Below are 115343 nucleotides of genomic sequence, written 5' to 3'. Positions count from 1 at the left end.
TGTTTTTTGAACAGCTTCTACCATTTTTTCTGGTGAAGAATTCTCAGTTACCGGCGGAGCCAAGTAAATACCTTTTCTGTAAACTTCTGAACGGGTTTCAATGTCGAAAAGTTCCATATTTTCTGAAGCTTCCAAAAAAGCATCTGGTCCTTTATCTGCGCCTTTTTGCCAGGAGCTTGTTCCATCATAAGGAACAGGGATTAATACCACTTGTGCATCCTCTAGGCGTGCATATTTTTCTGGTATCCCGGCGTAATTCTTTTTGCTCATTGCTTGATTTTAAAAGTTTTAAGTTGACTTGTAATGGTTAAAGTTATAAATTTTTTTAAATCTATTTGTTTCTATCGTAACCTAAGATGTGTAATAGGTCTTCGGCGTTCTGTTGCTCACTAAATACTTTAGTTGTTAAAGTGCCATCTTCTTCCTTATCTATAAGTATGTGTTTTGGTTGTGGGATCAAACAGTGTTGTAATCCGCCAAATCCACCAATACTTTCTTGGTAAGCACCTGTATTAAAGAAACCAATATAAAGTGGTTTCTCCTTTTTATACTTCGGAAGATAAATCGCGTTAGTATTTTGTTCAGAGTTGTAATAATCGTCACTATCACATGTAAGTCCTCCTAGTAAAATACGCTCATATTCATCGTTCCACCTATTTATTGGCAACATTACAAATTTCTTGCTTATAGCCCAAGTGTCTGGAAGCGTAGTTATGAAAGATGAATTTATCATGTTCCACTTTTCACGATCGTTTTGTTGTTTTTGATAAAGGATCTCATAAATAGCTCCTCCACTCTCTCCAACTGTGAAAGATCCAAATTCGGTAAAAATATTAGGTACTTCTACCTCATATTCTTCACAAGTAAGTTTAATCTGATTTATGATCTCAGACACCATATACTGGTAATCATATTCAAAAGCTAGAGAATTTTTTATTGGAAATCCACCGCCGATATTCAAACTATCCAAACTTGGACATACCTTTTTAAGATCTATGTATACCTTTAAACATTTATTCAACTCATTCCAGTAATAGGCTGTATCGCGAATACCGGTGTTAATGAAAAAGTGAAGCATTTTTAGCTCTACCTGTGGATTGTCTTTTACCTTTTTATTGAAAAAAGGAACAATATTTTTATATCCAATTCCTAATCTGGAAGTATAGAACTCAAATTTTGGCTCTTCTTCAGAAGCTATTCTTATACCAATTTTATAAGGATCGTTTATTTTTTCTGAAAGAAGATCGATCTCCTCGTAGTTATCTATAACTGGGATACAATTTTTATGTCCTCCATTTAAAAGATCTGCAATATTAGTGATGTATTGGTCTCTTTTAAAACCATTACATATTACATATGCATCTTTATGAAGTTTTCCTGATGTTTTTAATTTCTGAACGATATTAATATCGAACGCAGATGAGGTTTCAATATGAATATCATTGTTTAAAGCTTCGTTTAAAACGTGTTCGAAATGAGAGCTTTTAGTACAGTAACAGTAATTATATTTTCCTTTATAATCATGTTCCTTGATTGCGTTCTTAAACCATTCTTTTGCTCGATTTATATTCTCTGAAATCTTTGGAAGATAGGTGAACTTAAGTGGTGCACCATATTGCTCTACTAATTTCATAAGATCTATACCATGAAATTGCAGCTCATTATCTTCTAATTTAAATTCTTCCTGAGGAAAATAAAAAGTTTGCTCTATTAAATCGCGATATTTTGTGTTCAATGCTGTGTTTTAATTGTTGGTTAAAAATTAGGGATTAAATTATACTGTCAAAAGGATTGACTTGTAAATTATTGTTAAGATAATTTGATGGGAAGGCGCTAAATGTAAGCGCGCTGAGATTTGTCGAGCCTAAAGCTGAATTAAAAACCTGAAGCTCAGTGGCTTCACTTAAAAATAACATCAACGTTATCAATTGAGTTTATTTAATTCTAAATCTGAAAATCTCTACTTTACTTATCGCTAAAAGTGAATTTTTAAAAAGCAATTCACTTATTAGTCAAGCAAATGTATAAAAAATGTTAGTTGAAATTACATTTTTGAGTTAAGGTCTACAGCATTTTAATATTTATGATCTCTTGTTTAGTTAGAAATCTATAATTTCCTCTTGGAAGATCCTTTTTTGTAAGTCCGCCAAAAGTCACTCTATCTAACTTTTCTACCTCATAACCTAAGCTTTTGAATAGGCGTTGGATCACGTGTGGTTTTATACTATTGGTCTCTATTCCCAATTCATTCTTAGGTCTATTGTCTATATAACTTACCTCTTGAACTTTTACTTTTCCATCTTCTAGAGTAACACCCTCTTCAATTCTTTTCAATTCTTCAAAAGAAATAGGCTTGCTAAGTTCTACATGATAGATCTGTCTAATACCGTTCTTAGGTTTTCCAAGTTGTTTTTCTAAAGTCCCGTCATTAGTGAATAATAAAAGACCAGTAGCCTGACGGTCCAGTTTTCCAACAGGTACTACTTTAGATTTAGTTGCACTAGATATTAGATCCATTACGGTTCTAGAACCTTTTTCTAAACTTCCAGTAGTAAAGAATCCTTTAGGTTTGTTCAAAAGAATATATTCTGGCATTTCTGGAGTTACACGTCTACCGTCAAATTTTACTTCTTCGTTAGGTTTTACTCGGTATCCCATTTCTGTAACTATCTTATCATTTACAGTTACATTTCCTGCACCAATATAGATATCTGCATCTCTACGAGAACAAGCTCCAGAATTAGAGATGTATTTATTAAGCCTTATTCCTTCTGGCTTTGGGCCAGTTTTAGCAGCTGTTTTTACTGCAGCTTTAGGAGCGCTTTTTGGGGCGGAATCTTTCTTAACAGGAGCGTTTCCTCTAGCCATAGATTTTTTCTTTGGCCCACCACCTTGTCTTCCACTAAACTTTTTTCCTGAAGAATTATCATTCCTTCCCATATCGCTAATTTTTTGCAAAGATACTAGATATATCTTTCTCTTTATATTTTAACACTTAAAGATTTGTATTCTTAAAAAACTCTATTAAAAACTTCTTTGTAATCTATAAGTAGGATACTAAAAACTCCCGCTACAATTATAAATTTAAGTATGTTATGTAATATTAAATACTGCCACTTCGCATTGCTAAAATAAAGAAATAACAAAAAGAATATAAGCAGAAGTAATGAAGTGTAAAAATAATAATCCATTAAACCGGTATCGAATCTTGTAGTTAAGAGTAGAATTGGAATAACAGCTAGAACAGTGAGGACAGAAAGAAAAAACTTGCTCCATTTTTCACCATAGACTACCGGAATGGTTTTATAATTCTGAATTAGATCTCCTTTTAAATTTTCTAGATCCTTTACCATTTCTCGCATTGCGATCATAATAAAAAGAAAAGTTGCGTGTATGAAAATAACGGTTTCAAAATTTTTATAATAAATAAATACTACAAAAAATGGAGTAATAGCTAAGATGCTTGCCATGATATTCCCCAGAAAAAGGATTTTTTTAATCCTGTGGGAATATAACCAAATGGTGAATATGTAGATCGAAAAGAAGACTACCGCTCTAAAAGACACGTAACTGGCGAAGAAGATAGCAGCAAAATTCAGAATAAAATATACCGAAAGTTTTGTTCGCTGACTAATAAGCCTATCCAGCATTGTCTTTTTTGGCCTGTTTATTAAATCTTTCTCACTATCATAAAAATTATTGATAATATATCCTGAAGCAATTACTGTTGCCGAAGAAAGTATGAGAAAAAAGAGGTTAGGATCAAAAAAAACATCTCTTAGTGGAAGATCTGGCGCTAATATAAATGCAGCAGTTAAATATTGAGCAAAAACAAGGATGAGAATATTATATCCTCGTACTACCGAAAACAAACTCAACAATTTAAGTAGTAATCGTTTATTTTTAGCAGACGCCATGTAGTTTAGGAAATTTTAGAAGTTGTAAACCACTTCTAAATTATAATCTTTTAAAGATCTTTTTGCCCTTTCTATGTCTTCTGTAAAACCTAAGATATAGCCACCTCCACCAGAACCACAAAGTTTTAGATAGTAATCGTTAGAATCTATTCCTTGTTTCCATAAATTATGAAATTGTGTTGGTATCATTGGCTTAAAGTTGTCTAATACAACGTGAGAAAGCTTTTTAATATTTCCAAATAAAGATTTAATGTCGCCTTGTAAAAAATCATCTACACAGGCATCAGTATGTTTTACGAATTGATCTTTCACCATTTTTCTAAATGGCTCTTGTTTCATGTTTTCCATAAAGATCTGTACCATTGGCGCAGTTTCACCTATAGAACCACTATCCAATAAAAACACAGCGCCTTTTCCATTTTCTGTTTGAGATGGAATTCCAGCAGGCTCAATATTATCTTTAGAATTTATTAAAATAGGGATGCTTAAATAACTGTTTAAAGGATCTAATCCAGAAGATTTTCCATGGAAAAAAGATTCCATTTCCCCGAAGATCTTTTTCAGTTTTAATAATTTTTCTCTAGTCAGATTTTCTAAGACCGTGATCTTATCTGTAGCATATTCATCATAAATAGCAGCAACCAAGGCGCCACTACTCCCAACTCCATATCCTTGAGGGATCGTAGAGTCAAAATACATTCCTTTTGCAATATCTTTGTTTAATTCTTCTAAATTGAAATGTACTAAAGAAGGATTAGCTACTTCTAATTCTCCTAAATATTTAGCAAAGCGTAGTAAACTTTTATTAGATTCTATCGCCTCTTCTGATGGATTTTCATCCACCTTTAAAGCACCATTATAAAAGTTATATGGTATAGATAACCCCTTGGAATCCTTGATGATCCCATATTCTCCGAAAAGTAAGATCTTAGAGTAAAATAATGGTCCTTTCATAAGCGTATAAATATTCTAAATTTAGAAAAGTTCTAAACAATAGATTGCGAGGCAAATATAATCAATTAAAACTACAATTTTTTTGAACCTAAACCTATACTGTCAGATATAAATTGATTTTTCTCACAATACCCAAGTAGTTTGTCTTCAATAAATTGAAAGATTTCTGTTTTATTTTTTTCAGGATACAAAACATGAACATTGGCACCAGCGTCTAAAGTAAAACAAACGGGTAATCCAGTTGCTTCTCTAAATGCCCATATTTTGTTGATGATCTCTAATGTGTTAGGCTTCATTAATATGAAATAAGGATTGCTGCTCATCATCATTGCATGCAATGTTAAGGCCTCACTTTCCACTATTTCTATAAACTCATTTAAGTTTCCAGACTTAAAAATTTCTTTTAAAGCAGCTAAATTTTTATGAGCTTGTTTAAAACGCTCTTCAGCAAAAGGATGATCATGCATTAAATTATGACCAACACTACTACTCACTTTTTTCTCTCCTTTATCTACCAATAAAATAGTATCCTGATAGTTTTCAAAAACTTCATGCACTTCATTTGGATAGGCTACTCCAAAAAGATTGGAACTGCCTTCTATGCCTTCATGTTCACCCCAAACAACTATTTTTCCTTGTACACTTCTACAGGCACTTCCAGAGCCTAAGCGAGCAAGAAATGACGCTTTTTTATAAAAGTAATCTTCAGAAATACTAGGAGAAAGTTGCTTCTCTAAACTCATAATGCACAAGGCCAAAGCGCTCATTCCACTGGCAGAAGAGGCAATCCCACTACTATGTGGAAAGGTGTTTTCAGAATTTATAGTAAAGTGATATTCCTTTAAATAAGGACAAAACTCTACTATTCTTTCAAAAAAGGTATAGATCTTAGGCTTAAAATCTTCTTTTTTTTGTCCTTCGAAATAAAACTCAAAATTAAAAAGATCACTTTTTTTCTCAGAATCTTTTGTACTAGTAAATTCTAAGCTGGTTATTGTTTTACAGTTATTCAGCGTAAAACTAATAGAAGGATTTGCAGGGATCTGATTTTCTTTTTTACCCCAATATTTTACCAATGCAATGTTGCTAGGCGATTGCCAAGTTACTTTCCCAGTATCAATTGTCTCTAGTTTAGATTGTGGTATAAAATCTTGTGCTTGCATGCTCCTAAAATTTTACACAAATATACTTTTTTAGTTAAGAGATGATAACTTAGAATTTCAAATAATTGCCTATTTTAGGCTAGCAAACCAATTAAAATGACTTCTAAAATCTATTTACGAATATCCTTTGCATTGGCCGTTTGCTTGTTTATTGGTTTTTTGGGTTCTCTTGCTACGCAAACTAGTATTGGAGGTTGGTACTTACAGCTTAATAAACCTAGCTTTAATCCGCCAAACTGGATATTCGGGCCGGTTTGGACAGTTCTTTATATTTTAATGGGTATAGCGGCGGGAATAGTATGGAGTAAAGGTTTTTATCATAAATGGGTGAAAACTGCCCTTTATCATTTCGTTTTTCAACTCTTGCTGAATGCTTCTTGGTCCTTACTTTTTTTTGGGATGCAAAAACCATTCTGGGCATTATTGGATATTATACTTCTTTTTATCGTTCTAATTTTTACCATAAAGTGGTTTAAAATAGTCAATAAAACCGCAGCATATTTATTAGTGCCGTATGCTATCTGGGTGGTATTTGCCGCAATTCTGAATTTTGAGATCTGGCGACTGAATTTGTGATATTTCTTATTCTTAACTTGTCATGGCTTTGGCAGCTAGGTATCCGCCAGTCCATGCATTTTGAAAGTTAAACCCGCCGGTGATCGCATCTATATTTAAAACCTCCCCTGCGAAATATACATTTTTCTGAAGTTTGCTTTCAAAGGTTTTAAAGTTCACTTCATTAAGTTTTATCCCACCAGCAGTTACAAACTCCTCCTTAAAAGTACTTTTTCCGTCTACCAAAAACTCAGATCTTGTAAGTTGCTCGCTAAGTAAGACTAATTGTTTTTTATTAATATCTGCCCAAATATCGGTCTCAGCTATCTTAGAAGCAAGAACTAAACTTTTCCATAAGCGTTTCGGAAGATCGAATTGTGCATATTTTGAGAGTTGTTGCTTAGCATGTTTCAGTTTAAGTTCTAAAAGTTGCTCCAGAATTTCTTCTGAATTTTGCTGAGCGAGCCAATTTACTTGGATCTTAAATTTATAATCGAGCTCGTTCAATTCTCTTGCACCCCAAGCAGAAAGTTTTAAAATGGCTGGACCACTTAGACCCCAATGCGTAATTAAAAGAGGACCTTCATCCTCCATATTTATTTCCGGGATTTTTACCGAAGCAAAAGTCGCAACGCCTGGAAGATCTTTAATTCTCTCATCTTTTATATTAAAGGTGAATAACGAAGGTACTGCAGCTTCCATTTGATGCCCTAGGCTTTCTAGCATCTTCCATATCTTAGGATTACTTCCTGTGGCTATCAGAATTTTTTCAGCAGAGAAGTCTCCATTACTAGTATTTATAAGCCATTTTTCGTTTTCTGAAGTGATATTTTGGACAGAATGATTTTTAAGGATCTTAATACCTAAACGCTGGGTTTCAGAAAGAAAGCAATTTATAATAGTTTCCGAAGAATCCGAGACAGGGAACATTCGTCCATCCTCTTCAATTTTTAATTCGATACCGCGTTCCTCAAACCAGGCAATAGTATCTCCTGTCATAAAGGAATGAAAGGGGCCGCGAAGTTCTTTTTCTCCTCTTGGATATTTTTTTATGAGCTCGCTAGGAGTGAACTCCGCATGAGTTACATTACATCTTCCCCCGCCCGAAATACGCACTTTGGTAAGCACTTCTTTCCCTCTTTCCAAAATTAATATTTTGGCATTAGGATCTAGTTCTGCAGCGTTGATCGCAGTAAAAAATCCTGCAGCACCTCCACCAATTATAATAATATCGTAGTTCATTCAGAGAAAATTGAAAGCGCAAATTTATAGGTTTGCAGCAGAAGGGAAGGAGGAAATAAAAGAAATTATAATCTGTCTGGGAAATCTGAAATTATTCCATCTACTCCAAACTCGATCATTCTGGCAATATCTTCCGGCTCATTCACCGTCCAGACATTTACATTAAATCCCTCATTATGTGCATCTATAACACTTTGTCTGGTTATAATGCCTAAAGAAGGATGTATAGCTGTAGCGTTTAGGACCTTGCCCCATTCTATTGCTTCCTCTACACTTGCTTTACTTAGTATCGCGATAAGAATGTTGCTGTTTATTTTTTTTACTTCCAGCAATTCATTTTCTTGAAAACTGGAAACAAGAATACTGGAATATTCCCAGCCTTTATCTATATATTTTGAAATAATTGCACAGGTTCCTTTAGCAGTATGTTGACCTTTAAGTTCTATGTTGATAGAACATTTACCTTCTATAAGGTCTAAAACTTCAGTAAGTAAAGGAATTTTATAATCTCCTTTAAGTCTTAATTGCTGAAGTTGCTCATAGCTCTTGGTGCTAATTTCTCCAAAACCATCACTTAATCGGTCTAAGGTGAAATCGTGAAAAACCACCAATTCTCCAGATGCACATAGATGAACATCTATTTCTATACCATCTACACCCATTTCCAGGGCTAGATTAATACTCTCTAATGTATTCTCGGTACAATGACCTTTCGCACCGCGATGACCAATTTTATAGATAGGATTCATTTTTCAAATATATATTACTTGTTTAGAAAGTCTTATCATTACTTAACATTTTTTTTAATGGGTTGCTTTTTAATTTCACATAATAATCTAAACATGTAATAAGATGGACAAGCCTAAGGAATTTGTAAATCAAGATCAGAAGAAACCTGGTTTTGAATATAAAATGAGCCCACAACCAGAGATTATTCGAAAAGACTATAAAGGAAGTGATAAACTTCAAAATAAAACAGCTTTAATTACTGGAGGGGATAGTGGAATTGGTAGAAGTGTAGCAATTCATTTTGCTAGAGAAGGAGCAAATATTGCAATTGTATATTTAAAGGAAGATGAGGATGCCTTGGAAACCAAAAAAATGGTGGAAAAGGAAGGGAAAGAATGTTTAATTATCGAAGGAGACCTCAAAGAAGAGAAATTTTGTAAATCAATAATTTCTAAATGTCTTGAAGAATTCAAAAGCTTAGATATTGTTGTGAATAATGCAGCTTTTCAAGAACCAAAAAATAATATTGAAGATATAAGCTCAGCACAACTTCACAAAACCTTCGAAACCAATATCTACCCTTATTTTTATGTTGTAAAAGAAGCTATGCAGCATCTAAAAGAGGGAGCTACTATAATTAATACCACTTCTGTAACGGCGTACCGCGGTAGTGAACATTTGTTAGATTATTCCAGCACCAAAGGCGCTATTGTAACTTTTACTAGATCCCTATCTAAAATGTTAGCAGGAAAAGGGATTAGAGTGAATGCAGTAGCTCCAGGGCCTATATGGACGCCCCTAATTCCGTCTACCTTTGATGACGTTTCAGATTTCGGACAGGACACCCCTTTGGGTAGAGCCGGACAGCCAAGCGAAGTAGCACCTGCCTTTGTATATCTGGCTTGTGAGGACAGTAGTTATGTTACCGGCCAAGTGATCCATGTAAACGGAGGAGAAGTTGTTGGCAGCTAAAAAAATATCAATTTAATTTGAAGACCCTATAAATATAGATGTGAGACACAACAAAGCTTAGGTTTTGGAGAAAATGGAATCACTTTTAGTGAAATTGGTATGGATGCTATTAAACATTCTGTAGAAAACATACCGCATCCTTATTTGGAGTATTATAAATTTAAACGATAACTTTAAAATATAAATAAGAAAAAAAAATTTATGGAAAAATGGTTCGAGGCATCGGGAACTTCTTTAGTGGCAATTTGCATTTCAGCAATTGGAATTTATATTGCTGTAATAATTTTCACAAGGATTGCCGGAAAACGTAGTTTTTCAAAAATGTCCAGTTTTGATTTTGCAATGACGGTTGCTATTGGTTCTATAATAGCAAGCACTATTCTTTCAAAATCTATTAGTTTGTTACAAGGGATTGTGGGACTTGCAATAGTCTATATTTTGCAAATATCCGCAGCTTTATTCAGGCGTTTCAAATTCTTTCAAAAAGCAATAGATAACACCCCTCTATTATTAATGGATGGGGAAAAGATATTGAAAGATAATCTTAGGAAAGCAAGAGTAACGGAATCTGATCTGCGCTCTAAATTAAGAGAAGCGAATGTTACACAAATGTCTCAGATTAAGGCTGTTGTTTTTGAAACCACTGGAGATATTTCGGTATTACATGCAAGTGATGATAGTAATTTAGAGGAATGGTTGCTAAAGGGTGTGAAACGTTAAACTGAAACGATGGAATGGACAGATGTTTTAGGTTTAGTGGCCGGAATTTGTACAACTGTTGCAGTAGTGCCGCAAATAAAAAAAGCTTTACAAACTAAAAAAGTCGAGGACATTTCCCCTGGTATGTTCAGTATTTTAATAGTAGGAGTTTTTTTATGGGTGGTTTATGGAATTACCCAAAAAGATATGCCAATAATTGTAACTAATGGAGTTTCTTTAGCCTTGAACGGAATGATGCTTTTTCTCATGTTACGTTATCGTGAAAAATGATCTACCAAACTATATAAACTACAGCAGTACTTATTCCAAAAATAATATGAGCAATAATTAATTGCAGGTAGTATTCGCTCCATGCTATTTTCGGCGGATCGCTACTCAAGGCAAAGAAAATCTTCCACCCAAACACCCCAATAATTCCAGCTCCAAAACCTAATATTGCACCTGAAATTATAGATATTGGAATAAGTTCTATATCCCAGACCAATGCAAATATCAGTACAAATAGCCAGCCTATAAGATAATGTAATATCCATCCAGCACTACTTTTTTTAGATAATTCTAACCTGAAAAATGAAGATTTGGAAAGGATTATATTAAGTAGTTCTGGTTCTCTGAACTGCTTGTTAATTATTGCTGAAACAATATAGCTAAACGCAGTCATCAGAGAAGTTGCTACCACTCCAGCGATGAATATTTTAATTATTTCCATAGCATGTTAATCTTTTTTAAAGTTAGATTAATTTCTTCTTAAACACCTTTGATAATGACCCTTTCGCATATAAATTTACATTTTACAACCAAAAATTCAATAAAATGAGAGCTGTAGTTGAAAAAAAAGTTAATGCAGAGCGCTTAAGTTTAGATGATACTAAAAAGATTAAAGCCGAATTTGAAGATTTTATAATCAATCAAAATCATCCCTGCGTTATGGCTCAGACCGTTTTTAGTATGGATAAAGTAGATTTTCATGTCTACGATAACTTTGGATCTAAAAATACAGCAATCAAAATTCTTAAAGATTTAAAAAAATACATTTCTAATTATGATTTTGAATCCAAAGAATTCTTCACTTTCATGGCTGTATTTAAAGGAAGAGAATCCTTTACTGAAAAACAATTTGAAGATATACTTTGGAAGCAGTTAGACTTTTTACATGAAGTAGATACAGAATCTTGGGATCCTGCGGTGAGTGATGACCCTGCGAATAAAGATTTTAGTTTCAGTTTAGGAGGAAAAGCATTTTATATTGTTGGTTTACATCCAAACAGTTCGAGAATGGCGAGGCAAACTCCATATCCAGCGATCGCTTTCAATTTGCACTGGCAGTTCGAAAAGCTGAGAGAGATGGGCACTTATGAAGTTGTACGAGATAAAATTAGAGAACGGGATGTAGAACTACAAGGAAATATAAACCCGGTGCTTGAGGATTTTGGTGAGAGTAGTGAAGCAAAGCAATACAGTGGAAGAAAAGTTGGAGAAGAATGGAAATGTCCGTTTCTTTCAGGGAAAATGTAATTCATGTATCAGCCCAAGAAATATAAGAAGCAAGATCCAGCGTATTTATTCGAATTTATAAAACAACATCCTTTCGCAAGTTTTATTTTGAAAGGGGAGCGTTTATTGGCCACACACATTCCAGTGCTCATAGAGGGGAATTCTCAAAACTTCAGGCTATATGCACATATAGCTAATCATAATGAACAACTTCAGTATTTAAAAGATGATGCAGAGGCATTGATGATCTTTCAAGGAGCTCATGGATATATTTCCTCCTCTTGGTATCAGGAAAAAGATATTAGTACTTGGGATTACTCTGCAGTTCACGTAAATGTTAAATTAAAATTGCAGACACGAGAAGAGCTCGTGAGTTCTTTAGATAATTTAGTACAGGAGTTTGAAAAAGATCAGACGCAGCCATTGTATTATAAAGATATACCTAAGCAAATGTTAGAAGATCATCTTCCATTGATCACAGGGTTTTGGGCAGAACCTTTTAAAATTGAAGGAGTAGCCAAATTACATCAATCTTATAAAAAAGAAGATGTAAATGCTGTGATCCATAATTTAAATGAGGGCGATGCCTTGAGTAAGGAATTGAGTAAAAATATTAGAGAAGAGAATAATGGAAATTATTAAGAAACAAACGGGAGCTGCCTTTACATTGAAGAAAGGGCAAAAATTAAAAGTTGTAGATCCTCAAGGAGAACAGGTGAGTGATATGGTTCTTTTTAATGCTGAAGATACTCGAGAAAAGATCTCTTCAGGAAAAACCTTAGATTTTGAAGAGAATATTCTCATCACGAAAGGAAATTTTCTATGGAGTAATAGAAGTAGAAAAATGATGGAGATCCTAGAAGATACTAATGGGAGAAATGATTTTCTTTTAGCACCATGCAGTCCGGAGACTTTCCAGATCATGTATAACAATCCCGAATATCATCCAAGTTGTTTTGAGAACTTATATACCAATCTCGAAAAATTCAATATCCAACCGGATGATGTGCCTACCGCTTTCAATATTTTTATGAATGTGCAGTTTGCAGCAGATGGAAAGTTGAGTGTAGAGCCACCTTTAAGTAAAGCAGGAGATTATGTGCTTTTTGAAGCTCAAATGGATCTAATTGTGGCCTTAACAGCTTGTTCTGCTGAAGATAGTAATGGAGGTAGTTTTAAGCCGATCCACTATGAAATTTTCTAGTAATACAGCATTCTTAAGTATTCTTCTTTCTAAATCTCATATTTAACATCTCTATAGATAGAGAAAAGAAGACTGCAAAATAGATATATCCTTTTGGAACATGATAATGTGCCCCTTCTACTATAAGCATAACTCCAATTAAAATAAGGAAAGACAAAGCTAGGATCTGTATGGTAGGATGTTTGGAAACAAAATCTCCAACTGCTTTAGCGAAGATCATCATAACCACAATAGAGATCATTACTGCAATGATCATTAGTAATATTTGCTCGGTTAAACCGATGGCAGTTAAGATAGAATCGAATGAAAATATGATATCTAATAATACTATTTGAAGAATTGCATAACCAAAAGAACTTGCTTTTTTAACAGTATGTTCTTCAACATGACCTTCCACCTTGTGATGAATCTCCAAAGTGCTTTTTACCAAGAGAAATATTCCTCCACTTATTAAAATAAGATCTCTCCAACTTAACTCAAATTCTCCTAAAGATAAAACTGGCTTGGTAAGTCCAATGATCCAGGTAATACTTAAAAGTAAAAGAACCCTCATTATTAATGCCGCAGCTAGCCCACCAATTCGAGCTCTTTTTTGCTGATGTTCGGGTAGTTTATCTGCTACTAAAGAAATGAAAATGATATTGTCTATCCCTAAAACGATCTCCATAAAGGTTAAAGTAAGTAGTGCGATCCACGCATCGGGGTGCAGAAATATTTCCATTTAAAAGTTTTCGGGATTTATTGAGAATGAAAATTACTAAAATATTGCAAACTACAATTCAGCGGAATATTAAAGAAAATATAAATGTTTGAATAGATGTTTTCAACAAAAGTAAATGTCGAATTAGTGAAGGCTAACCACTTTAGTGATCTCCCATTTGGACTCCTTTTTCTGCCAGAAGATCACAAATTTCCCTATTCGGGAAGTTGTGTCCGAACTTTCTTGATTGTTTTTAAAAGTATGCTCGCCAAATTCTATAGCTCCAAAATCTTTTATAGGATACACTTCAATACTTCCAGGCACCAAATGTCTAGTTACCTTTCCGCAGATATTTTTTTCTGTAGCTTCTAAAATCCCTTTTTTAGAGGTCATTAATCCACCTTGATCATGAAAGAATTCAATTGAATCTGAATAAAACTCATTTTGCTTTTTCAAGTCACAACTATTATAAGCAGCAAAAAACTCTGTGTCCATTGCTACTATTTCCTTGTATAATTCAGCATTATCCGGAACATATTCTTTTGGTTGCTTAACGGTAGAGCAGGAAATGAACATTGAACCAATAATTAAAATGAAGAACTTTCTAATAGTTTTAATACTCATGTCTTTGATTTTATTAGAGTTGAAAAGTTTCATTGATCCTTGCAATATGGAAACCCTTCTGTAAAATAATTTTAGTTTGAGAACTTTCAGGATCCAGTGCTGGATTGGTGTGATTAAAATGAATAAAATAGATCTTGTTCTTCTCTTCGGAACTTAAACCAGAAAACCGCTTCATACTTTCAATGATAAAAGGATGTGGGATTTCGGAGATATCCCGATTATTGATCTCTGCTCCATCATAAAATGTTGCATCAAGAAAAGCATAATCTACGTCTGCTATTTCTTTAATAATATCAGTATCCCATTTCTCCCATTTATCGATATCCGGAATAAAAAGTGCCTTCTTGTTCGGGCCAAGGATCTTATAACCTACAGTTTCGGAATATTCATCCCGATGAGGTACCAAAAATGGGATCACTTTAAGATCTTTACTTAACACAAGCTCTTTCTTATGGTTTAATTCATGAATTAGAATGTTTTTATTAACCATCAACTGACTCCAGGGACCATTACTCTCCAAAAACACTTTCATTTTAGGCATAGCATAAACTGGAATATTTGACGCATTCATAGCTTCTTTTCCAAAATACATCAAGCCAGTGTAATGTCCAATATGCGCATGAGTCAAGAAAATTCCATCTGGAACTTCTTTAGAATTTTCCGAAGCATAATTTTTAAAAAGTTTTAATTGAGACGTGATATCTGGAGTGGCTTCAAAAAGATATTTTTTGTCATTTAATGGATCAAGAATACCTAAGGAAACAACTTTTCTGCTTTTATCAGGATTTTCGAAAAGAGCCGTACAGCAATCTTTTTGACAGGCTATATGAGGGAACCCAGCATCTTGCACATTTCCTAAGATAACCAGAGAAATCTCAGTGGTCTTTTCCTGCTGTGAAGGAAACTGCGGCTTGAGTTCTATTTCCTGTGCAATGAAGGAGGAACTAAGTATAATGCTTAGGAAGAATGTTTGTAATAATTTCATTTTTAAATTTAAGTTTATTTTTCCTTGATTGGAAACCACAACTCCTCTTCCGAGGTCGGATCTTCATTTTTATACTTTTCACCCATCACAGCAAAATGCGGACGATGATCTAATTGATATTCAGACTTAGGGAACCAATCTTGAATGATACTTCTATATATATTCGAAGCTTTACTGCCATATCCTTTATAATTGAATACAGCATATTCTCCAGCAGGAATGCATAGTGTTTCCATTTCTGGAGGGATGGCTTTGAAGTCCGAAACTTCAACTGTAGCCCATTTTTCGAATTCTGTTGTAGGTTCGAAGGTTTCAAAAAATGTTGAAGAGCTATATACCTCTACAGAAAAGAGGTTATCATTTAAAGTATTTGCTATTTGTGATTTCTTCGGCATAAAACTTTTCCAAAGCTTTGGTGTCTGGATGTTGGAAAACGACATGTTTATTTTTTTACCAACTAGTTTTATTTCTGAAATGTTCTCAATTCGGGCATGTATCATTTAATATATTAATGTTATTTGGAAGTATTTAAAGAACCTCAATAGGCTAAATATTCTTTAGTTTATGATGCATCTTTTTGCCTTCTCTTGTTATTATAGTTATAATTTCTTCTATATCCTTTTCTGAAGTTCTAAAGTTAACAATACAAGCACGTAAACAGTACTTGTCATGAACGATAGCGTTAGAAAGAAATACCTCCCCTCCTTTTTGAAGCTCATCCAGCAGTGCTTCGTTAAGAGTATTTAGATATAGGGGTTCTATTGGAATATCTAATTCCAAAGGAATATATCTTAGCGTAGTAATGCTTAAATTTTGGGTAACAGCTTCTAATTCTCTGTTTTTGTTAGCTAATTCATAGAACAATTCGGACAGATGAATATCCTGTTGGATCATTTTTTCGTAACCGCTGCGTCCTATTTGCTGTAAGACAAGCCAAACTTTCAGAGCTCTAAATCCTCTGGAATTTTGAAGTCCATATTCGTAGAAATTTGTAGCAGATCCAACTTCGTCCTTACCGAAATTATAATATTCGGGGTGTGAGCTAAAGGTGTCTATTAAATGTTGCGGATTTTTAACCAAAGTGCATCCAGCTTCTAAGGGACTATACAGCCATTTATGTGGATCTAATGCGATGGAATCTGCTTCCTGCAGGCCATTAAATATAGGCTTAAGATCTGGAATAACAGCTGCCGGGACACCATAAGCGCCATCTACATGAAACCATAGATCGTGTTTTTTACATAATTCTGCAATTCCATCCAAATGGTCTACAACGCCTGTGCTCACATCACCGGCAGTTCCTATTATCATTATAGGTTTATATCCTGCAATGAGGTCTTCTTCAATGGTCTTTTCTAGTATTTTATTGTCCATTTTGTTCTTCTCTGTTGTGGCTATCCACCGTACAGATTTAGAGCCTAAGCCGAATAAAATAGCCGCTTTTTCTACCCAAGTATGTGTGGTTTTAGAACAGTAAATTTTTAATTTATCACTTCCAAACATTCCCTCTTCCTTGATATTTTTTGGAGCCTTTGCGGTACGCCCAGCAAGAAACCCGGTGAAATTGGCCATATTTCCACCACTAACCAAAATTCCAGAATATTCTGAAGAAACTCCAATAAATTCTGCCAGCCATTTTACTGTTTGTTTTTCAATTTCTGTAGCAATAGGACTAAGAATTTGAGCACCGACATTTTGATTTAATGAGGAAGCTAAAAGATCGGCCAAGATCCCAACAGGTGCAGCAGATGAGGTAATATATCCTAAGAATTTAGGATGCCCATTAAATAGAGAGTGGTCTAATAAAAGTTGAGTGGTGCTTGCCATTAACTCTTCTGCAGAAGTTCCATTTTCAGGAAGTCTTGCTGTTCCTAATAGTTCTTGTAAGTGCTTAGGCGTTTCCCCTTTTGTAACTGGTCTTTTATCGATAGTTTCTAAAAATTCTGAAATGTTATCGATTAATTGATAGCCTACTTTTTTAAATTCCTCTTTAGATAGCTCAATGGGAGTCTCACGTTTGGTATGCATCTTATTTAATTTTACTTCATAAAACTTTACTAGCAATAACGATTGCTAATAGGAGGCAAGGAAGTTTTTGAAAAGTTATTTCTCCTAAATTAAAATAAATAGATGCAAATGAGTAGTAATGAGTTAAGTATTATTTTTTTATAATATTTGTAACCGGCTTTCCTCTCCAAGATTCAGGGATCTGAAGACCCAACAAATAGGCAATGGTAGCTCCAGTATCGTAAGTAACAATAGTGCTATTTATTCTTCCTTGATTGGAAATTCCTTTACCATAAGCTATCCACGGAATTTCAACCTCTTTCAAGGTTTTACCACCATGACTTTTTCTATTCCCACCATGATCTGCAGTGAAAATTATTAACGTTTCATCCATCAGCTTATTTTCTTCTAAACTAGATAAGATTTCACCAACTAAGGAGTCCATATGTTCTACCGCTTCGTAATATTCGTTAGAATCAAATCCTTGTTTGTGGCCAGTATGATCTGGTTCATCTAAATGAATAAAAGTGAACACAGGTTTTTCTTCAGTAATAAATTCTAATGCATGCTCTAGGGTTTTTTCATCTGTAGAACCATTGTAATCCATATCTACTAATTTTCTTTCGAATACATTCCGGATCCCGCCCCAAGTATATGAAGCCCCTTTTTTCGCATTTGGAAGCTGAGTATCTACCAAACTGAAAATAGTAGGATAGATCCCGCTTTTCCCAAGTGTTGCTGAAGGTAATTCGGGTTCTCTACTATCCCATTCTGTAAATCCGTGCAACTCGGGGCCTGAGCCCATAAGCATAGATGCCCAATTAACAGCACTTGAGGAAGGAAGAACTGCTCTTGCTTTTAGTGAATAACTTCCATTATTCATCATCTTTCTAAGATTTGGGATTTTAGCTTTTTCGAAAGCATAAGCCCCTAAACCATCAGAACCTATGAGGATAATATGCTTTGCTAGTTGTTTATTAGACTGCTGAGAAAATTCGGTTTTTGAAACACTAGCACAAGAAGCTAAACATATAATAATGCTGAAAAATGTTATTTTCTTCAATAGAGTTTGGGACATCATAAATTATAAAAATTATAGGATCGCTAATTTAATCTATTTTGAATTTACCTTAAAATCAATAGGAACTACAACTTAACGGGAAAAAGGTGAATCTGATTATGTAGAGATGAAAATATCGAGAATTTTATGGAGGTGCGATTTTTTAGATATAAATTTCAGTAAAGGTTTTAAATAAAACTTCCTAAAAGCCTTGATTTTAAAGGGAAATTATTTTCAAAACAAAATAAAAACGAATCAGATTTATAAGTATGTTTAAACTGTAAAACACTAATGTTTAAATAACTATGAAATCAACTTCTATAATTTTCTTTTTAATCTTTTCATTAATCTCTTTTAAAGGGATATGTCAAAAAGATGCTTATTCGGTAAAGCTTCAGCCTAAGGAAAAACTCTCGGTTTCGAGCTTTTATATTTCCGAAGTAATCGATAGCCGTGTATCAAAAAATGGTATTGGAGTGACTCAAAAGGGTGCTTTTAATAAGCAAGTAGTTGCCAACTTCAGTGAAAATTTTGAAATACACTTACAGAATACATTTAATATATTGCTTCCTCCTTCAGAAAATAAAGAGGAATTTACAGCGATTATACATAAACTTTATATTTCTGAAAGAACTTCCACTATGACTGAGTTGGGAACCTGTGAAGTGGAAATTGAATTTTTAAAATCCGAAGATGGAATTCAATATAGCTTAGGAAATTATGCTGCAAAAGTAGAAGGTAAAGGTCTGGATGTTTCCAGTAAACACGATGAAAGAATTTTAGAAGCTATTACCCAAGTTATTAATGAAGTTGCTGCAGTGGCTGTACAGAAGAAATTGGAAGACTTGCCAATTGCAAATACTGAAAGAAGTATAAGAAAATTAGATTTCTCTGAAGGCTTAAAAGAAGGATTGTATTATAGCTTTAATGATCTAGTAAGTAACTCTCCTAAAGACACGATAGCCTATAATGCCAAACTAATTGCTGAAACTAAGAAATTCGAACATTATATGGTGTACTACCAAAATGCTAAAAAGCGAATTAAAAATCTTTATGGATATTCCGACGGGGAAAGTATCTACCTAAATGTTTTTAAATTTACCCAAGCAGAATATTTTATAAAATCGAAATTTTTAGGGAGGTATGTATATTTTGAAGATCAATATGATAATAAAAATGTTTCTGCAGCTTTCGGGATGATTGGAGCTTTGGCATCAACTAAGTTGCGAGGTATTGTATTAGACACTCAGACAGGGATTATAACTGAGCTTACAGATAATATGATAGAAGATTTGTTAGAGCAACAACCGCAGTTGTTACAAGAATATAAAGGTGGAGCACGAAAAATTGAAGATATACGCGCTATTATTAAAAAGCTTAATGATACTTTCATAGAGCAAAAACTTTAAAATAGTTCCGATTTTATATAATCTCTTTTAGGGCTGAGATTTTTAAAAGCATTTAGATTTTTAAAAACATCTCTACAACATTCGAATTAATATTATTTTTTTTCTGAAGGTACTGCTGTGAAAGCGCATATCTAGTTTTATTAATGCTTAAGCGCTACCGTTAGCATGTTTTAAAGAAGATATAGTTCGCTTTTGTTAGTTTTTGAACATTGTAATTATATGATAATTACGTGTTTTCTACCTATTTATAGGATTTAGGATGGCATATGTCGTTAAAATTTAATTATATTTAAATACCCTAGGCTTTTTTAAAAATGATTTTGGAAATATTCAGCATTATGAATTATAAAACCACCTTATGAAAAAACTGCTCCTCTATTTCTCCCTACTATTAATTTTGCAATCTTGTTGGTACACAAATCATGATGATGATTATCCAGGAATGAGAAGTAGTTATGAGCCAATAACCCAATCTCGAAAAGATTTTGAAAAGAGTATTAGTCTTTTAGGCGAACGTCCAGTAATTAACTCTGGTAAAATATATGTGAAAGATGATCTTATTTATTTAAATGAATTAGGAGAAGGTTTTCATATAATAGACAACTCGGATCCTACAAAACCTAATCCAGTTGCATTTTTAAAGATTCCTTTGGCTACAGATCTGGCTATTAGAAATAACATTCTATATGTGCATCATGCAGTAGATCTTGTTGCTTTTTCCTACTCCCTAAATTCAAATTCATTAAATATCTCACACAGGGAACGAAATGTTTTTCCAGAATTACGTTCCCCGGAAGGGCTTGAGCCCTCTTTTTATAATGTTCCGGAAAACGAAGTTGTAATAGGCTATCAACAACTAAACTAAAAAGATGAAAAAAATTATAATACTTTGTCTTTGTATATTGATGGTAGGTTGTAATGCCGCCGATGGTGATAATTCGCAGCCAAATTCTGTAGACGGTTCTGGAGGCTCACTTGCGAGATTTTCATTAGTGGGTGATTATTTATATACTGTAGACGATCAATCCCTGCGTATCTTTGATATTTCTAGCCCTGAGAAACCAAATTTTGTAGGAACTAAACAGATAGGTTTTGATATAGAAACGCTGTTTTCTTTAGATGAATATTTGTTCGTGGGAAGCCGTCTTGGAATGTTTATTTTTGATGTTTCCCATCCTAAATATCCGCTTCAACTTTCTAAAGTAGAACATGTACGTAGTTGCGATCCTGTGGTCTCATCAGGTGATTATACTTATGTAACACTTCATACAAATGCAGGATGTGCTGGAAATGTTAATCAATTAGAAATTTATAATACTCAAGATCTCTTAAGGCCCGAGTTATTAACTATTATTACTTTGGATCGTCCTATTGGTTTGGGGCTCTACGGAAATCATTTATTGGTTACAGATAAAAATGTGGTTCGCATCTTTAATGTTTCCAACCCAGCACAACCAGAACTTGTTGGGGGAATTGAAGAAGACGCTTTCGATCTTATTATCCGAAACAACGATTTATTTATTATTGGAGAGAAATCATTAAGTCAGTATAAATTGAATCCCGAGGATATAGAAGATATAGTTTTTAAAAGTTCAATCGATTTTTAAAAACAGTCTTATTTATAATTTGAAAAACCTCCCATTAAAGAAAGGTTATAAAACCAAAAAAGCTTCTCATTGCTGAGAAACTTTTTCTTTGTGCGGGCGGGGAGACTCGAACTCCCACACCTCGCGGCACCAGATCCTAAGTCTGGCGTGTCTACCAATTCCACCACGCCCGCATTTCCATTTTACAACACTTAGGACTCGTTGTAAAAATGCTTACCTAGATAAGCGGCTGCAAATATACATAAATGTTTCAATATTCAAATAATCCAACAAGAAAATATCAATTTATTACCTTTACCTGATTTCAAAAAAAATAGCATGAAGAATTTAGATAAATATGTTGAAGAAAATAAAGATCGGTTTATAGAAGAACTGATAGATTTACTTAAAATTCCCTCTGTGAGCGCAGACCCTGCCTACAAAAAGGATGTTTTAAATACAGCCGAAGCAGTGAAGAATGCTTTGAAAGAAGCAGGATGTGATTCAGTAGAAATTTGTGAGACTCCGGGATATCCAATCGTCTTTGGTGAAAAAATAATCGATAAAGATCTTCCAACAGTGCTAGTTTATGGTCATTATGACGTGCAACCGGCAGATCCAATTGAACTTTGGGATAGTCCACCCTTCGAACCAGTGATCAAAAACACAAAGGTTCATCCAGAAGGAGCCATTTTTGCTCGTGGAGCATGCGACGATAAAGGACAAATGTACATGCATGTAAAGGCCTTGGAGTATATGACCAAAACTGGAAGCCTTCCTTGTAATGTGAAATTCATGATAGAAGGAGAAGAGGAAGTTGGAAGTGAAAGTTTGGGTTGGTTTATAGAACGCAATAAGGAGAAATTAGCAAATGATGTGATCTTGATCTCCGATACCGGAATGATCGCCAAAGACACACCTTCTATCACAACCGGTTTACGCGGACTGAGTTATGTGGAAGTAGAACTTACAGGACCAAATAGAGACCTACACAGTGGACTTTATGGAGGAGCGGTAGCAAATCCTATAAACGTACTTACTAAGATGATCGCTTCCTTACATGATGAAAACAATCATATCACTATTCCTGGATTCTATGATAAAGTAGATGAATTGAGTGATGATGAAAGAGCAAAAATGGCAGAAGCTCCATTTTCTATAGAAAAATATAAGGAAGCTTTGGATATTGAAGATGTATATGGTGAAAAAGGTTATTCTACTAACGAACGTAATTCTATTAGACCAACACTGGATGTAAATGGTATTTGGGGCGGCTATATTGGCGAAGGTGCCAAAACAGTAATTGCAAGTAAAGCTTTTGCAAAGATAAGTATGCGATTAGTACCAAATCAAGATTGGCAAGAGATCACAGAACTTTTCAAAAAACATTTTGAAAGTATTGCTCCAAAAGGAACAAGAGTATTGGTAAAACCTCATCATGGTGGGCAAGCTTATGTTACGCCTATTGATACTGTAGAGTATCAAGCAGCAAGTAATGCCTATAAGGAGTCCTTTGGAAAAGAACCAATTCCACAACGAAGCGGTGGAAGTATTCCAATTGTAGCACTTTTCGAAAAACAATTAAAGAGCAAGACCATTTTAATGGGCTTTGGACTGGATAGTGATGCTATTCACTCGCCAAATGAGCATTTTGGGATCTGGAATTACTTGAAAGGAATCAAAACCATTCCATTATTTTACAAGCATTTCACAGAAATGACGAAGAAATAATTGTCAAACTGTCCCGATAGCTATCGGGATGTCGAAGTTTGCTTTTTAATGGAATGCACATTTCGACAGGCTCAATGTGACCAGTTGATTTGTCAAGCTGAGCTTGTCGAAGCTTATCTTTTAGTAGAAATCACATTTCGACAGGCTCAATGTGACAAATTCATTATAACAAAAAGGTCAATTCTTTAATTAGAATCGACCTTTTTATTATTAAAAAATACCCTTCGACTCCGCTCAGGGTGACATTAGGTTTGTTGACTATAGCTTTTTCACATATTGAGTGATAATAACAATTTGCTGCCCATCTACTCTTCCCTCAATATATTCAGCATTCTCATGATCTAAAGAAATTCGGCGTACTGCGGTTCCTTGCTTAGCAACCATACTGCTTCCTTTAACTTTTAGATCTTTAATAAGTACAACAGAATCTCCTGCTTCCAAAATCACTCCATTGCTATCTCTGTGAACAATGCTTTTTGCTGCTGGATCTGCAACCTCGGTAGCTTTTGCCCATTTTTTTACATCATCTTCCATATACATCATGTCCAAAAGATCTTGTGGCCAACCTTCATTTTTTAGCTTGGTAAGCATTCTCCATGCAACCACTTGTACAGCAGGAACAGTACTCCACATGCTATCATTTAAACATCTCCAGTGATTGGCTTCAACTTTTTCAGGATCTTCAAGTTGTTCTTTACATGTATTACAAGCAAGAATTGAGCTATCGGCGCCTTTAGTTGGGCTTTCCGGCACTTCGTAGATCTGAGGATCTTCAGTTGAACTACATAATTCACATTTTGATCCGCTACGTTGAAATAATTCTTGCTCTACACTCATTGTTATGATTTTTGAATGTAAAGGTAGGGGAATCCTTAAAATACAAGACTTTAAAATTTAAATTTCCATTTCCCGTGAGGATAGCTATCTCGCCAACCTGTTCCGATAGCTATCGAAATTATTTCAGGGTCTTACCTTATTATATTGATTAACAGTTGTGAGAGATTCTGAATCAAGTTCAGAATGACGTCTTTTTCGGGGTATGTATCTTTGGAGCAAATCTAAATTGAATTCTTCAGAAGTAATTAAAACGAAATAAGAGTTACTCTATGTTTGTAGAATTAAATATTTATTCTACATTTGTAGAGCAATGTATTAATTCAATAATATGCAATTATCAAATTCTGAAGAACAATTAATGCAGATCCTTTGGAAACAGGAAAAAGCTTTGATGAAGGATCTAATTGAAGCTTATCCGGAACCCAAACCTGCAATTACAACTGTGGCGACTCTATTAAAAAGAATGCAGGATAAGAAATTTGTAGATTATACACAGCAGGGACGTTCTAGAGAGTATTTTCCTTTGGTGCGAAAAAAGGATTATTTTTCTAAACATGTAAACGGACTCATAAAAAATTTCTTTAACGATTCCAGTTCACAATTTGCTTCATTTTTCACCAAAGAAACCAATTTGAGCAAGACCGAATTAGAAGAGCTTAGGAAAATTATAGATCAAGAAATTAAAAGCAAATAAAAATGGAAACATACTTATTAAATTCCGCTGCTTGCTTAGCCATATTGCTTCTTTTCTATAAGTTGTTATTGGAAAAAGAAACGATGCATCTGTTTAAAAGGTTTTATTTACTAGGGTCTCTTTTTGCAGCCATTCTAATTCCTTATATCACATTTACGAGCTATGTAGAAGTTAGTCCAACTTCCATAATCCCAATTTCTGAAGGGTCTTTAATGGTTTCGGAAAGTATTTCTTCTTCTAGTTTTAATTGGACTGCGCTTCTTTGGATTATATACGGACTTGGAGTTGTTATTTTCAGCATAAAATTTTTCAGGAATTTAGCGGCCCTATTTGTAAGGATCAAACAAAATCCGAAATTAAAAAACAAGGGTTTTATAAATGTCTTATTGAATGACAATATAGTCCCACACACATTTTTCAGCTATCTGTTTTTCAACAAAGATAAATTCAATAAAAATCAGATCCCGCAGGAGGTGATAGTGCATGAGGAAGCGCACGCAAAGCAATTACACAGTTTGGATATTTTATTTGTCGAAATATTGCAGATCGTGTTTTGGTTCAATCCCCTAATCTATCTTGCTAAAAATGCAATTCAACTAAATCATGAATTTCTAGCCGATCAATCGGTTATAAAAAATGGAATTGAAACCTCCATATATCAAAGAACCTTGTTGGCATTTTCATCGAATGCCCAATCAAGCAAGTTGGCAAATGCCTTTAATTATTCATCAATCAAAAAACGATTTACAGTTATGAAAACACACACATCTAAAAGAACGATCTGGAGCAAAGGACTCCTTTTATTACCGCTATTAGCAGTATTGCTCTTTAGCTTTAGCACCTCAGAAGTTATTGAAAGAGACGCTTCTTTCGCTAATTCTGAAAATTTAAAACCACATTATAAAAATTCCTTAATTCAGGATATAGCTACCAAAAAGATGGTTAAGGAATATAATGCGTTGGCTAAAAAGTATAATTCTTTGCCTAAAGAAAAGAGAACCATAAGCCGAAATGAATTAGAACGCATGGTATTTATCTTTGATAGGATGAATAAAGAACAACGAGATAATTCAGAGAAATTTCCGGAAATTATTGTTCCAAAGAATGCTCCAGCTCCACCTATGCCGATTCCTGCTGATGATCTGCATGGGGTAGTGCCACCGCCTCCACCACCAAATGCAGCAACACCAGCACCTCAGGTAGAAATTGAAATGTTTGAAATGGATGGGGATTCTGAGCTATTGCCACCTCCACCGCCACCAGTTCCTTCAGTGCATATGAAAGAGCTGGCTGAACAGGGAGCCATATTTTATTTTGAAGGCAAAGAAATTACAGGAAAGGAGGCTATAAAAATCACTAGGGAATCAAAAAGTATCAATATCCAAGTACGAGATATTAAATCTAAAAAGCCAATAGTAAAATTGTCTAAGGATCCAATTGTAGTAGAAGATAGATAATGAAAAATCAATTTTTTGTCACAAAAAGCTTCGACATTTCCGATAGCGGGACAGCTTGACAACAGAGCGTTTTATTAATTTTTTAGCAAAATGTCACTCTGAGCCTGTCGAAGAGTGACATTTAATTTTTAACCTCTTTAGATGAAGTAATATAATCATCTACTAACTTTTCCATAATTGCTAAAGTTACAGTTCCTTGAGAAAGAATAACCTCATGAAAATCGCGCATATCGAAATCCTCTCCAAATTCTTTTTCCACTTTTTTTCGAAGCTCTCTAATTTTTAATTCTCCTATTTTATAAGAAACCGCTTGTCCCGGCCATGAAATATATCTATCTACTTCGGTATTGATCTCATGAAAAGAAAGCGCGGTATTAATTCTTAAAAAATCGACAGCTTGTTCTTTAGTCCAGCCCAAGGCATGAATTCCGGTGTCTACTACCAATCTGCAGGCTCGCCATTGCTCATAAGTGAGCTTTCCAAACATCTCGTAAGGAGTCGTATAAACACCCATTTCCTCAGCTAGAAATTCTGAATATAATCCCCAGCCTTCACCATAAGCCGAAAGATAGAAGCGTCTTCTAAACTTAGGAATACTATCTCCTAATTCTGAATTTAGTGAGATCTGTAAATGATGCCCCGGCACAGCCTCGTGAGCTGTAAGCGACGGAAGCACATATAATGGTCTGCTAGGTAGATCGTAGGTATTTACCCAGTAATAACCGGGCTGAGTCTCTTCCTGTGGGGAAATATATCTTCCCGTAGTATATTTAGGTGCGATCGCATCTGGCACCGGAGTAACTCCATAAGGTTTTCTAGGTAGTTTTTTAAAGAATCTCGGCAATTGTGCATCTATCTTTTTTGAAATATTCCGAGCTTCTTTTAAAAGTTCTTCGGGCGTATCCGCATAAAACTGAGGGTCGGTTCTAAGGAATTGGATGAACTCCTCGAAGGAACCTTCAAAATTCACCTCCCTTATAATTTGTTTCATTTCGGTATTAATTCGAGAAACCTCCTCTAACCCAATTTGGTGGATCTCTTCTGCAGTGAGCTCTAGGGTGGTGTAATAATTTAGTCTATTCTGATAAAATTCTCGCCCATGAGGTGTTTCTGAAACTCCTATACTGCTGCGAGTTTTCGGGAGATATTCCTTATCGAAGAATTTTTTGATCTTTTTAAATTCTGGTAATACCGATTGCTTGATCGCTTTTTCTGCAGCCTGTAAAACTGAATCTTTTTGAGTTTCAGAGAGCGAAGCCGGCAGATCATTAAAAGGGGAATAGTAATAGCTGTCTTTATAATTTTTAACTAGCTGATCGTTATATGTGCTTTCATAACCCTCAAAGATCACTCTTGGCTGTGTTATGCCTAATTCCAATCCTTTTCTAAGTAAAATAAGATGCTGATCTACATATACGGGGATCGCATTTAGTTTGTTGAGGTATGTTTTTACCTGGGAATAATCTGCAAGTTGGGTAACATTATATGGCAGACTTAAATGAAATCCTGCATCAGAAAGCAAAGGATTCAGGTATAATTTATATTCGAAAGTGTCGATGGTTTCCTGAAGTTTATATTTTAAAAGTTCCAGAGAGATCATGTCTGTTTGGGACATTTCAGAAGCCTTTAATAAATTCAGCTTTTTTAATTGCTCACTTGCAAAGACGGATTGTCTGCGGTAGTGATCTTCTGTATAAAGACCCAATGGAAATTCTTTAATCTCATAGCTTTTATGGTCTTGAACTTTTTCTATGATCTTATTGAGTTCTTCAGACTTCTGCTGAGAAAAAAGTGCTTGAAAAGAGAGAAAGAAGAGGGAAGTGATAAATAATAATTTGAAGCCTTGCATAAAGGGATTATATTTTCTAGACTTAAAGATAGGATATCGAAGCGAATGAAGAAAATTTGTTTACACCTCCTATTTATTCTGATAGTTATTTCGTCACCCTAAATTTATTTCAGGGTCTAAACTATAGTTTTGTGAGATTCTGAAACAAGTTCAGAATGACATTATGGATTCATGCTAGGATACTCTTTGTAAACGCCTTATATTAATTTAATAGCTTCAGTTTAATTACCTAATATGCGATTTCCTAATTTCATGATCACAGCCTTGGCTTCTTCTGGATCTCTTGGTACCTCTTCCACAACTAATTTATTATTTTCCTGCTTCAAGAGGTAACTAAACACAAATTTTGGATTTTCATCTTCAGAATCTAAAGCACCAAAACGAAGATCGTTAAAGTAAAGTTTTTCATCTCTTTTTGAAATAGTATACCAGCCTTCAGAAATAGCTATAACTCGATCTAAATTATTTGTATTCTTAAAAGAGTCGACTAAGAAATGATTTTTAGGGATGCGTTTAAACTTGATAGGATGGGAATCGAAAATAGAATAATCTCCAAGTAAATATGCATCTTCCAATTCTACATTTGCAGACCACATAATAGTATTAAATGGGCTAGGTCTGGTTTGGAGTTGCAAATAAGAAATATTTTGTTCTTCAAGAGCTTCCTTAAATTTAAAATAAGTGATCCCTTTTAAACCGATTGTACACAATATATAAGCACTACTTATAATAAGTCCCAGATTATTATATTTCCTTCTTTTTATAGATCCACGTTTAGATCGCATTGCGAGGATTACGAAGACAAGAAAGGGAAGGGTGTAAAGTGGATCTATTACAAATATATTTTTATAAGCAAGTCTAAGGTCTAATGGCCAAAAAAGTTGCGTGCCCCAAGTTGTATGGGCGTCTAATAAAGGATGAGTCAGGAATCCCCAGAACATTAGCCAGGACCAACCTTTCCAACCGACTCCAGTCTTCTTTTCTATTTTTGATATAAGCCAACCAAAGATGGGTGCAAAAAGTATTGAAAACACGATTGAATGTGTAAACCCTCTATGGATCTCAATAGCAGAGAGCGTATCTGTAAAAAGTGGAGCGAATGAATCTAGATCTGGAATCGTTCCGGCAATAGCACCGTAGAGCATGGCTTTATTACCAACTTTTTTGCCTAAAACGGCTTCTCCAATTGCTGCTCCAAGAACTATTTGTGTAAGAGAATCCATCTAGAATTAAACTTTTGAGATTAATGACTTAAAAACAACATATCCAAACCCAGCAAAAAGCATCAGATGAAAAATAATTAGTCCAAAGTCTTCCAGCACAAATGCGCTATAAATTGCAAATCCGAAATACAGCCAAAGTATTCCTTCTACCATGGTGCTTAGTGATAAATTCCGGGATAAATATTTATTGCCTTTCCAGGAATCTTTCAGATTATTAATATTGAATTTTGGGGTGCGAATAAAGTCGCTCTTTTTTCCGAAGTGGCCTTCTAAAACTGCAAGCGAGTTATGCACAGAAAAGCCCATTGCGATGGAGAAGAAGGTAAGGAACATCCCGATAAATTTAAAAAAGCTGCCGATTCCTTTCCCATGTATTTTAGCATAGGTAACCCAATAGCAAATAAAGAAAATAAGTGTGCTAATTGCGAAAAAGGCGATTACATTAAAATAACTGCTGAATTGCGGATTTGTGTTTTTTATATACAAAACGGGAACGCTTAAAATAGCTAATAGCAGTATTAATAGGAACATACTGGAATTCAATAAATGAAAAAACCCATGGAATTTCGTTCCCGCTGATAGAGTTTTGTCAAAAAGCAGTTTAGAATAATTTTTCTGAAAATTCTCTGCAGCTCCCTTGTTCCATCTAAATTGTTGAGATCTCGCAGCGCTTATAACTACAGGTAATTCAGCAGGCGTTTCTACATCTTCCAAATATTTAAATTTCCATTTCTTCATTTGCGCCCGGTAACTTAGATCGAGATCTTCCGTTAACGTATCTCCACTCCAGTTGCCTGCATCCATAATGCACTCTTTTCGCCATATTCCAGCAGTACCATTAAAATTGATGAAATGTTTTCCGAAATTTCTTCCTACTTGTTCCAAGATAAAATGAAAATCTAGTGCGAAAGCCTGTATTTTAGTTAGCAAGGAATATTCTCTATTAATATGTCCCCATCTGGTTTGTACCACTCCAATATTAGGATCCTTAAAATATGGTACCGTTTGAAGAAGCCAATCCGATTTCGGCATAAAATCTGAATCGAAAATAGCAATAAATTCTCCCTTAGCGATCTTAAGTCCTTCCTTTAAAGCGCCCGCTTTAAAGCCTGTTCTATCTGTTCTGGTAATGTGCTGTATATCTAGTCCTTTCTTCTGAAGTTCAAGGATCTGTTGCGCAGTAGATGCGATAGTTTCATCTGTAGAGTCATCCAAAACCTGAATTTCTAACTTATCTTTTGGATAATCGATCTTAGAAATATTTTGCAGTAATCTTTCCACTACATACATTTCATTATAAAGCGGCAATTGAATAGTAACGAATGGAATTTCTGAAGGATTGGAGAAATTATATTTTTCACTAACCTCATTCCTTTTTTTCGATCTAAGATAATTTATAAGTAAACTCAGTTGTGAAATGCTATATAATAAAATGAGCAAGAGTGCGAGTGTGTAAACTATTATAATCGCAAAGTCCATTATTTAAAACTGTATTTAAAGATCCAAGTCAATATTTTAACTCCTGCAAAGATAGCCCCTTTAATAGTTCCTGAAACTTTGGAGACACCAATCCTGTTCTTATAGTGCACAGGCACTTCTATATACGTGAGATTTTGCTTTATGGCTTTTAATTGCATTTCTACCGTCCAGCCATAAGTTTTATCCTGCATATTTAGCTGCAGTAACTTGTTGTATTTAATAGCTCTAAAAGGTCCGAGATCTGTGAAATTTGCATTGAAGAATAGCTTCATCAAAGAAGTTGCCAGTCCATTTCCAAAGCGTTGCGGAAAAGTCATAGCACCTTTTTCTCTCCATCTACTAACCCGGGACCCAATTACCATGTCTATATTATCTGAAAGAATGGGTTCAATAATTTGAGTTAACTCAGCAGGGTAATCGCTATAATCTCCATCTAGAAAAACAATGATTTCAGGCTTTTCAGATTTTTTAGAAATATAATCCAAGCCTTTTAAACAGGCATAACCGTATCCTTTATTAGCTTCAAATAGAACAGTAGCTCCAGCATTTTTAGCTACTTCTGCAGTGCTATCTGTAGAGTTATTGCTAACCACAATGATCTCTGAAACGATTTCCGGGATTTCCTGAATTACTTTACCAATGGAAGCTTCTTCATTAAAGGCAGGGATAATAACTATAATTTTTTCAGACATTCAATGGGGATCTTCACTTGTAACTTAATAATATAACAAGCTTAGGTTCGATTTCAAAGGTAGTTACTTACAAAATATTATTTCTGATTTATTAGATCCATTAGATCCACATCGTTTCCTAATAATATTTCGTTCGCATTTATTCTACCATTCATAGAATCATTTTCTAATTTAAGCACCCCTCTTGGACAAACCGCAGAACAAATTCCGCAGCCAACACAACTGGAGCGTACAATATTCTCCCCTTTTTGCGCATAAGCTCTAACATCTATTCCCATTTCACAGTAAGTAGAACAATTTCCGCAAGAGATACATTGTCCTCCATTAGTAGTAATTCTAAATCTTGAAAATAAGCGTTGTTGAAAACCTAAGATCGCGGCCATTGGGCAACCAAATCTACACCATACTCTATTTCCAAAAATCGGATAGAATCCGGTACCTATAACTCCGCTAAAAATGGCACCTATCAATACTCCATAGGTAGATCTTAAGGCTTCTGCTTCAAAAAGGAAAACTTTCCCATCTCCACTTAAAAAGTGAAATCCAATAAGAGATAATATGATCGCTAAATATCCAATAGCTCCGAATTTTGCGTCTTTCTGAAATTCATTTCTCTTAAAGATCATCACCAAGGCGAAAACGGCTGTTAGCAAAACTGCAACTCCAATTAGAAAAGTGGTTTTATTAAGCCAGTATTTCCCGTCATCTCCTAAATAAGAATAGATTACCGCAGTAGTCATAAGAGTTACAAAAACCACAACACTATGTACCACCCAACGCTCGATCTTCCATGCAGATTGAGATTTATCACTTAATTGTCTAAAGGAATCTCCCGCAGTTTCAGCCAATCCTCCGCAACCACAAACCCAAGAGCAATACCAGCGTTTTCCGTACTTGTAAGTAAGAATTGGGGTGATCACAAAAATAGAGATCACCCCAAATATCAACATTGCGATCCCTATATCTCCTGCGTTTATCATGGAATCTACCCGATATTGCTCAAAGTTATAATAGTTAAGAGGCCAGATGCTCTTAAGATCGTAATAAGGCAATGAGAAATTCTCACTATTAAGGCGTTGCATAAATTCCGGGATTAGAAAAGCGAAACTTAACTGAAAGAACATCACCGAAAAGGTTCGTAAACGCTCATATTTATTGTGACGGTATTTCCAAATGAATTTTACCCCGAAGGAAAGAATGGCAATAGTATAAAGTGTCCCGTAAACAAACCATTGACTGGCGGGATTGCCACTTAACAAATTGCTTAGAGGATCAAAGAGTGAAATTAATCCAGTGTTTTCCCCTTCGGCATTTAGGCCTAAAAGCTCCGGATAGAAATAAAGGACTATATAAAAACCTGTTAGAATAACCCCAGTGATCCAGCCCAAAACGCCTCTATTAGTTATAGATTTAAACCAAATTTGGTCATTTTTTATACCTTCGGTTTTATGTGCGTATGTAGCCTGTGCAAACCAGATCACACCAATTCCTATAGCAGAAAGGGAGGTGTACAGCCAAAAAGTTTTGTTTGGGAAGTTTAGGTTGAAGGAGGCTAATACTAAAATAAACAAGCCAGAAATACCTAATAATGTGGCTAACTTTTGAGGAATACTTAAGGATCTTGAAACATCTCCGGTCAGGGACAGATTATTTTCCATTATAGGTGTAATTTTTTTAAGGGTTAATTGGTTACAGGTTGATGTTTATTAAAGCTTTGCTGAATTTCAGTTTCGTATGTTTTATAAAACTCAGGTTCAAAATTGGCTTGTTTTAAATTTTCTATCACAAAATCTACAGATCTCTCTTCTGTAAGCCATTTATCGAAAGTTTCGTGGCGCATTCTAATTCCGAAGGTATTTATACCTACAAATTTCCTGGTTTCTTCTTGATAATTTATGGTGATACATTTCCTGCCATCTTGGTGTTTCCAATGAAAATGAGTCTCCCCATCGCGTGGTTCAGGAAAAACCCAACCATAAGTTTGGTACTCTATATCGAAGAACTTGGCACTGTTAAACCAATGTCCGGGATTATATTGCATGGGGTTACCGCAAATGCTTTGAGCCACTACTTCTCCCATCATTCTGCCCGTGTACCAAACAGCCTCTATAGGTCTTCTTTCACCTATTCCTTCATGCTGCTCTGCACAATCGCCAATGGCATAAATATTCTCGTAATTTGTTTGAAGCGATCTATTAACTTTCACGCCTCTTCCTAGTTCTATTCCAGACCCCTTTAAAAAATGGATATTTGGAGATACCCCGGCAGTAAGTCCTACCAGATCACATTCTATCTCTTCGCCCGTTTCTTCTATGATAACACCTTTAACTCGGCCATTTTCGTCGGAAACTATTTCTCTTAAATTGGAATTTAATTTAAGATCTATATGATGTTCAAGAATATGATTGTTGATTATTTCTGACTCCCCGGGAGGAAGCACTCCATTCCAAAAACTGGATTCTCTAACTAAAAAAGTAACTGGTATTTTCCTTGTGCTTAGCATTTCTGCCATTTCAGAGCCAATAAGTCCGCCGCCCACGATTACTGCATGTTTACAATTCTTGGTGTTAATTTCTAAAAGTTCAAGATCCTGTTTGGTAACCATTCCCTGTACTCCGTCAAGATCCTGACCTTTCCATCCAAATTTGTTATAATTGGAACCTGAAGCGATGATCAATTGGTCATACTCCATAGTTTCTCCAGAAGAAAAAGTGAGCATATTTTTTTCTGGCTGCACTTGAGATACAAATGCATTTTTAAGTTCTATTCTATTCTTTTTCCAGAACCAATCTTCGTAAGGTTTTAAGTGATCCCATTTCATATGCCCCATATATACATACATAAGAGCAGTACGGGAAAAGAAATGATCGCTTTCTGCCGAAATTACTGTGATCCTTTTATCAGATTGTTTTCTTATGTGTCTGGCTGCGGTAATTCCAGAAATACCATTACCTATAATGACAACATGCTCCATATAATTTCTTATTTTTAGAGGATTGGTAACAATTTGGTTAGTAATTTTTAAACTACGACTTATAATTAATTCGCTTGGTCGAAGCATTATATGAAACCTTTTATAAATTTAAAAAATGAAATTTTTTTCTTTACTAATACTTCTAATTTCTAGTTTTTCTTTTGCTCAGGAATCTTCAAAATTCCTTGATGCTTCAGATGATTTTTTAAAACATTATGTGAGTAATGGTAGGGTAAAGTACGCAGAAATAAAGCAGAATCCCAATGAACTACAGGAATTGTTGAGTCTAGTAAAACAGGTGAAAGTATCTACAGAAAACCCCGATGCTTATAAAGCATTTTGGATAAATGCTTATAATATTGCTGTCATTAATGGAATTGTAAAACAGTATCCTGTAAAATCCCCAATGGATATTGAAGGTTTTTTTAGCACCAAAACACACAGTTTGGGACAAAAATCGGTTACTCTGGATGATATTGAAAAGAAATTTTTGTTAGGAAATTATCCTGAGGAAGCTAGGTTTCATTTTGTGCTAGTATGTGCAGCAATTGGATGTCCCCCCATAATTACTGAAGCTTATAGACCAGAAACTTTGGAAAAACAATTACAGCAGCAAGCCGTAAAAGCAATGAATTCATCAGACTTTGTTAAGATTCAAAAAGATAAAGTATTACTTTCAGAATTAATGAAATGGTATCAGAAGGATTTCACAAGAAAGGGCGGGACCTTGTTAGATTATGTAAATAAATACAGGAATACTCCTATTCCAGACAATTTAAAAATCGAATTTTATAATTATAATTGGGATTTGAATGCACTATAAAACTTTTTCAAAAGAAATTAATAGGAGAGCTTATAATCTTCGTTTTATATCTCTTATTAGTCTGCTAATGGTGATAATCTCTTGCCAAGGGCAGAAAAAACAAGATAAATATAATGGAGTTAGTTTAGTAGCTTCCCGTGAACCTATTTCCAGTTCACATATTACACCAATTTTAGAGGTAAATGCAAACGCCGTAGCCGTAATGCCTTTTGGGTTTATGGAAAGTCTGTCCAGTCCCGATCTTATATTTAATACAGAACGGCAATGGGAGGGAGAACGGGTGGATGGCGTGAGAGAAACCACAAAATTATTACATTCTCAAGGTTTAAAAGTGATGGTTAAGCCACATATTTGGATATGGAAAGGGGAATTTACTGGGGATATAAAAATGAATTCTGAAGAAGATTGGAAGGAATTGGAAACAAACTATGAAGAATTCATCCTATTATATGCAACTATGGCTGCTGAAGAAAATGTAGAACTATTTTGTTTAGGTACTGAATTATATGGATTTGCGAATGAAAGAACAGAATTCTGGGAGCAACTAATCATTAAAATCAGGAAGGTATATACAGGGAAACTAACCTATGCCGAGAACTGGGATAAGGTGGGAAAAATCACTTTTTGGGATCAGTTAGATTATATAGGTGTAGACGCCTACTTTCCTCTAAGCAATGGGAAATCTCCAAATATTGAAGAATTAAGAGCATCCTGGAAACCTCATAAATCTCAATTAAAGGAGCTTTCAGAAAAATATGACAGGAAGATCATGTTTACAGAATACGGGTACCGAAACACCGATTTTGCAACTAAGCAGCCTTGGGATTCTTCCAGAAAGGAAACCTCTGTGAACAATGATTTGCAATCTAATGCGCTAATGGCTTTATATCAGGAATTCTGGAGAGAAGACTGGTTCGCTGGTGGATTTTTATGGAAGTGGTTTCATGATCATGACGAGGCAGGAGGCATAGAAAACAATCAATTTACACCTCAAAATAAACCGGCATTACAGGTGGTGAAAGGTTTTTATGGGGAAATGATCAGGGATTGATCCTGCTTTTATAATATTGGTATAATTCCTCTGGTGAAGCTCCCATTAACCTTTTAATATAGATATTGGCAAAGAAAAACTGTAATTTCCAAACGCCTATCTCTTCATATTTCTTAGCCGAGGTGGTTAAACCTTTCGGAATCACTTCGAATTGATTTTGCTTGTAAAGTCTGCCAATAAGCTCATTGTCCTCGTAAATCACAAATGTTTCGTTGAAGCCACCAAGTTCATTAAATAAACTTTTAGTAATAAATAGAGACTGGTCGCCACCTCTGCAAGCCTTATGGTTGAATTTTGTGAACCAGCCCATTAAGTTGAGCCACCAGTGATCCATATCGAATTTCATTTGAAAACAACCAGCTAAATTATCAGCAGCTATTTCCTTCATAATTAATTGATCGAAATTGGAAGGAGGGAAACTATCTGCGTGTAAAAAATAAAGAGTTTCAAATTTTGCGTTTTTCGCCCCAGCGTTCATTTGCTTAGCTCGGCCTTTCTCAGAAGTCATAAAAAAAACTCCGGCATACTCTTTTACAAGTTCCGGAGTTTTATCTATGCTACCACCATCTACAACAATGATCTCATTATTAGAAAAGGCAGCAATATTTTTAAGATGATCTAATAACTTTATAATTCCGGTCTCTTCGTTTAAAACAGGGATAATAATGCTGATCATTCTACTATTGTTCGTTTAGATTCCAATTGTAATCTTTATAAGTAATGGTAGTGCCAGCATCAACTTTTACATTAGAATACTTATTAATATAGGCTATTAAAGTTGTCCCATCTACAGTAAAATCTTTTTTATACCAATCAAAGATCGAAGATAATTTAGCTGAATTTTTCGAGATCTCATTTTTATCTGAATTAATAAAATCTTTAGCAGCTCTATCTAATTGCTCATTTATTTTAGCAGCAGTATAAGCTTCATTCATTAATTTAGGGCAAGAAATAGAAGCACAATTAATAGCGAAATGTATTCGAGGTTCGTTCATTTTCCTAAGAATACTATTTTCGATTCCTCCCAAAGAAATTTCCACATCTCCAATAGTTACAATGTCTTTGGTCCAATTTCCATCTATATTTTTGATGCTTCTTGTAGGATAATTATTTAAAATAAGGTCTACGGTATACGCATTGTAAATGTTGATGTAATATGCCAATTGTTCCTGCACAGACCAGTTGTCTGTAGGTTTAAGTTTTGCAAGTTTCGCGAGATAAGCATTTAACTGCTCTCTATCTTTCATAAACCCTTTATAATCTACAAGACCTTCTTTAGAAACATGCTTTTTAAGCAATGTATTCCACTCGCTGTGATCTACATTTACTTCAGAATTTGCTGTTGTAGAAGGTAATTCTTCTGAAACTTCATTTGTTGGTAATCCTTTACTGGAAAGCCCTGCTGAAGAAATTAGATTACAGGCACCTGTTGTAAAATATAAGGCTCCTACAACAAGTATTAAAATAATGTTTTTTGATTTTTTCATGGGGTGTGTTTAAATTCTACTCACTTCGTCAAGTCTTCGGCAACACTTCGACAAGCTCAGTGTGACAATCGAGTAAAGCAAATTTCAAAAAGAAACTGAATGTCAAGCTGAGCCTGTCGAAGCTTCTTTTATTCAGACTCCTTGTCCACTCTTCGACAAGCTCAGAGTGACAAAAAATCCCTATATCATGCTGTCCCCTTATCTATCGGGACTTCGAAGCCTCTAATAATAATTTCTAACAACAACCGCCACCGTCATAGTGGAAAGTAGATTCGCTAAAATAAATATCATCTCTTCCCAAACTTTGTAATGCAGCAGCAGTTTTATCGCAAATTGCTAATGGCTGATTCTTAAGAAGGATATGCCCTAATTTATCATCAAAAAATGCTTCGTCTCCATAGTAAATGGCCGCTTTTCCAGTAAATATACAGGGTCCATCTTCAGGCATTGGATCTTTAATAGCTGCTACCTCTATAGATTCTATATAGATCAATTCCTCTGTCGGATAATTTTTTGGATCTAATATCCTGTATGGTTTTCTCGCTCTAATTTCTATAGTTCCAAATCCTGCATCTGTAAGTGCTTTTACATATTCGGCAATAGGTAAGCTTCCACTTAAACACAATGCTCTCAATCTGGAATCGTTTCTTAGTTCTTCGTTCATTGGTTGCTCACAAGTAGGATCGCTCATCACCAATTTTCCATGTGGTTTCAATACGCGGTACATTTCTTCAATAGCTTTCTTAAGATCTTCAGCCTTAAAAATATTGAATAAGCAATTTTGAGCCGCAACATCTACCGTGTTGTCTTCCACAGGTAAATTAAGCGCATCCCCTTTCTTTAGACTTACAAAATCGCTTTTAAACCAAGGGTTAACAGCTTCGGCCTCTACAAAATTCTTGCGTGAAGCTTCCAACATTTCGTCTACCATGTCTATTCCTATTACTCCACCTTTTTGACGGTTAAAATAGGCGAATTGCAGCAATTCCATTCCGCCGCCAACACCAACATAAAGCATCTTTGGATTGTTAGAAAGATCTCTAGCATGCACAGTACTCCCACAGCCATAGTTCATTTCCTGCATTATCTTAGGAATTTTAAGGCCTGGTAACTCCCAAATAGGGTTGGTAGTACAACACAAGCCTACATCTGGAGTTAAGGCTGCTTCTTTATAAACATCGTAAGTGGTATCTAGGTAGCTCATTTTATTTCAATTATAGGATGATTCAATTAGAATTCAGTTGAAAATAATTGACTTTAATTACAAAACTTAAATGGTTTTAATCAATTCTTTAAATAACAGGATCATATTTGGCTCAGCTTTTTCGGCCATTGCAATGATCTCACTTATATCTACGGGTTTTAGGTCATCTGGGTTTCCTTCATCTGTAATTACTGAAATTGCTGACACTGGAAGCTTTAAATGATTGGCAACGATAACCTCGGGAACGGTACTCATTCCCACAGCATCTGCTCCAATAATTTTTAAATAGCGATATTCTGCTCTTGTTTCTAATTGTGGCCCAAGAACTGAAGCATAAACTCCAGTATGTAATTTTATGTGGTGTTTATTTGCGATCTCATGGAGCAACCTATTCATTTTAGCATCGTAAGGAGCACTCATATCTACAAAACGCTCACCTAATTTTTCCACTCCTTTAAAAGCTAAGGGAGAGCCTCCCTGGAGATTAATATGATCGTCTATTAGCATTAATTCACCTTTTTTGAAATCTAAATTTATAGATCCAGAAGCATTAGAAACCAATAATTTTTGGATGCCTAAGTGTTTCATAACCCTAACAGGAAAGGTTACATCCTCTAAGGAGTAGCCTTCGTATAGATGCAAGCGACCTTGCATTATAATTACTTTTTTCCCTTCTAAATTTCCGAAGATCAACTTCCCTTTATGAAATTCTACTGTGGAAATTGGGAAATGAGGGATGTCATTATAGCTAACTTCAGATAAAATCTCCATTTCATCTGGAAGTTTCCCTAATCCAGTTCCTAAAATAACTCCTATCTCTGGAGCATTAAAACCTTTATCCTTTAAGTAATCTGTAGTTTCTTGTATTTGATCTGTCATATTCTCTATTGAAAAAAATGTTGAAAAGCTCTATGTTCTTTGATGTCACTAAAATAATCTACATCATTTTTAACCGCTAAAAGGGTTTTGCTCTCTTGGTCTAAATCCTGTAAAGTATCTTTTAATACGGTTTGGGTTCCCCATTCCTTATCTTCAAATATAACAGAATTCAACTTACGCATCCCTAATAAATAATAACCACCATCTTCTGCGGGTCCAATTACATAGTCTGTTTCCTCTAATTTTTGAAATGCCAACATTAGATCTTCAGAAGACATATCGTACATATCACTTCCAATAATGATAATATTAGTATAGCCATTTTTAAATCCTGAGGCGAATGCATTTTTCATTCTCTCCCCGAGATCTTTACCTTTTTGTAGTTTCTTATTATAGAGAGCTTCATCCCAAATATCATTGTTATGAATTTTTTCTGAATAATAAACTTCTTTGGTTACTGCTAATGTTTTAGTGATAGTAAGGGTATGGTCTAATAAAAATTTGTAGATATCAAAAGCTGTTTGATCTCCCACATCTTTTGCCAGTCTGGTTTTTACTTTGCCTAGTTCTGGATTACGCGTAAAAATGAGTAGTAAATTTTTAGAATTCAATTTGAATAAAGGTTTAAAGGATGAATGTATCTCCGTTTTTAGACTTGAAGTTTTTTCGTTAGCCTGAATTTGCTTTTTACTACTAGTATTAAGCGCTTCGGAAACAGGTTAAGAATCATTTATTTTATAACTGGTAAACCTTTTCTCCCTTGGTCAAATATTTAGACCAGTGCTTGGAAAAGGCATGAACCTTTTGTGTTTCTTTATTAGAAGAATCGTACACGCTGTAACCTTTATTTTTCCATTCAAAAATTCCGCCGTATAGATTTTTGATGTTGGTATATCCAGCTTCTTTTAGTTTTTCTGAAATGGTTTCAGATCTAATTCCTAAAGAACAATAGACAACAATGGGAGCGTTTTTTAACTTGATATTGGAAATAACTTTTTCTGTTGAAAAATTATTATAGCCAACAAAAATTGAATTTGCGATATGACTAACTTGAAATTCTTCAATTTCTCGGGCATCTAGAATAAAGACTTTTTCTTTTGCACTTTGCATTTTTAACTCTTCAACAGAGATATAAGGAATGCTGTGAGAATTGTATTTAGATATTAATTTATCTAGAGATCCCTGGGCGTTTATAAACCCAATTTGAAATATAAAAAAAAGTAAAAAGCCTAATTTTAGTTTCATATAAAATAGGATTAAGCAACTGTTCCTTGGCAACTACTTCCTGCTCCGGCAGTGCATCCATAACAATGCTGAGAAATAATAATTTCTCTATCATTTAAAAGATCTTCATTATAGTTGCTTATATGCTGAACTTTACTTGCTACTTTTAGATCTAACATCTGGTTAAAATCGCAATCATACAACCAGCCATCCCAACTTATTGAAATAGTGTTTGTACACATTACATTTTCTACAGCAGTGGGGTTGTAAGCTTCTACAAGTGCATACATATAGTCTTCATAATTTTCTGAAGCAATTAAATATTCTAAAAACCTACTTATTGGAAGGTTCGTGATCGCAAATAATCTGTTGAAATCTATATTAAAATCTTCTTTAAGAGCTACTTTAAAATCTTGCTCTAATGCCTGCTGATCTGTAGGAAGAAAAGCACCCGATGGATTGTAAACCAAGTCTAATTTTAAACCAGTACCTTCTTGAGCATAACCCACAGCGTTAAGCATTTGTAATGCTTTTATAGATTTATCAAAAACACCATTTCCCCGTTGCTTATCTGTTTTATCTCTTTTATAAAAAGGAAGAGAAGAGGCGACATGAACTTTATGTTTTTTAAAGAACTCTGGCAAATCGTGGTACTTTTTATTCGCTAATATGATGGTAAGATTGGAACGTACAATAAAATCTTTAATTCCAGCTTTTGATGCTTCTTCTACAAACCAACGAAAATTTGGATTCATCTCTGGAGCTCCCCCAGTAAGGTCCAAAGTATGCGCGCCAGTATTTCTTATAACTTCAAGACATTGTTCCATCGTCTCCATGGTCATGATCTCTTTACGGTCTGGGCCAGCATCTACGTGGCAATGGGAGCACACTTGATTACACATATATCCTAAATTTAACTGAAGAATTTCCAGTTTTTTAGGTTTTAGTGGGAAATGATTATTTTCGGCGATTTTATCTTTAAATAAAGGCAATTCCCCTTTTTTAAAAATGCCATTGCTTAGAAATTTTAATTGATTAGCTGGGCTAGAAAGATCGTCTTCCCGTGCTGCTAATGATTTTAATAAAGCCATAATATTTTTTAATTCAGAATTATAATAGCAATCTGGTAGGATTAATTAAAATGCTGTTTGCAACAAATTACATGCTAAGTTTTTCGTATTTATTCATCATTTGAACCCCGTGAACCAAAGTGGCTCCGCTTTTAATTGCAGCTCCAACATGAACAGCTTCCATCATTTCCGACTTGTCTATTCCTCTTTGCAATCCATCCTTTGTATATGCATCTATACAATAAGGGCATTGTACAACATGAGAAACAGCTAATGCAATTAAAGATTTTTCTCGAGCCGAGAGAGCACCTTCTTCAAAGACTTTGCCGTAATAATCGAAAAATTTTGTGCCTAATTCTTCATTCCATTCAGTAATATTTCCAAATTTTCTTAGGTCGGCAGGATCATAATAGGTTTTAGACATAATTATATTTTATAACATGTTTCTTTAATCGTAACGTATACTATATACTTACGTGTTTATTGAGATAATGGTTTTTAATGTAAAGAGATCAGGAAGTAAAGAGCTACAACTATCTTCGGAAGATTATTAAAATAAACTCGATTTACTAAAAGCTGCTCTTAATATAGTATTTATTGGTGATATATCTCTTTTATACTTAGGGAACAAGGTATTTAAAAAAGAAGATTTTAAAAAATTATAATATAAGATTGTATATTAATTATGATTAAATACAAGGAAATATGAAATATTGAGAAGATTAATTATTTTTCCTAATTAATAGGACGCTAACAAATACTATGAGCACAATTTCTAAAGCCAGTAAAATTAATATTGTAATCATAAGTGGAATAATTTCAAAATAAGGATGATAAATATATGTTATCCTTAGAGGAGGTAAATTTGACTTCTTTTTATTGTGAAATGTGCCGTTTTTAGAGAATTCATTAACACAATTACTATTTTTATTAATTTTACTTAACTCTTGGGTGTTTTGGGCTATTAATTATATGAATAACGTTATACGCATTAATATTGCTGTTATTTGCTATTTTCATTGTAATTTAGATTGCTTAGATTATTTTTGACTGTATATCAATTGTTCATTAACACAGGGAAGTAAAATTTTTGTGAGATTAAATTTCGATATTAAAATTATAAAATTGTTTTATGAAAATTGCGGTTAAAACCTTACCAGTTAATGAGATTATCAAGGACATTTCAGAATTTTTAAATGTTTCTCTAGATAATAATGGTGGGGAATTGGTGTTGACAATTCCAAAAGAATTGGGGGAAGGTACTGTGACAGCTTCAAGTTTCGATTCTGGAATTGGGGTGATCTCTTATAATTGTAAGTTTTATGAGGATATAGAAATACATTTCACCCTAAATAGCGTACATCCCTTAAAATTTATTTTTTGTTCAGAAGGATCTGTCTCACATTCTTTTCAAGACACAACAGAAGTAAATGATATTCAGGCATATCAAAACATTATTGTATCCAGTAGCGGTTATAATGGACACGTTTTATATTTTAAAGCGAATGTACAAACCCATGTATCTAGCTTAGAAATTATACGAGCTACTTTTTCTCATAGATCAAATTACAATTTTCAAGATCTAGACGATACATTAAAAACCCTATTCAAGGATGAGGTGTCTAAACATCAGTTTTTCTATCAAGGGAACTATAGTATAAAAGCGGCAGATCTCATGGACCAGATGAATAGCAAAGAGCATTCTGGTTTTCTTAGATCGCTTTTTCTTGAAGGAAAATCTTTCCAAATGTTAGTGGTACAGATTGCCCAATATCAAGATGATGAAGCTGAAGATAAATTACCTAAAATTTTAAGAAAGTCAGATATTCATAAAGTAGATTATGTTGCTAAGAGAATTGCTGGAGATCTTAGTAGTAATTTAACTGTGGAGAACTTGGCTAAAGAAGCTGGAACCAATGTAAATAAGCTTCAGGAAGGATTTAAGTATGTGTATGATTTAACGGTGAATAAATATATTCAGAATGTAAAATTAGAAGCTGCTAAAGATATGTTGATGAATTCTGAGAAAAATATATCTGAGATTGTTCTCGCCATAGGATTAAATAATAGAAGCTATTTTTCTAAGATCTTCAAAGAAAAGTATGGTGTAAATCCAAAATACTTTTTGAAATCCTTAAAAAGTGATGTGTAAAAACCTCATTAAAAACAAAACCTTTCATTAATTACTTATAATTAAAGGTTATAAGATTATATTATTTATATTTAAAAAAATAAAATTTATACCCTTATCCTAAATGAGCCCAATAAAAGGTTCTAAATTATCTATATCACATATTTTTTCTCGACCAATTCTGGCAGGGATATTTTCTTTTGTCTTTCTATTTCTTCTAGGTTGTTTTCTTCTTTATCAGAGATATCAAATCATTCGTGAGTCTGAGGAAAGAGAAATGGTGGGCGTGATGGATCAAGTGGAAAAAAATTTAAATAACTCCTTAAAAGATAGCTATTCTGTTGCCTTGAGTATGGGTCTTTTGATCGATGATAAAGGGAACATTAAAGATTTTGATCAAAATGCTCCGCAATTATTAGAACAATATCCGGTTATAGATGTAGTCCAGATGGATCCCGGAGGTGTAATTCAAGAAGTTTATCCATTAAAGGGGAATGAGGCCGTTATTGGCTATGATATCTTAAAAGATCCTAAAACCCAAAAAGAGGCTTATAAAGCAATAGATGCCAAAAAAATGTATTTTGCTGGCCCAATTGATCTTAAGCAAGGCGGGACGGCAGTTGTTGGAAGATTGCCAGTTTTTAAGGATAATAGGTTTTGGGGGTTTTCGGCTGTCATTATCAAACTTGAAAGCCTTATAGAACAAGCGGGCTTAAAAGAACTTGCCAGAGATAAGTACCTTTTTCAGTTCTCTAAAATCGATGCTATAACGAATAAAGAGCGATTTTTTATTGAAAATCATTTAGATAGAGATTATAATGTTGTAGAAACCATAATTCTCCCAGACGGAGACTGGAAATTCTACATAGCACTTAAAAATCCCAAGGAGACATTTTATGAGTTGATCCCATTAACTTTTTTCATCCTTTTAATAGCTGCATGGTTAAGCTGGATGGTCATTCTTTTATTTAAGCAACCGGCTAGACTTCAAAAACTGGTGGATGAACAAGCAGGAGAATTAATAAATAGCGAGTTGAAATTTAGGACTATTTTTAATCAGGCTGCTATTGGGATGGTGCGCGTAGAAACCCCTACCGGAAAATTTTTAGAGACCAATCAGAGGTTTAGAGAACTTTGTGGATATGAAGAAGAGGAATTGAAGAACATGAACTTTAGAGATTTAACAGATCCAGTGGAAGTTGATAAGAATGTAGCTTTAATGAATAATTTATTAAACGGAGAAATTAGGGAGTATAGCTTAGAAAAAAAACTTATCCAGAAGAATGGAAATATATTATGGATCAAGCTTTCTGCCTCCCCTCTATGGAAAGAAGGTTTTTCTGGGAATACTCATATCGCAATTATTGAGGATATTACTGAAAGAGTTTTAGCTGAAGATGAGCTAATGCGTAAGGAGAAAAGGTACCGAGCATTGGTGGAGAATGGCGCCGAGGTAGTAACAATTTTTTCTAAAGAAGGTTGGACATTATATTCCTCTCCTTCTGGAGAGAAGCTTTCAGGATATTCAGAGGCAGAATTTAAAGCTATTAATTTAAGCACTTTGATTCATCCAGAAGACTCGAAAATTTTTCAAAAACAATTGCAATTTGCTATTCAGAATCCTAAGCAACCTGTGCTCGGGGATCCTGTAAGATTAATCAATAAGGCAGGAGAATGGCGTTGGGCGGAATATACGATAACTAATTTACTGGAGGATCCTAATATTAATGGGATTGTTGGGAACTTTAGGGATATCAGCGAGAAAAAGCAAGCAGAGATCCATTTAAATAGTACCTACCAAACTGTAATGGAACAAAATAGAAGATTGCTAAACTTCTCCTATATAGTATCTCATAATTTAAGGTCGCATTCCAGTAATATTCAGGCAATTTTAAGCTTATATAATACTTCTGATGTGGAAGAAGAGAAGCTAAATTATATAGAATTACTTTCTAAAGTAGGGAACGCATTAAATCACACATTAGATGATCTAAATGAGGTTGTATCAATCAATACTAATTTAGACTTAAATATTGAGCCATTACAGATCAATGCTTTTATAGATAAAACTATAGACCTCCTTCAAATGCAAATTATTAAAAAAGGAGCTATTATTAAAAGAGATATACCAGATGATATGATCGTTAAATTTAATGCGGCATATTTGGAAAGTGTATTTTTAAACTTCTTAACCAATGCGTTAAGGTATAGAGAACCTGTTAGAAAATTGGAAGTTTCTATTACTGGATATAAGGAAAACGGATCATGGGTCTTAGAAATAGCCGATAATGGAATAGGGATAGATTTAAAACGACATAGGGACAAGGTGTTTGGTCTGTATAAAACATTTACACAGATCCCAAATTCTCGAGGCGTTGGATTATTTATTACTCGCAATCAAATTGAAGCTATGGGAGGCAGTGTAGGGGTAGAAAGTGAGGTAGGAGTTGGTACGGTGTTTAAAATAAATTTTAAATGAAAATGAACGTTTGCGTAATAGATGACGATCAAATTTATCAGCTTATCATTAGAAAAGCTGTAGAGCGTGCAGGAGTGTATGACTCTATTTGTTTTTATAATGATGGGTCAGAAGCCTTTGAAGATCTATTAAACTCAAAGAAGGTTCTTCCTGCGTTAATTCTATTGGATATTAATATGCCACAAATGGATGGCTGGCAGTTTCTGGATGGCCTAATTAAACACAGACCTGACTTTGATAGAGAAACCACTATTTATATTGTTTCCTCTTCTATAGCTTTTTCAGATAGAACGAAAGCTGAATCTTACAAGCAAGTGTCTGGATTTTTAAGTAAACCCTTAAGTGTAGAAAAACTTAAAGAAATTGCTTTAAAGCATCAAAAATAGTTTCTTAAATATTATTCTCTCTTTCGGTCCACTTTTACTGAATTTATAAAGGAAGGATAATAGGGATGATTTTTATGGGAATATGGAACTAACTTGCTGTGATCTTCGATATAAAAAACTTATTCTCTGATATTATTTATTTTTCAACTTGAAGAGAAGGAAATGATTAACATTATAAATTAAAAAAACCCCAAGACTATTGTCAAGGGGTTTTTAAGGTGGTGCCTCCAGGAATCGAACCAGGGACACAAGGATTTTCAGTCCTTTGCTCTACCAACTGAGCTAAGGCACCAGTTGCTTTAAAACTTGTAGTAAGCCTGTCAAGCGGGTGCAAATATAATTTCATTTTTATTAACCCACAAAGGAAATTTTAAAAAATTGCTTTTGTAACTTCGCTTTTTTAATTTGAATCTATGAATTTAGTGATAGATATAGGAAATACGCTGGTGAAAATGGCTGTATTTCAGGGTAATGTGTTAATTCAAAAAAAAACATCCCTCAAGCAAAATTTTTTTAAAAATCTTGAAGAATTAGACCTGAGTTTTCCAAATATAGGGCATGTTTTGGTCTCTTCGGTATCAAAAACACCTTCCAAGTGGTTGCAAAAACTCCAAGAAGACTATAAAATGATTGTTTTGGATAAGGAGCTACCTCAGGTATTCTTAAATCTCTATGCTAGCCCTAAAACTTTGGGTAATGATAGAATTGCATTGGTGTCTGCAGCAAGTAAAATATATCCTTCGCAAAACGTATTAGTAATAGATGTTGGTACCTGTATTACTTTTGATTTAAAAACCAGCGAAAATGAGTATTTGGGAGGCGCAATTTCTCCAGGTTTACAAATGAGATATCAGGCAATGAATACGTTTACAGAAAACTTACCGTTATTAGAGCCGGAGGAAGGTGTAAATCTAATTGGAAATACCACCATTAAAAGCATGCAATCTGGTGTTATTAACGGAATTACGTCTGAAATTGATGGGGTAATTTCAATGTATAGTACTCAGTTTAAAGATTTAACAATAATTTTGACAGGTGGGGACTCACAATTTTTGTGTAAACGATTAAAAAATAGCATCTTTGCGAACTCAAATTTCCTCCTTGAAGGATTGAATTACATTTTAGAATTTAATAAATCTCAATGATTAAACGATTTATAATAATCGTAGCCTTATTAACTACGGTTGTAGCGGCTGCACAAGAAGGAACATCATCCCCTTATTCATTTTACGGAATTGGCCTTACTAAGTTTAAAGGTACTGTAGAAAATCAGTCTATGGGAGGTATTCGAATGTTCTCAGATAGTATTCACTTAAACTTACGAAATCCGGCTTCTTATGGAAGACTGCGATTAACCACTTTTACAGTTGGAGGAAGTCATCAAAGTACGGCTTTAAAAACAGATACAGAAAGTGAATCTAGCAGAACAACTTCATTAGATTATTTGGCCATTGGACTTCCTACTGGAAAGTTGAATTTTGGAGTGGGATTAATTCCCTTTACCTCTGTTGGATATAGGATATTAGAAACCAATGACGAGACTTCAAATAGATTTACCGGTCGTGGAGGAATGAATAAAGTTTTCTTAACAGCAGGTTATGCTGTAAATGACAACCTTAGTCTAGGGGTAGATGTGAATTATAACTTTGGAAATATTCAAAATAACTTCACCACATATCAAGCTGGAGTTCAATTAGGTTCTCGGAAGATTAATAGAACAGACCTACGTGGTTTTAATTTAAATTTTGGACTGGATTATCAAAGAAAATTAAACGATAAGCTTAATTTATATACTGTTGCAACCTATGCTCCGCAAATGGATATCACAGCAGAGAAGATGAGCAATGTTGCTTTAATCTCATTTGGCACAGATGGAAGTGAATTTGCATTTGAGGAAAGTGACACCACATTTCCAAAAGGAGACCTGTCTTTACCTTCAGAATTAACTGTTGGTGCTGGACTTGGAGCTAATAATAAATGGTTCTTAGGAGCAGAATACGGAAGAGTGTCTGCAAGCGATTATAATTTTAATTCTGGAAATTCTTTTGCTGAAGTGCAATATGATAATGCATCTCAATATAGATTAGGAGGATTTTATATTCCAGATTATAATTCTTTAACAAGTTATTTTAGCAGAGTGGTTTATCGTGCAGGATTGCGTTTTGAAGAAACTGGGCTTAACCTTAGTAATGAGGGGATAAATGAGTTTGGCATATCTTTTGGAGTAGGATTACCAGCAGGACGAAACTTTACGAATGCAAACATAGGAATTGAGTATGGACAGCGCGGTACAACAAATTCCGGTTTAATTCAGGAGAACTTTTTTAAACTTTCAATAAGTTTGTCATTAAATGATAAATGGTTCGTACAACGCAAATTTGATTAACCACTATAAAAACAAAAAAATGAAAACTAAACTTATATTACTATTATCAGGAGTGCTTTTAAGCTCTGGTCTAGTTAAGGCTCAAACTAATGTAGACTGTGCTACAAAAGCAGCGTTGGCTTATGATGATGCAAAAGCAAAGAGATACGATCAGGCTTATGCCCCTTTAATGGAAGTAAAAGAAAAATGTCCTACTTATAGTTTGGCAACTTTTCAATACTTAGATCGTGTTTTAAAAGATAAAATGTCTAAAGCAACAGATGCAGATAAAAAAGCATTAGTTCAAGAAACTATAGATCTTATGAACGATCGTTTAAAGTATTTCCCAGCTAAAACAAGCGCAGGTGAAGTACAAGGCGATATTGCAATGCTTAAATATGACAATGGGATAGGAACTAAAAAAGAGCAGTTCGAAGCTTTTGATGCAGCGTTTAAGGCTGATAGAGAGAGTTTTACTAGTGCTAAAGCATTATACGCTTATTTCTCTTTATTAGTAGATCTTCAAGATGAAGGAACTAAAACATTAGAGGATGTTTTTGAAAACTACGATCAAGTAATATCTAAAGTTGAAGAAGAAGAAAATAAGATGGCAGAATTCCTTGCGCCACTTTTAGTAAAGCAAGATGCAGGAGAAGAATTATCTGCTAAGGAAGCGCAATTGGTTGCGAATTCTGAGATCAACTTAAAAGCTTATAGTACTGTAAAAAGCAGTATTAATGGTAAGTTAGGACAGAGAGCAGATTGTGATAACTTAATCCCTTTATATAATAAGGATTTTGCTGAAAGAAAAACAGATGTTGCTTGGTTAAAGATCGCGTCTGGAAGATTATCTGCTAAAGATTGTACAGAAGATCCTATCTTCTTTAAGTTATCTGAAGCTTTACATACAGCAGAACCTTCTGCTAAATCTGCCCTTTATTTAGGACAATTAGCAGATGCAAAAGGAAATGCTACGCAAGCAATGAAATACTATAACGAGTCTGCAGAATTGGAAACAAATCCTTCAGATAAGTCTAGAGTTTATATGAAGTTGGCAGATAACTACAAAAGAAAAGGTAGTTTCGGACAGGCTAGAACTTATTACAATAAAGCACTTTCTGCTAAGCCTTCAGCGGGTAGAGCATATCTACAAATTGCAGATATGATCGCAAAAAGCGCAAACAATTGTGGAGCAACAACTTTTGATAAAAGAGCGGTATATTGGTTAGCTGCAGATTATGCTTCTAGAGCAGGTCGTGTAGATCCATCTTTAAGTAGCGTTGCAAACCAAACGGTTGCTGCTTACAAAGGAAGAGCACCTCAAAAATCTGATATTTTTCAAGCTGGAAAAGAAGGTCAAAGTGTGAGAATAGGATGTTGGATTGGAGAAACAGTAAGAGTACCTTCATTGTAAATCAATGATCACATATAATAAAATATTTACAGGCATTGTCACGGCTATCACCGTGACAATGCTTTTTTCATGTGAGGGTAATTTAAATAGGGTTAGAGCTTTAGACATGCCAGATGAGAATCCGCAGGCAATTGGAATGGGGCTTAATTTAAAGTATACAGATTCTGGTAGAGTGGTAGCTACTCTTAAAAGTCCAAAAATGCTAGATTTTACAAACATGGAATTTCCTTACAGAGAATTCCCAGATGGAATCCAAGTAGAATTTTTTGATGAAAATCGAAAAAAGAGTATTGTTACCGCTAATTATGGAATCATATATGATGAAACAGGTCTTATAGATCTTCAGGATAATGTAGTTTTAATTACTAGCGACAGTACTAAATTACGTGCAGAGCAGTTATTTTGGGATCAAAAAGCGGGATGGATATTTACCGATAAACCCAATAAAATTGAGTTTGCCAATGGTGCCCGGAATGATGGTCAAGGTTTTGATTCCGATTTAAATTTCACTAATTTTCGTTCCCGTACTAATGTGGGAATTCAAATAATAGAAGAAAAAAAGAATGATGAAGTTTTTTAAATATTTTGAATTTGCATATTTATTCATAGCAGCATTTTTTCTCTTCGAAGCTGTTAGAATTTGGAGTGAAGAGCGTAATCGCGCATATCTTTTTATTTTCTTTGTGGTTATTGCCATATTTATGTTTTTTTTTAAAAGACGTTTTAGGAAGAAATTGGAAAATGACAAGCATTAATTAATATGGAGGTTCAAATTCTAATTATTGTATGTTGCCTATTGTTATCGGCCTTTTTCTCAGGAATGGAAATTGCATACATTTCTTCCAATAAGATCTTTATTGAAATAGAAAAAAGGCAATCCGGAATATTAGCGAATGTCCTTAGAAAACTAACTAAAAAACCTTCAAAATTCATTGCTACCATGTTGGTGGGCAATAATATTGCATTGGTGGTTTATGGTTTTTATATGGGAGAGTTAATAATGACTGTCCTGTCTGGTCTATTACCTTCAGAAAGTGGGTTTGTAACCGCTATGGTTACAGATTTTAGTCTTCTAACTCAAACCATTATATCTACACTAATTATTCTGTTTACAGCAGAATTTCTTCCGAAGGTATTTTTTCAGATCTATGCGAACTCATTCTTAAAGATCTTTGCGATCCCGGCATATATATTCTATTTCATATTCAGTTTTGTTTCTTCATTTGTTATCTGGATCTCAGATGTTATTCTGAAACGCTTTTTTAAAACCGAAGGAGACGAGGTTCAGTTGGCTTTCAGTAAATTAGAATTAGGGAATTTTATTAGTGAGCAATTGGAAACAGTAGAGTCTGATGAGGAAGTAGATTCAGAAATACAAATATTTCAGAATGCTTTGGAGTTTTCAGATATCAAATCTCGAGAAGTAATGGTTCCCAGAACCGAGATCGTAGCAGTAGACCAAAGTGTAGAGCCAAAAGACTTGGTTAAGATCTTTACTGAAACCGGTCTTTCTAAGATCCTTGTGTATAATGAAACTATAGATGATATTATAGGTTACATACATTCCTTTGAACTTTTCAAAAAGCCTAAAACCCTTAAATCTATTCTACTTCCCGTTGTGTATGCTCCAGAAACAATGTGGGTAAAAGATGTACTTAGTATCTTGATCAAGAAAAGGAAAAGTATCGCTGTGGTAATAGATGAATACGGAGGAACTAGTGGGATGATCACTATTGAAGATATAGTAGAAGAGCTATTTGGGGAAATAGAAGACGAACATGACTCTATCATCCTTATTGAAGAAAAACTTGGAGAAGATCATTTTAAATTTTCGGCTAGATTGGAGGTGGATTATTTAAATGAAACTTACAAGTTGGATATTCCTGAAGGTGAGAATTATGAAACTCTCGGTGGTTTTATTACCAATCATACCGAGGAAATTCCACAAATAGATGAGGAAGTAAAGATCAATAATTATCACTTTAAGATCCTTGATGCTACTAATACTAAAATTGAATTGGTGGAACTTCAACTGAAAGACAAAAATTAAAAATTAATTACGTTAATATTTTGCAAATATTAAGTTTTATAATAAGGTTAAAAACACTATTTTCGCCCACTATATTAGATAAATAATAACTACAAATGGCAGTATTAAATAAAATTAGACAACGGTCTGTTTTCCTTATCGTAATTATTGCATTGGCATTATTCTCATTCGTTCTTGCCGATGTGATTCGTAATGGAGGCTTAAGTTCACAAAAATCACAAAATGTGGTTGCAACCGTTAATGGAGAAGAGATAAGCAGAGAAGATTTTGCCAGACAGGTAGATGCTTACCAGCAAAACATGGGGCCTAACGCAACTACTTCTCAGGTTGTAAACCAAGTTTGGGATCTAAAACTTCGTGAAGTTGTTTTGCAAGAAGAGTTTGAAAAGCTTGGTATCAACGTAGGAGAAGCGCAAGTGAGACAATTACTTCGTCTTCAATTGGCTCAAAATCCAAACTTCGTAAATGAAGTTGGAATGTTCGATGAAAATAAACTTCAAGAATATGTAGCTAATTTAAAAGCTACATCACCTCAAGCCTATGATCAATGGGTTGCTTACGAGAATTCTATTGCAGAGAGTGCAAAAGAGAATATCTACTATAATATGGTGAGAGCTGGAATTGGAGCGACTTTATTAGAAGGAGAGCAAGCTTATAGAATGGAGAACGATAATGTCGATCTTAAATTTGTACAATTGCCATATTCTAGCATCGCAGATACTGAGGTAAGTGTATCTAAAGATGAGATTAAAGATTACGTTAAGAAGCATTCTGAGAGATTCCAAGTAGAAAAAAGTAGAGATATACAATTTGTTTATTTCCCTGAAGAAGCATCTTCTGATGATGATACCGAAGCAAAAGCTGTAGTGGCATCTGTTCTTAATAGTAGAGTAGAATTTAATTCGGCTTCTAATGAAAATGATACTTTACCAAGCTTTTCTGAAGCTAGTGATGTAGAAGCATTTGTAAACCAGAATTCAGATATTCAATATCAGGATAGAATTTTATTCAAAAATGATTTAAAAGGAAGTTTTACAGATCAAATATTTAATTTGAATGAAGGTGAAACTTACGGGCCATACAAAGAAGGTGGATACTGGAAAGTGACTAAAATGGTAGAAGCTGTTCAAATTGCAGATTCTGCAAAAGCAAGTCATATCATGATCTCATGGAAAGGTTTACCTACAGCTGCTGAAACTTTAAGAACTAAAGAAGAAGCAAAAACATTAGCAGATAGCCTTGCTGGAGTTGTAAGAAAAGATAAAGGAAGCTTTGAAGCTTTAGCTGCTCAATATTCTGCAGATGTTGCCTCAAAAGATAAAGGAGGAGATCTTGGGTTTTTTAGACCAGGTTCTATGATAAAAAGTTTTAATGATTATGTGTTCAACAATAATAAGGGTGATATCGGAGTGGTAGAGTCTGAATTTGGATACCATATTATTTCTATTGAAGATAAAACTGCTGAGGAGCGCGGTGTGAAACTGGCAACAATTGCTAGAGAGATCGAGCCTTCAGAAAAATCATTGAATAATCTTTACACGAAGGTTACGAAATTTGAAATAGCTGCTAAAGACAAGGATAAAGACTTTGCTGAAGTTGCAAAAGCCGATAATTACGAGGTGAAAACCGTAAGAGGTATGAAAGTTTTAGAGGAGAATATTCCTGGCGTTGGTGCACAAAGAAGAATTGTGCAGTGGTCTTTTGAGGACGATGTAAAAGCGGGAGATATTAAGAGATTTGAAGTTGCTGGAGGTTATGTAGTGGCACAAATTACTGCTGTTAAAGATAAAGGACTAATGTCTTCGGAAGAAGCATCAGCATCTGTAACACCTATCTTGATGAAAGAGAAAAAGGCAAAGCTTTTAAAAGAAAAAGCTAATGGAGCTTCTTTAGCTGAGATCGCTAAAAACAATGGAGTAAGTGTTCAATCGGCAAGTGCGATCAACTTGAATAATCCAACATTAGCTGGAGCAGGAAATGAGCCAGAAGTGGTAGGAGCTGCTTTTTCTTTGAAACCTGGAGTTGTAAGTAAACCAATCTCTGGTGATAAAGGAGTTTATGTAGTTGAAATGGTAAGTATGAACGCTGCGCCAAAAATGGATTCTTATAAGAGTTTTGCAATGAGAGAAGCTTCCCAAAGAAGACAAGCAGTAGTGTCTAGAGTTTTTGAAGCTTTAAAAGAAAATGCAGATATCGAGGATAATAGAGCTCGTTTCTACTAGACTTTAAATAATATATTTTGTTAGAAAAGCCCTTGACATTGTCAAGGGCTTTTTTGTTTCTAAAGAATTCACCGTCAAGCTGAAATAGAATCACCTACAAAAAAGTGTCCTTCCTATCCAAAATGTTCAGGCGGCTTTTTGGTTCGTTTTTTTTGGACAAGCAAAAAAATGAACACTCTTAAAAAATAAACAGACCTTTATCAACCTCCCGATAGCTTTCGGGAAGGAGTGGCTAAATAAAAGAAGCTTCGACAGGCTCAGCTTGACATTGGTGATTAGCACTTTGTCACACTGAGCTTGTCGAAGTGTTGTCGAAGGATCTTTTAGAAATACATTATTTCCGGATCTTCAGAATAAACGAACATCTTATAGGTAGACACTCCTGTTGGTATTTCTTTTTATTGAATATATTGGCGCGTTGTTTGATGATAATTGAAAGAATTAATTAAAACATTAAATGAAATCACTTCTACTCTTATTTTTATTGTTGATTTTAACTTCCTGTATTCCATTAAGAATTGCTCCAAATATAAAAGGCGAAAAACTTATAGTTGCTAAAAAATTTAAAAGAACGCTGCCTAGAAAACATTCTTATGTTTTTGAAGATCCTAAAGATGCAAATGAGTTTTATAATTATATAAATACTAAGTATGACTTAGGGCATGAAGATGTATCGTATAATGTGCCTATTATAATTAACGGTTATGAGTATTTTCTTTCCTTTCACGAAGTAGAAAAAATCACGAAAACATTGAATTTAATACCATTGGTAATCGATGCGGGGCTTGATTCAAATGGATATTCTCCTCTCTTAGAAGATATGCATTCTACACGAACTGGAAACTGGTATATTGTTCTCACAGTATCAGACTCCAAAATGAACGATTGTTTAGATCCAAATTACGGGGATAGGGAAGTGGTTATAAACTACCTAAAGCAGGAAAGATTAGAGTACCTAACGACATCTAATTATTTTGATGCACTTTTTAAAAAGTAAAAAATAATTTAGGGTTAGAGGAATTCAGGTATGGTTTACAAAACCATTTCAGAGAAAGGAATAATTGTATCGTATCCTTTTTCTCTAAAATAATCCAGATCGGAATCTTTTCCAGTTACTAATATAAAATCTCCTCCCCATCCGCCAAGGCTTTTAATGGCTCCCGAAAAATCTGGAAAAAGCGCTGATTTCACTTTTGGAGTGTTTATTATTTTAGAAATAATGGATTCATGAATTTCAATTAATAATTCAAATTCTTTTAAGGATTCACAAGTAAGAAACTTGCTGGTTAATCCAGATATTTTGGTAATATTATTTTGTAATTCAACCTTAGATTGATTTCTATAATGTTGGATTGAATCTCTACTGTTTTGTTTTTGGTTAAGATGTATAAAAAACAACTCCTCTTTAAATTGTGGATTAAAGTCTACATTCAAAACATTGCTTTTTTCCTTAGTTAACTCATATGTAATGGCATTATTATGTTGTGCTGCAGCAATATCATATCCGCTTCCTCCAAAGGTTAATTGTAGCAGTTTATAAGCGTCTATAATGAACCATTGAGCTATATTATTGATTAATGTAGAAGATGTGCCTAACCCCCAATTCTTTGGAAATTCTAGTTTGGTAATTACATTAAATCCAATTGCTTGCTGAAGCAAACTAGGGTTTAAAGAATTTGCCGTTTGTAATATTTTTAGAAGATACGTTTCTTCGGAAATCGATGTTTCTGCGTTAATAACAGCAGGTTTTAATATTAGTTCTTCCAGTTCAAAAAAAACGTTTAGCCAGATTTTATCCTCATTATCATAAGCAGTCCATTGTATTCCACTTCTTGGAACCTTCTCCACATTAAGACTCTGGCCGTATTTTGTAGGCAATGCTAAGGACACGGCTCCATCTAAAACAACGTATTCTCCAGTGATCAATAATTTTCCATTACTTCGAAAAGTAGTCATAAAGGCTTAAACTTAATTTCTAATTCGTTCTAATTGTTCTGCAACGTTGCTATGGGTAACCGTGTGTTTTGTGAAATATTTAATAAGCTCTTCCTTTTCAACTGGAGTTGCTTTCTGGGCATTCAGGATATTCATTAAATGCATTTTCATATGTCCTTGTTGTATCCCATTTGTCACTAAGGACTTTACAGCGGCAAAATTTTGAGCCAAACCTGCTACCGCCACAATTTCCATTAATTCTCTTGCAGATGGCTTCTGAAGTATTTCTGAAGCAACTTTTACAAGTGGGTGAAGATTTGTAAGGCCCCCAACAGTCCCTAGGGCTAGTGGAACCTCCATCCAGAATTTAAAAACATTATTTTCTATGCTCGCATGAGTTAAGCTCGTGTAAGAGCCGTCTTTGCAAGCAAACGCGTGAATACCAGCTTCTATCGCTCTAAAATCGTTACCGGTTGCCAAAACCACTGCATCTATCCCATTCATGATCCCTTTATTATGCGTAACCGCACGATAAGGTTCAACTTCAGCGATTCTAATTGCAGTTAAAAACTTTTCAGCAAAGCCCTCGTTAGAAATTTGCTTATCATCGTATAATTCTGAAACTGGACAAGAAACTTCTACTCTTACTAAACATTCCGGCACATAATTAGAAAGGATACTCATTATGACTTCCAGGTGTTTTTCTTCAGCATTAAAGTCCTGGAATTTTACGGCTTCATCTTTTAAAGTATCAGCAAATTTTTCTAAACAAGAGTTTATAAAATTGGCGCCCATAGAATCTTTCGTTTCAAAAGTGCAGTGTAACTGGAAATACCCATTTAGCATTTCGGTTTTATCAAGCAGTTCAATATCTAGAACTCCACCTCCACGCTTACGCATGTTTTTGGTGATTGTACTTACAGAATCTAAAAGTGTCTCTTTAGAAGCATGAAAGAATTTTATTAATTTGTTATGATCCCCATTATAAATAAAATGAACTTGGCCATTTTTAGTAGTATTTAGAACTTTTACTTTAAAACCTCCGCGAGTTTGCCAGAATTTTGCAGCTTTACTAGCAGCAGCAATTACAGAGCTTTCTTCCGTGGTCATTGGGATGGCCATTAGTTTTCCATTAATTAGGAAATTAGGAGCTATGCCAAATGGCAAATAAAAATTACTTAGAGTATTTTCGGTAAATTCCTCATGCAGTTGTTGCACTTCATCATTTACATTCCAATATTGTTTTAAAATTTTCTCAGAATCTTCGGAATTTTGTAAGTAAGTTTTTAATAACCAGTTTATTTTTTCTTCCTTATTCAATTTAGAAAAACCAGTAATGGGTGTGATCATTAGTTAATAGATTTGTGCTTCAAAGATACAATTACTACTCTTATGGAGAAAACAAGTGGTCTTAGAATTAGTGGAACGGGCCTTAGGCAAGTTTTCAGGTTTAACAGACTATTAGTATTTAACACCTAAAAACAGCGTTTTTTGCTGAATTTTTAGTAAACTTGGCCTACAAAATTTATTTAATACATTTATGAGAATACCAAAATTTGTCCTTACCCTATTTTTGGTGGGAACTTCTGCAATTTTCGCACAAGAAAAACAAGTTACTTTAGAAGATATATGGAGTGGCACCTTTAGCCAAGAAAGACTTGAATCTTTAAAATCTTTAAATAACGGAACACAGTATATCGTTCTAAATCATGATAGAAAAGCCGGATCTTCCAGTATAGATATTTACGATTATAAGTCTGGAGAGAAAAAAGGTAGTCTTTTACATAGTTCCAATCTTTCTGAACTCTCTAAATTTCAATCTTATGAGCTGAGTGCAGATGAAAATATGGTTTTATTAGCTACAGATGTAGACCAAATCTATCGTCATTCTACTCAAGGGATTTTTTATATCTACGATGTGAAATCTAAAGAATTAAAAAAGTTAAGTGAAAATAAAGTACAGGAGCCAACATTTTCTCCCGATAATTCTAAAGTTGCTTATGTTTTTGAAAACAATCTTTTTGTAAAAGAGCTGGCTTCTGGAAAAGAAACTCAGATCACTAAAGATGGTAAGAAAAATGAAGTGATCAATGGAGTTACAGACTGGGTTTACGAAGAGGAATTTGCTTTTGTAAGAGCCTTCGATTGGAATGCAGATGGAACGAAAGTGGCTTTTTTAAGATTTAATGAAGCCGAAGTTCCAGAATTTTCAATGGATATTATAGGAAAAGACTTATATCCAACAGCATCTACTTTTAAGTATCCAAAGGCTGGTGAAGCAAATGCTCTAGTTTCCTTACATATGTATGATGTTGCGACTTCGAAAACAAGTGATGTTAATTTAGGGGATTATAAAGATTTTTATATTCCAAGAATTAAATGGACTAATGATCCTGAGATCTTAAGTGTACAGGTTCTAAACCGCCATCAGAATAACTTGGATCTTATTTTTGTGAATGCTAAAAACAATGAAGCAAAGATCGTTTTGAATGAGAAAGACGCTGCTTATGTGGATGTTACCGATAACTTGACATTTTTAGCAGATAACAGTTTTATCTGGACCAGCGAGAAAGATGGATATAATCATATTTATCACTACGACAAATCAGGAAAACTTCTTAACAGAATTACAAAGGGAGATTGGGAAGTGACCAATTACTATGGCTTCAATCCTAAATCTAAAAAAATATATTTTCAGAGCACAGAAAATGGAAGTGTGAACAGAGATGTATATTCTATAAAAACCGATGGTTCTAAAAAAACAAGACTTACTCAAAAGCTTGGAACTAATAATGCAGATTTTAGTGCAGATTATACTTATTTCATAAATACTTTCAACAGTACAAGTACTCCTAATGAATACACTCTTCATAATGCAGAGAACGGAAAACTAGTTAGAAAGATCAAGGATAATTCAGCATTAATAGATTTAGAAAAAGCCTTTAATTTTTCACCAAAGGAATTGTCTACTATAGAGATCAATGGGAATGAGTTGAATATGTGGACTATTAAGCCATCAGATTTTGATGCTACTAAAAAATATCCAGTTCTAATGTATCAATATTCAGGTCCTGGATCTCAGTCTGTTTCAAATTCATATTTCAACACGAATGATTACTGGTATCAGATGCTTGCAGATATGGGATACATTATTGTAACTGTAGATGGTCGAGGAACAGGTTTTAAAGGAGCTGAATTTAAGAAAGTAACTCAAAATGAGCTTGGGAAACTGGAATTGGAAGATCAAATTGCAGTAGCTAAGAAATTAGGAGAGCTTGAATATGTGGATTCAGAAAGAATTGGTATTTGGGGATGGAGTTATGGTGGATTTATGTCTACCAACGCTATTTTAAAAGGGAACGATGTGTTCTCTATGGCAATTGCTGTTGCGCCAGTATCTAGCTGGAGATTCTATGATTCGATCTATACAGAACGATATATGACCACGCCGCAAGAAAATGCAAGTGGTTATGATGAAAACTCTCCAATTAACCATGTAGAAAAACTTAAAGGAAAATATCTTTTAGTTCACGGTTCTGGAGATGATAATGTACATGTTCAAAACTCTATGAGATTAATAGAGGCTTTGGTACAAGCTAATAAACAGTTCGATTGGGCTATCTATCCAGATAGAAATCATGGGATCTATGGTGGAAACACCAGATTGCATTTGTACACTAAGATGACAAACTTCATTAAAGAAAATTTATAATAACCTTACTCATAAACTAATAACTATATAATGGCAAATACTGCACCTCCGGCAAATCAAAAGGAATTATTCGGACATCCTATAGGATTGTATATTTTATTCTTCACAGAAATGTGGGAACGCTTTTCCTATTATGGGATGCGCGCAATTCTTGTACTTTATCTTGTAAGTGCAACAACTGGTGGAAATGCCGGTTTAGGTTGGACTTCTACGGAAGCTCTAGCGCTTTACGGTTGGTATACAATGTTAGTGTATGTTGTTTCTATTCCTGGAGGTATTTTAGCCGATAAGGTCTTTGGCCAGAAAAAGGCTGTTTTAATTGGAGGGATCATTTTGGTGTGTGGACACGGAATCCTTGCCGTAGAGGAAATGTGGGCATTTTATACTGGTCTTGGATTAATTATAGCTGGGGTTGGTCTATTAAAACCGAATATTTCTACCATGGTAGGTGGACTTTATAAGGAAGGCGATATTAGAAGAGATAAAGGTTTCACCATATTCTATATTGGTATTAACCTGGGAGCTTTTCTTTCCAGTTTAATAGTAGGTTATGTAGGTGAAAATATCGGATGGCATTACGGATTTGGTCTTGCGGGAATTGCAATGGCTTTAGGTCTTATAGTATATCTATGGGGACAAAAATACCTAACGAATGTTGGTAATCTTCTTTCTAAGGTTGAACGTAATGAAGGAGCTTCCTTAGGTAATTTATTTAGTGAATTATTGAAATCTCCAACCCAATTAATTATATCTATTATCTTATTAGGAGCTTCAATCTGGGGTTGGTTAGAATTAGGTTTTGGATACGGTTTATTATTTCTTTTCTTAACCTTGGTAGTAGCAATGATGCTAATGGTTTATAAGGATCTTACAAGTCAGGTGATGAAAGATAGATATGTAGTAATGTTACTTTCTTTCACTTTGGTAATTGTTTTTTGGGGAGCTTTTGAGCAGGCTGGTGGTTTAATGAATATTTACGCACTAGATAAGACTGACAGGATTTTACCTTTTAGTTTACCCTTAATAGGAAACGAGGTTCCTGCTTCCTTTTTTCAATCCTTGAATGCGTTGTTTATAATTCTTTTTGGGGTGGTTATCGCTAATTTCTGGGCGAAACGTAAACTTAAAAATAAAGAAGCTTCTTCCATTTTTAAAATGGCTACAGGGGTAATTATCATGGGTCTTGGATTTGTGTTTATGGCCGCTGCATCTCATCAATATGCTTCTAATGGAGCAGCAGCTATGTACTGGTTAGTTTTAGCTTATTTGCTACATACTATTGGAGAACTTTGTTCTTCCCCAGTTGCCTTATCATTCATCACTAAACTAGCTCCAGTAAGATATGCATCCTTAATGATGGGTGTTTATTTTGCAGCTACTGGTTTAGGAAATAAAGTTGCGGGAGTGATTGGTGAATTTTCACAAGGAGAACCTACAAATATTGAGCTAATTGCATCTAGCGGAGACTTAACTCCATTTTTAAATGTGAATGATAGCATTCTTGAACAAAGGAAAAACTTTGAAATAAAGACGAAAATTTATCCGGTAAATGGAGAGTTTAATGCCGTAGATCTTAATACAAATGAGTCGGTTTTAGACTTAGTGAAATTTGAAAATGAAAATGGGAAGAATGAGATAATCAATCTTCTAAAAGAGGAGAATGTAACTCAGGAAAACCCTTATTATGCAGTCTTCAGCTTTAGAAATAATGATGAAGAATTATCTAAAGAAGAATTGGATTATTCTGGAATTGTAATAATAGATGAAGTGCAAACCGAAATGGAGTTTAGAACATTCTTAGGAATTACCATTTTCACAGTAATCTTTGCATCATTAGTATTATTAATGCTTAAGCCTCTTAAGAGATTAACGCATGGAGCTGAAGATGATGAAAGAGAATTGCCAGAACAGGAGCAATATGATCTTGGTGAAAAAGATTTTAATTAAGCAGGATTATGGTTGTAGAAAAGGCGACTCCTGTAGATTTTTTTAAATCCAATGTCTTAGGTCATCCTTCTGGATTATTTGTTTTATTTTTTACCGAAATGTGGGAACGCTTCTCATTCTACGGAATGAGAGTGCTCTTGGTTAACTTCCTGACCATGGCCATTGTGGGAGTAGACAATCCTGGATGGGGTTGGTCTGCAGAAAATGCAGGTGCTCTTTTTGGAACCTATGCCGGGTTGCTATATTTAACACCAATATTGGGAGGCTTAATTGCCGATAAATTTACAGGCTATCGTTGGGCTGTGATTATAGGCGCGGGAATAATGACGCTTGGTCATGCTTCCATGGCTCTAGAAACAGAATTTTCTTTATACTTCGGATTAGGATTATTAGTGATTGGTACTGGTTTCTTTAAGCCTAATATCACTTCTATTATTTCTGAAATGTATGAGGGCAAATCTGATAAGAAAGATGGCGCTTACACCATATTTTACATGGGAGTTAATGCAGGTGCCTTTTTTGGAATGATGTTATGTGGATATCTTGCAGAAAAAATAGGATGGAGTTGGGGCTTTGGTCTTGCTGGTATTTTTATGTTATTAGGTACACTTCAGTTTTGGTTGGCTAAACCTCTTTTTGGAAAAGTAGGTGGAGTTCCAGATAAAGAATTAGCTGAAAAACATTTACGCGAAGAAGAAAGCAAAGGAGTAGCTCATAAACCGAATCCTTTTACTCTAATAGATAAGATCTTGGTTGCAGCATCTGCTAGTATAGGATTTGTGTATTTAATTAATGATCCTTTATCTAAAATAGCAAATGTTAATTTGTTTCCAGAAGTTCTGCCAGTGAATTTTGGAGGAGAACCCCTCAACGGGCCAATAGGAATAGCTATAATAGGTTTAATTTTATTTTTAATTCTGGTTATTTCCAGGATCTCTAGATATTCTCGAATTGTTAGAGACAGATTGATAGCAGTAATAATTTTTGCGTTTTTTACTGTTTTCTTTTTTATGTCTTTTGAACAAGGAGCTTCATCCCTTATTATTTTTGCACGGGATAATGTAGACAGGGTACTAGTAGGAAATTCAGCCACTATTTTTAATGTAGTAAATGCCTTATTAACGGTAGTACCATTAGCAATTATTACTTGGGTTCTATATTTATTATGGAAACAAACCTTTAATAAGATTCCGGGATCTAATATCATTTTAGGAATTTGTTTTGCTGGAATTTGGGCACTGGTAGTTTGGATGTTGTTTAGAGAATTTACAGCAGAAACTACAGAGATCACCGTTTCTTGGTTTAGTATATTAAATTCCTTTTTTATAATTGTATTTGCCTCTTTCTTCTCTAAATGGTGGGAAAGTAAATATAATCCGTCTGCGGCATTTAAATATAGCTTCGGATTAATCTTACTCGGACTAGGATTTGGTCTGTTAGCGCTTGGATCTAGTGGAGTTGCTGAAGGAGCAAAAGTGAGTATGATCTGGTTAATATTAGCTTACTTATTACATACTTTAGGAGAATTATGTCTTTCACCTTTGGGATTATCTTATGTGAGTAAGTTAGTGCCGGCAAGAATGATTGCCTTTATGTTCGGGATGTGGTATTTAGCAATTGCTATAGGAAATAAATTAGCGGGATCTTTAGGAGGAATGATAGAAACGGTTACTCAGGAATATGATCTTTCTACATTTTTCTTGATATTTACTATTGTGCCTATCGCTGGTGGAGTTTTGGTAGCTTTACTTAATCCACTTCTAAAAAGGCTGATGCACGATATTAGATAACTTCGGAATGATAATTGAGTAGGAAAACTTTTTAAATTAGAAGTATGAATAAAAAGATTAGCATTTTATTGATTTTGTTGGTTTCTGGATTTACACAAGCTCAAGAAATAAAATGGATGAGCATGAACGAAGCTCTGGAAGCTCAGGAAAAGCAACCCAAAAAGATCTTGATGGATGCTTATACTACTTGGTGTGGACCATGCAAGTTGATGGATAAAAATACATTTACCAATAAGGATGTAGTGAATTATGTAAATAAGCATTTTTACCCTGTAAAATTTGATGCAGAAGGTACAGAAGAAGTTATATATAAAGATTTTAAGTATACAAACCCTAATCACGATCCTAAAAGGAAAGGCAGGAACAGTCAGCATTTTTTAGCAAATGCTTTGAAAATTAGTGGCTATCCAAGTTTAGTTTTTTTCGATGAAAAATCTAATGTTATCGCACCTGTAGTGGGTTATAGAACCCCAGAGCAGTTAGAGATCTTTCTTAAAATGATTGCGAACAACGATTATAAAAAATTAACCACTGCAGATGCGTGGGGCAAGTATGAAAAAGAGTTCAAAGGGACTTTTAAAGATTAAGTGTTAGTTAGTTACCTTCAGTACTAGTTACTGATTTTATTATAAAAGCTCCCTTTTCGCCAGTAGCGTGAAAAGGGAGCTTTTTATTTTCAGCAGTTTTTCGCCAGATCGCAATAAGATTTTTGTAATTACTGCCATCAGCAATTATTTGTTCAGGTTTTAGATCTGTGATTAGTCTTTCCAGATTTAATTTTGGAGAATTGGTAAGCAATATGAGCTTTGGTTTAAGCTTATTCACTTTATAAATTCCAAGACTATCTAAAACAAGGATGTCTTTCTCGGCAAATGAATAAATATTCTTCAACTTTAAAATTGTATCGGTTTGTAATTTACTTCCTGTTTCATAATCTCTTATAAATCCTGGTTTTTCCTGTGTATTGGAACTAAAATGATTGAAGTTATTATTACGTGTTATCCCTATATCTGTATTTCGTGACCTATGAAAGATCACAAGCTCGTTGATAGGTTTTTCCAGCTTTTCATATAAGAAAACCATTTGGATAAGTATTATGGAACTTAATACTAAGGCAATATTTCTAAAGCTTATTTTCTTCAGAAGAAACGATATCGAGATAAGCAGCACAAAAAACGATAAACATAGAAATAGCGAAAATGAAATATCTTTTATTATAAATGTGTTTTGCGAAGCTATAAATGCTACAAAGTTATTTAATGTTGAAATCATCCAAGCATAAGTTGTGGATAATAGAAACGGATTTATTCCGAGGAGGATTAGAAATATCAATATAATTCCTACAGCTAATATTAAGCTCATAAAAGGCAAAATGAGGATGTTGGAAATTAGAAATAACCCCGGAAATTGATGGAAATAAAATAAACTTAAAGGCAATACTCCAATTTGTGCGGCGAGAGTAACCGAGACGATCTTCCAAATATATCTCAAAGATTTATTTTCAGTATTTATTAATTTCATAATTGCAGGCTGAAAAACTACGATAGCAAAGACAGCTGAATAACTTAGTTGGAATCCTACCTGAAATAGAAATAGGGGATTTATTAGTAATAGAATTAATAGTGAAGCAAATAACGTGTTTAGAATGCTGGTTCTCCGGTTTAATTGCAATCCAATAGCTACAAAGGAAAACATGCTAACAGCGCGTACCACAGATGGTGAGAGACCAGCAATAAGCGCAAAACCCCAAAGAGATATTAGTAGAATGAGTGTTTTAACAGCTTTTCCGTATTTCCAGCTATCCATAAATTTTAAAACCCAGTTGAGAAGAAATAAAATGATCCCTACATGCAATCCAGAGACTGCTAAAATATGTATCACTCCTGCTGACGCATAGTTCTGTTGAATTTCGGATGATAATTCCTGTCTCTGGCCTAATAGCAATGCTTGGATTACGGCTAATTCATCTTTACTGAAGTTTTGTTTTCTTAGTTTGTAGATGATGTATTCTCTTAAGTCCCCGGAGTAAGATCGGAAGGAATTTGTGGAAGTTTCGAGTGTTTTAAATTGGTTTGGGAGAATATTTAGTTGGCTGTAAACTCCCAAAGTTTTCATATAACGACTGTAGTTAAATTGATAAGGGTTTAAACTTCCTTGTATATCTTTAAATTGACCTAAAGTCACGAGACGTTGACCAACTTTTAGCCTTGGCAATAAGCTGTCTTTAGAAATATTTAAAAGTAATTTCCCTTCAGTATAGTTTGAATCCAGTAGGGTAAGCTTTAAAATATATCTATCTTGATAAACGCCCGGTTTTAATATTTCATGAACTTCAGCAAAAATTAATGGAGAAGAGCCATCTGATATAGTGTGTATATGGTTTGTAAAGTGGTCGGAATTATTTTTAGGTAGTTGGGAATAGGAAGCTACAAACCCTAGATATAAGAACATTAGGAAACCGAAAACACCAAAGATGGGATTTTGAAGGAAACTTTTTTTTGCTAGAAAATAAGTGATTAGGAATGCTGAAAATAGTAGGACACCAGTCGTTAAAAGGATGAAGAGCGAAATATCAATATAAAATCCTAATAGTATCCCGACTATTAGAAAAAATGTAAGTTTTATAAGTGTAAAGTTGTACAATCTCCAAAGTCTAAATGTCTATTGAAGATAGTAAATAATTAGATCACTCGCCTTGCCATTACAAAATGATCAAACCAATAATCGTCTGCTAATGAAGACACTATTACGCCTTTGGAGGAAGAAGAATGTATGAAGAAAATATGTCCTGGCTGAATTTCCACCACCAATCCTACATGATTTATTACTTTTTTATTCTTATTGGTTTCAAAAAACAAGAGATCTCCAATATTTACATCTACTAAAGATAAGCGCTCGCCTTCTAAAGACATATCTCTGGAAGAGCGTGGAAGTTGTATATTCTCTTCTAAGAATGAGGTGAATACGAGCCCGGAACAATCCATTCCATTTTCTGTAGTTCCCCCGTACTTATATTTAGTCCCTTTAAACTTTAGTGCAGTGGATGTGATATTATAAACCCGGTTGTCTTTTGGCTGTACTGAGGCCGCAGCTGTATTTATTTTATTTTCTGGAGCCTTGTGGTTGATTATTACTTCGTTGGAATTCAAATTTTGTTGGACAACAGCCCTTTTGGTTTTGGAAGCACCGCAACTAGTTAGCAAAAGAGAAAACATGATAAAAAACACGTAGTAAGAATATCTACTCATATAAAAATGTTATTTTATGATACTATTAAATATTAGTTGTGCAGTCTTTTCACTAGCTCCTGCTCCCCCTAACTTTCTTTCTAACTCAAAGTATGCCTCAAATATTGTATTCCTGTTTGCAGGATCTAATATTTTATCGAGCTCTTCTTTTAATTTTTTCGGATTAAAGTCACTCTGGATCAATTCTGTAACTACTTCTTTGTCCATGATCAAATTAACCAGCGAAATATAGTCTAAATCCACTACTCTTTTTGCGATCTGATAAGAAATTGTACTCCCTTTATAACAAACAACTTCTGGTACCTTAAACAAAGCTGTTTCTAAAGTAGCTGTTCCAGAGGTTACGAGTGCTGCAGTAGAAAGACTTAGGACATCGTAAGTATTATTCATTACCAAATGAATATTTTTCTTTTTGATAAATGGCTTATAAAATTCTGGATCTTGGCTAGGTGCTCCGGCAATTATAAATTGATAATCCTTAAAATCATCGGTAATGCTTAACATTGTTTCCAACATTTTGGAAATCTCTTGTTTTCTACTACCAGGAAGTAAAGCTATAATTGGTCTTTCGTCTAATTGATGCCTTTTTCTGAATTCATCTGGAACAACTAATTCTTTTTTAGCGATTGCATCTAGTAAAGGATGCCCAACAAAATGAACTGGGAATTGATGTTTTTCTTCATAAAAATCCTTTTCGAAGGGTAGGATCACATACATGTTATCTACATCCCTTTTTATTGCTGAGATCCTATTTTCTTTCCAAGCCCAGATTTGCGGAGAAATATAGTATTGAGTAGAGATATTTAACTCCTTTGCCCATTTGGCAATACGCATATTAAAGCCTGGATAATCTATAAAAATTATGGTATCTGGCTTGTAATTTAGAATATCACTCTTACAAACTTTAATATTCTTTAATATGGTTCTAAGATTAGCTATCACTTCTAAAAAACCCATAAATGCTAATTCCCGATAATGCTTTACTAGAGTTCCTCCAGCTTCTTGCATTAGATCACCTCCCCAAAACCTAAATTCTGCTTTTGGATCTACCTTTTTTAAAGCCAACATTAAATTGGAAGCATGTAGATCTCCGGAAGCTTCACCTGCAATAAGGTAGTATTTCATTATAAGGGATTTTAAGGATTGAAAGTTATCAAATAAATTTGGTAACTGCTATTACCACTGCCATAAGAACGGTAGCTAAAAGAACTCCTCTCGCTTTATAGATCTGGTTTTTCTTTATAAAAACAAAAAAGGGGAAAAAGTTTAATATGGCGCCAAGCGCTATTATTTTCCCTAAATAATCATTTTGTAAGGAATGTTGAAGGGTATCTTCTAAGCTCATTTTTGAAAAAAGCAGAATATAAAAGAATATTCCCGCAAGATTTGCTAACAAACCAATAAGGAAACCAATAAACACGTGTTTTTTAATCATTTAATTCCCAATCGTTAAGATCTTTAATATAATGATGCGCCGTAAGATCAAATTGAACAGGAACTACAGAAACATATCCATTTTCTAGGGCCCATTCGTCTGTATCTTGCCCGCTATCTTCATTTACAAATTTACCTGTTAACCAGTAATAATCCCTTCCTTGCGGACTCGTTCTCTTATCGAATTCCTCCACCCAATAAGCTTTGGCTTGTCGGCAGATTTTAATTCCTTTAATTTCTTTTTCCTGTAGTTTAGGTAAATTCACATTTAAGACCACGCCTTTTGCAAGTCCGTTTTTAAGAACTTTTTTGGTGATCGCTTTTATAAATTTCTTTGTGGGTTCAAAGTCTGCACTTAAAGAATAATCCAACAATGAAAAGCCTATTGCAGGAATTCCCTCAATTCCAGCTTCCACTGCAGCACTCATTGTTCCTGAGTAGATCACATTAATAGATGAGTTAGAACCATGATTTATTCCGCTTACACAAAGGTCTGGTTTTCGATGTAAAATTTCTTGTGTGGCGATTTTCACACAATCGGCTGGAGTTCCAGAGCAACTATATTCTTTATGACTATATTTTTTGTTGATTGTAACTTCGTCACAATAAAGCGTGTCGGTAATGGTGATTGCGTGTCCCATGGCACTTTGAGGTCTATCTGGAGCAACAACTATTACATCACCCAGTTCTTTCATCACTTCGATTAATGTTCGAATCCCAGGGGCAGTAATTCCATCGTCATTTGTGACTAATATAAGAGGTTTTTCTTGAGACATAGATAAATATTTTAAGGCTGCTAAAATAATAATTCTCAAAGGAAAGCTTATCTTAGTGGTCTAACAAATTATTTGTGCAAATGATGAGTGTTGGCACAATTTTTAGTACATATAGATTGATATTAAATGATGAAATATATTCGCTTTATGAAAAGGAACTATAAATTTTTGGTGTTGGTGCTACTTATGGCGGCTGCATCATGCAGTTTTACTACGAAAACTTTCAATGACCCTAATAAAGATAAATTACTAATAGATCTTATTACTTATGTGCTTGAAAGAGGACATTACGATGCTAAGTCTATAGACGATGGTTTTTCCAAAGAAGTATATAAAGATTATTTAGATGCTGTAGATCCTTTAAAACGATTTTTCTATGAAAAGGATATAGAGGAATTTGTAGTTTATCAAGATAAGATTGATGACCAGATAAGAGGAAAAGATCTTACTTTTTTCAATTTAACTCATGATAGGTTATTGGAAAGAATGAAAGAAGTTCGAGGAATTTATAAAGAGATTTTAGCAGAACCATTCGATTTTTCTGAAGATGAAGAAATAAATACCAATTATGAGGAGATAGATTATATCTCTACTAGAGCAGAATTGAAAGAACGTTGGAGAAAGCAATTGAAGTTTAGTACCCTTGGAAATTATTACGATAGCAAAGAAGTTCAAGAAAAAGAATTAGAAAAAGATCCATCATTTAAAGTGAAATCTGATGTGGAATTGGAGAAAGAAGCACGAGAAACTATTCTTACCTCTATGGATGAATATTTTGATTTTAGTGAGGAGTTGGAACGCAAAGATTATTTTACGGTATACATAAATGCGATTGTAGAGGAATTTGACCCACACACCTTTTACTTTGCCCCACAGGATAAAGATCGATTTGACATTGCAATGTCTGGTAAACTAGAAGGTATTGGAGCAAGACTTCAGAAGAAAAGCGATAATATTACTATTATGGAAGTGATCTCTGGAGGTCCGGCATGGTTAAGTGATAAATTAAGCGAAGGAGATATCATTTTAAAAGTTAGACAAGAAAAGGAAAAGGACCCTGTAAGTATTGTAGGGATGCGTTTGGATGATGCAGTTAACCTTATAAAGGGGCCAAAAGATTCAAAGGTTACTTTAACGGTGAAGAAAAAGGTGATGGGTAATATAGAAGATGTTACCATTACTAGAGATGTTGTAGAATTGGAGGAAACCTATGCTAAATCTGCTTTAGTGAATAAAGAGGGTAGAGAATTTGGACTTATAAATCTTCCTAAGTTCTATTTTGATATGGAAAATTATGCAGACAGGAATGCTGCATCAGATGTAGAAAAGGAAATTATTAGATTGAAGAAGGCAGGAATGGAAGGTCTTGTTTTAGATCTTAGAAACAATGGCGGAGGATCCTTGAAAACAGTTGTGGATATCGCTGGATTATTTATTGAAAAAGGTCCTGTGGTACAAGTAAAAAGTAAAGGCGTAGGTCAGGAGATCTTAGAAGATCAAGATCCAAGCATTCTTTGGGATGGTCCTTTAGTGATATTAGTAAATGAATTATCTGCTTCAGCTTCAGAAATTCTCGCGGCCGCAATGCAGGATTATAAAAGAGCGATCATTATTGGAAGTAAACAAACTTATGGAAAAGGTACTGTTCAAAATGTGATAGATCTTAATCAAACTGTAAGAAGTAATGAATATGGAGATCTTGGAGCCTTGAAGTTGACTACTCAGAAGTTCTATAGAGTAAATGGAGGTTCTACCCAGTTAGAAGGTGTTAAAAGTGACGTGGTTGTTCCAGATAGATATAGTTATATAGATATTGGGGAGAAGGATTATGAAAACCCATTGCCTTGGGATCAAATTAAAGCAGCTAAATATAAAATTTGGGATGGGTATATAGACTTTGAAGATGCTATTAAAAATAGTAATGTTAGAATGTCTAATAATGCTCAGTTAAACCTTATTGCTGAAAATGCGAAATGGGTGAAGGAAAAAAGAGATGAAGAGATCTATCCACTAAATTATACTGCATATCAAAATCATAGATTGCTTACAGAGAAAGATGCGAAGAGATTTGATGCAATTTCAGATTATACTTCTAATCTAACCTATGAATCTTTGCCTTATGAAGTTGAATTATATACATCTGATACTATCTTGAAAGAAAAGAGAGATAGATGGCATACCAGCTTAACTGGTGATGTTTATATAGAAGAAGCTATTAATGTACTAGAAGATATTAAGGTTAACAATATTAAAAGATCTAAAGTAGCTACAATTAAGAATTAAAAGTTTTTTAAGAGTCTGTTTAAAGAATTGAGTACGTCATAAAAAAGATTGGTTAAATATGAATATTATTTCTAGGATCTAATTCTAATTAGTTGAGATCCTGATATAATTGAAGCATTACAATCAAAGTAGGATGTATAAATGAATCTTTTAAACAGGCTCTTTATTATTTCTACAATTTACTTATGAAGAGAAAATATATTTACCCTGTAATTATAGTGGTTGTTGCTCTGGTGCTATTATTGGCAGAGCGCTGTAACTAAAAAGATTGATTAAGTCACTCAGGGCAATTGCACGATGTAAGTCATGATGATTACTTAAGGAAGGGCACAAATAATTAGATCCTTGCTGGAGTTGGAATTAAATTCTCAATGACAGATTAAAAGGCCATTCTTTCTGAATCTAGTTTTACAAAGATAAATAGTAGTATAGTAAAGCCCCATAAGCCTGAACCTCCATAGCTAAAGAAAGGTAGTGGTATTCCAACGGTTGGGAAGATCCCTGTTACCATACCTATATTCACGAGAAAGTGAAGAAACATAATTCCTACTAAGCTATAACCATAGACCCTGTTAAATGTGGATTTCTGTCTTTCTGCAAGATGTAATAATCTAAAGAGAAGTCCCACAAATAAAAGAACTACTAAGGAAGTGCCTAAAAACCCCCATTCTTCACCAACTGTACTAAAAATATAATCTGTATGTTGTTCAGGAACAAATTGACCTTTGGTTTGTGTGCCCTCTGTCCAACCTTTTCCTAGCCAGCCACCACTACCTATGGCGATTTCACTTTGGTTGGTATTGTAGCCAATTCCTCGGGCATCTACTTCTTTTCCTAAAACTATATTGAAACGATCTCTATGGCGTTGTTCGAACACATTCTGAAAGATATAATCTACAGAATAAGAAAGTGCAATAGCGCCTATAATAATTCCTAAGAGGACAAGAGGTGTAGGTCGTCTTCTCTTTTTCAGAAGTAAACTGAACAAACAAATAATAGCTACAGCAATAGATACGTATAATGGCCCTAGAACAAGAGTTAAGATAAATATAGTTATTCCTGCAAAGCCTAGGAATAAGTAAATTCCAGATAGCCCCTCTCTATATAAAGGGAAGAGGAAAGCTGCGTATACCATAGCGCTTCCTGCATCTGGTTGAGGGAGAATAATTAGCGCGGGCAAAGCAATTATAAAGAATGCTTTAAGCTGATTTGAAAAAAGTTTGATATTGGTTTGAATATCTCCTAAATAATTCGCCAGAGCTAAGGCGGTTCCAACCTTTGCGAATTCTGCAGGTTGTATACTTATTCCGCCAAACACATACCATGAAGTAGCCCCATTAATGGTCTTTCCGAAGACAAATAATCCTAAAATTGAAACGAGGGAAATAATATAGAAAACACTCGAAAATTTCATATAGAACTTTGCCTCGATAGATAATATAATAACGATCATAAACAATCCCAGGATCATCCAAAGAGCTTGTTTCCCGTATATCTGATCGAAATCAAAAATTCCTGAAGGTGCATCCCCTAAGGAGGCTGAATAGATATTCATCCACCCAAAACTTATTAGTAAAAGGTATATTAATATAGTAACCCAATCAAAGCTAATTGTGCCTTTCGCCATTAGTTATTAATTGAGAAAGGTTCTCCACTATGTGGCTTTAAATATTCATCTTCTAAACTGTGAGTAAGAACCCAAGTTTCCATATCTTTTCTTGAGATGCTATTTCTAAGATATTTTTCTATCATTAAACTGGCAATTCTACCTGCATAACGACCTCCCCAATATCCATTTTCCACAAATACCGCAATGGCAATTTTAGGATTTTCCACTGGCGCAAATGCTATAAAAATCGAATGATCTGTTAGCTGAGTTCTTTTACCATTAATTTTGGTATAGTTCTCTGCTGTTCCAGTTTTTCCCGCTATTTCAATACCTGGGATTTGTAGGGCAGAGGCGGTACCTACTTTATATACTTGATGCATTCCCTCTATAACTGGGATAAAATGTTCACTATCTATCGTAGTGAAATGTTTCTTAGTATAATCTGGATCAGAAATTGGTTCTCCTTCAATACTCTTTAGAATATGCGGAGTATAAAACCAGCCTTTATTAGCTATGGTCGCGGTCATATTTGCTAATTGTATTGGGGTCATTAAAACTTCTCCTTGTCCAATTGCATTAGAAATGGTTGCAGTTGCAAACCACTTGTAAGTTGGATATTCATATATTTTATTGTAATAATCGGCATTTGGAATTTTCCCAGATCTTCCGGCAGGCAGATCGTAACCTAAGAATTGGCCTAGACCAAAACTGTTTAAGTGTTTAGCCCAAGTATTTACCCCTTCCTGTGGAGTTGGATATTTTTCTATGATCCTTCTGTACACATTTGCAAAATAGGCATTACAGGACTGTGCAATTCCTGGGATCATATCTAACGGACTTGCATGCGCATGACAGCCTAATTTTCTTCCTCTTCCATACACATATCCTCTATTGCAAGAAAACTTGTCGTGCACATCTACTACGCCTTCTTGAAGTGCAATAAGGGCATTTATAGTCTTAAAGGGTGATCCAGGGGGATACTCTGCTAATAAACCTCTGTCGTATAAAGGTCTTGCTATGGTGTCGTAATAAAGCTTTGTGAAATTTGCAGATCGTTGCCTTCCCATAAGTAGAGCAGGATCGTAACTAGGAGCAGTAATTAGGGAGAGAATTTCTCCAGTTGCTGGTTCTATTGCTACAATTCCCCCGCGTTTGTTCTCCATTAATTTCTCCCCATATGCCTGTAACATGGCATCAATGGATATGGTAACATCTTTGCCTTTTTTAGGTAAAGTATCAAAAACTCCTTCTTTAAAAGGTCCAATATCTCTATTAAATCTATCCTTCTGTATGTATTTTACTCCTTTTATTCCGCGAAGTAATTCTTCATATTGACCCTCAACCCCTTGTTTCCCAATTAAATCTCCAGAAATATAGTATGGATTATCATCTATGATTTTATTGTTCACTTCAGCAATATATCCTAGAACATTGGAGCCATTTTGAGTTTGATAGTCTCGTAAAGATCGCTTCTGAATATAAAAACCAGGATATTTACGCATTTTCTCCTGAAGGTAAGCATACTCAGATTTGGTGAGCTGAGGCACAATTATAGAAGGAAGCCTAGGCGAATAAATTTTTGCCTTATCTAATTTTTTAGAAAGTTCCTCAGGGGTGAGTTTTAATATGCTGCAAAATTCTAAGGTATCAAAAGGCTTCACATTTCTAGGAATAGCCATAACATCATAAGAAGGTTGATTAGAAACCAACAATTCTCCATTCCTATCGAAAATATAACCTCGTTGCGGATAATTATAAACCACCTTTATTGCATTGTCTTCACTTAAACGTGCAAAAGATTCATCTACAATTTGTAAATAGAATAATCTACCTAAAAATATAAAACCAGTAGTAATTATTATTATATACAACAACAGCCTTCTCATCGTCTTTTCGGTTTAAATAATGTCAAACTAATTAAGACTAAAAGTATAGTGAAAATACTCGTGAAAAATGTCTTTTTCAATATTAAATATACATGTGAAAAACTGAACATCTCTAAAATGAATAGCAATAAATTATGAAGAAGCACCATTAAGATAATATAACTTAGCCTTGCTCCATATGGAGTGTTCGATAATTTTACAGTTTGGTAATCGTAACTTATACCGAATGAAAATCTTAAAATTATAGGACGAATATATGCGATAAACACACAAGCTGCAGCATGTATCCCTCCGCTATCTTCAAAAGTATCGATGCTAAGCCCTAATAAAAAAGCGATAAGCATAAATAAACCTTGTGGCGTGTTAAATGGATATACGATTAAAAAAAGAAGGTATAAATATGGATTTATAAAACCCATAAAATTGATGTTATTTAAAAGTAGAACTTGTAATAATACCAAGACCACAAACCGGATGCTATTTGAGATAATTGTATTAGTCATCTATATCCTCCAATTCTCTTATTTCTTTTCTATCCTTGTTCACGATCACATATACATGACCAATGTTAGTCATATCGTTAAATAACTTAATGTCTATTGTGTAGTAACTTCCATTTTCATCTAAAGCAAAACCTACAATATTCCCTATTGGAATCCCTCGTGGAAAAATTAAAGATTTACCTCCAGTTATAATGGTATCTCCTTTTTTAACAGGAGCTAATCTAGGAACATCTATTAGTTGGATTATATTTGGATCTTTACCATTCCAGACTAAAGAACCAAAATGATTTGTTTTCTTAAGCTGTGCATTTATTTTGGAATCACTGTTCAGGATCGAGATCACTCTGGAATAATTTTTAGATGCATTATCTATGATTCCAACTATTCCCTGACTTGTAACTACCCCAGATTCTGGTAAAATATTGTCTTTTCGGCCCTTATCTAAAGTGATGTAATTGTCTACTTTGGAGTAGTTGTTATTTATTACTCTAGCAGTTCTAAATTCATATATTCCCTCATAAACCGTAGAATCAATAAAAGTGTCATTGAACAAAGTATCTGGGACGTTGGAGAGTTTATTCCTTAATAGATTATTCTCTTCTAAAAGACGCTCATTGTATTCTTCAAGATAAAAATAAGATTGAATATTATTCGCTTTCTTATAGATGCCACCAGTTATAAAGTTGGCAGAACTTATAAATTTACTTTTATGAAAAGAATGGGACTGTATTGTCAAAAATAAAGACAGGCCAAACAGCAACAGAAATAAGATGTTATTCTTATTGCGGATAAGAAAATTGAATATCTGCTGCATGGGTTAATCCTACTTTATCAAAATTCCTTTGTAACGCGCAAGGTTTTTAAGGCATATTCCTGTTCCTCTTACTACTGCTCTAAGTGGGTCTTCAGCAATATACACTGGAAGATCTGTTTTTAAAGACAAACGTTTATCTAAACCTCTTAACATAGATCCTCCTCCCGCAAGATAGATCCCAGTATTGTATATATCGGCAGCTAATTCTGGTGGGGTTTGAGATAAAGTTTCCATCACTGCATCTTCTATTCTTAAAATAGATTTGTCTAATGCTTTTGCGATTTCTCTATAAGATATTTGTACTTGTTTAGGTTTTCCTGTAAGTAGATCTCTACCTTGAACGCTCATTTCCTCTGGCGGAATTTCAAGATCTTCAGTAGCAGCACCTATTTGAATTTTTATTTTTTCAGCAGTACGTTCTCCAACATATAAATTGTGTTGAGTACGCATATAGTATACAATATCATTGGTGAAGACATCCCCTGCAATTTTCACAGATTTATCACAAACGATCCCTCCAAGAGCGATCACGGCAATTTCTGTAGTACCACCTCCTATATCCACGATCATGTTTCCTTTAGGCTGCATAATGTCTATTCCAATACCAATTGCTGCTGCCATTGGTTCGTGAATAAGATATACCTCTTTTCCATTAACACGTTCTGCACTTTCTTTTACCGCTCTCATTTCTACTTCTGTAATTCCAGAAGGGATACAAATAACCATTCTAAGCGCTGGAGTGAACATCTTTTTCTTTAATGCCGGAATTTCTTTGATAAACATACTTATCATTTTCTCACTGGCATCAAAATCTGCAATTACTCCATCCTTTAATGGACGAATAGTTTTGATGTTCTCATGGGTTTTCCCTTGCATCATCGCCGCTTCTTTTCCAACCGCAATAATTTTACCGGTTGTCCTGTCTCTGGCTACAATAGATGGACTATCTACTACTACTTTATCGTTATGAATTACCAACGTGTTGGCAGTTCCTAAATCTATTGCTATTTCTTCAATGAGAAAATCAAAAAATCCCATAATTCTTTTGTTGAGGTTAGGTAAATGTAATGAAATTAATGTTTAAAATGGCGAGTACCAGTCATTACCATTGCCATATTATGTTGGTTACAATAATCTATGCTTAATTGATCTTTAATAGAGCCGCCGGGCTGTATTACTGCTGTAATTCCTGCATTATCTGCAATCTCTACACAATCTGGAAAAGGGAAAAAAGCATCACTTGCCATTACAGATCCCTTAAGATCGAAATTAAACGATTTTGCTTTTTCAATACTATGTGTTAAAGCATCTACTCTAGAAGTCTGTCCGGTTCCGCTTGCTAGTAATTGTTTGTTTTTTGCTAAAACGATCGTGTTGGATTTTGTGTGTTTGCAAATTTTAGATGCAAAAATCAAATCCTTTAACTCGTTAGAAGTGGGTTTATTGTTTGTAGCCTCTGTTAATTCTGCTTCAGAATCTGTTTTAAGATCTTTGTCTTGAACCAAAACCCCATTTAAACAAGTTCTCACTAGTTTTTGTGGCAATTCCTGTTCTTTCTGAACAAGAATAATTCTATTCTTCTTTCCTTTTAAAACTTCGATCGCTTCTGAAGAAAAAGAAGGAGCGATCACCACTTCACAAAATAACTGATGTATTTCTTCTGCAGTAGCTTTATCAATTTCAGAATTGCTAATTAAAACTCCTCCAAATGCTGAAACAGGATCTCCTGCTAAAGCATCTTTATAAGCTTCTAAAATGGTATCTCTTTGTGCTAATCCGCAGGCATTATTATGCTTTAAAATAGCAAATGTAGGATCGTCATTCTTAAACTCGTTCATCAAATTCACAGCAGCATCTACATCTAACAAGTTATTGTAAGAAAGTTCTTTTCCATGTAACTGATCGAAAATTGCTTCAAAATCCCCGAAAAAGGTCCCTTTTTGATGTGGGTTTTCCCCATATCTCAATTCTTTTCCTTTATTGAAACTTTGTTTGAAGGTGTTGTCTTCAGAATTAAAGAAGTTAAAGATAGCAGTATCATAATGCGAAGAAACCTGAAAAGATTTTCCTGCAAATTTCTTTCTTTCTTCTAGTGAAGTAGTTCCTTTATTTTCAGATAGAAGCTCTAAAAACTCAGAATAATCATCTACTGAAGAAACACAAAGCACATCTTTAAAATTTTTGGCTGCAGCTCGAATAAGGGAAATTCCTCCAATATCGATCTTTTCTATAATATCTGCTTCATTAGCTCCTGAAGCTACAGTTTTTTCAAAAGGATAAAGATCCACAATCACAATGTCTAGTTGAGGGATTTCGTACTCCTTCATCTCTGCAACATCACTTTCATTATCTTGACGGTTTAGAATTCCTCCAAAGACTTTTGGGTGCAAAGTTTTAACTCGGCCTCCTAAAATTGAAGGGTAAGAAGTTAGATCTTCTACTGGAATAACAGCGATTCCCAGATCTTTAATGAATTTTTCTGTACCACCAGTAGAATAAATAGTGATTCCTAGTTCATCCATTTTCTTAACTATGGGTGCTAATCCATCTTTGCTAAATACCGAAATTAAAGCAGATTTCGCCGTTTTTAAATTGCTCATTGTGTTGTGTTTGTTAAGCTTGCAAAAGTAATTAAATCGCTATGAATTATAAAGTTCTAGAGTTTTATTTCTCAAAAAAAATGTAACGAAAATATACACTGGACGTCTTATCTTTATTCTTTGCAAAAACACCAGTTTGTTCTATGCTAATATATTTAAGGCTATTAAGAGAGAGTTTTAATTTCGCTGTCAATGCGTTAAGAAACAATAAATTGCGCACCTTCCTATCTTTGTTAGGTGTTACCATTGGAATATTTTCCATTATTGCGGTGCTTGCTGCAGTAGATTCTCTACAACGAGAAATAAAAGGAAGTTTAAGTTCTCTGGATAATAGTACCATTATTGTAATGCGTTTTAATTTTGGCCCTTCAGATATCCCGCGTTGGAAAAGAGAGCAATTTCCAGATGTTTCTTATGATGAATATCAATACTTAGAGAAAAATTTAACAGATGTAGACGCAATCGATTATTCGCTAAACGTTGGGCGTGAAACTATAAAATTTGAAGAAAAAACGGTTTCTCAAGTAGAGATTGGAGCGGTTACCCATAATTATTATGACATTGAAGAGTTGCAATTGGCACAGGGAAGATTCTTTAACGAATCGGAATCTGTTAGTGGGACTCATGTAATTATTTTGGGGCATGAGATCGCCCAGAATTTATTTGGTGAGAGTGATCCTTTACAGAAGCAAATTAGAATGTATGGCCAAAGATTTACGGTAATTGGAGTACTAAAAAAGGAAGGTGCAGGTTTGTTTGGGGGATCTAAGGATACAGCGGTATTCTTGCCAGTAAATGTGTTGAGAAGAATTTATGGAGATAATAATAAAAGTGCTGTCTCACAAATAATAATAAAACCAGATGAAGGCGTAGATAATGCAGAGTTTATAGCATTATTAACTCAGAAGCTTCGTAATTACAGGGCTTTAAAGCCAGATGAGGTAAGTAATTTCTTCGTAAATCAGTTGCAAGGATTTGCAGATCTTATAGATAATATTACAGGACAGCTTAATTTTATGGGTCTTATAATAAGTGGGTTTTCCTTATTGGTTGGTGGCTTCGGAATTGCGAATATTATGTTTGTGAGTGTTAAGGAAAGAACCAATTTAATTGGAATTCAAAAATCTTTAGGTGCCAAGAACAGATTCATCTTGTTTCAATTCTTATTTGAAGCAGTGATCCTTGCTATTATTGGAGGTTTAATAGGATTATTCTTAGTATGGATAGTTTCTCTCCTTGCATCACAATTCACAGGAGATTTCGAATTTGTATTATCCCCATGGAATATGTTCATAGGAACTATGGTTTCAGCAATTATTGGCTTGATCTCAGGAATAATACCTGCAATTGCAGCTTCCAAACTAGATCCAGTAGAAGCAATTAGAACCGGAATGTAAATTTAATTCAAGACTTAAAATTCAAAATTCAAAATTTCGAATTCAATATTCAAAATGCATATTTCCTAAACCTTAAACCTTAAACCTTGAATCCTGAATCCTGAATTTTTTAGCCAAGGATCTTAGCGATTTCCCCGTTTACAAACTCTAAGAATAATTCGTCTTCTTTAGAAAAAGGATCTGCTGTATGAGAATCTATATCTATTTGTCCAATGTTTTCTCCATTAACGAATAAAGGCACAACGATCTCAGCTTTCACATAAATACTACAGGCGATATAATTGTCTTGAGCTTTTACATCTGGCACCACAAAATTTTTGTTGGTAACAGCTACTTGTCCACAAATGCCTTTCCCGAATGGAATTATGTCGTGGTCTGTAGGTTCACCAGCAAAAGCTCTCAACTTAAGCTCGTTTTTATCTCCATTTTTAAAATAGAATCCTACCCAATCGTAGTAAGGAATATTTTTCTCTAATAATTCGCAAACTTCTGTAAGTCTGTGATCTACAGATAAATTTTTTGATTCTATAATGGAAAGAACTTCCGATTTTAATTTTTGAAAAGACATACTCCTAATTTTTGTTCAAAAGTATTAAAAAGTATTAGGACAGTCCCCTATGTATTTTCTATAAATTTGTTAAAATCAAGATTTTAATTGTTTCAACTATTTCGAAAATATAGATCGGTATTACAATTCGTCCTCATTTTTATGGGAAGCTATTTTATATTCACGATTTTATATAATGGGTATCTCTCTTTTTTTGAAGGATCTAATTACTACCCAGATTTTTTTACTCATTTAGTAGCTTTACAAAGTGAAGCTGTGATTGAATCTTTTGGTTATACTTCAAAAATAATGGTTCATCCAGATGAAGCCTCTCTCCAATTATATGTTAATGATGTATTTCTTGCAAGGATCGTAGAAGGTTGTAATTCTATAAGTATCATAATACTATTCACTTCATTTATACTTTCCTTTTTTGCCAAGTTTAAAATGACTATTCTGTACATTTTTACTGGTGCAGTGCTTATTTATATCGCGAACATTTTAAGAATCGTTATCTTGGCTATTGGTATTTACGAATACCCACAATACACATCGTTTTTGCACACAATAGTTTTCCCGCTTATAATTTACGGTACAGTATTTATATTATGGATTTTTTGGGTTCGGTTATTTTCTAAAAACACAGTAGATGAAAAAGCGATATAAAATTATTATGATCTCTTTTCTAGTTATACTACTAGCAATGATACGTTATTTTGAGAAAGACCTATTTTATGATCCTTTATTAAAGTTTTATGAGGCAGACTATCTACATGAAGCTTTTCCATATTTTGCGACAGGAAAGTTGTTTTTTAATGTACTATTAAGATATTTACTTAATTCAGTCATTTCATTAGGGCTTCTGTACGTTGCCTTTTTCGATAAAAACATATTAGAATTTTCTGTGTATTTATTTTCGATCTTCTTTGTGATCTGCTTCACTATTTTTGTTTTCTTGATTTTTGAAATCGAAAGCCAAAACTTTTTGGCACTTTTCTATGTTCGACGTTTTTTAATCCACCCAATTTTGGTGCTTATTCTGATGCCCGCATTTTATTACTATAGGCGTAAGAGTGCCCATGAATTTAAAAGTTAATCCTATAATACTGAAATTGAATTAAGATAGTTTGTTTTATGTTTGCTGAATAAATAAGTGATAAATCCTGATGTAGAATCGGTTATATCTATTTTAACAATTATTGTTTATATTTGCTTGTAATGAAAAATGGAATTCAAAAATCATCTTCTTTGATTCTAGCACTTTTAGTGCTTGTGTCCACTTTTTCGTTTACTATAGACAAACATTTTTGTGGTGATTTTTTAGTAGATCAAGCTGTTTTTTCTAAAGCTAAAGATTGTGGGATGTCCTCTCATAATATGGATTCCATGATGGTTTCAGATATGCTTTCTGATTCCTGTTGTACCAATACTCAACTGGCGATAGAAGGACAGGATGAATTAAAAATATCCTTCGACAATTTAAATTTCGATCAGCAAGTTTTTGTAGCTGCCTTCACCTTTTCTATTATTGAACTTTTTGAAGGAACTCCAGAGCTTGTAATTCCGTTTAAAGATTATTCTCCACCCATACTGGTCACAGATATACATCTGTTAGATCAGGTATTCCTTATCTGATTTTAAATATTTTTCTCAAAAACTCCAAACTTTGGATGTTTTGAGCTTTGTTGTGCTAATAATTTTAATAGGCTTAACCCTTTGAAATTAATTCCTGCACTCTTTAAAACTTAGTTCTAGAAAATTATTTAAATACGATTCATGTTTAACAAATTCATTAAATATTTCCTCTATAATAGATTGGTGACAGTACTTTTGATGCTGTTTTTAGTTGGTTGGGGATTGGTAACTGCACCTTTCGATTGGGATACAGGTTTTTTACCTAAAGATTCTGTCCCGGTAGATGCTATCCCGGATATTGGCGAAAATCAGCAAATAGTTTTTACCAATTGGCCCGGTCGCTCTCCACAAGATATAGAAGATCAGATCACTTACCCTATGACTACAACTTTACTTGGAATTTCCGGAGTAAAGTCTATAAGGAGCACTTCCATGTTTGGTTTTTCTATAGTGTATGTCATTTTTGAAGAGGATGTAGAATTTTACTGGTCTAGAACCAGAGTACTTGAGAAATTAAATTCCTTACCATCAGAGCTTCTGCCGGATGGAGTTCAACCAACGCTAGGTCCGGATGCTACTGGATTAGGGCAAGTGTACTGGTATACATTAGAAGGTCGCGACCCAGAGGGGAATGTTATCGGAGGATGGGATCTTAATGAATTAAGATCTATTCAGGATTATTATGTGAAGCTTGGATTAAGCGGGACTTCTGGTGTTTCTGAAGTAGCCTCGGTAGGTGGTTTTGTACAGGAGTACCAAATAGATGTAAACCCAGATGCCTTAAAAGCATATAACATTGGAATAGACCAGGTTATGATGGCCGTAAAAAATTCCAATAGGGATATCGGCGCCAAAACTTTGGAGATAAACAAGGTGGAATATCTGGTTCGCGGACTAGGATATATTAAATCTGTTGAAGATATTGAGAATTCAGTAGTTACAGCAGTAGATAATAAGCCTGTTCTAATTAAGGATCTTGGCGTTGTGCATTTAGGCCCGGCAGAACGTCGTGGAATCCTTGATAAAGGAGGAGCAGAAGTTGTTGGAGGTGTAGTTGTGGCTAGATATGGTTCTAACCCGCTTCAGGTTATTAAAAACACCAAGGAAAAGATCAAGGAAATCTCTGCAGGATTACCTCAAAAAACCCTTAAAGATGGAACTATAAGTAAACTTACCATAGTTCCCTTTTACGATAGAACACAACTTATAAACGAAACTGTAGGAACCCTAGAAAAGGCTCTTTCTCATGAAATTTTAATAAGCATTATCGTAATTATAGTATTGGTGCTCAATTTAAGAGCCTCAATTCTTATTTCCAGCTTATTGCCGGTGGCGGTGCTGGTCACCTTTATAGCAATGCGATATTTTGGTGTGGATGCTAACGTGGTGGCCTTGTCTGGAATTGCTATCGCTATTGGGGTCATGGTAGATGTCGGGATCGTATTTGTAGAAAATATTATCCGGCATCTGGAAATGAAAAAAAATGCTGGCGCAAAAGATGACAAGCTCTTAGGGCTTATCTATAATGCCACACTGGAAGTAGGTCCTGCCGTAACTACAGCATTGGCAACAACAATAGTAAGTTTCTTGCCGGTCTTTTTTATGGAGCATGCGGAAGGAAAACTCTTCAGACCATTGGCATTCACTAAAACCTTTGCCCTAGGCGCAGCCTTTTTTATTGGAATGTTGATCTTGCCCATGCTTTCTTATTACGCTTTTAATATGCGGGTTCAGAAAGAACGAGCAACAAGAATTTGGAATATAGTACTTATTGTGAGTGGTTTATTTTTAGCCATTTATTTTAGTTTTTGGCTGCCTTTAGCACTGGTTTTAATAGGCCTAATAAAATTATTGGAACACAAGAATCCAGAATTCTTAGGTAAACATTCCACTATTATTACAATAATTATTATTCTGGGTGTAACCTTATTTTTTCTTACAGAAGAATGGATCCCGCTTGGTCACCAAAGTTCCCTGTTTTCTAATTACATATTTGTAATAGTACTATTAGCATTCACGTTATTGATCCTTATGGGGATCGTGAAATTTTACAAGTCGATCTTAAGTTGGTGTTTAGTGAATAAAGGGAAATTTTTATTGCTTCCATTAATAACCATATTCTTTGGAGTATTAATTTGGTTAGGTTTTCCAAAGATCTTTGGTCCTGTAGCCGACGGATTCAATAAAATAGGATGGAATATTCGCTCTACTTCTGGATGGAGTGGGATGGCACATACCTTCCCTGGTGTTGGAAAAGAATTTATGCCTTCGCTAAACGAAGGAAGTTTTCTCCTCATGCCAACTTCAATGCCTCATGCAGGGATAGAAGCATCTAAAAAGACCTTACAACAATTGGATATCGCAATTACAGATATCCCGGAAGTAGAGGTTGCGGTAGGAAAATTAGGAAGGATAGAAAGCGCTTTAGATCCTGCGCCTATTTCAATGTATGAGAATATCATTAATTATAAATCTGAATATATTTTAAATGAAGATGGAAATCCTGTATCCTTTAAAGTAGACAACGATAGAAGATATATTCTTAAATCTGGCGATTCGTTGACTAATGAACAAGCCTTAGAAAGAAGGGTTTCCAAAGAGAATTTAATTGAAGACGAAGATGGAGACTATTTTAGAAATTGGAGATCTCATATTAAGAACCCAGATGATATTTGGAATGAGATCGTAAGCCGAACTAATATTCCGGGAGTTACCTCAGCACCAAAACTTCAACCTATCGAGACTCGTTTGGTGATGTTACAAACAGGAATGCGGGCTCCAATGGGAATAAAAGTATATGGGCCAGATCTTCAAACAATACAGGAATTCGGGATAGAATTAGAGGAACTTTTAAAACAGGTTCCATCTGTTAAATCTGAAGCTGTTTTTGCAGATAGAACTGTTGGGAAACCATATTTGGAAATAGATATAGACCGAAATGCCATTGCGAGATATGGGTTGAGTATTGAAGATGTTCAGCAGACATTAGAAACCTCAATTGGTGGAATGGCGATAACAACTACAGTAGAAGGTAGAGAGCGGTATCCTGTAAGAGTTAGATATCCTAGAGAATTAAGGGACGATCCGGAGAGCATTAAAAAGATCTTAGTTCCTACAAAAAATGGGGCTCAAATTCCCTTGGGCGAATTGGCGGAACTTAAATATACCAGAGGTCCACAGATGATTAAAAGCGAGGATACCTTTTTAGTTGGATATGTACTATTTGATAAACGAGATGGAAACGCTGAGGTTAATGTGGTAGACGATGCTAAGAAATTCATTCAGGATAAAATTGACGCTGGAGATTTAGTAGTACCGGCCGGCATCAGCTATAAGTTTTCTGGGAATTATGAAAATCAGGTTAGAGCTGTAAAACGTTTAGCGATTGTGATCCCAATTAGTTTGGTGATTATCTTTTTGCTTCTGTATTTTCAGTTCAAGACTATCATTGCATCGGCAATTCATTTTTCAGGGGTATTTGTAGCTTTTGCGGGAGGTTTTATAATGATCTGGTTGTATGGGCAAGGCTGGTTCATGGACTTCTCGGTTTCCGGAATGAATATGAGAGACCTCTTCCAAATGCATAATATCAACTTAAGTGTTGCCGTATGGGTAGGATTTATTGCATTATTCGGTATCGCTACAGATGATGGAGTACTTATGGGAACGTACATCCATCAAGTTTTTGAAAGAAGAAAGCCCAAAACGGTAACAGAAGTAAGGGATGCAGTAATGGAAGCCGGGCTAAAAAGAGTACGTCCAGCCATGATGACCACAGCGGTAACAATAATTGCATTATTTCCAGTGCTAACCTCTACAGGAAAAGGATCCGATATTATGGTGCCAATGGCGATCCCAATTGTTGGAGGAATGATCATACAGATCATGACCATTTTTGTGGTGCCTGTTTTACAAGCCTATTGGAGAGAATCTGTAGTTAAAAAGGATCCGCCAGGAGAAGTATTAATTGAAGCTAAAGAAATTTAGAAGATGAAAAATATAAAAATATATACCCTCTTCCTGTCGGCATTCATGCTATTGGGAATTCAAGAACTGAAAGCTCAAGAAACTCTGGAAGAGTATTTAGAGATCGCGATTAAAAATAATCCAAAGTTACAATCTGAGTATGCGCAGTTTGAAGCAGCCATGAGGAAATCTCCTCAAGTTTCCAGTTTGCCAGACCCCACTTTAACCATGAGCGGATTGGGAAGAATGGTGGAAACCAGAGTGGGTGCCCAAGAAGCTCGATTCAATTTAATGCAGATGTTTCCTTGGTTTGGAACTTTAAAAGCGCGTGAAAGTGCAGCTAATTTAAAGGCTGAAGCTAAATTCCAATCCTATTTAAATTCTCAGAATCAGTTGATATTTGAAGTGAAATCGATCTATGCCGAGTTATATGCACTCTCTGAAGTGATCGAGATCAAGGAGAAGAATTTAAGCATTCTTGGATCTTACAGAGAATTGGCTCTAAGCCGATTTAAAAGTGGAGCTGGAGCCATGGTAAATGTGGTGAAGGTAGATATAGACAAAGACGGAGCCTTTACAGAGATAGAATTACTGAAAGATCAGCTTAGACCATTGCGAGTAAAGTTCAATTTAATGTTGAATAGGGAAGCAACTTCAGCAGTAATTATAAAAGACACTTTAATTATTCCGAATAATCCTGAGTTCGATAATTATGAAGAAGTGCTTAATAAGCATCCTATGTTAATGGGTTTAGAAAAGCAGAAGGAATCTTATCTGGCTCAGGAGATCGTAGCAGAAAAGGAAGGCTTGCCAAATATTGGATTAGGAGTAGATTATTCTATAATTTCTAAAAGAGCAGACGCCAATCCTGAAGGAAATGGGATGGATGCTTTTATGCCTATGGTTTCGGTGAGTTTACCAATATTCAGAAAGAAGTATAAAGCAGCAAAAGAAGAAGCAAAATTCATGTCGGTTAGTGTAGAAAATGAAATGCAGCAAGTTAAAAATGAGTTGCACTCTACATTGGAAATGACCCTGTATGAATTTAGGAAGTCTGAAAAACTTGTAGAACTTTATAACAAGCAACTACAAAGTTCTACGCAAGCTAACAAACTATATATTTCGGCTTTTAGTAATGCTACCGGGAATTTTGAAGAGGTGCTAAGAATGAATCAGGATATTTTATTGTTGCAAACCCAGAAAATAGAAGCTTTAAAAGACGGGTTTATTGCAAAAGCAAAGCTAGATTATTTGATGATAAAAAATTATAAATAAGAACATAAACTGAAAAAGGACGTCATTCTGAACTTGTTTCAGAATCTCTTAGAATATAAATTCATAGGGAATCGAGACCCTGAAATAATCGCGAAAGCTTTCGGGACAAGGGGACGAAAGTGCTTTTAAGACTTCAAACAGATAATCATTAAAAAACATCCATAAAAAGTAAAATCATGGAAAATAAAAAGATAATATTAATCGTGCTGGCGACGCTAATAATAGGAGCAGGTTTGGGTTGGTTAATTAAACCAACCGAAGATAAAACAAACGAAATTTCAGAAAATCATAGCTTGGAATCATTAGATCATCAGGAGATCTGGACTTGTTCTATGCATCCTCAAATTAGACAATCTGAACCCGGAGCCTGTCCTATTTGTGGGATGGAACTAATTCCGCTGAAAAAAGAAGATTTAGGAGCAGATCCAGATAGCTATCAAATGAGTGAAAATGCCATGAAGTTGGCAAATATTACTTCAGAAATAGTGGGCATGGGAAATGCTTCCAAAGAATTAAGGTTAAATGGAAAGATCCAAGTAGATGAACGAAATGCGTATTCTCAATCTACCCATATCCCTGGAAGAGTAGAATCTTTATCTATCAATTTTACAGGCGAGAAAGTAAGCCGAGGCCAAACTTTGGCAATGGTGTATTCTCCAGAGTTGGTTACTGCTCAAGAAGAATTGTTACAGGCAGCAAGTATAAAAGAAAGTCAGCCAGAATTATTTGAAGCGGCAAAGGAGAAACTAAAGAATTGGAAAATAGGGAATACCCAAATAGATCGAATTTTAGCTAATGGGAAAGCAATTCAACGATTTCCTATTGGAGCAGATGTAAATGGAATTGTGACTGAAAAAATGGTGGAATTGGGAGATTATGTGGAGCGAGGCATGCCAATTTATGAGATTTCCGACCTTTCTAAGGTTTGGGTACTTTTCGATCTTTATGAAAGTGAACTGGCCTGGGTAAAAGAAGGCAGCAAAATTAGTTACACCGTAAATTCTTTGCCAGGAGAAACCTTTGAAGGAACTATTAGTTTTATAGACCCAATTATTAATTCTCAAACCAGAGTAGCTTCAGCAAGAGTTGAGGTGAATAATAAAGATGGAAGATTAAAGCCAGAAATGTTCGTATCTGGAATTATAAAAAATGATAACACCGATAATGACACTCAGGAGCTGGTAATTCCAAAATCGGCAGTGCTATGGACGGGGAAACGCTCTGTAGTTTATATAAAAGAAACTGTTGATGGAAGATCTAGTTTTAAGTTAAGAGAGATCGTTCTAGGTCCAGGATTGGGAGATTCTTATGTGGTAGAGGAAGGATTGAATTCTGGAGAAGAAATAGTTACCAATGGAACTTTTACGGTAGATGCTGCTGTTCAACTTTCTGGAAGACCTAGTATGATGAGTCCTAGAGAGAAAGAAACTCAGAAAACTAACAAGTTTATATCTGTAACTCTTTCAGAAAAGGAAAAGCAGCAGTTTGAGCCCATACTTTCCGACTACTTAGAATTTAAAGATGCACTTGTGGCCGATGATTTTTCTTCAGCTAAAAAGCTAGTGATAATATTGGACAAACGTGTTAAAATGCTTAAAACATCCGAGCTTAAAGAAGAGTCGGCGAAGATCTGGGGAACTTTTCAGAAGGAATTGATAAAATCTACCCAATCGATGATTTCATCGAATGATTTACAAGAGATGAGAAATAATTTCGATGAGCTTTCTGAAACCACTATTGGAATGGTAAATAGTTTTAAGCTTACTAGTAAGGAATTGTTTGTATTGCATTGTCCAATGGCTAATAGTAACAAAGGAGCTTTTTGGCTTAGTGAATCTTCCGATGTTAAAAATCCTTACTATGGAAGTGCAATGCTAACCTGCGGGGAAGTGAAATCTACTTTAAAATGAAAAAGTGTTGTCAAGTAGAAGATAAGAAAACAAAATCGGAATTTAAAAAATGGAGTGCCAGATTGATTTATGGAATAGTTTCATTCACCTTAATATTCTTAGCTCTAAATCAAGTATTAAACTTTTAGAGATAAGATAAAATCTCTTTTTTTAAGTTGTAAAAAATAATAAGAATAGGATAAGTTTTTAAATAATTACTAAGCTCATGATCAAGGAATATTATATAAAGAACATGGTTTGTGACCGATGCATTAAAGTGATCAGGAATGAGCTACTCGCTGAGGAAGTAGTTGTTTTGGAAGTCATTTTAGGTAAAGTTATTATAGATACGGACAATGAGGAGTTAACAAAATTAAAATTGAATAAGGTTTTAACTGAAAATGGTTTCCTTCTAATTAGCAGCCCAGAAAATATAATTACAGAAGAAGTTAAAATTGAATTGATCAAACTGTTAAATAAATTCCCACTTAAGCTTGAAGGAAATCTATCGGATCTACTTTCTGCTAAACTGAATTCTGATTATTCTAAAATAAGCAAGATTTTTTCGGCTACAGAAAAAGTTACTATAGAGAAATATTTTATAAAACTGAAGATCGAAAAGGTGAAAGAACTAATACAGTCTAAAGAATTTAATTTCACAGAAATAAGTCAGTTGTTAGATTATGCTAATATGAATTATTTATCCCGCCAGTTTAAGAATGAAACAGGAATGAGTTTGACGGAATACAAGGGTTTGAATGAAAATTTTAGGAATTCTTTAGACCAAATAGTATAAATACAATCCAATATTTTAACAATATAATAAGCTTTAATCCAATACTTTAGTTCGACAACCAAAAACTAATCAATATGAATCCAGAAGCCAAAAGTCAACATAAAATGCAAGGAAATAATTATTCCAAGTTTTTCTTAATGCTTGGTTTATCCTTTGTGGCGATGTATATCACCATGTATTTAAACACCTATCAAATTGACCATGTCTATTTTAGTTTAACTCGATTTTATATGAGCTGTTTAGGGATCTCTGCAATGGCAGTGATCATGCTATCTCTTATGTTGAACATGTATAAAAATAAGAAGAAGAATATCGCTATTTATATAGGAAGTTTGATGCTATTTTTAGGTGCATTAGGGTTAGTAAGGGCTCAAAGTCCAATAATTGGAGATGTGTTGTGGATGAAAGCGATGATCCCTCATCATTCTATTGCAATTCTTACCAGTGAAAGAGCAGATATAAAAGATCCTGAGGTGAAGAAATTAGCTGATGACATAATTAAAGCACAGAAAAAGGAGATACTAGAGATGAAAAGAATGATCGAAAGATTGGAGAATGAGGGTAAATAAGGAGAAGATCAGGGATGGAATATTTTCTTTCTAAAAACTTATCTTTAATAAGGAGTTAGGATAACAGATTTGGAATCAGTGTCGGACTTTCAATGAGATTTTAATCAAAGTACAAACAATTAAAAAACTTCAATATGAATTATTATTTTAATAAAACAGTAGAGGGGAATTTTGAAAACGTTATAGATAAAGTTTCCAAAGAATTAGAAAAGGAAGGCTTCGGAGTATTAACGGATATCGATCTTAAGGCAACTTTTAAAAAGAAGCTGGATATAGACTTCAAGAATTACAGAATTTTGGGAGCCTGCAATGCGCCTTATGCACATAAAGCTTTAACGGCAGAAGATAAAGTAGGAACTATGTTACCATGTAATGTAATTGTGCAGCAACTTAAAGACAATTCTGTAGAGATTGCCGCAGTGAATCCATTAGCTTCTATGCAAGCCATCGATAATTCAGAATTAAAAGAGATCGCAGAAGAAATTACTGAAAAATTAAAAAAGGTTATCAATAATATTTAAAATAGGTTTATTAAGAATTTTTGTAATACAATAACTGCCTTTTTGGATAGGGAGCATTTTGAATTAGTGAAACTAAAGCCACAAAAAATCCGTACTTTGGTGGCGGAAAAATTCTTAATTGTATGAGTATTAAAAAACTGATTAATTAAGATTTAATAAAGTCTGATAACACTAAATTTTAACTTGATGAAAATTTTAAAAATTCTTGCAATTGTTGCTTTAATAGCACTAATCGTAATTCAATTTTTCCCTAAAAATTATAATCAGTCTGAAACAATTCCAGCGTCAGATTTTATCGCAAGCTACAATCCGCCTAAAGAAGTGGAAGCTATATTACGCGCTTCTTGTTATGATTGCCATAGCAACAATACAGAGTATCCATGGTATAATAGGGTTCAACCTGTGAATTGGTACTTAGCAGATCATGTAGATGAGGGTAAAAGTGAACTCAATTTCAGTGAATTTGGGGAATATTCTCAGAAGAGAAAAGATCATAAATTAGAGGAACTTATAAAAGAGGTTAAAAATGACAAGATGCCTTTAGATGAATATACTTGGTTACATCAAGAGGCTAAGTTAACAGATGATGATAAGAAAGTGCTTATGGATTGGGTTGCAACAATACAGACCGAATAAGAGCCATTGTTCCAAAGAAAACGGAAGATTTGAGAGTATTCGGCATAGAGATTGGAGATGTTCGACTTTCTATGGATGACGCAACCTATAGATTATGAAAATATAGACGGTTTTAATAACTAATTTTGCGTGTATTTTCTTTACTGGGATTAATAAGTGTACAAGTTGGATTTACCATTTGGTAGACCTAGTCTCCTAGTATTAGAAAATTTTTTAATAAGAATAATTAGAAAAAAGAAATAATGAAAAAACAACTTAGAAACGGATTAATGATTGCTGCTTTAGTAGCGAGTTTTGGATTTTATTCATGTGGAGAAAACAAGGATAAGAAAGATGAAAGCCATACTGTAATGGATGAAGAAATGAATGCTGAAGAACAAACAGGTTCTGTAGATAAAATGGATGTAGAAGATGTTATAAATGTGCAGTTCAAGGAAACTATTACTCAAACAACTTTCGAGCATTATATCGGAATTAAATCGGCATTAGTAGCATCAGAGAATACAGAGGCTCAGGAGCATGCTAAATTGTTATTGGAAAGTTTAAAAGAAGCTAAGGCTGAGCAAACTTTATTGGATGCCACTAATCAATTAGTAGAAGCAACAGATATCAATAAGCAAAGGGAAGCTTTCTCTAAGATAACAAAAGAGATGGAAACTGTTTTAACAGGTGCTTTATCTTCTGGAGAGATCTATAAGCAATACTGTCCTATGGCTTTCGAAGGAAAAGGGGATTACTGGTATTCTACTTCTTCAGAAATAAGAAACCCGTATTTTGGTGATAAAATGCTTAAATGTGGTAGAGTAGAGGAAGTAATAAATTAAATAAAAGTCTAGTAAAATTAAAGCCTGTCTCTTCATCTTATTTTAACCTTTTAGATGTAGTAGATAGGCTTTAATTTTCAATATTTATATCATTTGGCTAATAAGGAACTTCATATAAAAAATATGGTTTGCGATCGTTGTATTCTCTCGGTGCGGGAGATTCTACAACGTAATAATATTGAATTTCTAAATATATCCTTGGGAACTATTGAACTTCCAAATTCTATCGATCTCCATCAAATGGAAGAACTTCAGAAGGAATTTAAGAAAGTTGGTTTCGAAATACTATCAGAAAAAAATGAACGTATTGTTAAGCAAATTAAAGCGATCATTTTAAACGAAATCTTTCAAAAAGATTCTGATACTCATCAGAATTTATCTGTGATCTTAACAGAAAATCTACATTTTGATTATAGCCACCTAAGCTCTATATTTTCTAAGACTGAGGGGAAAAGTATTCAGAAATATCAAAATGAACTTAAAGTAGAGCGAATTAAAGAATTGCTGGAATACGATGAGCTAAGTATTTCTGAGATCGCACATAATTTAGGTTTTGGCAGCGCAGCTTATCTTTCTACTCAATTTAAAAATAGTACAGGAATAACTCCTTCTCAATACAAAAGATCCCAGCAAGGTAGAAACACTTTAGATGCCTTTTAAATTCCCATATTTTCATAAATCCTTACCATAATTTTAAAAGTATTTAATATATCTATTAAGTAACTTTGGGTATAAACCACAAAACCTAATGTTATGAGAAATGAAAAAATGGTACACGCTTTAGGTAATTGTATAAACCACTGCAATTATTGCGCAGATGCCTGTTTAGATGAGGAAAATGTGAAGATGATGCGTACTTGCATCCGAACAGACAAAGTTTGTGCAGAAGTATGCAGTACATTAAATCAATTACTTGCAACTGGCTATAAAGATGTAGATGATCTTATTAGATATTGTATAAAGGTTTGTAATGCCTGTGCAGAAGAGTGCGAAAAACACGATCACGCACATTGCCAAGATTGTGCTAAAGCCTGTAGAAATTGTGCAGCTGTTTGCGAGGCGCATTTAGCATAACACTAAAAAATAGTATTAAAAGCCCAGAATATTCTGGGCTTTTCTGAATTCAAAAGAAATGAAACATACCTATACAATTTCCGGAATGACCTGTAATGGTTGTAGAACTCATGTAGAAAACACTTTAAAAGAAGTAAAAGGTGTTACCAATGCCCAGGTGAATCTGGAAAAAGCCGAAGCGGAAATAGAAATGCAGAATCATATTTCGTTGGAAACTTTTCAAGAAGCGTTGAAGAGCGGAGGCGGGAATTATGAGATATATGAAACCGGTAAAAGCATGAAGCATACATACGATGTAACAGGGATGACCTGTAATGGTTGTAGAACTCATGTAGAAAACACTTTAAAAGAAGTAAAAGGTGTTACCAATGCCCAGGTGAATCTGGAAAAAGCGGAAGCAGTAATAGAAATGGATTCTCATATTAAATTGAGTGAGTTTCAAAAAGCTCTAAAAGAAGATGGAGGAAGCTATCAGATCTATAAACATGGTGAAGCGCCTTCAGGAAAAAATGAGGAATCTGTAGCAGAAACCGATAAAGGAAAAGAAGGAACTGGAACTTTTTATTGCCCTATGCATTGTGAGGGAGATAAAACTTATACTAAACCAGGTGATTGTCCCGTATGTGGGATGGATCTCGTGGAAGAAATGAGTTTAAAAGCATCTGCTACAAATTATACCTGCCCGATGCATCCGGAAGTTATTAAAGATGAGCCTGGAGATTGTCCTATTTGTGGGATGGATTTGGTGCCAATGAAATCAGATGTTTCCGCAGAAAATAAGACCTATTTAAATCTGCTTAAAAAATTCAAGATCGCAGTCTTATTTACACTCCCAATATTTCTGATTGCGATGTCTGAAATGATCCCTGGAAATCCACTTTACGATTTGTTAGATATGAAGTTTTGGAACTGGATCCAATTAGGCCTTTCCATTCCTGTAGTCTTTTATGCAACCTGGATGTTTTTTGAACGCGCTTACAGATCTATAATTACCTGGAATCTTAACATGTTCACTTTAATTGGAATTGGAGCAGGAGTCGCTTGGGTTTTTAGTGTAGTAGGCTTGTTATTTCCAGACCTTTTTCCAGATCAATTTAAGACTGAAATGGGGACAGTTCATGTGTATTTTGAAGCTGCAACTGTTATTTTAACTTTAGTGCTGCTTGGGCAGTTATTAGAAGCAAGAGCGCATAGCAAGACCAATAGTGCCATTAAAGAGCTTTTAAAGTTAGCTCCTAATAAGGCTTTCAGAATTATTGATGGATTAGAAGAGGAAATTCCAACCGATAAAATTGTAGTTGGAGATTTACTAAGGGTAAAACCGGGAGATAAAATTCCGGTAGATGGTATTATTAAAAAAGGCCAAAGTAGTCTGGATGAATCTATGATCACTGGAGAACCAATACCAGTAGATAAAGAGGAAGGCGATAAAGTGAGTTCTGGAACCATAAATGGCAACCAGAGTTTTACAATGAAAGCAGAAAAAGTTGGTAATGAAACCTTATTAGCACAGATTATTAAAATGGTAAATGAGGCTAGCCGTTCTCAAGCTCCAATTCAAAAATTAGCCGATAAGATCTCTGGCTATTTTGTGCCTATTGTAGTACTAATCTCTGTGATAACCTTTGTTGTTTGGGCAATATATGGGCCTGAACCTGCTTATGCCTATGCAATGATAAATGCAATTGCAGTATTGATAATCGCTTGTCCTTGTGCTTTAGGATTAGCTACGCCAATGTCTGTAATGGTAGGAGTTGGAAAAGGAGCCCAAAATGGGGTGCTTATTAAAAATGCACAGGCTTTGGAGCAAATGATCAAAATTGATGTGCTTATAATTGATAAAACAGGAACGATCACAGAAGGGAAACCCTCTGTGGAAAAAGTTGTAGCCTTAACTTCTACTTATTCTGAAGATGAGGTGTTGCACTATATAAGTTCTGTAAATGCAATGAGTGAACATCCACTTGCTCAAGCCACAGTGAAATACGCTAAAGAGAAACATGTGACTTTAGCGGAAACCTCAAATTTCAATTCGGTTACAGGAAAAGGAGTTACTGGGGAAATAGAAGGAAAACGAGTAGCGATAGGAAATGAAAAATTGATGGATGCTGAAAATGCAGAGATCACTTCAGAATTTAAAAGTCAGGTTGAAAGTGAGCAAGAGCAAGGCAAAACAGTTTCTTATGTTGCTGTGAGCAATAAAATTGTTGGTTATATTACCATTACAGATCCTATAAAGAAAACAAGTGCCCAAGCAATTAAGGAATTAATGGATGATGGGATTGAAGTTGTTATGCTTACAGGTGATAATGAAAAAACTGCAAAATCTGTAGCAGATCAACTTCATTTATCTGGTTTCAAAGCAGGAATGTTGCCCGAAGATAAATTGAATGAAGTAAAACGTCTGCAGGCTGAAGGGAAATTAGTTGCCATGGCAGGAGATGGTATCAACGATGCTCCGGCATTGGCTCAATCTAACGTGGGAATTGCAATGGGAACTGGAACAGATGTGGCTATAGAAAGCGCAAAGATCACCTTGGTAAAAGGTGATCTACACGGGGTTGTTAAGGCTAAAAATCTTAGTGATAAGGTAATGAGAAATATTAAACAGAATTTGTTCTTTGCCCTCATCTATAACACCATTGGAGTTCCAATAGCTGCAGGAGTGCTATATCCTATATTTGGCTTATTGTTATCTCCTATGATCGCTGCTTTAGCAATGAGTTTTAGTTCAGTTTCTGTAATAGCAAATGCATTAAGATTGAAGTCTGCCAAGATCTAATTCTTGTGAAGCTCTTTTCTCATTTGGGTTTTGGCAGAAGCTCTGTGCATTTTTTTCTTTGTATCAGCTTGATGGCGTCTTCTTTTAGACATTTCTTTTCTTGAAGAAGACTTCCATTCATTAAATTGCTCTGCATCAAGGATCTTTTTCATTTTATCCTGCATTGCAATTTGTTGGTCTAATTTAGAATTCATCATTTTAAAACGATCTGCTTTAGTAGAATCCATAGCTTTTGTACCAGCCTCTTTTTTGTTCTCCATCATCGCTTTTCTTTCATTCATATTCGCAACAAATAATTGTTTCACTTGTTCTTGCTGAGATTTGTTCAGATCTAATTGAAGTGCCATTTTTTTAGACTTTAACGTTGCCATTTCTTCTGAAGTCATCTCAGAGTGATGGGACATTTTTTCTCTATGTTCCCTTTGCTGAGAAAATGCAGTTACAGACATTAAAAAGCAGATAATGATTATTGTATTTTTCATAATGTTTTTATTTTGTGTTCATTAGTTTAGACTGGAAAACCTGAGATTAGTTTAATTCTCTTTATCTATTATCAACTAAAAAGGTCATTTTTTCTTATAGAGAGATTTAGCGAGATTATTCAAACAAAAAAAACCGGCAAGCTGCCGGTTTTTTTTGTTTGAAAGAAAGAGTGATTATCTAACTGGATTATCATCATCCATATCATCTTTTTCCTTGGTCTTAATGGTTTTCATCTTCATCTTCATTTTTCCTTCTTTCATTTTCCCCTCTTTCATCTTGCTTTTTTCGTCATGCATTTTCATTTTCTCTTCGTGCATTTTCATTTGTTCTGTATGCATGGTATTCCATTGCACATATTGAGAATCATCTAAAACATCCATCATAGACTCGTTAAAATCTTCATTTATCTCCATCATGCCTGCGTGCATTTCAGACCTTTCTTTAGCCATGTTTTCAGCATCTTCACTTGCCATGATCTTTTTATGGTCTTTATTTAGCTCCATTAAACTTTCTTTTCTTTTAAGTTGAGCTTTTTTCACTGCTTCTTTTTGTTCAGCATTCAATCCTAACTTCATTCCCATTTTATCAGAAAATTCAGCTGGATCTTGATCTCCCATCATTTTCATATGCATCTTATGATCTTCTCCCTTATGTTTCATTTCTTGTTTTTCTACCTGTGCGAAAGTGGTAAGAGAGAATATGAACATTATTAACATTAAACTTATTCTATTTTTCATAATTGGTTTTTTAATTTATAATTATTTAAAAATAAGCAACTTGTATTTATTCCAAACGTATTTAACAAAAAATAACCTATGGAAGTTAAAACCATAGGTTATTAAAAATGTAGCTTAGAAAAAGCTGTTTTTTAATTTATAGGATTAAGGATTAGATCTATTCTTTTAAGAGCATCTTGTAAATGATATCTCGTTAATTTATCGTTAGATCTATTCATAGAATTTCTAATATTGCTCTGAAGCGTAACAAGTTCGCCTCTTACAATTGGTCTAATGTCACTATTTGCAACATCTACATTACTTCTGGAAACCCAACTTCTAAAACGAGCAGGAATAGGGTCTTGCTCCTTTGTCATTAAATATTCCATACGTTGTAGGTAAGATCTTTGTAAATTTCTTCTATAAAGATCTATCGAATTCCCTCTATTTAATTCACTCCAGATACCAGTTCTAAGATCTGTCATCATATTTAATAAGGAATATGCTGTCTTACCATTAATTTCAGAATTTTCCATTAGTCTCGCCATTCTTCCGAAGTCTAACAAATTATTCATACTTCTTTCCTGGAACTCACGAACTCTTTCTAAATTCCCGTCAAATTCAACTTTGTTGAAAATGTTTTGATCTATCAACCATTCTGGGGTTTCAAATAATTCCTTCTGAAGAAAAGCCATGGCTTCTTTCTGCTTTGCAGTAGGAACATGTGTGTAAACGGCACCTTCTTGATCATAGGTCTTGTAATTTTGATAAACTCCACCAATATTGGCAGTTACATGTCCCATATAGCGATTGTATTGGCTAAGAACCTGCCCGTAAAGATCATCAAGATCTTCATAATCTTTACCATCTTCAGCAGTCCATTCTATTAGATTTGGAACAATACGTTTTAAATTTGCAATTCCATACTGGCTAGCAAGTACTGCATCATCTCCAAGATCTTCAGTTTGAGAACTAGGATCTATCACGCCACTTTGCTGACTTCCAAAACGGTACATTGGGTCATTCTGATGTTTTAAGATCCAAGAATCTAAAGTTTGTTTTTCATCTTTTGCAGATTTATCTAATAATGGTTTGTAACCCCAAGCAATTGCATATTTGTCATAAACCCCAATTTCTGGCATTAAAGCTACATCTCCATCACCTGGTTGTGCGATGTAATTAAAACGTGCATAATCCATAATAGAAGGTGCAGTTCCAAACTTCTTAGTGAATTCTGGATCTCTTAAATCTTCTACTGAATAAGCAACACTACTTCCCATGTTATGTGGCAATCCTAAAGTATGTCCAACTTCGTGAGACGATACAAAACGAATTAACCTACCCATTACTTCATCTTTAAATTGTACACTACGCGCATCTTCATTAATAGCTGCTGTTTGTACAAAGAACCAGTTTCTTAATAATGTCATTACATTATGATACCAGTTGATATCAGATTCTAATATCTCCCCAGATCTTGGATCACTTACGTGAGGTCCATTAGCATTAGGTATTGGAGAAGCTAAGTATCTAACCACAGAATATCTTGCATCTTCAGGGCTCCAATCTGGATCTTCCTCTTTAGTTGGTGCATCTTTAGCTATAATAGCATTTTTAAAGCCTGCTGCTTCAAAAGCTACTTGCCAATCCTCGATACCTTGCTTAATAAAAGGAACCCATTGTTTTGGAGTTGCTCTATCTATATAATAAACAATTTGTTTTTTTGGTTCTACCAGTTCTCCATTGTTGAATTTCTCAAGATCTTCGTCCTTTACTTCCAATCTCCATCTATCAAGATATCTAACCGTTTTACTTTTCTGATCACTTAAACCATAGTCAACTTGTCCTCTTGCAAACCAACCCACACGCTGATCGAAATATCTACGCTTCATTGGAACTTTTGGCAATAAGATCATAGAATTACTGAATTCTAATGAAATAGATCCAGTACTCTCATTGGAAGGAGGATTCGAAGCATTGTATGTTTTTACGTGACGCACTTCAATGTTCTCTGGAAAACTTTTAATAGTATCTACATAAGAACGTGCATCGTCTAATCTAGAAACTTTGTATTCTTTTCTATCTCTATCTGGTAAACCTAAAGCCATTACATCTTTAGAATAAAGATCTGTAACGTCTATCACATAATTTTGGCTTAAAGAATCCTTATGAAAAGCTTTAATAGGGAAAGCCTGTAAAATAGGTTCAAAGTTAGAATTAGTTACGGCCTCATGTACAGGTAAAGAATCTGCAGCAAAGATCTCGTGAGAAACAACTCTTAATAAGATCTGGTTATTCTTTTTTTCCCATTTATGAACTTGAGTATCTTGTTTGCCTCCACCAAAACCAATACCATTAGCGGTTTTAGCAATTCTGGTAACAGTAAGCATTTCACGATTTAGAAGACTGTCTGGGATTTCGTAGAAATAATTCTCATCTACTTTGTGTACTGTAAATAAACCTTTGTCAGATTTCGCATCTTTGGTGATCACCTTGTCGTAAGGTTTAACACCATTTTTGTCTTTAGAATCCGATTTTGCAGATGCTTGTGCCGGGGCCTTTTTTTCTTTTGGCTGAAAAACGGCACAACCGGATACAGAAATTGACAAGGCTATAAGTAATAGCTTGTGGGTGAACTGTTTGGTCATGTAAAACGTTTTAATTGAATAATTAGTTGAATATAAGACGAAGCTTTCTTTTAGTGAAATATAAAACGAAAAAAGGCTACCTCTTGGTAGCCTTTAGACTTAATTATTATTAAAAGGTTTAATGTATTCAGAAAGAAACTGAAAAATTAACATTTAAAACCATTTTTCTACTTCTTCTAGTTGCAGAGCAGGAATTGTTAATTTGTTCTTTTTTCTCAACCCATTTAATTTCTGATGCACTTGTGTTGCCTTATTTTCTTTAAGTTTTGTTACACTTAAAAACTCATTCATGACTACTTCTACCCAATCCTGCGGCACTCCAATTTTAATAAAATCTTCAGGTTTTGGAACTGTTGCTTTCTTCTCTGGTTTCATTTGAGGAAAGAAAAGTACTTCTTGAATAGATTGATTGTTGGTTAAAAACATGATCAATCTGTCCATTCCAATTCCCATTCCAGATGTTGGAGGCATTCCGTACTCTAAAGCTCGTAAAAAGTCGTAATCTATAACCCCGGTAGCTTCATCATCTCCTTTTTTAGCCAATTCCATTTGGTGCTCAAAACGTTCTCGTTGATCTATAGGGTCGTTTAATTCAGAATATGCATTCGCGATCTCTTTTCCGCAAACCATCAATTCAAAACGCTCTGTTAATTCTGGGTTATCTCTATGCTCTTTACATAATGGACTCATTTCTTTTGGGTAATCTGTAATGTAAGTTGGCTGTATGTAGTTACCCTCACATTTTTCACCGAAGATCTCATCTATAAGTTTTCCTTTACCCATAGTCTCATCTACATCTACTCCCATTCCTCTGGCTGCCTCGAAAAGTTCTTTTTCAGTTTTTCCAGTGATATCGAAACCTGTAAATTCAATAATAGAATCGGTCATGGTCACTCTTTTGTAGGGAGCTTTAAAGCTTACAGAGTGTTTACCGAAAGTTGCATCGGTAGTTCCATTAACTGCTATTGCGCAATGTTCCAAAAGTCGCTCACAAAATTCCATCATCCAATTGTAATCCTTATAAGCTACATAGATCTCCATTGCCGTAAACTCGGGATTATGCGTTCTGTCCATACCTTCATTTCTGAAGTTTTTTGAGAACTCATAAACTCCATCAAAACCTCCAACGATCAATCTTTTAAGATACAATTCATTGGCAATTCTCATATAAAGAGGCATATCTAATGCGTTATGATGCGTTTTAAAAGGCCTTGCGGCAGCTCCCCCTGGAATAGATTGAAGGATAGGAGTTTCAACCTCAAAATAACCAGCATCATTAAAGAAATTACGCATGGCATTAAAAAGTTTTGTTCTCTTTACAAAAACCTCTTTCACTTTTGGATTCACTACAAGATCTGCATAACGTTGTCTATAACGCAGTTCAGGATCATTAAATTCATCAAAAACGTGACCTTCCTTATCTGTTTTGGGAAGTGGTAAAGGCCGTAATGATTTACTAAGCAAAGAGAATTCCTTTACCATGATCGTTTTTTCACCAACCTGAGTGGTAAATAACTCTCCGTGGATTCCTATAAAATCACCTATATCTAGTAATTTTTTATAAACGTCGTTGTATTTACTTTTATCTTCATCAGGACAAATCTCATCTCTGTTAAAATATACCTGGATCTTTCCTTCTGAATCCTGTATCTCTGCAAAAGATGCCTTTCCTTGAATTCTTCTAGACATAAGTCGCCCTGCAACTATTACTTTCTTGCCTTCTTCAAACTTAGATTTGATCTTGGCGGTTGTATGATCTACCGGAAATAGATCTGCCGGATAAGGATTGATGCCTAATTTTCTAAGAGAAGCTAATTTTTCCCTTCTTACAATTTCTTGTTCAGATAGCTGCATGATGTCTTTTAATTTGTGTCTTATCTTCAGGGATAAGAAGTTGCAAATATAATGACATTCGTATAACTAGTCAATTTCAATTTAATAGGATTTAGAAAGAATAAATAGGATCATTTTTCCGCAATTATTAATTGGTATCTTTGTGGCCTTAAGAAAAATAAAGTAAGATCTATGAGTGTTTGGAGAGTGATTCTATCGGTATTGTTTCCCCCATTAGCAGTATATGACAAAGGATGTGGTTCAATTTTAATTGTGCTAATTCTAACATTGCTTGGTTGGATCCCGGGAGTAATAGCAGCGCTAATTATCTTAAATAACAGGAAATAATGAACAAATTGATAGAAGTTCAGGATCTTGGGTTAAAAGATTACAAAGAAACCTGGGAATATCAGGAGCAGTTATTCAAAGCTATTGTAGATCTAAAGATCAGGAATAGGAGAGAGGAACTTTCTTTAGAGACACCTAATTATTTGTTATTGGTGGAGCATCCGCATGTTTATACAATGGGGAAAAGTGGCGATCTAGAACATTTACTACTTAATGAAGCGCAGCTTAAGGAGAAGAATGCTAAATATTATAAGATAAATAGGGGTGGAGATATTACTTATCACGGCCCTGGACAATTAGTAGGATATCCAATTCTAGACCTGGATAATTTTTTCACCGATATTCATAAATATCTGCGTTTCCTAGAGGAAGTTATCATATTAACATTGAAGGAATACGGACTAAAGCCAGATAGAAGTCCTGGGGAAACAGGAGTTTGGCTTGATGTAGGAACACCATTTGCCAGAAAGATCTGTGCCATGGGTGTTCGTGCTAGTCGGTGGGTAACTATGCATGGGTTTGCATTGAATGTGAATGCAGATTTGGGTTATTTTGATAATATTATTCCCTGCGGAATTCGCGGAAAAGCGGTTACTTCTTTAAATGTAGAGTTAGGGGTGCGAGAAGTAAACAGGGAAGAAGTGGAACAGAAGTTATTACAACACTTTACCAGTGTTTTTGAAGCACAGCTAAAAATGGCTTAACAATGCTTACTTACTAAAGGCAGTAAGCATGCTGCTGCCAGTTAGTTTTCCGTTTCCATTATAGTCTTCTTGTTTTACCATTCCTACTCCCTTGGAAAGCCATTGTTTTGCAGTGCCATTTCTTGTCATTCCCATTTTAAATTCTGAGGTATAGGTTATAACTACACAATCAAAAATTCCTGCAGGAGTTGTGATAGTTTCTTTACCAGACACACTACGATCTTTCATTGCTACATTCATTTTCATGTTCATTCCAGCCATATTCATGATCATCTCCATATTAGAATCTGGAAGTTTGTCCCCAACATTTAAATTATTAGGAATCTCTATATTATTTCCAGTGATCTCGAAATCTATGTCTTTGTATTGCTCCATTAACTGTGGACTCATCATAGATTTAAAATCGATAGAAACCACATCTCCACTGCAGGTAACCTCATAATTAGAGTTAGCTAATAATTCCCCTTTTTCATCTTTGACAGAAGAAGAGATTTGGGCAATTTTCTGCCCGCCCTCCTCACGAACATCTGTAATTTGGTAATTTACGATCGCAGCAGTTTTCCCTTTTTTATCATAAGAAGTTAACTCTGCAGTTATTCCTTCAACCATTGGGTAATAACTATTACATTCTTGTGCAGTTCCAATTGAGAAGCACAAAAAGAACATCATCGCAAATACTTGATTTTTCATAATTATATCTTTAAAATTCTTAATTAAGGCTAAAAATTTTGGGATATAGTGGGGAGCAATTTTTTAAAGCTAGGTAAAACCTAAATGTTAGGGGAGCAACAAAATACTATGTAACTAATTATTATACAGATATATAGCATTTATTAAATTTAATTTAAATTCTTAAAAATAACCAGATTTTGAAGGAAAAATATTTAAAATAATATCATTCTTTTAAAATTCATAGCTTATTACTTCATTGCTTTCTCCTAGTACGAACATAATAGACCTATTTTTTGTTTTGGAATTAATAATGTCGATCAATGAAATCCCATAAACAGGAAAATTTGGAAGCAACTCTGCTTTTTCATTAAATAGATACACTTTTTTAGCTTGGGTATCGGTGATCCCTATATAAGTCTTACCCGAAATGTCGAATATTTTAGGAATTGAATATAAGCCGAAATCTAAGGTGATTTCTTTATTATTAATGGTTAAAATATTTTCTGAAAGTATTACCCGCGCATTTTCATTAGCTACTATATGTAGGTTGCCATTAGAGCTTAATTGCTTTTTAGTTGTTTTACCAGTTTGATCTATTCTTAGCAATTCCCCGTCTTCAGATAGGGATACAAACTCGTTGTTATTTTCATACCATTCGCTTTCAGAAAATTCAATTTTTTCTTTTATAGAGATTCTGTCCTTTCCCTGTCTGCTTAAAATGTTTAGTTTTCCATTCTTTTCTGGAAATACGATGTAATCTTTATTTCTTATTCGAATATGTTTTGGGGCATGACTAATTTCAGTGGTAGATTTTTTGAAATCGAAACCTTTAACAATCTTTCCTTGGGCATCATACATTAAGAGCTCTTTCCCTTGAACTATTAAAAACCGATAATCTTTTGTGTTGTTATAGTCAAAAACAGCAAGGGGCTGTGTGATGTCATCCTTAAATTCTATTGGAAATGGTTTTACCTCTTTTCCGTTTCTATCTAAAATATAGAATTTGTTTAAAGTTGTAAAAGCGATTTGAAGATTCCCGTTCTTGTAAAGATCTATTTGAGATATTTCGCCAATAATTTGTGTTTTTAGTTTTTTCTTCCAGAGAACTTTGCCGTCTAAATTTAAAAGGGATAACACATTGCTGTCATCTTGAAATGCTAATTCTAACTCATTTGAATTATGGTTTTTAAGAATATAGGACTTCTCTTTAATATTGATGGGAAGTGTAGTTGTTTTTAATTCCTGTGTATCTTCAGAGTCACTATCTCCCTCGTTTAATATTATTCCATGAATATGAGTAAATCCATCATTACTCACAAATTGGGTAGCAGCAAGCTTATATTCTTCCCCTATATTATTAATTAGATCTAAACTGTTAAGAATTAATGAGTTTTCCCTTTGAGTTTTAGAAAGCTGAGGCTTGCTTACTATTAATAAGGAAGAAGAGTTTGCCAGATCTTCCTGAATAGTTATAAAATTGGCATTTTTAGCTAGCGTAGAGGTGTTTTGATAGCTGCTTATAATGTTTTCTAAGGTTTCTTGTTTTTCAGCATAGACCAAAAAGTTATCTAAAAACATAGAATATTTTGGAATCCCAGAATTAATAAGTGGCTTTAGTAAATTTAAATGATCGCTGTTGGAAGCTGAGTAGATATTTATCCCGCGAAATTCTTTTTTTAATTCCTCTTGAATAGGGAATGCACTTAAAGCTACTTCTGGATCAACAAGGGTGAGAGCGGTTGCAGTATCATCTCCTATAAAAATAAGACCGGCTTCTTTGGAATAGTTTAAAATGGTGGTTTTGTTATCTAGGATACTGTCCTTTTTAAACTCATGTAATTTTTCTGAAAGTTTATTAAAATCCTCATAGGTAAAAGAGAAATAACCCCTAGCTGAGACAGGAGTGATATTTGAAATTTCAATTTTCTGCTGCTGTACCCCTTGAAATATATTTAATAATTGACTTGAAGGTTTTTTGGTAATAGCAATTCCATTAAAGCTAATTTTATTGTTGCTTAACTCCAGATCTACAACACTCCAATCTGCTAAGGGAGAATTACTTTCTTTATTCTTTTTAGTAATAGTTGTTTTGGAATATTCGTGATTTATATACAAAGATGTTTTCCCTTTAGATCTTGCAGTGATCGCCTTTTTAAAACTTTCTGAAGAGGCCTTATTTTGTTTATCTGAATCAACGGTTTTTTTAAGGATCTTCAGAGAATTACTTGCGAATTCCACTTTATTAAGGTTAGTACTATAAATTGTAGATTTTCCAATTCTTATTTTTTTGTAATTGAAGTCTTTGGTGCGGATTGTTTCAACAGAGAAATCCTTTAATTCTGGTTTTTTTAAACTGTCATTAGTGGATTGAGTTATAAATACATAGTCATATTTTAAACTGTCATTTTCAATGAGGCATATTAAGGAGTTTGCTGGAGAGGAAAGTGAAGAATAATATTTAATTCCTTGAGAATCGAAACTCTTAAATAGATCAGACTCTTTTAAAGAATTATTGTTATCTACTTTATTTAAAAATTCTGGAATATTCTCAGATTCAAAGATAAAATGACTTTTTTCAGGAGTAAGCTCATATAGATTGTTAACCTGGTTTTTTGGAGTATCACATGAAAACAGGGAGAAGCACAAAAGAAGAGCCAGTAAAAATTTATTCATTCTATATCCTTTTTCACAAAAGTAATAAGTTATAGCTCTAATTTTAACTGATCTGGAAGTAATTTAAAGCTTAGTCGGTGGTATTTTGTTACTCCATATTTCTGGATCGCTGCCCGGTGCTCTTTAGTTGGGTATCCTTTATTCTGTTTCCAGTTATACATAGGGAATTCCTCATGTATTAAATTCATGAACTCGTCTCTATAAGTTTTTGCGAGTATAGAAGCAGCGGCAATGTTTAAATATTTCCCATCTCCTTTTATTATACATAAGTGTGGGATGTCCAAATAAGGTTTAAATCTGTTTCCATCTACTAAAATATGTTCAGGAATAATTAATAGCTGGTTAATTGCCTTATGCATACCAAGTATAGAGGCGTTTAAAATATTTATTTTATCTATCTCTTCATTAAAGATATGTGCCACACTAAAAGTGATGGCTTCTTTTTCAATAATCTTTTTTAAAATATTTCTATTAGTGCTTTTAACAATTTTAGAATCATTTAATAGATCACTCTTAAATTGTGATGTAAGTATAACACTTGCTGCGGTAACGGGGCCTGCAAGACAACCTCTTCCAGCTTCGTCTGTCCCGCACTCAATCTTAGATTTCTTAAAGGAATTTAATAACATATTACAAATTTTACATTTTTTTTTGACTCCTCACGCAACCTTCTTATAAATAATGCATCTACGAAGTAGCGTAGTGTTAAGATTTTAACACATCAAGACTTCAAATTATATTGTTTTATTCAATATTTATTAGGATTTTTGGCGCTGGCTAATTCAAATTAACAAAATAATGGAAAAAAGATTAAATGGAATTCTAACGCTATTTTTAGCGTTTGTGGTGCAATTAACCTTTGCACAAGATTTAACGGTTACCGGGACGGTAACTGATGCGGAAGGTTTACCCCTTCCAAGTGTAAACGTATTAGTACAGGGTACTAATACCGGAGCTTTAACTGATTTTGACGGAAAGTATAGTATAAAAGCTGCTACTGGATCTAAATTAGTTTTTAGTTATGTAGGTTTTCTTAAGCAAACAGTTACAGTTGGAACTCAATCTGTTGTAAATGTTTCTATGCAAGAAGATGCATCACAACTAGATGAGGTTATAGTGTTAGGTTATAGCACTAAAGGAGTTGAAGAAGTTACAGGATCTTCAGTTCAATTAAGTGGTGCAGAGTTGGCGGAATCTCCAACAGTTTCTGTAGATCAGGCTTTACAAGGTAGAGTTGCTGGACTTCAAATGTCTCAAGCTTCTGGTACTCCGGGTTCTGTCGCGGATATCCGAATTAGAGGTATAAGTTCGATCAACGCAGATAACGATCCTCTTTATGTAATAGATGGTGTGCCAGTTGCAAACACCAACGTTTCAGGAAGTGATAATTATTCTAGTTTGAATCCTTTGGCTTCTATTAACAGCCAGGATATTGAAACTTTAACTGTATTAAAAGATGCTTCTGCTACTGCAGCTTATGGAGCACGTGGATCTAATGGTGTAATTACTACCAAATCTGGTAAAGCAGGTGATACTAAATTCACATTCTCTTCTCAAGTAGGTTTTCAAAATGATGCTTTCAACAAGAGAGATGTATTAACAGGAGCTGAGAGATATACTCTATTAAATGAAGCTCTTTACAGATCTTACGGTCCAAATGGTACTATTGCTGATTTAGGTATTTCTGCTCCTGGAAATGGGATTTCAGAATTGCTTTCTGTAGATGATTTCTATGATGGAGTAACAGATAATGACTGGGCAGGAGAAATTAGAAATGAAGATGCTTTAACGCAAAATTACACATTCTCTGCATCTGGAGGTGGAGAAAAATCTAACTTCTATGCATCTTTAGGTTACAACAAAACTGAAGCTACTGTAATAGGAAGTGCTTTTGAGAGAATTAATGGATCATTAAGCTTTGATAGAGATTTGAGAGATAATTTAAAACTTTCTACTTCTATGAATGTTTCTAACATTACTCAGAATCCAGTTCTTGAAAACGGAACTTTCTTTTCGAATCCTTTTATTACAAGATATTTAATGAACCCATTTAACAGCATCAGAAATGATGATGGTTCTTATAATATCGATCTTCCTTTTGGTTCTCTTCCAAACATATTTTATGTTAACGAGAATAACGTAACTAGAAATGCTTTAACAAGAGCACTTTCAAATACTAAATTAGATTGGGAATTATACGATGGTCTTACTTTCTCTAATAGAGTAAGTATAGATTACCAATTAAACGAGTATACTTCTTACAGAAACAGATATGAAGGTGATGCAGATGATATTAATGGTGATATTGCTATAAGTGATCAAAAGAACTTTAACTTAGTATACCAATCATCTTTAAACTATGGCTTCAAATTAGGTGAGAATCATAATTTTGATATCACAACTTTATTTGAATACCAAAAGAATCAAAATACTTACTTATTCGGTTCTGGAGAGAACTTCCCAGTAGATGGTTTAATTCAAATTAACACGGCAAGTGCTAATTTCGATGCAGATTCACAATTCGAAGACTGGTATAACGTTTCTTACTTAGGTTTGGTTAACTATAATTATGCTGGTAAATATGTTTTAGATGGTACTATTAGAAGAGAAGGATCTTCAAGATTCTCTCCTGGAAATAGATTTGGAACTTTTGGTTCTGTAGGTGCGGCATGGAATGTTCATAGAGAAGATTTTATGGCTGGGAATATTTTCAATACTCTTAGATTAAGAGGTTCTTATGGTATTACTGGTAACAACGGTGTTGGACTTAATGCTTACCAACCTTTATTAACGTATAGTGCGAATTATGCAGATAATGGTGCTGGTTTCCCTTCTCAGTTTGGAAATGCAGGTTTAACTTGGGAGAAAGGTGAATCTTTTGATATTGGTCTTACTTTTGGATTACTTCAAAATAGAATTTCTGGATCTTTTGCTTACTACAACCGTAGAACATACGATCTATTATTAAACGTTCCATTATCTTTAACTACTGGTTTTGATGAGCAAGCTAGAAACGTTGGAGAAATGGTGAATAAAGGAATCGAGGCTGAATTAGGTATTGATATTATTCAAACTGAAGATTTTACTTGGAATATTTCTGCTAACTATGCAACTGTAGATAACGAAGTTACTGAATTAGCTCTTGGAGCAAATGGAAGTGAATTAGATACAGAAGCTGGAAGTAGTTATAAAACAACTAGAACTGGTTTACCATTACGTTCATGGTATATGAGAACTTGGTCTGGAGTGAATGCTGATACTGGAGCACCAGAATGGTTTTTAAATGGTGTAGATGGTGAAGTTACTTCTAACTATAACGCTGCAGCTAGAGTAGATCAAGGTGCTAGTGCTTTGCCAACATATTCTGGTGGTTTAGGAATGAGATTAGATTACAAAGGTTTCTTCGCTGAAGGAAATGCATCTTTTGCAGGTGGACATAAGATCTATGAGCAATATGCACAATTTTACTTAAGAACAAACTCGTTCACTTTAAACTCTTACAATGGTGTAAGTGAATTATTAGACAGATGGCAACAGCCTGGAGATGTTACAAACGTACCTAAATTAGATTATGGTAGAAATGATAACTTCCACGCAACTTCTTCTCGTCATTTATATGATGGAGATTATGTAAGATTGAAAAATGTTGCAATTGGATATTCTCTACCTTCTAAGTTTGTTGAATCTGTTGGAATTGACGGTTTAACACTTACTTTACGTGGAACAAACGTTGCTACATGGGTAAAAGACGATGGTTTATTATTGGATCCAGAAGTTAGAGCTAATGGATACACTGCATTAACTACGCCTCCTGTTGAATCATATACTTTAGGAGTTAACATTAAATTTTAAGAAAAATGAAAAAAAGTTTTAAATATTTATTTACAATAGCTTTAGGCTTAGGGGTTTTATCCTCTTGCTCTGAAGATAGTTTAGATCCAACTTTACAGCAATCTAAGGATATCGTTACTAGTGTTAACACTGTTAATGATCTTCAGGCTGTAATCAACGGAGCTTATAACAGAATGTCTATAAGCGACTATTATGGAAGAGACAAGATCATATTAGGAGAGGTGTTTTCAGATAACACTTCCTCTAATGCAAATTCAAACCGTTTCGTAGCCGAAGCGAGAATGGATTTATTGCCAACTTCTGCTATTGCAGAAACTTTATGGGCAAGATTATATACTGTTATAGGATCTGCTAACATCGTTATTAATGCTGAAGGTATTACTGGAGATGAGGCAGAAGTTAATCAGATAAAAGGTCAAGCTTATGTTATTAGAGCTTTAGCTCATTTTGATCTTCTTACTTTTTACGGACAACAGAATGTAAATGGTGGTGGATTATCTTCTTTAGGTGTTCCTTACGTAACTGCTTTTAGAGATGAAAACAGTTTGTTTCCAGCACGTAATACTGTGCAAGAAGTTAGAGATTTAGCTTATGCAGATTTAACAACTGCTAAAGGTTTAATGGACGATAGTGTAGGTAGTGTAGAATATATAAATACTTATGCTGCAAGTGCTGTTGAAGCTAGAATCGCTAATTATTTTGGTGACTGGCAGAGATCTTTAGATGCTGCTGAAGAAGTGATTTTATCTACTAACTTTAGTGTGATTTCTAAAGATGCTTTCCTTAACTCTTTTTCTATAGATGGTGCTTCAAATTCTATATTTGAAATAGCTGCTTCAGAAACTGATAACGAAGGAATCAATGGTCTTGCAAATATTTATCAGCAAGGAAGTTATGGGGATGTTATTGCATTGCCAAACTTAGCTGCTATCTATGAAGATACAGATGTTAGAGGTGTTACAACTGCAGATAAAGAAGGTGTAATAACTCGATATGCTAATGGTACTTTAAGAAACACTGGTAAATACCCATCTTATGCTCCTTACAAAGATAATATCTCTGTAATTAGATATGAAGAAATGGTATTGATCTACGCAGAAGCATTGTTGGAAACAGCAAGCCCTGCTGAAGCTTTAATCTGGTTAAATAAAATTCCGGCTGAAAGAGGAGCTACATTATATGATGCTGCTACTAAGTCTAATATTTTATTAGAAAGAAGAAAAGAATTAGCTTTTGAAGGATTTAGATTTCATGATTTGGCAAGAACTAAAATGGACATTCCATTTGTAGATGTTGCATTACAATTACATGAAGGTCCTACTTACGGTAGTTTTAATTATGCTTTGCCAATTCCTCTTGCAGAAGATGATGCAAATGCTAACTTACCACAGAACTTCGGATACTAATTCCAAGAGAATAGCATTCAATAATAAAACCGCCCCATTGGGGCGGTTTTTCTTTTTAGACAACTTTCTACATCTAACTTTATTATTTTACATTTGTAGTAGTCTATAAAAGTCTATGAAACACCTATCTTTTTTTCTTATTTTATTTTTGGTTCCATTATTTCTTTTAGCGCAGGAACCAGAAAGAGATCCATCAGTGAATAAACGCAGCACCCAAAAAGATTCTTTAGAGAAGCCACCAATCACAGCTTATAAGATTTTTTCAGTATCAGGAGATTCCACTTACGTAGATACTACCTTAACTATCCAAAAGGATTATAAATTCAATTATCTAAGAAAGGATAATTTTGAATTAGTTTCTTTTGCCAATGTGGGTCAAACCTATAATAAACTTGCCTATAATTTTAATGAGATAGATCTAATTCCAGAATTGGGAGCTAGAGCTAGACATTATAATTTTATGGAAGTACAGGATATTTATTATTATGAAGTTCCCACACCACTTACAGAACTTTTTTTTAAAACTGTTCCAGAACAAGGTCAGGCTTTAGATGCCTTTTTTACAATAAATACTTCCGAGAGATTAAATTTCTCTATTGCTTATAAAGGCTTACGGTCCTTAGGTAAATATCAAAATATGTTAACCAGCACAGGGAATTTTAGAGCTACACTTAATTACGCGACCCTCAATAAAAAGTACAGACTTAAAACACACTTCGTGTCTCAGGATTTATTAAATCGTGAAAATGGTGGATTAACAGAGCAAGCTTTAGAACAATATATAGGTAAGGAACCTGGATTTGACGATAGATCCATTTTAGAAGTTAAATTCGAAAATGCAGAAAATGTACTGTATGGGAAGCGTTTCTTTTTAACTCACGAATATGATCTAGCAAATGGGAAGAATAATAAACTTACTCTTTTTCATGAATTAGACTTTAGTGATAAGAAGTATGTATTTAGTCAGGATGCCCCAGTAGATTTTTTCGGGGATTCTTTTAAAACTACTAATCTTAGAGATAGAGTGAAACTAAGAAATATAAATAATGTTGCTGGTGTTACCTATGCTAATAGTACGCTTGGAGCGTTAAAACTGAAGGCTGGCATTACGCATTATAATTATGGCTATAATTCTGTATTTATTTTAGAAGATCAATCTGTTATTGCCAATAGAATAAAGGGTGATAATTATTCTGCCGGTGCTGGATATTACAAAAACTTTGGACCTCTTAAAATGTATGGGGACTTTATGGTGAATGTAGCAGGGGATCTTACAGGACATAAGTTTTTAGCCGGTGCAGATTATTTCATTAATAAGAATAATCAGATTAAAGCCGAACTTCGCAGTAACGAAAGTGCTCCTAATTTTAATTTTCAATTATATCAAAGTGATTATATAAATTATAATTGGCAAACAGATTTCGAGAACACCAATACCCAAAGTTTAGCCGTGAAATTAGAATCTACTAATTTGGTAGATGTAGATGCAAGCTATACGAGAATAACTAACTATACCTATTTCTCGACAAATGAAGAAGACCTTACAAAACCCTTTCAAGAAAGTGGAGAGATCAGCTATTTTAAACTGAAAGCCGGTAGGGAGTTTCAATACGGTAAGTTTGCTTTAGATAATACCTTAATGTATCAACAAGTTCTAAATGGCGAGAGTGTATTAAACGTTCCAGAGTTTACTACCCGCAATACATTCTATTATAGGGATCATTGGTTCAAGCGAGCTCTTTATTTACAGACAGGCTTAACTTTAAAATATTTCACTAGCTACCAAATGGATGGTTACGATCCTGTTCTTGCCGAATTTTATGTGCAGAATGATCAAAGTTTAGGTGGATTTCCAGTAGTGGATTTCTTTTTTAATGCAAAAGTGAAGCAAACTAGGATATTTTTTAAGTTAGAACATCTTAATTCTTTATTAGATGCTAATAATAATTTTTCTGCTCCAGAGAATCCATACAGAGATTTTTTGGTGAGATTTGGTCTAGTCTGGGATTTCTTTCTTTAATTTTCTTTCTTTTTTGTGCGTTTCCCCTCCTAAAGTTCGGGGTCGGGCTTTACGCTTGTAGTCCCAATTTCACATTGTTTCATTAGGAGCTACCGCTTCAATCCCTAACGCTTGGGCATCACTGATGCCTTTTATTATATTAAAAACCTTTCAGTCCCGTAAATGAAGAAAAAAACTTTCTCAGTAACTCCCGTATTACCAAAGTATTAAGAAAAGATTAAAATTATTTTAAAAAATACTTAAGTAAAAGTTTGCGGGTAAGAAAAAAGAGGACGTATATTTGCACCCGCTAAGCGATCAACGAGTAGTTGATTTGGGAGGTGAAGTTCATTGTATACTGGGAGACACGAGCGTTTTTAAGGTTAAAATTTAACTAAAAAAAAAGTTCAAAATAAGTTTGCTGGAATGAAATTAAAGTTGGTATATTTGCAGCCGCGTTTAGCGGCACAAAAAGTTCCTTGATTAGTGAGAATACGATGTAAATTTTGAGAGTAAAAG

101 protein-coding genes and 2 tRNA genes (1 of these 103 running past the window's edge) are annotated in these 115343 nt (G+C 34.4%); 50 read left to right on the top strand and 53 right to left on the bottom strand.

The window, feature by feature from the left end:
• From speB to BC962_RS00495, 6 genes are all read right to left on the bottom strand, one after another.
• Positions 1–270: the start of an agmatinase gene (gene speB, locus BC962_RS00520; protein WP_121343985.1), read on the bottom strand. Its footprint begins 609 nt before the window's first position; 270 of the gene's 879 nt are visible here — the first part of the coding sequence; it begins with the start codon at positions 268–270; its stop codon lies beyond the left edge, outside the window.
• A gap of 61 nt (positions 271–331) precedes the next feature.
• Complete coding sequence (locus BC962_RS00515; RefSeq protein ID WP_121343984.1) at positions 332–1735, bottom strand: arginine decarboxylase; 1404 nt, start codon at positions 1733–1735, stop codon at positions 332–334.
• Positions 1736–2064: 329 nt separating this feature from the next.
• Positions 2065–2940, bottom strand: a complete 876-nt coding sequence (locus tag BC962_RS00510) for a pseudouridine synthase (protein ID WP_121343983.1) — start codon at positions 2938–2940, stop codon at positions 2065–2067.
• A 71-nt stretch (positions 2941–3011) separates the two neighbouring features.
• Positions 3012–3917 (bottom strand): geranylgeranylglycerol-phosphate geranylgeranyltransferase, encoded by a 906-nt coding sequence (locus BC962_RS00505; protein ID WP_121343982.1) that lies wholly within the window; start codon positions 3915–3917, stop codon positions 3012–3014.
• A 15-nt stretch (positions 3918–3932) separates the two neighbouring features.
• On the bottom strand, positions 3933–4871 hold the full coding sequence (locus BC962_RS00500) for a mevalonate kinase family protein (protein ID WP_121343981.1): 939 nt from the start codon (positions 4869–4871) through the stop codon (positions 3933–3935).
• 71 nt (positions 4872–4942) lie between these two features.
• Positions 4943–6034 carry a diphosphomevalonate/mevalonate 3,5-bisphosphate decarboxylase family protein gene (locus tag BC962_RS00495; protein ID WP_121343980.1) on the bottom strand — a complete coding sequence of 364 codons (1092 nt, stop codon included), beginning with the start codon at positions 6032–6034 and terminating at the stop codon, positions 4943–4945.
• A gap of 96 nt (positions 6035–6130) precedes the next feature.
• Between BC962_RS00495 and BC962_RS00490 the strand changes: the two genes are divergently transcribed.
• Entirely contained in the window at positions 6131–6610 is a 480-nt protein-coding gene (locus BC962_RS00490) for a TspO/MBR family protein (protein WP_121343979.1), read from the top strand.
• Positions 6611–6622: 12 nt separating this feature from the next.
• Here BC962_RS00490 and BC962_RS00485 read toward each other — a convergent pair whose 3' ends face one another.
• Positions 6623–7831 carry a BaiN/RdsA family NAD(P)/FAD-dependent oxidoreductase gene (locus tag BC962_RS00485; RefSeq protein ID WP_121343978.1) on the bottom strand — a complete coding sequence of 403 codons (1209 nt, stop codon included), beginning with the start codon at positions 7829–7831 and terminating at the stop codon, positions 6623–6625.
• Between the two features lie 65 nt (positions 7832–7896).
• The gene (locus BC962_RS00480; RefSeq protein WP_121343977.1) at positions 7897–8580 is read right to left on the bottom strand and encodes a glycerophosphodiester phosphodiesterase; all 684 of its coding nucleotides are present in this window, start codon (positions 8578–8580) and stop codon (positions 7897–7899) included.
• A gap of 103 nt (positions 8581–8683) precedes the next feature.
• Here BC962_RS00480 and BC962_RS00475 point away from each other — a divergent pair, with 103 nt between their 5' ends.
• From BC962_RS00475 to BC962_RS00465, 3 genes are all read left to right on the top strand, one after another.
• Complete coding sequence (locus BC962_RS00475) at positions 8684–9532, top strand: SDR family oxidoreductase (RefSeq protein ID WP_121343976.1); 849 nt, start codon at positions 8684–8686, stop codon at positions 9530–9532.
• 201 nt (positions 9533–9733) lie between these two features.
• Positions 9734–10252 carry a DUF421 domain-containing protein gene (locus tag BC962_RS00470; RefSeq protein ID WP_121343975.1) on the top strand — a complete coding sequence of 173 codons (519 nt, stop codon included), beginning with the start codon at positions 9734–9736 and terminating at the stop codon, positions 10250–10252.
• Between the two features lie 9 nt (positions 10253–10261).
• A complete protein-coding gene (locus tag BC962_RS00465) occupies positions 10262–10522 on the top strand; it encodes a SemiSWEET family sugar transporter (protein ID WP_121343974.1) in 261 nt (86 codons plus the stop codon).
• A 1-nt stretch (position 10523) separates the two neighbouring features.
• On the opposite strand, the gene BC962_RS00460 is transcribed toward BC962_RS00465, so the two are convergent.
• Complete coding sequence (locus BC962_RS00460) at positions 10524–10961, bottom strand: hypothetical protein (protein WP_121343973.1); 438 nt, start codon at positions 10959–10961, stop codon at positions 10524–10526.
• Positions 10962–11065: 104 nt separating this feature from the next.
• On the opposite strand from BC962_RS00460, the gene gntA reads away from it, so the two are divergent.
• From gntA to BC962_RS00445, 3 genes are read left to right on the top strand one after another with little or no spacing between them, the layout of a single operon-like run.
• Positions 11066–11767 (top strand): guanitoxin biosynthesis heme-dependent pre-guanitoxin N-hydroxylase GntA, encoded by a 702-nt coding sequence (gntA, locus tag BC962_RS00455; protein ID WP_121343972.1) that lies wholly within the window; start codon positions 11066–11068, stop codon positions 11765–11767.
• 3 nt (positions 11768–11770) lie between these two features.
• Positions 11771–12388 carry an FMN-binding negative transcriptional regulator gene (locus tag BC962_RS00450; RefSeq protein ID WP_121343971.1) on the top strand — a complete coding sequence of 206 codons (618 nt, stop codon included), beginning with the start codon at positions 11771–11773 and terminating at the stop codon, positions 12386–12388.
• Positions 12375–12950 (top strand): DUF1989 domain-containing protein, encoded by a 576-nt coding sequence (locus tag BC962_RS00445; protein ID WP_121343970.1) that lies wholly within the window; start codon positions 12375–12377, stop codon positions 12948–12950. Before BC962_RS00450 ends, BC962_RS00445 begins: the two co-directional genes overlap by 14 nt.
• Positions 12951–12963: 13 nt before the next feature.
• Here BC962_RS00445 and BC962_RS00440 read toward each other — a convergent pair whose 3' ends face one another.
• The 6 genes from BC962_RS00440 to BC962_RS00415 all read right to left on the bottom strand — a co-directional run bounded on the left by BC962_RS00440 (position 12964) and on the right by BC962_RS00415 (position 18329).
• Positions 12964–13671 (bottom strand): TerC family protein, encoded by a 708-nt coding sequence (locus BC962_RS00440; RefSeq protein WP_121343969.1) that lies wholly within the window; start codon positions 13669–13671, stop codon positions 12964–12966.
• 123 nt (positions 13672–13794) lie between these two features.
• Positions 13795–14274, bottom strand: coding sequence for a nuclear transport factor 2 family protein (locus BC962_RS00435; protein WP_121344900.1), 480 nt, complete (start codon positions 14272–14274; stop codon positions 13795–13797).
• A gap of 13 nt (positions 14275–14287) precedes the next feature.
• Positions 14288–15259 (bottom strand): MBL fold metallo-hydrolase, encoded by a 972-nt coding sequence (locus tag BC962_RS00430; RefSeq protein WP_121343968.1) that lies wholly within the window; start codon positions 15257–15259, stop codon positions 14288–14290.
• Between the two features lie 14 nt (positions 15260–15273).
• Positions 15274–15759 (bottom strand): GyrI-like domain-containing protein, encoded by a 486-nt coding sequence (locus BC962_RS00425; RefSeq protein WP_121343967.1) that lies wholly within the window; start codon positions 15757–15759, stop codon positions 15274–15276.
• 46 nt (positions 15760–15805) lie between these two features.
• Positions 15806–17287 carry a pyridoxal phosphate-dependent decarboxylase family protein gene (locus tag BC962_RS00420; protein WP_121343966.1) on the bottom strand — a complete coding sequence of 494 codons (1482 nt, stop codon included), beginning with the start codon at positions 17285–17287 and terminating at the stop codon, positions 15806–15808.
• A gap of 130 nt (positions 17288–17417) precedes the next feature.
• A complete protein-coding gene (locus BC962_RS00415; RefSeq protein ID WP_245983940.1) occupies positions 17418–18329 on the bottom strand; it encodes an alkaline phosphatase in 912 nt (303 codons plus the stop codon).
• A gap of 302 nt (positions 18330–18631) precedes the next feature.
• Between BC962_RS00415 and BC962_RS00410 the strand changes: the two genes are divergently transcribed.
• The 3 genes from BC962_RS00410 (at position 18632) to BC962_RS00400 (ending at position 21342) form a co-directional block, all read left to right on the top strand.
• Positions 18632–19735 carry a hypothetical protein gene (locus BC962_RS00410; protein ID WP_121343964.1) on the top strand — a complete coding sequence of 368 codons (1104 nt, stop codon included), beginning with the start codon at positions 18632–18634 and terminating at the stop codon, positions 19733–19735.
• Positions 19736–20093: 358 nt separating this feature from the next.
• Positions 20094–20600, top strand: coding sequence for an LVIVD repeat-containing protein (locus BC962_RS00405; protein WP_121343963.1), 507 nt, complete (start codon positions 20094–20096; stop codon positions 20598–20600).
• Between the two features lie 4 nt (positions 20601–20604).
• Positions 20605–21342, top strand: a complete 738-nt coding sequence (locus tag BC962_RS00400) for an LVIVD repeat-containing protein (protein ID WP_121343962.1) — start codon at positions 20605–20607, stop codon at positions 21340–21342.
• A 91-nt stretch (positions 21343–21433) separates the two neighbouring features.
• Here the strand turns inward: BC962_RS00400 and BC962_RS00395 are convergent.
• Positions 21434–21515, bottom strand: a tRNA-Leu gene (locus BC962_RS00395).
• A 145-nt stretch (positions 21516–21660) separates the two neighbouring features.
• Here BC962_RS00395 and BC962_RS00390 point away from each other — a divergent pair.
• The gene (locus BC962_RS00390; RefSeq protein WP_121343961.1) at positions 21661–23052 is read left to right on the top strand and encodes a dipeptidase; all 1392 of its coding nucleotides are present in this window, start codon (positions 21661–21663) and stop codon (positions 23050–23052) included.
• A gap of 258 nt (positions 23053–23310) precedes the next feature.
• On the opposite strand, the gene BC962_RS00385 is transcribed toward BC962_RS00390, so the two are convergent.
• Positions 23311–23889 carry a PhnA domain-containing protein gene (locus tag BC962_RS00385; protein ID WP_121343960.1) on the bottom strand — a complete coding sequence of 193 codons (579 nt, stop codon included), beginning with the start codon at positions 23887–23889 and terminating at the stop codon, positions 23311–23313.
• Between the two features lie 328 nt (positions 23890–24217).
• On the opposite strand from BC962_RS00385, the gene BC962_RS00380 reads away from it, so the two are divergent.
• Together BC962_RS00380 and BC962_RS00375 are read left to right on the top strand one after the other, a co-directional pair.
• Positions 24218–24583 carry a BlaI/MecI/CopY family transcriptional regulator gene (locus tag BC962_RS00380; protein ID WP_121343959.1) on the top strand — a complete coding sequence of 122 codons (366 nt, stop codon included), beginning with the start codon at positions 24218–24220 and terminating at the stop codon, positions 24581–24583.
• Between the two features lie 2 nt (positions 24584–24585).
• Positions 24586–26040 carry a M56 family metallopeptidase gene (locus BC962_RS00375; protein WP_121343958.1) on the top strand — a complete coding sequence of 485 codons (1455 nt, stop codon included), beginning with the start codon at positions 24586–24588 and terminating at the stop codon, positions 26038–26040.
• A 121-nt stretch (positions 26041–26161) separates the two neighbouring features.
• Here BC962_RS00375 and BC962_RS00370 read toward each other — a convergent pair whose 3' ends face one another.
• The 6 genes from BC962_RS00370 to BC962_RS00345 all read right to left on the bottom strand — a co-directional run bounded on the left by BC962_RS00370 (position 26162) and on the right by BC962_RS00345 (position 34257).
• Entirely contained in the window at positions 26162–27889 is a 1728-nt protein-coding gene (locus BC962_RS00370) for a DUF885 domain-containing protein (RefSeq protein WP_121343957.1), read from the bottom strand.
• Positions 27890–28110: 221 nt separating this feature from the next.
• Positions 28111–29112: a metal-dependent hydrolase gene (locus BC962_RS00365; RefSeq protein ID WP_121343956.1), complete on the bottom strand. Its 1002-nt coding sequence runs from the start codon at positions 29110–29112 to the stop codon at positions 28111–28113.
• Between the two features lie 6 nt (positions 29113–29118).
• A complete protein-coding gene (locus BC962_RS00360) occupies positions 29119–30591 on the bottom strand; it encodes a cellulose synthase family protein (RefSeq protein WP_121343955.1) in 1473 nt (490 codons plus the stop codon).
• Positions 30591–31283 carry a glycosyltransferase family 2 protein gene (locus BC962_RS00355; protein ID WP_121343954.1) on the bottom strand — a complete coding sequence of 231 codons (693 nt, stop codon included), beginning with the start codon at positions 31281–31283 and terminating at the stop codon, positions 30591–30593. Before BC962_RS00355 ends, BC962_RS00360 begins: the two co-directional genes overlap by 1 nt.
• A 77-nt stretch (positions 31284–31360) precedes the next feature.
• Positions 31361–32941: a 4Fe-4S binding protein gene (locus tag BC962_RS00350; RefSeq protein ID WP_121343953.1), complete on the bottom strand. Its 1581-nt coding sequence runs from the start codon at positions 32939–32941 to the stop codon at positions 31361–31363.
• 23 nt (positions 32942–32964) lie between these two features.
• A complete protein-coding gene (locus tag BC962_RS00345; RefSeq protein ID WP_121344899.1) occupies positions 32965–34257 on the bottom strand; it encodes an NAD(P)/FAD-dependent oxidoreductase in 1293 nt (430 codons plus the stop codon).
• Positions 34258–34372: 115 nt separating this feature from the next.
• Between BC962_RS00345 and BC962_RS00340 the strand changes: the two genes are divergently transcribed.
• Positions 34373–35080: a DUF547 domain-containing protein gene (locus BC962_RS00340; protein WP_121343952.1), complete on the top strand. Its 708-nt coding sequence runs from the start codon at positions 34373–34375 to the stop codon at positions 35078–35080.
• Positions 35070–36131, top strand: coding sequence for a glycoside hydrolase family 113 (locus BC962_RS00335; protein WP_121343951.1), 1062 nt, complete (start codon positions 35070–35072; stop codon positions 36129–36131). Before BC962_RS00340 ends, BC962_RS00335 begins: the two co-directional genes overlap by 11 nt.
• Here the strand turns inward: BC962_RS00335 and BC962_RS00330 are convergent.
• From BC962_RS00330 to BC962_RS00295, 8 genes are all read right to left on the bottom strand, one after another.
• The gene (locus tag BC962_RS00330; RefSeq protein ID WP_121343950.1) at positions 36121–36807 is read right to left on the bottom strand and encodes a TIGR04283 family arsenosugar biosynthesis glycosyltransferase; all 687 of its coding nucleotides are present in this window, start codon (positions 36805–36807) and stop codon (positions 36121–36123) included. The genes BC962_RS00335 and BC962_RS00330 overlap by 11 nt on opposite strands.
• Before the next feature lie 4 nt (positions 36808–36811).
• On the bottom strand, positions 36812–37618 hold the full coding sequence (locus BC962_RS00325; protein WP_121343949.1) for a DUF547 domain-containing protein: 807 nt from the start codon (positions 37616–37618) through the stop codon (positions 36812–36814).
• Between the two features lie 235 nt (positions 37619–37853).
• Positions 37854–38822, bottom strand: a complete 969-nt coding sequence (gene arsM / locus BC962_RS00320) for an arsenosugar biosynthesis arsenite methyltransferase ArsM (protein ID WP_121343948.1) — start codon at positions 38820–38822, stop codon at positions 37854–37856.
• 66 nt (positions 38823–38888) lie between these two features.
• Entirely contained in the window at positions 38889–39701 is an 813-nt protein-coding gene (locus BC962_RS00315) for a purine-nucleoside phosphorylase (RefSeq protein ID WP_121343947.1), read from the bottom strand.
• A 5-nt stretch (positions 39702–39706) separates the two neighbouring features.
• Positions 39707–40312 (bottom strand): TIGR04282 family arsenosugar biosynthesis glycosyltransferase, encoded by a 606-nt coding sequence (locus tag BC962_RS00310; protein ID WP_121343946.1) that lies wholly within the window; start codon positions 40310–40312, stop codon positions 39707–39709.
• Between the two features lie 124 nt (positions 40313–40436).
• Positions 40437–40946, bottom strand: a complete 510-nt coding sequence (locus BC962_RS00305) for a rhodanese-like domain-containing protein (RefSeq protein ID WP_121343945.1) — start codon at positions 40944–40946, stop codon at positions 40437–40439.
• 11 nt (positions 40947–40957) lie between these two features.
• Positions 40958–42016 carry an arsenosugar biosynthesis radical SAM (seleno)protein ArsS gene (gene arsS / locus BC962_RS00300; RefSeq protein ID WP_121343944.1) on the bottom strand — a complete coding sequence of 353 codons (1059 nt, stop codon included), beginning with the start codon at positions 42014–42016 and terminating at the stop codon, positions 40958–40960.
• Between the two features lie 67 nt (positions 42017–42083).
• Complete coding sequence (locus BC962_RS00295) at positions 42084–42419, bottom strand: arsenosugar biosynthesis-associated peroxidase-like protein (RefSeq protein WP_121343943.1); 336 nt, start codon at positions 42417–42419, stop codon at positions 42084–42086.
• A gap of 708 nt (positions 42420–43127) precedes the next feature.
• Here BC962_RS00295 and BC962_RS00290 point away from each other — a divergent pair.
• The 3 genes from BC962_RS00290 (at position 43128) to BC962_RS00280 (ending at position 46991) form a co-directional block, all read left to right on the top strand.
• Positions 43128–44147, top strand: coding sequence for a helix-turn-helix domain-containing protein (locus BC962_RS00290; protein ID WP_121343942.1), 1020 nt, complete (start codon positions 43128–43130; stop codon positions 44145–44147).
• Between the two features lie 103 nt (positions 44148–44250).
• On the top strand, positions 44251–46605 hold the full coding sequence (locus BC962_RS00285) for a PAS domain S-box protein (RefSeq protein WP_121343941.1): 2355 nt from the start codon (positions 44251–44253) through the stop codon (positions 46603–46605).
• Positions 46602–46991: a response regulator gene (locus BC962_RS00280; RefSeq protein ID WP_121343940.1), complete on the top strand. Its 390-nt coding sequence runs from the start codon at positions 46602–46604 to the stop codon at positions 46989–46991. The genes BC962_RS00285 and BC962_RS00280 overlap by 4 nt, the downstream gene beginning before the upstream one ends.
• A 219-nt stretch (positions 46992–47210) precedes the next feature.
• Here BC962_RS00280 and BC962_RS00275 read toward each other — a convergent pair.
• Positions 47211–47283 (bottom strand) — tRNA-Phe (locus BC962_RS00275).
• Positions 47284–47404: 121 nt separating this feature from the next.
• Between BC962_RS00275 and BC962_RS00270 the strand changes: the two genes are divergently transcribed.
• From BC962_RS00270 to BC962_RS00235, 7 genes are all read left to right on the top strand, one after another.
• Positions 47405–48136 carry a type III pantothenate kinase gene (locus BC962_RS00270; protein ID WP_121343939.1) on the top strand — a complete coding sequence of 244 codons (732 nt, stop codon included), beginning with the start codon at positions 47405–47407 and terminating at the stop codon, positions 48134–48136.
• Entirely contained in the window at positions 48133–49377 is a 1245-nt protein-coding gene (locus tag BC962_RS00265; RefSeq protein WP_121343938.1) for a hypothetical protein, read from the top strand. Before BC962_RS00270 ends, BC962_RS00265 begins: the two co-directional genes overlap by 4 nt.
• A gap of 19 nt (positions 49378–49396) precedes the next feature.
• Positions 49397–50770 (top strand): tetratricopeptide repeat protein, encoded by a 1374-nt coding sequence (locus BC962_RS00260; protein ID WP_183075424.1) that lies wholly within the window; start codon positions 49397–49399, stop codon positions 50768–50770.
• 4 nt (positions 50771–50774) lie between these two features.
• Positions 50775–51350 carry an LPS export ABC transporter periplasmic protein LptC gene (gene lptC / locus BC962_RS00255; RefSeq protein ID WP_121343936.1) on the top strand — a complete coding sequence of 192 codons (576 nt, stop codon included), beginning with the start codon at positions 50775–50777 and terminating at the stop codon, positions 51348–51350.
• A 180-nt stretch (positions 51351–51530) separates the two neighbouring features.
• A complete protein-coding gene (locus tag BC962_RS00245) occupies positions 51531–52820 on the top strand; it encodes a hemolysin family protein (protein ID WP_121343934.1) in 1290 nt (429 codons plus the stop codon).
• Between the two features lie 95 nt (positions 52821–52915).
• Complete coding sequence (locus tag BC962_RS00240) at positions 52916–55042, top strand: peptidylprolyl isomerase (protein WP_121343933.1); 2127 nt, start codon at positions 52916–52918, stop codon at positions 55040–55042.
• A 457-nt stretch (positions 55043–55499) separates the two neighbouring features.
• Positions 55500–56039, top strand: coding sequence for a hypothetical protein (locus tag BC962_RS00235; RefSeq protein ID WP_147405597.1), 540 nt, complete (start codon positions 55500–55502; stop codon positions 56037–56039).
• A gap of 35 nt (positions 56040–56074) precedes the next feature.
• On the opposite strand, the gene BC962_RS00230 is transcribed toward BC962_RS00235, so the two are convergent.
• Together BC962_RS00230 and BC962_RS00225 are read right to left on the bottom strand one after the other, a co-directional pair.
• Positions 56075–56998 (bottom strand): GYDIA family GHMP kinase, encoded by a 924-nt coding sequence (locus BC962_RS00230; RefSeq protein ID WP_121343931.1) that lies wholly within the window; start codon positions 56996–56998, stop codon positions 56075–56077.
• Positions 56999–57010: 12 nt separating this feature from the next.
• A complete protein-coding gene (locus BC962_RS00225) occupies positions 57011–58327 on the bottom strand; it encodes a hydroxymethylglutaryl-CoA reductase, degradative (RefSeq protein ID WP_121343930.1) in 1317 nt (438 codons plus the stop codon).
• Positions 58328–58517: 190 nt separating this feature from the next.
• Between BC962_RS00225 and BC962_RS00220 the strand changes: the two genes are divergently transcribed.
• Genes BC962_RS00220 through BC962_RS00205 form a run of 4 tightly spaced genes read left to right on the top strand, consistent with a single transcriptional unit; the run spans position 58518 to position 65013 of the window.
• A complete protein-coding gene (locus BC962_RS00220) occupies positions 58518–60689 on the top strand; it encodes a S9 family peptidase (protein ID WP_121343929.1) in 2172 nt (723 codons plus the stop codon).
• A gap of 30 nt (positions 60690–60719) precedes the next feature.
• Complete coding sequence (locus BC962_RS00215; protein WP_121343928.1) at positions 60720–62636, top strand: peptide MFS transporter; 1917 nt, start codon at positions 60720–60722, stop codon at positions 62634–62636.
• Between the two features lie 8 nt (positions 62637–62644).
• Entirely contained in the window at positions 62645–64426 is a 1782-nt protein-coding gene (locus BC962_RS00210) for a peptide MFS transporter (protein WP_121343927.1), read from the top strand.
• A 44-nt stretch (positions 64427–64470) separates the two neighbouring features.
• Positions 64471–65013, top strand: a complete 543-nt coding sequence (locus BC962_RS00205; RefSeq protein ID WP_121343926.1) for a thioredoxin family protein — start codon at positions 64471–64473, stop codon at positions 65011–65013.
• Positions 65014–65020: 7 nt separating this feature from the next.
• Here BC962_RS00205 and BC962_RS00200 read toward each other — a convergent pair whose 3' ends face one another.
• The 5 genes from BC962_RS00200 to surE form a co-directional block, all read right to left on the bottom strand.
• Positions 65021–67069, bottom strand: a complete 2049-nt coding sequence (locus tag BC962_RS00200; RefSeq protein WP_121343925.1) for a ComEC/Rec2 family competence protein — start codon at positions 67067–67069, stop codon at positions 65021–65023.
• 38 nt (positions 67070–67107) lie between these two features.
• On the bottom strand, positions 67108–67575 hold the full coding sequence (locus tag BC962_RS00195) for a C40 family peptidase (protein WP_245983937.1): 468 nt from the start codon (positions 67573–67575) through the stop codon (positions 67108–67110).
• A gap of 108 nt (positions 67576–67683) precedes the next feature.
• Positions 67684–68799, bottom strand: coding sequence for a lipid-A-disaccharide synthase (gene lpxB / locus BC962_RS00190; protein WP_121343923.1), 1116 nt, complete (start codon positions 68797–68799; stop codon positions 67684–67686).
• Between the two features lie 28 nt (positions 68800–68827).
• Positions 68828–69109: a hypothetical protein gene (locus BC962_RS00185; RefSeq protein ID WP_121343922.1), complete on the bottom strand. Its 282-nt coding sequence runs from the start codon at positions 69107–69109 to the stop codon at positions 68828–68830.
• On the bottom strand, positions 69102–69884 hold the full coding sequence (gene surE / locus BC962_RS00180) for a 5'/3'-nucleotidase SurE (RefSeq protein WP_121343921.1): 783 nt from the start codon (positions 69882–69884) through the stop codon (positions 69102–69104). The genes BC962_RS00185 and surE overlap by 8 nt, the downstream gene beginning before the upstream one ends.
• Positions 69885–70031: 147 nt before the next feature.
• On the opposite strand from surE, the gene BC962_RS00175 reads away from it, so the two are divergent.
• Positions 70032–72167, top strand: a complete 2136-nt coding sequence (locus BC962_RS00175) for a carboxy terminal-processing peptidase (protein ID WP_121344898.1) — start codon at positions 70032–70034, stop codon at positions 72165–72167.
• Between the two features lie 379 nt (positions 72168–72546).
• Here the strand turns inward: BC962_RS00175 and rodA are convergent, their stop codons facing one another.
• From rodA to purH, 6 genes are read right to left on the bottom strand one after another with little or no spacing between them, the layout of a single operon-like run.
• On the bottom strand, positions 72547–73794 hold the full coding sequence (gene rodA / locus BC962_RS00170) for a rod shape-determining protein RodA (protein WP_121343920.1): 1248 nt from the start codon (positions 73792–73794) through the stop codon (positions 72547–72549).
• Positions 73794–75662, bottom strand: coding sequence for a penicillin-binding protein 2 (gene mrdA, locus BC962_RS00165; protein ID WP_121343919.1), 1869 nt, complete (start codon positions 75660–75662; stop codon positions 73794–73796). Before mrdA ends, rodA begins: the two co-directional genes overlap by 1 nt.
• Positions 75659–76165: a rod shape-determining protein MreD gene (locus BC962_RS00160; protein WP_121343918.1), complete on the bottom strand. Its 507-nt coding sequence runs from the start codon at positions 76163–76165 to the stop codon at positions 75659–75661. Before BC962_RS00160 ends, mrdA begins: the two co-directional genes overlap by 4 nt.
• Positions 76158–76979, bottom strand: a complete 822-nt coding sequence (gene mreC / locus BC962_RS00155) for a rod shape-determining protein MreC (RefSeq protein ID WP_121343917.1) — start codon at positions 76977–76979, stop codon at positions 76158–76160. The genes BC962_RS00160 and mreC overlap by 8 nt, the downstream gene beginning before the upstream one ends.
• 9 nt (positions 76980–76988) lie before the next feature.
• On the bottom strand, positions 76989–78017 hold the full coding sequence (locus BC962_RS00150) for a rod shape-determining protein (protein WP_121343916.1): 1029 nt from the start codon (positions 78015–78017) through the stop codon (positions 76989–76991).
• Positions 78018–78052: 35 nt separating this feature from the next.
• The gene (gene purH / locus BC962_RS00145; RefSeq protein ID WP_121343915.1) at positions 78053–79579 is read right to left on the bottom strand and encodes a bifunctional phosphoribosylaminoimidazolecarboxamide formyltransferase/IMP cyclohydrolase; all 1527 of its coding nucleotides are present in this window, start codon (positions 79577–79579) and stop codon (positions 78053–78055) included.
• 143 nt (positions 79580–79722) lie between these two features.
• Between purH and BC962_RS00140 the strand changes: the two genes are divergently transcribed.
• Positions 79723–80976 (top strand): ABC transporter permease, encoded by a 1254-nt coding sequence (locus tag BC962_RS00140; RefSeq protein ID WP_121343914.1) that lies wholly within the window; start codon positions 79723–79725, stop codon positions 80974–80976.
• Positions 80977–81085: 109 nt separating this feature from the next.
• Here the strand turns inward: BC962_RS00140 and BC962_RS00135 are convergent, their stop codons facing one another.
• On the bottom strand, positions 81086–81544 hold the full coding sequence (locus tag BC962_RS00135; RefSeq protein ID WP_121343913.1) for a GAF domain-containing protein: 459 nt from the start codon (positions 81542–81544) through the stop codon (positions 81086–81088).
• An 87-nt stretch (positions 81545–81631) separates the two neighbouring features.
• On the opposite strand from BC962_RS00135, the gene xrtF reads away from it, so the two are divergent.
• From xrtF to BC962_RS00065, 14 genes are all read left to right on the top strand, one after another.
• Positions 81632–82189 carry an exosortase family protein XrtF gene (gene xrtF, locus BC962_RS00130; RefSeq protein WP_121343912.1) on the top strand — a complete coding sequence of 186 codons (558 nt, stop codon included), beginning with the start codon at positions 81632–81634 and terminating at the stop codon, positions 82187–82189.
• Positions 82173–82619 carry an exosortase F system-associated membrane protein gene (locus BC962_RS00125; RefSeq protein ID WP_121343911.1) on the top strand — a complete coding sequence of 149 codons (447 nt, stop codon included), beginning with the start codon at positions 82173–82175 and terminating at the stop codon, positions 82617–82619. Before xrtF ends, BC962_RS00125 begins: the two co-directional genes overlap by 17 nt.
• 122 nt (positions 82620–82741) lie before the next feature.
• Positions 82742–83158, top strand: coding sequence for an HYC_CC_PP family protein (locus BC962_RS00120; protein WP_121343910.1), 417 nt, complete (start codon positions 82742–82744; stop codon positions 83156–83158).
• Positions 83159–83299: 141 nt separating this feature from the next.
• Positions 83300–87145: an efflux RND transporter permease subunit gene (locus tag BC962_RS00115; RefSeq protein ID WP_121343909.1), complete on the top strand. Its 3846-nt coding sequence runs from the start codon at positions 83300–83302 to the stop codon at positions 87143–87145.
• A gap of 3 nt (positions 87146–87148) precedes the next feature.
• Positions 87149–88399 carry a TolC family protein gene (locus BC962_RS00110; RefSeq protein ID WP_121343908.1) on the top strand — a complete coding sequence of 417 codons (1251 nt, stop codon included), beginning with the start codon at positions 87149–87151 and terminating at the stop codon, positions 88397–88399.
• A gap of 176 nt (positions 88400–88575) precedes the next feature.
• A complete protein-coding gene (locus tag BC962_RS00105) occupies positions 88576–90309 on the top strand; it encodes an efflux RND transporter periplasmic adaptor subunit (protein ID WP_121343907.1) in 1734 nt (577 codons plus the stop codon).
• 205 nt (positions 90310–90514) lie between these two features.
• Positions 90515–91084: a helix-turn-helix domain-containing protein gene (locus BC962_RS00100; RefSeq protein WP_121343906.1), complete on the top strand. Its 570-nt coding sequence runs from the start codon at positions 90515–90517 to the stop codon at positions 91082–91084.
• A gap of 74 nt (positions 91085–91158) precedes the next feature.
• Positions 91159–91653 carry a DUF305 domain-containing protein gene (locus tag BC962_RS00095; RefSeq protein ID WP_121343905.1) on the top strand — a complete coding sequence of 165 codons (495 nt, stop codon included), beginning with the start codon at positions 91159–91161 and terminating at the stop codon, positions 91651–91653.
• 134 nt (positions 91654–91787) lie between these two features.
• Positions 91788–92174 (top strand): DUF302 domain-containing protein, encoded by a 387-nt coding sequence (locus tag BC962_RS00090; RefSeq protein WP_121343904.1) that lies wholly within the window; start codon positions 91788–91790, stop codon positions 92172–92174.
• A 186-nt stretch (positions 92175–92360) separates the two neighbouring features.
• Entirely contained in the window at positions 92361–92810 is a 450-nt protein-coding gene (locus BC962_RS00085) for a heme-binding domain-containing protein (RefSeq protein WP_121343903.1), read from the top strand.
• Positions 92811–93052: 242 nt separating this feature from the next.
• The gene (locus BC962_RS00080; protein WP_121343902.1) at positions 93053–93634 is read left to right on the top strand and encodes a DUF3347 domain-containing protein; all 582 of its coding nucleotides are present in this window, start codon (positions 93053–93055) and stop codon (positions 93632–93634) included.
• A 93-nt stretch (positions 93635–93727) separates the two neighbouring features.
• Entirely contained in the window at positions 93728–94294 is a 567-nt protein-coding gene (locus BC962_RS00075) for a helix-turn-helix domain-containing protein (RefSeq protein WP_121343901.1), read from the top strand.
• Positions 94295–94387: 93 nt separating this feature from the next.
• Positions 94388–94708, top strand: a complete 321-nt coding sequence (locus BC962_RS00070) for a four-helix bundle copper-binding protein (RefSeq protein ID WP_121343900.1) — start codon at positions 94388–94390, stop codon at positions 94706–94708.
• A 58-nt stretch (positions 94709–94766) separates the two neighbouring features.
• Complete coding sequence (locus tag BC962_RS00065; protein WP_121343899.1) at positions 94767–97490, top strand: heavy metal translocating P-type ATPase; 2724 nt, start codon at positions 94767–94769, stop codon at positions 97488–97490.
• On the opposite strand, the gene BC962_RS00060 is transcribed toward BC962_RS00065, so the two are convergent.
• From BC962_RS00060 to lysS, 4 genes are all read right to left on the bottom strand, one after another.
• Positions 97487–97972: a Spy/CpxP family protein refolding chaperone gene (locus BC962_RS00060; protein WP_147405595.1), complete on the bottom strand. Its 486-nt coding sequence runs from the start codon at positions 97970–97972 to the stop codon at positions 97487–97489. The genes BC962_RS00065 and BC962_RS00060 overlap by 4 nt on opposite strands.
• 174 nt (positions 97973–98146) lie before the next feature.
• A complete protein-coding gene (locus BC962_RS00055; RefSeq protein ID WP_121343897.1) occupies positions 98147–98710 on the bottom strand; it encodes a hypothetical protein in 564 nt (187 codons plus the stop codon).
• A 131-nt stretch (positions 98711–98841) separates the two neighbouring features.
• The gene (locus BC962_RS00050) at positions 98842–101337 is read right to left on the bottom strand and encodes a zinc-dependent metalloprotease (protein ID WP_121343896.1); all 2496 of its coding nucleotides are present in this window, start codon (positions 101335–101337) and stop codon (positions 98842–98844) included.
• Positions 101338–101490: 153 nt separating this feature from the next.
• Complete coding sequence (gene lysS, locus BC962_RS00045; protein WP_121343895.1) at positions 101491–103191, bottom strand: lysine--tRNA ligase; 1701 nt, start codon at positions 103189–103191, stop codon at positions 101491–101493.
• A 171-nt stretch (positions 103192–103362) separates the two neighbouring features.
• On the opposite strand from lysS, the gene BC962_RS00040 reads away from it, so the two are divergent.
• Both BC962_RS00040 and lipB read left to right on the top strand, forming a co-directional pair.
• Entirely contained in the window at positions 103363–103518 is a 156-nt protein-coding gene (locus BC962_RS00040) for a YqaE/Pmp3 family membrane protein (protein ID WP_121343894.1), read from the top strand.
• The gene (lipB, locus tag BC962_RS00035) at positions 103518–104222 is read left to right on the top strand and encodes a lipoyl(octanoyl) transferase LipB (RefSeq protein ID WP_121343893.1); all 705 of its coding nucleotides are present in this window, start codon (positions 103518–103520) and stop codon (positions 104220–104222) included. Before BC962_RS00040 ends, lipB begins: the two co-directional genes overlap by 1 nt.
• Positions 104223–104228: 6 nt before the next feature.
• Here lipB and BC962_RS00030 read toward each other — a convergent pair whose 3' ends face one another.
• The 3 genes from BC962_RS00030 to BC962_RS00020 form a co-directional block, all read right to left on the bottom strand.
• The gene (locus BC962_RS00030; RefSeq protein WP_121343892.1) at positions 104229–104912 is read right to left on the bottom strand and encodes a TapB family protein; all 684 of its coding nucleotides are present in this window, start codon (positions 104910–104912) and stop codon (positions 104229–104231) included.
• Between the two features lie 213 nt (positions 104913–105125).
• Positions 105126–107567 carry a hypothetical protein gene (locus BC962_RS00025; RefSeq protein WP_121343891.1) on the bottom strand — a complete coding sequence of 814 codons (2442 nt, stop codon included), beginning with the start codon at positions 107565–107567 and terminating at the stop codon, positions 105126–105128.
• 29 nt (positions 107568–107596) lie between these two features.
• Positions 107597–108196 (bottom strand): ribonuclease HII, encoded by a 600-nt coding sequence (locus BC962_RS00020; RefSeq protein ID WP_121343890.1) that lies wholly within the window; start codon positions 108194–108196, stop codon positions 107597–107599.
• Between the two features lie 169 nt (positions 108197–108365).
• On the opposite strand from BC962_RS00020, the gene BC962_RS00015 reads away from it, so the two are divergent.
• The 3 genes from BC962_RS00015 (at position 108366) to BC962_RS00005 (ending at position 114845) form a co-directional block, all read left to right on the top strand.
• On the top strand, positions 108366–111419 hold the full coding sequence (locus tag BC962_RS00015; protein ID WP_121343889.1) for a SusC/RagA family TonB-linked outer membrane protein: 3054 nt from the start codon (positions 108366–108368) through the stop codon (positions 111417–111419).
• 5 nt (positions 111420–111424) lie between these two features.
• The gene (locus BC962_RS00010; RefSeq protein WP_121343888.1) at positions 111425–112825 is read left to right on the top strand and encodes a RagB/SusD family nutrient uptake outer membrane protein; all 1401 of its coding nucleotides are present in this window, start codon (positions 111425–111427) and stop codon (positions 112823–112825) included.
• 115 nt (positions 112826–112940) lie between these two features.
• Positions 112941–114845, top strand: a complete 1905-nt coding sequence (locus tag BC962_RS00005; protein WP_121343887.1) for a putative porin — start codon at positions 112941–112943, stop codon at positions 114843–114845.
• Positions 114846–115343 lie beyond the last annotated feature (498 nt).

The organism is Gillisia mitskevichiae (genome assembly GCF_003634585.1).
Classification (GTDB): Bacteria; Bacteroidota; Bacteroidia; order Flavobacteriales; family Flavobacteriaceae; genus Gillisia; species Gillisia mitskevichiae.
Note: the sequence above shows the minus strand (reverse complement) of the source record. Positions and strands in the feature narration are given on the sequence as shown.

What these genes read in the sequence shown, in the direction of transcription:
- BC962_RS00380 (WP_121343959.1), top strand. Translation starts at nt 24,218, where the DNA reads ATGCAATTATCAAATTCTGAAGAACAATTAATGCAGATCCTTTGGAAA.
- rodA (WP_121343920.1), bottom strand. Translation starts at nt 73,794, where the DNA reads ATGGCGAAAGGCACAATTAGCTTTGATTGGGTTACTATATTAATATAC.
- BC962_RS00385 (WP_121343960.1), bottom strand. Translation starts at nt 23,889, where the DNA reads ATGAGTGTAGAGCAAGAATTATTTCAACGTAGCGGATCAAAATGTGAA.
- BC962_RS00280 (WP_121343940.1), top strand. Translation starts at nt 46,602, where the DNA reads ATGAAAATGAACGTTTGCGTAATAGATGACGATCAAATTTATCAGCTT.
- BC962_RS00175 (WP_121344898.1), top strand. Translation starts at nt 70,032, where the DNA reads ATGAAAAGGAACTATAAATTTTTGGTGTTGGTGCTACTTATGGCGGCT.
- BC962_RS00340 (WP_121343952.1), top strand. Translation starts at nt 34,373, where the DNA reads ATGAAATTTTTTTCTTTACTAATACTTCTAATTTCTAGTTTTTCTTTT.
- BC962_RS00345 (WP_121344899.1), bottom strand. Translation starts at nt 34,257, where the DNA reads ATGGAGCATGTTGTCATTATAGGTAATGGTATTTCTGGAATTACCGCA.
- BC962_RS00495 (WP_121343980.1), bottom strand. Translation starts at nt 6,034, where the DNA reads ATGCAAGCACAAGATTTTATACCACAATCTAAACTAGAGACAATTGAT.
- BC962_RS00050 (WP_121343896.1), bottom strand. Translation starts at nt 101,337, where the DNA reads ATGACCAAACAGTTCACCCACAAGCTATTACTTATAGCCTTGTCAATT.
- BC962_RS00085 (WP_121343903.1), top strand. Translation starts at nt 92,361, where the DNA reads ATGAAAATTTTAAAAATTCTTGCAATTGTTGCTTTAATAGCACTAATC.
- BC962_RS00215 (WP_121343928.1), top strand. Translation starts at nt 60,720, where the DNA reads ATGGCAAATACTGCACCTCCGGCAAATCAAAAGGAATTATTCGGACAT.
- BC962_RS00150 (WP_121343916.1), bottom strand. Translation starts at nt 78,017, where the DNA reads ATGGGATTTTTTGATTTTCTCATTGAAGAAATAGCAATAGATTTAGGA.
- BC962_RS00360 (WP_121343955.1), bottom strand. Translation starts at nt 30,591, where the DNA reads ATGGACTTTGCGATTATAATAGTTTACACACTCGCACTCTTGCTCATT.
- surE (WP_121343921.1), bottom strand. Translation starts at nt 69,884, where the DNA reads ATGTCTCAAGAAAAACCTCTTATATTAGTCACAAATGACGATGGAATT.
- gntA (WP_121343972.1), top strand. Translation starts at nt 11,066, where the DNA reads ATGAGAGCTGTAGTTGAAAAAAAAGTTAATGCAGAGCGCTTAAGTTTA.
- BC962_RS00350 (WP_121343953.1), bottom strand. Translation starts at nt 32,941, where the DNA reads ATGGAAAATAATCTGTCCCTGACCGGAGATGTTTCAAGATCCTTAAGT.
- BC962_RS00070 (WP_121343900.1), top strand. Translation starts at nt 94,388, where the DNA reads ATGAGAAATGAAAAAATGGTACACGCTTTAGGTAATTGTATAAACCAC.
- BC962_RS00390 (WP_121343961.1), top strand. Translation starts at nt 21,661, where the DNA reads ATGAAGAATTTAGATAAATATGTTGAAGAAAATAAAGATCGGTTTATA.
- BC962_RS00425 (WP_121343967.1), bottom strand. Translation starts at nt 15,759, where the DNA reads ATGATACATGCCCGAATTGAGAACATTTCAGAAATAAAACTAGTTGGT.
- BC962_RS00365 (WP_121343956.1), bottom strand. Translation starts at nt 29,112, where the DNA reads ATGGATTCTCTTACACAAATAGTTCTTGGAGCAGCAATTGGAGAAGCC.
- BC962_RS00040 (WP_121343894.1), top strand. Translation starts at nt 103,363, where the DNA reads ATGAGTGTTTGGAGAGTGATTCTATCGGTATTGTTTCCCCCATTAGCA.
- BC962_RS00295 (WP_121343943.1), bottom strand. Translation starts at nt 42,419, where the DNA reads ATGTCTAAAACCTATTATGATCCTGCCGACCTAAGAAAATTTGGAAAT.
- BC962_RS00220 (WP_121343929.1), top strand. Translation starts at nt 58,518, where the DNA reads ATGAGAATACCAAAATTTGTCCTTACCCTATTTTTGGTGGGAACTTCT.
- BC962_RS00010 (WP_121343888.1), top strand. Translation starts at nt 111,425, where the DNA reads ATGAAAAAAAGTTTTAAATATTTATTTACAATAGCTTTAGGCTTAGGG.
- BC962_RS00410 (WP_121343964.1), top strand. Translation starts at nt 18,632, where the DNA reads ATGAAATCAACTTCTATAATTTTCTTTTTAATCTTTTCATTAATCTCT.
- BC962_RS00325 (WP_121343949.1), bottom strand. Translation starts at nt 37,618, where the DNA reads ATGAAAAAATCAAAAAACATTATTTTAATACTTGTTGTAGGAGCCTTA.
- BC962_RS00230 (WP_121343931.1), bottom strand. Translation starts at nt 56,998, where the DNA reads ATGACTACTTTTCGAAGTAATGGAAAATTATTGATCACTGGAGAATAC.
- BC962_RS00095 (WP_121343905.1), top strand. Translation starts at nt 91,159, where the DNA reads ATGAATCCAGAAGCCAAAAGTCAACATAAAATGCAAGGAAATAATTAT.
- BC962_RS00100 (WP_121343906.1), top strand. Translation starts at nt 90,515, where the DNA reads ATGATCAAGGAATATTATATAAAGAACATGGTTTGTGACCGATGCATT.
- BC962_RS00460 (WP_121343973.1), bottom strand. Translation starts at nt 10,961, where the DNA reads ATGGAAATAATTAAAATATTCATCGCTGGAGTGGTAGCAACTTCTCTG.
- BC962_RS00020 (WP_121343890.1), bottom strand. Translation starts at nt 108,196, where the DNA reads ATGTTATTAAATTCCTTTAAGAAATCTAAGATTGAGTGCGGGACAGAC.
- lipB (WP_121343893.1), top strand. Translation starts at nt 103,518, where the DNA reads ATGAACAAATTGATAGAAGTTCAGGATCTTGGGTTAAAAGATTACAAA.
- BC962_RS00450 (WP_121343971.1), top strand. Translation starts at nt 11,771, where the DNA reads ATGTATCAGCCCAAGAAATATAAGAAGCAAGATCCAGCGTATTTATTC.
- BC962_RS00420 (WP_121343966.1), bottom strand. Translation starts at nt 17,287, where the DNA reads ATGCATACCAAACGTGAGACTCCCATTGAGCTATCTAAAGAGGAATTT.
- BC962_RS00290 (WP_121343942.1), top strand. Translation starts at nt 43,128, where the DNA reads ATGAAAATTGCGGTTAAAACCTTACCAGTTAATGAGATTATCAAGGAC.
- arsM (WP_121343948.1), bottom strand. Translation starts at nt 38,822, where the DNA reads ATGAGCTACCTAGATACCACTTACGATGTTTATAAAGAAGCAGCCTTA.
- BC962_RS00265 (WP_121343938.1), top strand. Translation starts at nt 48,133, where the DNA reads ATGATTAAACGATTTATAATAATCGTAGCCTTATTAACTACGGTTGTA.
- BC962_RS00055 (WP_121343897.1), bottom strand. Translation starts at nt 98,710, where the DNA reads ATGAAAAATAGAATAAGTTTAATGTTAATAATGTTCATATTCTCTCTT.
- BC962_RS00285 (WP_121343941.1), top strand. Translation starts at nt 44,251, where the DNA reads ATGAGCCCAATAAAAGGTTCTAAATTATCTATATCACATATTTTTTCT.
- BC962_RS00405 (WP_121343963.1), top strand. Translation starts at nt 20,094, where the DNA reads ATGAAAAAACTGCTCCTCTATTTCTCCCTACTATTAATTTTGCAATCT.
- BC962_RS00090 (WP_121343904.1), top strand. Translation starts at nt 91,788, where the DNA reads ATGAATTATTATTTTAATAAAACAGTAGAGGGGAATTTTGAAAACGTT.
- BC962_RS00015 (WP_121343889.1), top strand. Translation starts at nt 108,366, where the DNA reads ATGGAAAAAAGATTAAATGGAATTCTAACGCTATTTTTAGCGTTTGTG.
- BC962_RS00315 (WP_121343947.1), bottom strand. Translation starts at nt 39,701, where the DNA reads ATGACAGATCAAATACAAGAAACTACAGATTACTTAAAGGATAAAGGT.
- BC962_RS00030 (WP_121343892.1), bottom strand. Translation starts at nt 104,912, where the DNA reads ATGAAAAATCAAGTATTTGCGATGATGTTCTTTTTGTGCTTCTCAATT.
- arsS (WP_121343944.1), bottom strand. Translation starts at nt 42,016, where the DNA reads ATGGCTTTATTAAAATCATTAGCAGCACGGGAAGACGATCTTTCTAGC.
- BC962_RS00375 (WP_121343958.1), top strand. Translation starts at nt 24,586, where the DNA reads ATGGAAACATACTTATTAAATTCCGCTGCTTGCTTAGCCATATTGCTT.
- BC962_RS00445 (WP_121343970.1), top strand. Translation starts at nt 12,375, where the DNA reads ATGGAAATTATTAAGAAACAAACGGGAGCTGCCTTTACATTGAAGAAA.
- BC962_RS00060 (WP_147405595.1), bottom strand. Translation starts at nt 97,972, where the DNA reads ATGAAAAATACAATAATCATTATCTGCTTTTTAATGTCTGTAACTGCA.
- BC962_RS00125 (WP_121343911.1), top strand. Translation starts at nt 82,173, where the DNA reads ATGAAAAAGCGATATAAAATTATTATGATCTCTTTTCTAGTTATACTA.
- BC962_RS00235 (WP_147405597.1), top strand. Translation starts at nt 55,500, where the DNA reads ATGAAATCACTTCTACTCTTATTTTTATTGTTGATTTTAACTTCCTGT.
- BC962_RS00430 (WP_121343968.1), bottom strand. Translation starts at nt 15,259, where the DNA reads ATGAAATTATTACAAACATTCTTCCTAAGCATTATACTTAGTTCCTCC.
- BC962_RS00510 (WP_121343983.1), bottom strand. Translation starts at nt 2,940, where the DNA reads ATGGGAAGGAATGATAATTCTTCAGGAAAAAAGTTTAGTGGAAGACAA.
- BC962_RS00240 (WP_121343933.1), top strand. Translation starts at nt 52,916, where the DNA reads ATGGCAGTATTAAATAAAATTAGACAACGGTCTGTTTTCCTTATCGTA.
- mrdA (WP_121343919.1), bottom strand. Translation starts at nt 75,662, where the DNA reads ATGAGAAGGCTGTTGTTGTATATAATAATAATTACTACTGGTTTTATA.
- lpxB (WP_121343923.1), bottom strand. Translation starts at nt 68,799, where the DNA reads ATGAAATACTACCTTATTGCAGGTGAAGCTTCCGGAGATCTACATGCT.
- BC962_RS00400 (WP_121343962.1), top strand. Translation starts at nt 20,605, where the DNA reads ATGAAAAAAATTATAATACTTTGTCTTTGTATATTGATGGTAGGTTGT.
- BC962_RS00470 (WP_121343975.1), top strand. Translation starts at nt 9,734, where the DNA reads ATGGAAAAATGGTTCGAGGCATCGGGAACTTCTTTAGTGGCAATTTGC.
- BC962_RS00355 (WP_121343954.1), bottom strand. Translation starts at nt 31,283, where the DNA reads ATGTCTGAAAAAATTATAGTTATTATCCCTGCCTTTAATGAAGAAGCT.
- BC962_RS00335 (WP_121343951.1), top strand. Translation starts at nt 35,070, where the DNA reads ATGCACTATAAAACTTTTTCAAAAGAAATTAATAGGAGAGCTTATAAT.
- BC962_RS00140 (WP_121343914.1), top strand. Translation starts at nt 79,723, where the DNA reads ATGCTAATATATTTAAGGCTATTAAGAGAGAGTTTTAATTTCGCTGTC.
- BC962_RS00065 (WP_121343899.1), top strand. Translation starts at nt 94,767, where the DNA reads ATGAAACATACCTATACAATTTCCGGAATGACCTGTAATGGTTGTAGA.
- BC962_RS00185 (WP_121343922.1), bottom strand. Translation starts at nt 69,109, where the DNA reads ATGATTAAAAAACACGTGTTTATTGGTTTCCTTATTGGTTTGTTAGCA.
- BC962_RS00500 (WP_121343981.1), bottom strand. Translation starts at nt 4,871, where the DNA reads ATGAAAGGACCATTATTTTACTCTAAGATCTTACTTTTCGGAGAATAT.
- BC962_RS00245 (WP_121343934.1), top strand. Translation starts at nt 51,531, where the DNA reads ATGGAGGTTCAAATTCTAATTATTGTATGTTGCCTATTGTTATCGGCC.
- BC962_RS00370 (WP_121343957.1), bottom strand. Translation starts at nt 27,889, where the DNA reads ATGCAAGGCTTCAAATTATTATTTATCACTTCCCTCTTCTTTCTCTCT.
- BC962_RS00120 (WP_121343910.1), top strand. Translation starts at nt 82,742, where the DNA reads ATGAAAAATGGAATTCAAAAATCATCTTCTTTGATTCTAGCACTTTTA.
- BC962_RS00225 (WP_121343930.1), bottom strand. Translation starts at nt 58,327, where the DNA reads ATGATCACACCCATTACTGGTTTTTCTAAATTGAATAAGGAAGAAAAA.
- lptC (WP_121343936.1), top strand. Translation starts at nt 50,775, where the DNA reads ATGATCACATATAATAAAATATTTACAGGCATTGTCACGGCTATCACC.
- BC962_RS00270 (WP_121343939.1), top strand. Translation starts at nt 47,405, where the DNA reads ATGAATTTAGTGATAGATATAGGAAATACGCTGGTGAAAATGGCTGTA.
- BC962_RS00435 (WP_121344900.1), bottom strand. Translation starts at nt 14,274, where the DNA reads ATGAGTATTAAAACTATTAGAAAGTTCTTCATTTTAATTATTGGTTCA.
- BC962_RS00135 (WP_121343913.1), bottom strand. Translation starts at nt 81,544, where the DNA reads ATGTCTTTTCAAAAATTAAAATCGGAAGTTCTTTCCATTATAGAATCA.
- BC962_RS00480 (WP_121343977.1), bottom strand. Translation starts at nt 8,580, where the DNA reads ATGAATCCTATCTATAAAATTGGTCATCGCGGTGCGAAAGGTCATTGT.
- BC962_RS00305 (WP_121343945.1), bottom strand. Translation starts at nt 40,946, where the DNA reads ATGAAACTAAAATTAGGCTTTTTACTTTTTTTTATATTTCAAATTGGG.
- BC962_RS00080 (WP_121343902.1), top strand. Translation starts at nt 93,053, where the DNA reads ATGAAAAAACAACTTAGAAACGGATTAATGATTGCTGCTTTAGTAGCG.
- BC962_RS00260 (WP_183075424.1), top strand. Translation starts at nt 49,397, where the DNA reads ATGAAAACTAAACTTATATTACTATTATCAGGAGTGCTTTTAAGCTCT.
- BC962_RS00485 (WP_121343978.1), bottom strand. Translation starts at nt 7,831, where the DNA reads ATGAACTACGATATTATTATAATTGGTGGAGGTGCTGCAGGATTTTTT.
- BC962_RS00205 (WP_121343926.1), top strand. Translation starts at nt 64,471, where the DNA reads ATGAATAAAAAGATTAGCATTTTATTGATTTTGTTGGTTTCTGGATTT.
- BC962_RS00110 (WP_121343908.1), top strand. Translation starts at nt 87,149, where the DNA reads ATGAAAAATATAAAAATATATACCCTCTTCCTGTCGGCATTCATGCTA.
- BC962_RS00005 (WP_121343887.1), top strand. Translation starts at nt 112,941, where the DNA reads ATGAAACACCTATCTTTTTTTCTTATTTTATTTTTGGTTCCATTATTT.
- BC962_RS00115 (WP_121343909.1), top strand. Translation starts at nt 83,300, where the DNA reads ATGTTTAACAAATTCATTAAATATTTCCTCTATAATAGATTGGTGACA.
- mreC (WP_121343917.1), bottom strand. Translation starts at nt 76,979, where the DNA reads ATGCAGCAGATATTCAATTTTCTTATCCGCAATAAGAATAACATCTTA.
- BC962_RS00025 (WP_121343891.1), bottom strand. Translation starts at nt 107,567, where the DNA reads ATGAATAAATTTTTACTGGCTCTTCTTTTGTGCTTCTCCCTGTTTTCA.
- purH (WP_121343915.1), bottom strand. Translation starts at nt 79,579, where the DNA reads ATGAGCAATTTAAAAACGGCGAAATCTGCTTTAATTTCGGTATTTAGC.
- lysS (WP_121343895.1), bottom strand. Translation starts at nt 103,191, where the DNA reads ATGCAGCTATCTGAACAAGAAATTGTAAGAAGGGAAAAATTAGCTTCT.
- BC962_RS00465 (WP_121343974.1), top strand. Translation starts at nt 10,262, where the DNA reads ATGGAATGGACAGATGTTTTAGGTTTAGTGGCCGGAATTTGTACAACT.
- BC962_RS00210 (WP_121343927.1), top strand. Translation starts at nt 62,645, where the DNA reads ATGGTTGTAGAAAAGGCGACTCCTGTAGATTTTTTTAAATCCAATGTC.
- BC962_RS00475 (WP_121343976.1), top strand. Translation starts at nt 8,684, where the DNA reads ATGGACAAGCCTAAGGAATTTGTAAATCAAGATCAGAAGAAACCTGGT.
- BC962_RS00330 (WP_121343950.1), bottom strand. Translation starts at nt 36,807, where the DNA reads ATGATCAGCATTATTATCCCTGTTTTAAACGAAGAGACCGGAATTATA.
- BC962_RS00490 (WP_121343979.1), top strand. Translation starts at nt 6,131, where the DNA reads ATGACTTCTAAAATCTATTTACGAATATCCTTTGCATTGGCCGTTTGC.
- BC962_RS00505 (WP_121343982.1), bottom strand. Translation starts at nt 3,917, where the DNA reads ATGGCGTCTGCTAAAAATAAACGATTACTACTTAAATTGTTGAGTTTG.
- BC962_RS00160 (WP_121343918.1), bottom strand. Translation starts at nt 76,165, where the DNA reads ATGACTAATACAATTATCTCAAATAGCATCCGGTTTGTGGTCTTGGTA.
- BC962_RS00105 (WP_121343907.1), top strand. Translation starts at nt 88,576, where the DNA reads ATGGAAAATAAAAAGATAATATTAATCGTGCTGGCGACGCTAATAATA.
- BC962_RS00440 (WP_121343969.1), bottom strand. Translation starts at nt 13,671, where the DNA reads ATGGAAATATTTCTGCACCCCGATGCGTGGATCGCACTACTTACTTTA.